This window comes from Puia sp., from assembly GCF_035546395.1.
Lineage (GTDB): Bacteria > Bacteroidota > Bacteroidia > Chitinophagales > Chitinophagaceae > Puia.
Map to the genome: position 1 here is coordinate 518,498 of NZ_DASZXR010000002.1, position 115,343 is coordinate 633,840.

The window sequence follows — 115,343 nt, forward strand, 5'->3', positions numbered from 1 at the left end:
TGTCTCCTCTGAAAAGAACCGCCTCTCACTCGACCGTTCGGTGGAGGCGGCCCGTCGCATGCAACAACTCATCGACGATCTCCTCCGCTTCAGCCATGTCGCAGGCTCGATCGAAAATCTCGAACCCGTCGATCTCGACAAGATATGGCAGGACGCCGAAGGAGAATTCCGCGAAACCATCGAACAGTTACACGCCACCGTTCAAAAGACCCGGCTTCCGCAGGTAAACGGCATCCCCTTCCAGCTGCGCCAGCTTTTTGTCAACCTGATAAGCAATTCCCTCAAATACCGCGACGAAAACCGCCCGCCACGGATCGACGTCACCTCCACCACCGTCCACCTGCCGGAAAAAGCACACGCCTGGGCCGGACAATGGTTCGAGCGCATCGATATCCGCGACAACGGCATCGGCTTCGATCCCCGCCAGGGCGAAAAGATCTTCAATATGTTCGAACGCCTCCACGGCCGGGAAAAATACAGCGGAACCGGCATCGGGCTGGCCATCTGCAAAAAGATCATGGAGAACAACCAGGGCTTCATTGAAGCCACCGGCGCCCCCGGCGAAGGCGCCACCTTTTCCTGTTTCTTCAGAAAGGAATGATCCCACGCCGCCAAAAATAGTAACCCAAAAGAGATCAATGCTTGTTGCCCTTCCCATCACTCGTATACGCCCCGATATCATTATTATAGGTGGCATTCCCCTTCCCAAGCGCCGGCGAACCGGTATTCAAATGGAAATCGTTGGAGGTCGCAGCCCCGTTCTTTGCTCCAAAGGTCCCGTCAAAGCTCTTGAACAGCGGGTCCTTATCGCCCACCTTGGTCGAGATTAGGTCCGAAGCCTGCGGCTTGCCAGCCCCGTCCCCCGGATAGAAATTGCTCCGGACATTGACCACGATGTTCAGTCCCTGGGTGGTATCGACATAGGTATCCGCAGACGAGTAGAACAGGTTGTTCCCATACTTGGTATTGATGGTATCGGCCCCCGTAAATATCTCCAGCCCCTGGTAGTCATTCACCATGATATTGTTATAGACATTGGCCTTCGCATTCAGATCCACGGAAACCCCGCGGCCCGGTTCGGCCGAACCCCTTCTCCATCCACAGCTGACAATGGTGTTGTTGTACACATCGACGGCCGTCTGCGGAAGCGGCTTGGTATCGCTGGTCTCGAGCTTCACACCCGTCCCGGCCTGGCTGTAAACGACATTGTACGCCACCGTCCCGGTGACGCCCGTCTTCAGATTGATCGCCTCGCCATCCGTGCTCCCCGAGCTCAGGATCGTATTCCGGAGAATAGTCACCTTCGCGCCGTTCTGTATACCCATCAGGTCGTCCTGCCCGTTGGTGAACCAGCTGTCTTCTATATCGACGTTGATAGGCGCCTTGACGGAGATCGTCTTTCGGGTCCCGCCCGTGGCGTCGGGCCCACCCGTGTTGTCGATATGGGCCCATTTGACGATCACGGCCTGCGCGCTGTCGCACGCAAAACCACCCCAGTTGCCCGGCAGCTTGCTGCTGGAGTTAAAGGATATCGGCTGGTCCTGCGTGCCCACCACGTTCAGAACGCCCTGCACGATGATTTGCGCATTGTTCTGCACGACGACGGTGACACCCTGCTGCGATGCAAGCGTATCTCCCGGTTTAATCGTAATATCCCCCGTAATGGTATAGGTATTACCGGTGGTGAACGTACCCTTGACAAACCCCGAAATATTCCCGGGCGCGATCGGGTTACTGGCAGGCACCGTTGCCGTTACGACCTTCGTGTTGTCGTTGTTGCTGTGCTTGGAACAGGCGCTGACAGCCAGTATCAGCACAGGGATGATCAGGTAGGACTTTGCAAGTTTCATATTGATGTGTGTTTTTAATGCGAATGACCCGGCCGGGACCGTCAATTGGAATAGCGTAACCCGATGCTGGCGTTGAACTTTGTGATCTCCCGCTGCACCAGCAGGTCGTTGATCTGCGCCTTATAAGGTGTGTTCAACAGGTTGTTCCATTTGGTGAACAGGGTAAAATGCCGGTTGTGCAACCCCTTTTCCGCCGAGAACGCAAGATTCGCCTGCGGCTGCTGGTAATAATCATAGCCGTAGATCGGGTACACGACCGAAATGGACTTGCCAATGTACTGAAAGGCCAGCTCGGCGAACATTGCCCGCCTGGTATCCTTATACAACAGGGAAAGGTTCAGCGTATGATCGGTCTGACCCTGCAGACTTCTTTTTTGCAGCGTATCGGGATTGGAATAGCCCGTCACCAGGTTATAGTAGGATTTGTTGGAATAGATCTTCGAATACAGGTAGGTATAATTCCCCGTGACGCCGATCCGCCCGAAATACCGGGTGAACACCAGCTCGGCGCCATAATCGGTGGCATTCCCAAAGTTCTGCGGCTTGTCGACCGTCCCGGAGATATACGCATTCTCGATAGGGTTCACCAGCCGCTTGTAAAACACTCCGGCAAACAACTGCTCCTCGGGCCGCGGATACCACTCGTACCGGAGATCGTAATTGTCGCTGGTCGTGTGGTTCAGGTAGGGATTGCCCGTCGTGGAATTGGCGGACGTGACGCTGAATCGCGTTGCGGGTACCAGGTCGTAGTAGTTGGGCCGGGCGATGCCCTTGAAATACGATAACCGGAGATTGGTGCGGTCATTGAGCTTCACCTTCGCCATCACGCTAGGCAGCACATCCGTATAATCCTTGTCCACCTCGTTGATCCCCGTCGCATAGGGAGTGTTCAGCTTGTAGCCCTGATCGGTATGCTCCACCCGGGCCCCGCCAAAAAGATCCAACCGGGGAAAGCTCAGCTTAACTTCCCCATAGCCGGCCGTGATGTCTTCATGCAGCCGGTAGTTGTTGAGGTCGTAGTCATAGGTTCCGCTGGTGTTGTAGACGGTCCACCCAGCGGTATTGATATCGGTAAAGACCTGCTTGACGCCACTCGCATCCGTGGTGGGCCGCAGATCGTATTCGTCCTGCCGGTTGAACCGGGTCTTGTGCCGGTACAGTCCTCCTCCCTTCAATTCCAGCGTGCCTGTTGACCTAAGCGCCGACCGCCAGGTCAGGTTCAGCATCCCGTCAATATCCTGGTCATGATTATGCTGCCAGATTCGGGTGATATCGTCGAAATAGTTCGGGGTAACGACAAAGTTGTAAGGTCCATGGATATCCCCCGTCGTATGCACCGTGTCGATCTTGGAGTTCAGGCTCAGATCCGCCATATCCGGGCTCCGCTTCGCGGCATAGGAAAACACACCCGTCCAGTCAGCCAGCAGATGCCTGTTAAGAATATGCTTCCCTTCCAATTTGATGTTCTCCAGCCATTGGCCGCTCGTCACGGAAGTATAGTCCGTCGTCACCGGGCCTGTGCCGGGAACGGTCCTGCCCCCATTGCCCCCGAGTATCGCCGTGTCGATTATCGTCCGGGCCTGCGCGATATACGTGTATAGCAGAATATTGGTCAGGGTGATCTTATTCCGGGGATTGAGATTGTAATCGAGATGCAGCGTCACCCCATTATTCATCTGGTGGGTCGAGAAATAGCGGTTCGCATAGTCCGACAATCCGGGAGCACCGTTCGCATGCACATTCGGCGCTGCCTGGTTATAGATGGCGTCGCTGCCATAGTATTGGTCCTGGAAATTCCCCGCGACCAGCACGCCGAGTCTCCCGTCCGCGAAACGCCGCCCCCAGGTGATGGCGCCCACGGTATTAGGCAGGGGCTGGGTTTTTGTGAAATCGAGGTTGCTCCGGCTGAAATCGCCGGGCTGTGCCGTATACTCCGGCCCGAAACGTTCGTTGAGACTCTTTTGCCGGATATCGGCCTTGGAGAAATTCTGGAATTTTCGGTCAAGGAAGATCTTGCTATAGCCCACCGACCCCAGCACCTTGAACACGGGTCGGTCAGGCGCATCCTTCATCACCATATTGACGCTGCCGCCGATCGCATCCCCCTCCATCTCAGGCAGCAGCGACTTATGCACCTCGATGCTTCCCAGCAGGTCCGAAGGAACGATGTTCAACGGTACGTACCGGGACTTGTCGTCCGGACCCGCGATCTTGATCCCGTTGATCAACGTATTGTTATACCGCGGATCGAGCCCGCGGACAATGGGATAGGCCTCATCCGAGCCACCGTTGCGTTGTATCGTCAGCCCGCTCATCCGTTGCAGCACATTGGCGGCGTTGATATCCGGTGACCGCTCCATCGCCTGCGCCGAGATGACGTTGACGATATTATTGGCGTGTTTTTCCTTTTGCCGCGAGCCCGCCTCTTCTTCCTGGCTGATCCGTCCAAAGACCCTCACCTCCTCCAGAGACGCATCCCCCCGCTCCATCTTGAGATCGACCTGCTCATCCGGTCCGGCAACGATCTTCCGGATCAATGTCTTATGCCCGATGAATTCGACGGTGATCGTGTACTCGCCGGGCTTGAGCCGCGGAAACACAAAATGACCCTCAGCGTCCGTTGTGGTGGAGAGATGCGTGCCGTTGATGGAGAGATAGGCGCCGGCGAGCGGTTCATGATTCGCGCCGGTGATGATCCCTCGCACGCCCGAATTCTGTGCAAATCCTGATTGAACGAATACCAGCAGGATCAGAGTTGCGAACCATTTCATGCAGCCAATTTTGAAAGCGAATGTAGGCTCCCGGCAAAGGCGGCATCAGGCGGCAATGCCGATTTAATAATGAGATAAAAAATTGTTGGCCGTTAATTATTGATTCCATAATCACCAATTCATATTGGCGATTTATCTTAAATGACTACAGGAATTTTCCAAACTCTGGACAGTTTCAGTTGACGTTTCCTTAATGTCAAAAAGATAGGATCGTGATTAAGTTTGCCGCATGAAGTCAACGTTGTTCCCCGCCGCTCTGTTACTATCCATTTCAGTTTTCGCACAGAAAGTCCATAAAGAAGACGCCGACGACGAAGGTGGCAAACCACCCAGGGTGATGCCGTCGCTCATCAGAGGCCCCTACCTGCAATGCGCGACCCCCGTCTCCATGTTGATTCGCTGGCGCACCGATGTATCCGCCCGCAGTCGCGTCCGTTACGGCCAATCCCCGGATGCACTAACAGCAACGACAGACGACTCCTCTCTCGTCACGGAGCACAAAGTATTGCTGACGGGACTCACACCTGGCGCCCGGTATTACTACGCCGTCGGCGGAATAAAAGACACCCTCTCGGCCGGTAGCGGTAACTACTTCTACACCCTTCCAACCGCCGGAAGCCCGGAAACCGTTCGCATCGGTGCCTTCGGCGATTGCGGCAATAATTCCGTCAACCAACGCGCAGTTCGCGATCAATTCCTCAAAGCCCTCGACACGGCCCATCTCAACGCCTGGATCCTGCTGGGCGACAACGCCTATACCGATGGCACCGATGCAGAGTTCCAGTCGAATTTCTTCAATGTCTACAAAGAGACCCTGTTGAAGAATGTCCCCCTCTTCCCCGCACCGGGCAACCATGACTATCACGACAAGGAATTCTCCGCCTCGGTCGCCCAAAAAACGCACGGCGTAGCCTATTACCAGGATTTCACCGTCCCGCAGAACGGTGAAGCCGGCGGCGTTCCCTCCAATACGCAGGCCTTCTATTCCTATGATCTCGGCAACGCCCATTTCCTGTCGCTGGATTCCTACGGCAAAGAGGAAAAGGAATATCGCCTCTATGATACCCTCGGCCCCCAGGTACAATGGATAAAAAAGGACCTCGAAGCGTATCGCCGCCGGGGTAGGGGATGGATCATCGCCTATTGGCACCACCCACCCTTCACGATGGGTTCCCACAACAGCGACAAGGAGGCCGAGCTGGTGCACATCCGGGAGAACTTCATCCGAATTCTCGAACGATTCGGCGTCGACCTCGTTCTCTGCGGCCACAGTCACGACTACGAACGGAGCAGGCTGATGCATGGCTATTATGGTGACGATGCCTCCTTCGACTCCACTAAATACGTCCTGGGCCCCTCCACCGGTCCCTATATAAAGGAACCCGGCGGCCCCGGCACCATCTATGTGGTTTCCGGTTCCGCCGGGAAGCTGGGTGGCCATCAGGTGACCTACCCACACAAGGCAATGCTTTTCTCGGATGCCGATCATGGCGGCGCCACCTTGCTGGAGATCACCGGCCAGCGGCTCGATCTGAGATGGATCTGCGCCGATGGCCTCATCCGCGATCGCTTCACGATGCTCCGCCCTTAGGCCGGCTTATAGACATAAACAGCAAAAGACCCCGGCACCGCCTTCCGCGTGCCCGGCTCGAACTGCGGCGCACTGAAATAGAGTTTCCGCGTCCTCTTATCAAAGGCCATCGTCTTGGCCCGCGGCTGCGTTGCCAACGTCTGCAACACCGAATAGTTGTCGGCCGACTCCTGTTTGATAATGGTCGCCGTCGCGTCCCCATTGCTCACAAAGACAAGCCGCTGAGCCGCATCATAGATCACCGCATCCACACCCGCGCCGATAGGCAGCGTCTGGATCACTTTCCCTGTTTTGGCATCGACTACGCTCAGCCCCTTATTCCCCCGGCAACCCGTGAAAAGCCGCTGGTTCGGAATATCCATGGCAATGCCCGTAGGCCCGCCGCAGGGCGCCAGCGGCCACGTGCCCGTCACCGTCAAAGCGCGAGAGTCGATCACCTTCAGTACGCTGAGGTCCTCGATATTGTTGTAAAGAAGGCCGGCCCCATTCGACACGGCAAACTCAGGTCCTCCGCCAAGATCGATCGTCTTGACCAGCTCGAGGCTGTGTACATCGATAGCGCACGTGCTCTTGCTGTCCCCGTTGAACACAAAGACCCTCTTCGACGCCGGATCATAAATAATGGCGTCCTCGTCCATAGCCGGCAACGAGATCGTCTTGATCACCTTCAGGCTGGTCAGATCGACCACCACGACCGCCCCCGCCTTCCCATCGCTGATAAAGCCCTTGTTCACCTCGTTCACGATCGCGATACCATGCACGCCCTTCATCCCGCTGATGACCCCGACCGGCTGTTCAGTGGCCAGGTCAACGACATTGAATTCCGTTCCATGCGAAACGAAAAGATGATGATTGGCCTCGTCAACGGCCATATAATCATAGCCCCCATCACCGGGTAACGAGATCTTCTTGTCAAAAGCATATTGCTGCGCAAAGCAAGGCAGGCTGCCCAGCGCCAGCCCGGCACTGAGCGATAAAAGGAATAGTTTTTTCATAATGCGACAATGATACCCGCCGAAACTGGATGCATTCGGGAGTCCGGCCCAATTAATCATTTGATAACTTTCGGACACCGCCCGTATCGATTCCGAACAGCCACCCCCGATCATTCACAACAACCCCACCTGATAATCAACACATTCAACTCTTGGCACACCTTTAGAACACACAACACACCAACTCGCTGATCTCATATGATAAAAAATTACTTTATCCTCGCCTGGCGCAACCTCGCCAAACACAAGTCCTCCGCCATGATCAACATCGGCGGCCTCGCCCTCGGCCTGACCACCAGCATTCTCGTGATGCTATTATTGGTCGACGAGTTCAGCTTCGACCGCTTCCACCACAACATCGCCGACCTCTACCTGCTGATGAAAAATCAAAAGGAAGCTGACGGTATCTCCACCGGCCGGACCAGCGCCGGCCCCATGGCCCTCGCCCTGCGAACCCAACTCCCCGAAGTAGATAACAGCTCCCGGGAAGCAGGCGCCTGGACCATCGCTCACCTCGGCGACAAGCAGTTGACCATGCAAGGCCTCTATGCCGATACCGGCTTCTTTCACATGATGAGCTTCCCCGCCATTGTAGGCGACCCCACGCAAGCCTTGAAGAACCCACAGGCCATCATCTTAACGCAAACCACAGCTAAAAATCTCTTCGGGGACGATAAGGCGCTCGGCGCCACCTTCATCATCGACGACACCGTCCCGGTAAGGGTAGCGGCGATCGTCCGCGATGCACCCGCCAACAGCAGCATCCGGTTCGAATATATCCGGCCCTTCGAAGCCTTTGAAAGGAAAAATACCTGGCTCAGGAAATGGGACGACAATCGCATCCAGACCTGGGTCCAGCTCAAACCGGGCACAGACGTAACCGCATTCGATCGGAAGGCCACCGCGATGCTCCAGACCCGCAGCAATGACACCACCGTGACGACCTTCGCCATGCCGATGGCAAGTCTCCACCTCCATTCGGGGTTCAATAACGGCAAACAAAAAGGCGGTGCGATCTACGTGGTTTCAATGATCGCGATCCTCGGATTTTTCGTCCTGGTCATCGCCTGCATCAATTTCATGAATATCGCCACGGCCCGCTCCGAAGTCCGCGCAAGGGAAGTAGGCGTTCGCAAGGTCATGGGCGCATCCCGCCGGCAGGTGATGGCGCAGTTCTTCTGCGAAGCCCTGACGATCACTTTTCTTTCCCTCCTGGTCGCCATCTTCGCCTCCCAGGCCATTCTCCCGGTGTTCAACCGGTATCTGCATGCGAATATCCACTTCGATGGCCTCAATTGGCGGGTTTGGACCGGCCTCATAGCCATCGGGTTACTCACCGGCCTCATCGCAGGCAGCTATCCCGCCCTCTTCCTGAGTCGCTTCCGGCCCGCAAAAGTGCTGAAAGGAGCGGTTACCATCGGCAAAAAAAGAGCCCTCCTCCGCCGGGCCCTGGTTACGACCCAGTTCTGGGTCGCCATCCTCTTCATCATCGGGACGATCGTCGTCTGGCAGCAGATCGATTATGTCGAAAGCCGCCCGATCGGCTACGAGCAGGAAAACCTGGTCGACGTCCATGCCTCGCCTGTACTGGGAGCAAAATACCAGCTGTTCGCCGATCAGCTCCACAAACTCCCCGGGGTAAGAAATGTTTCGGCAGGGACCGACGACCTGCTGAACTTCGGCGCCGGGGTCACCGGGATGGACTGGCCCGGCAAAGTCCCCGGCCATGAGATATCCATCCTCGTCACAACCGTCGCCTATAACTGGACAAAGACGGCCGGTCTGTCTTTGGCCGAAGGCCGCGATTTCGACCCCGCCTTCGGCACCGACACTTCAGCCTGCCTCATTAACCAGTCGACGATCCAGCGCCTCGGCCTGAAAGAACCCGTCGTAGGCCAGAAGCTCGGCGGCAGCACCATCATCGGCGTGGTAAAGAATTTTGTCTTCAATAATCCCTCCGGTATCATCGCCCCCATGGCGATCTATTTATACAAGGAAGCACCAGGCAGCGGCCATTTCTTCGTCCGCATCGCCAACGACGACCACTGGCGCCAGACGATCGCCTCGATCGGCCAGGTGGTCAAAACCCTCGATCCGATACATGGATTCGACTATAGTTTCACAAAAGAGGACTATCGGCAGCGCTTCGAGGAATGGAAGTCCTACGGCGCCTGCGCCACCATCTTCGGCGGCATGGCGATATTCATCTCCTGCCTCGGACTCATCGGCCTCGCCGCCTTCGTGGCCGAACGCCGCTCCAAAGAAATGAGCATCCGCAAAGTGTTCGGTGCAAGCATCCGCCAGGTGCTCTTCCTGCTCTCGGTGGATTTTCTGCGCCCCGTCCTCATCGCCCTCGTCCTCGCAGTGCCCGTCGCCGCCTGGGCCTTGCAACTTTGGCTGAATAACATCACCTGGCACGTGCAGCTCAATTGGCCGGTATTTGCACTGGGCGGCGCCATCGCCCTCTTCATCGCACTGGCCACCGTAGGCTTGCAGGGCGCGAGGACCGCAACCGAGAACCCGGCGAAGAATTTACGAAATGAATAAATGGGCCAAATTCTTTTGGATTATCATATTCCAGCCTTCCGAACAGCGCGCATAGCTCTCCCTATCCGGGGTAAGCCCTGAATGCGTAAAATGAAGCACAGTGCCCTCCCCGTTGGCGCTCAGCTCAAAGATCATTTTCGAGTCGGTCCATTCCTCCGGGTCTTTCAACCAGGATAGCGTACTGTCGGTAACAAGCCAAACAACCCTCTTATCCGCAATGACCTCCACCAACCGTTGTTTGGAATAGTGCGTGCCGGGATGGTTGATCACAAACTCATCACCCGGTTTCATGGTGCTTCCCGAAAGGTCGTCGAACCCCCACCATTTAGCAACATCGCGCGTAATGCGCTCGAAAACAAAGGAAGCCGGCGCCGCCACCTCGATCTGGGTCGAAAAGGATGAAACAAACTCATAGAACATCTTCTTAATGCACACATCACAGATCTGCTGCAGCCTGTCATACTCATCCTCCAGCACTACGCCATCATACGTGTAGGTCAGGACAGTGCCATCGCCTTTTGGCGTCAATTCAAAGATCATCTTCGTTCCCGTCCAGTCAAAATCGTCCGTCGAACGCCGGCTCGAAGTGGTGATCCACGCAATTTTCTCATTCGGCACGTATTCGATCACTTGGTTGGTTGAATAATGCGAATCCCCGATCCGGAAGATGAACTCGGACCCCGCTTGCAATGCCGGTCCCACAAAATCCTCCGGCCACCAATTCGCAAAGTCAAGGACATGCGCAAACACGTCGGCAACCGGCTTCGCCACCTCGATATCGACGGTGCAGATAGTTTTCTGATAGCTGTCTTTTAGCATAATAAGTAACTTAAAAGTTACATAAATATAGGTAACTTTTAGGTTACAAAACAAATTTTATTGCAGGTATTTTCGCAAAGTCTTCATTACCCCCTCCTTATACAGCTTCCCGATCGGTATCTCCACCTCCCCGATACCGATAAACTCCCCCGTATAGGAGTTGATCTTTGACTGGGAGACGATGTACGACCGGTGCGTCCGCAGGAAGCCGGAGGCTGGCAGCATCGCCTCCACCGCCGCCATCGAATGTTTGGTGATCACCAGCCCATGCGTCGTCAGGATCTTAATATAATTCTTCATCCCCTCGATATAAAGGATATCCTCCAGCATCACCTTCACCATCTTTCGGTCGGTCCGAAAATACAGCCATCCCTCCGCCGGATCACCCACCCGGTCAGGCGCCGCCGCGGGGCCCGCTGCAACAAAGCCCGCCGCAGATGATGCCGCCGTCCCAGAGCTAACACCAATCAACAACGAAGCCTTATGAACCGCCTTCAAAAACCGCTCGAACTGGATCGGCTTCAAAAGATAGTCCACCACATCCAGCTCAAACCCCTCCAGCGCGAACTCCGGGTATGCCGTCGTTAATATCACCTTCGGCGGGTTGCGAAGGATGCGGAGAAGATCGGTTCCCAGCAGTTCAGGCATCTGGATATCCAGGAAAAGCAGGTCCACCGGCTGCTGCCGCAACAGGTTCAACGCCTCCACCGCATTGCCGCACTCGCCGGTCAAGTGCACCGACGGCTCGCGGCCGACAAACCGCACCAGCACCTCCCGCGCCAGCGGCTCGTCATCAACGACAAGGCATTTGATCCGTTGCAAGCCGTTATCCATGAGCGGCATTTATATTCACAAGTTCCAACTTCAAATTGACGATGAACAGATCTGGCTCCGAAAGAATGCTCAGCTCATGCCTGTCCGGGTACAGCAAATCCAGCCGCTTGCGGACATTGGTCAGCCCGATTCCCTCGGAAAAAAGCTCGCCACCCGGCAGTTTCCCGTTGATCAGCTTCACCGCCAGTCGCCCACCATCTACCTCGGCCTCGATACTCACCCAGGGCTGGTCCATCATTTGGCTCGTCCCATGCTTAAAACAATTCTCTACCAGCGGTAGCAGCAACAACGGTGCGATCGCATACCCATTGGTCTCGGCCGGTAGTCGGGTGTTCAGTTCCAGCGATCCATACCGCACCCGTTCCAGCTCGATATAATCGCGAATCAGCGTCAGCTCCTTCGAAAGCAGCACCAGCGGCCGGTCACATTCATAAAGGATATACCTCAGCAACGCCGATAGTTGCACCAGCATACCCGAAGCAACGGGCGAAGTGCTTTCAGTCGCCGAATAGATATTGTTGAGGGTATTGAACAGGAAATGCGGATGCAGCTGCGCCTTGAGCGACTGCAGCTCCGCATCCAGCCTCTCCCGCTGAAGCACGCTGTTGAGGTATTCTTTCTCATACCAATGTTTCGCCAGCTTCAGCGCGGCGGCCGCGCCGGCCACATTCAATATCGCGCGGAGCGCGAAGAGGAATCCGTAAGGCAGGCTTTGCCACAAATTCTCCTGCTGGGCCAGTGGGAAGTTCACGACCTTGCCATTCTTCATCACAACCGAAATATTGCGATTCGTGACCCACTCGTATAAAGAGTTATGCAGCAGGATATCGGCGATGGCGGCAATAAACCCACCGAGTACCGTCAGGACTACTGCCCAAAGGGCCGCCTGCCTGTATTTCGACTGCAGTAGGAACCTGGGGATCACCCAATAGAGTAGGGTATAGACCAGGAAGACCTGGCCCGGCAGATACAACAAGGGTTGCAGCACATGTTCCTTGAAGGCACCGGGACTTATCTCCACCCCGAACAACGGCCGTATCCCCAGTCCCAGCAATCCCAACCCGAGCGATGCCACCACCCAAAAACTCAGGTGCCGGGCAAGTCGCCAGGTCCAAATGTCCGAGTAGAGGAAAGGAAGCCGTTGCATACCTGAAATTAGCAATTCCTTTCATCGGTTGTAGAATAACCACCGCAATTTCCACCAATCGACGGCATTTGGGGACGAATGCAGCCCGTCCCCTGCAATGAAGTATATCTCCCCATTCACCCCCTCCCGGTGGAAATCCCGGCAAACCAAAAAGAATAAACAAAACATTTGCTGAAAAAAATATGCGCCCCATCCTCCTGCTCCTGTGCGTCGCCGCATCCCTCCCCGGCTTCGCCCAATCCCGCCTTACGGGCGCCGTTCGGAACAAAGAAGGCCAACCTCTCGAGGCCGCGACCGTTTTAGTACACCGCCAAAAAGATTCCTCCGTCATCCGCTCGGCAGTCACCGGCCACACCGGCAGCTTTACCCTCGATCGGATTCCCGCGAACAACTATTTCCTGTCCATTACCTCCGTGGGGTATGCCAATTACACCAGCGACCCGATCCATCTCGACTCCGCCGGTTCAAAGCAACTCACCGTCGTCCTGGCTCCCGCCGCCACAAACCTCGAGGCGGTATCCGTCATCACAAAAAAGCCTTTCGTCGAATGGAAGCTCGACAGGATGATCGTCAACGTCGGGTCCTCCCCCTTCTTCACCCCCGGTATGTCGGCCCTCGAGGTCCTCGAACGCTCCCCCGGCATCGAAGTGGATTATCTGCACAATACCATCGGGCTCGTCACAAGACCCGGCACCACGATCTATATCAACGGAAGAAGAACCTACCTGGCCGGTATCGATCTCCTCAACTACCTCCGCGGCCTCCCCGCCGGCTCGATCGAAGCCCTCGAGATCATCTCCCAGCCATCCGCCCGCTACGATGCCGCCACCGGCGGCGGCGTGATCAATATCCTCCTCAAAAAGAACCAGGCCGATGGCCTCATTGGCAGCGTCACGGCCAGCACAATAGCAGGCTACTATTTCAAGACGCGCGACAACTTGATGCTCAACTGGCGCGAGAGCAAAGTAAATGTGAATTTCACCATAGGCTATTCCGACAACAAGACGTACAACGGTCAGCAGGCGACATCGTCTTTCCGCACCGCCTATGGCCAGCCGTTCACCCAGTACCAGCAGTACACCACCTCCACCATCACCGGCTCCCGGTCCTACACCCCTCAGCTGGCGCTGGATTACCAACTCTCAAAAAATACCTCGCTGGGTGTCCAGCTGCAAGGCCTCTTCAGCGACAATCATTCTATCACCGGTGGCTTCGTCAACTTGTTAGACAGCAGCAAGCAGTTGATCCAACAACAACCCGTACCCACTCTAAGCCGCAACACCGTCACAAATCCCGGAGTCAATCTCAACTGGCAACAGAAATTCGGCGGCGGCCGCGAGCTCTCCACCGATGCAGATTACCTGCATTATCATTCGCCCGGCGTTCAGGACTCCTACGGCCTGAATGGATCGCTCCCCTCCGACATCGATATCGCAGCATTCAAAGCCGACTACAGCCAGCCCATCGGCCCCCAGGGCAAGGATCAGGACACAAAGCTCGAAGCTGGGATAAAGTCCAGCTATGTCCGAACCGACAATAACTCGCAATATGTCCAGTATGACTCCCTGCAAAAAAGCTGGAACTCCGATATCCCGCTAAACAATCACTTCATCTATTCGGAGAACATCAACGCCGCCTATATAAATCTTACCCGGCAACTATCAAAAAAATGGAGCATAGAATTCGGCCTGCGGGGCGAACAGACGATCGCAAAAGGCCGCGAACTCGTCCAGGGCGGCAATTTCCGCCACCAATACTTCAATATCTTTCCCACCGGCTATGCCGGCTTTACCCCCAATGACAAACACTCGTTCACCCTCAGCTACTCCCGCGGTATCGGCCGCCCCAGCTACCTCGACCTGAATCCCTTTCGCTACGTCATCAACGCCTACAACGTCCGCCAGGGTAACCCGGCGTTGCAACCCGATTTCGGCAACGTCATCCAGTTCGAATACCACTACCGCTCGGAGTTCAACGTCGGCCTGGTCTGGTATCACGGAGACAACCTGCAGGCGCGGGTCTACCAATCCACCGGCCAGGGCGACAGCCTGGTCACCATCCTCACCCGGACGAACGTAGCCTTCCGCCGGAACATCTTTTTATACTTCAGTTTCAACAAGGCCCTCACAAAATGGTGGAACGCAAGCTGGTCCGTCGTGTTCATCAACGCCAAGCTCGAAGACCCCGCGAACACCGGCTACCCCGTGGATCATCTCACCGGTGCAAAACTCAATTTCAACAACCAGTTCCCGCTCGGCAAAGGGTACAGCCTCGATCTCCGCGCCAACTATTTCACCCACTGGATGGAAGGCATCCGCATCCACCATCTCCCGGTATGGAACAACTCCGTGGCGGTCAATAAGAAGCTTCTCCACGACAAGGCGACCCTGACGCTAAACCTTAGCGATCCCTTCCACGTCTTTCGCCCCGGCCAGATCACCGACGCCACCGCCTTCTTCCTGCGCACCGACAACCTTCCCGAATCCCGCTACCTGACCATCACGGCAAACTACCGCTTCGGCAAAGCAAAGCAACAACACCGCCGGCACGACGGCGGCAGCTCCGAAGAACAACGGCGGGTGAATTTATAAATGCAAGGATGGTCAAACAAAGCTTACCCGGCTCTGCTCTCCTGCTCGAGGTTCAGCCGTTTGAACATCTCTTTGGTTATCACCTTACAATTGGCGGCGATCTCGTCCGCCGTACAACTGATGACCTGGAGGTTTGTAGGAATACCGTTGCGGGACTCGACGAGATCGAGATGCAGCGAATCGGTCTCTCTCGGCAAGTGGCAACCCCGCAGTTTTCCAAACAACTCCGTCGCGAAGTCACAGTCCCCGCCGAGGCTGAAATTGCCGTACGCTTCAAAACCACCGGCAGTACGAAGCCGGCAAATGACAAAATATTCCGTTGTCATAAGAAGTAATGGTGGAATCCCGTATACTCACCGGCGCCGCCGGAGTAACGGGATTCGCTTATATATAGATACTACGTCTTAGAGCCGGGCAGGATCGTTAATAATCCATGTCCATTCCAGGGGCTGCCGGCGCAGGTGCCGTCTCCTTCTTCGGCCGGTCGGAAATAACACATTCCGTCGTCAACAGCAATCCGGCGATCGAAGCGGCATTCTCGAGCGCAATCCGCGTAACTTTTGTCGGGTCGATCACCCCGGCTCCCAAAAGCGGCTCGTACTGTTCCGTCCGCGCATTGAACCCGTAGTCTTCCTTACCCTTCCGCACCTCTTGCACAACGATGCTGCCCTCCAGCCCGCAGTTGCGGACTATCTGCCGGAGCGGTTCTTCGATGGCCTTGCGAACGATGGCGATTCCGGTCGTTTCGTCGGGGTTGCTGCCGGACAGGCTGCCCAGGGCCTCGAGCGCCCGGATATAGGCGACACCACCCCCGGGCACGATCCCCTCTTCGATCGCGGCACGGGTCGCATGCAACGCATCGTCCACCCGGTCCTTCTTTTCCTTCATCTCCACTTCCGTCGCAGCACCCACATACAGCACGGCTACGCCACCGCTCAATTTCGCGAGCCGCTCCTGCAGCTTTTCCTTGTCATAGTCGGATGTGCTGGCGGCTATCTGCGCCTTTATCTGCGCGACCCTGGCCTGGATAGCTTCCTTCTTACCCTTGCCCCCGACGATCGTGGTGTTGTCCTTATCGATGGTGACCGCATCGGCCGTGCCAAGATAGCTGATATCGGCGTTTTCAAGCTTATAGCCGCGTTCCTCACTGATGACGATACCGCCGGTCAGTACGGCAATGTCTTCCAGCATTTCCTTGCGCCGGTCCCCAAAGCCGGGCGCCTTCACCGCCGCAACCTTCAAAGTTCCTCTCAGCTTGTTCACCACCAGCGTCGCAAGGGCTTCCCCATCGAGGTCTTCCGCAATGATGAGTATCGGCCTGCCGCTTTGCGCGGTTTTCTCCAACAGCGGAAGCATATCCTTCATCACGCTGATCTTCTTATCGTAGATCAGCACGTAAGGGCTCTGCAATTCGGCTTCCATTTTCTCGGCATTCGTGACGAAGTATGGGGAAATATACCCCCGGTCGAATTCCATCCCCTCTACGACCTCCACGGTCGTCGCCGTTCCTTTCGCCTCTTCGACGGTTATGACCCCTTCATTGCCGACTTTGGTAAAGGCTTCCGCAATGAGGCTGCCGATCGTTTCATCGTTATTTGCCGAAACCGCAGCTACCTGGCGAATCTTATCGCTATTGTTGCCGACTGTTTGCGACTGCTTCTTCAACTGGTCGACGACCACCCCGGCGGCTTTGTCGATCCCCCTTTTCAGGTCCATGGGATTGGCTCCGGACGCCACATTTTTCAGGCCTTCCGATATAATGGCCTGCGCCAGCACCGTAGCCGTAGTGGTTCCATCGCCGGCGGCATCGGCCGTTTTCGAGGCTACCTCCTTCACCATTTGCGCGCCTATATTCTCGATGGGGTCCTCCAACTCGACCGCCTTGGCCACGCTGACCCCGTCTTTGGTGATGGTCGACGCGCCGAACTTCTTTTCAAGCACTACATTCCGCCCTTTAGGGCCAAGCGTGACCCTTACCGCATTCGCGAGAGTGTCGACGCCCTTTTTCATGCGATTCCTTGCATCCGTATCAAAGAAAAGTTGCTTTGCCATTGTACATGCAATTTTTAATTGTTTGAAAATAAGGTTATGAGAAAGCGGCCGGCTAGACGATGGCCAGGATATCCGACTCGCGCACGATCAGCAGGTCTTCGCCTCCGACCTTTAATTCCGTGCCGGCATATTTGCCATAAAGCACCATGTCTCCTTCTTTAACGGTGACGGGCTCGTCTTTTGTACCGGGCCCGGCGGCAACCACAGTGCCGCGCTGCGGTTTTTCCTTTGCCGTATCGGGAATGATGATACCTCCGGCCGTTTTTTCTTCCGCCCGGGCGGGCCTGATGATTACTCTGTCATGAAGCGGCTTGAACTGCGTTGTACTTGACATAATTTTATGATTTTGAATTGTTAGAACAAAACTCATTAACTACGGTCAATTACTTGAAATAAAGCTTGAACGGTGAAGATCGCCGATCAAGCAATATGCCAAACCAAAAAAATGAAAATTTTTCAGTGCGTTCTGTCAGATTTTCTTGTCAAAATTTCCGTCTGAATATCTCCTAATTTTGCACGCCGACCTGGTCAGGAAATAACAGCAGGATTATGATCAAAGGACTTTACGAGACCCATTTGTTCGTGGCTGATATCGATGTTTCGATCGAATTTTACAGCAACATGCCCGGTCTTGAGCTATGTCGTTATGAAACGGAGCGTAGGGTGGCCTTCTTTTGGATAGGTGCCAGTCCAAAGGAGGCGATGCTTGGATTATGGGAGAAACCCCGGGGGCAAATTGACAAAAGGCACTTTGCATTCCGCTGTGAGGCCGAAGATGTTCTGAATTGGGCGGTGCCGTTCTTAAGATCCCGGAATATCAAACCCTACAATTTTTTAAATGACGGAAATGAAAGACCGATGGTCTTTGCCTGGATGCCGGCGGTAGCTATCTATTTCGAGGACCCGGACGGACACGAACTGGAGTTTATAGCCGTCCTGGAAGGCCGGCCAAGGCCTGAATTGGGAGTTATTTCTTATGATGAATGGGAAAAAGTCAATTCAGTACGATAAAATCGTCATGGACGAATATCACCGCCGCCCTCGCATCTCCAGGACCAGCGGGAAAATTGGCTAACAGAACGGGAACAATGGGCATTCTTTCGTCCCGGGTTGTATGCGACTTTTCTGGGCTAATAAACATCATAAAAATTAATTTACAATAGTCAGTAAGGACTTTTCATCAACACGCATCATCAAACTGGGGCCGAAGGCCCCTTTACCCATTTCGCTTCTCCTGCTGGCCGATGAGGCTTGGGAGGCCGTTGACCGGTATATACACCAAAGTGATGTCTATGTCCTCTTAAATGGCATCGGCCGGCAGATCGGCGTATTTGTGCTTCATCGCAACGGGCCCGAAGAGCTCGAAATAAAGAATATGGCAGTTGATGAGCAAGTGCAGGGTAGGGGGCTGGGCAGTTATATGCTGGCCGAAGTGCATCGTATTGCGGAGGCCGTCGGTTATCAAAGGATTGTCGTAGGCACGGCCACCGTTGGCAGACAGCTTGGGTTTTACAGAAAGAATGGTTTTCGGGACTTTGGCATGCGAAAGAATTTTTTCATCGAGAACTATCCCTATCCAATTTTTGAAGGCGAAGAAAGGGTTTGTGATATGATCTTGCTCGTAAAGAATGTTCAGGCCGCCAATAACATCGGCCATGAAAGGCGATAACAGGTCATTCCTTTACCGATACCGTCAATTCCTTCCCTGCGTCCTCATGCTCATGAACCACTGCGTGTACATACTGGTATTTTAAATGATCGTAAAGCGAATGCTTGTCCACCAGCATGGATATAAGACTGGCGATCATCCCGGCCAGCATCAAATGAAAGATCACATTGTGCCTGTCTGTCATTTCCAGCACGAGGATCGCCGAAGTAAAGGGCGTCCGGGTCACGCCGGTGAGGAAGGCGACCATTCCCGACAATATCAACATATTCGTATCGGTATCGGCCAGGTGCAGCCAGCCCGAAAGGGTCGAACCGATACTTGCCCCGGCGCCGAGCGCAGGCGCAAATATCCCGCCGGCAGCGCCGGTCGTAAAACAAAATATCGGCCCCGCCGTGCGTAGAAAGGGCATGTACCAACTGCTGTACTTCGCAGATGTGAAAAGACTGGATGTGATCAGGTCCTTTCCGGACCCCATCGCTCTCGCATTGACAAACAGTCCCAACGTAACCAGTATCACCGCACACGTGGAAACATAGAGGATATGCTGCCACGAATATCGGAATTTCTGCTTCCAACGAAAGATCCCCAGGATCAGTTTCGACATCCCGCTGCCCGCCAGGCCCGCGATCAGCGCAACAACGGCGATCCAAAGGAAAATATAGGAGGATAAATGACCCACGTCGGGATAACCGAGATACAGGTATGGACCTAACAGCCCCTGTGCCGTAAGTCCCGCAATGATGATTGCCGTGAAGAGCGCCGTCTTGAAATAGCTGATATGGGTGCGTGTCAATTCCTCCACGGCGAAGACGATGCCCCCCAACGGCGTATTGAACGCCGCGGCCAGACCGGCCGCGGCGCCCGTCATGATCATATTTCTCTTGGATATCTTCGGCCACCAGGCGGGCAGCCATTCGTTGATCTTTCGAAAGATACACCCCGCCACCTGGATCATCGGCCCCTCCCTGCCGATCACCCCCCCGCCCAAAGCCATCGTCAGGCTTGACACGAACTTGATAAACAAAATCCGAAGATTCAGCAACTTGGCTACCTTTTGGTTAAACCGCGGCGTGGCAAGCTCGATAGCGGCCATGACCTGCGGTATTCCACTGCCCCTGGAATAAGGAGCCCATTTCTTTACCACCCACCAGGCGGCGATAAAGCACGCCGGGCTTATAATATACAACGACCACGCGCGAGTATGCAGTATGTATTGGGTTCCCCTTTCCGCTAACGCAAATAGCCTGGCATATAGCACGGCGATCAATCCCGTAAGTGAAGAAGCAACCCAAAAAGGAACAGCCTGCAGGATGTTTTGTTTTACTTTTTCATTTCTGATGCTTTCAAAGGCTCTTTTTGCCGCGATGCGTACTCTGGTGTAAATGCCCATACTGTAAAGGTAAAACAAATGGCGGTCCCGCGTTGTCCAATCAGATGTCCATCCGGCAAGCGCGTTCGTCTGGATCCTGCCGGCGTCCAAACGCATCGAGCGCCACTCCAATGCTCCGGGTTAACTCGGTCGATTTCTGACTGTCGCAATGCACCCAACCGGAGGCCTTCTTGATTATCCTGACCTCCGGGATGGCAGGACAACTCCCATGGTGCGGCGAACGAATGTCCCGCACGGCATAATAGGTTGGATTGCAATGAATCTCGACCTCCGCGCAGAGTTGGATGGTTATCGCACCCCGATCCAATTGGTACTCGAAGGAGATAAGGAACGATTTGGAAACCATGATACATAGGTTTATCAGGTCAGTGTCGGCGCAGAACGATCCTTATTCACATGGCGATGTCGATCGCATAGAGTAGGCGGAATGGTAGCTCGTGAAGTTATATAGCTGACATTAACGATCGATTAAATGCGGATTAGAGAATGATTAGAAATGGAGTCTCTCCAGGCGGGCCAACGGCAACATATACCTTGATTAGGAGCGCAGGTTTCCGAGAGCGCCAAGCAACGAAATAACGGATTGCGGCGTAGGAACGTTAAAATTAGCATACGACGCCTCTTGCCCGACCTTTATCGTAAAAGCATGCCTGCTGTCGGCCAACGCACGGAACATATCTTCATCGGTTCGATCGTCGCCAATGGCAAGAATGAAATCGCCCGTTTCCCGGCGAAGCAGGCTCCGGACCGCACTTCCTTTGTCGATGTCCCTGTTCCGAACCTCGAGTATCTTCTTTCCGATCGTCACCTGGACCGGCAACCCGGCCGTGACTTCGATAAGCGCCGAATACAAGCTCATCTTTATTTTATCGGCCAATTGTGGATGCGCATTCCTGTAATGCCAGACCAGTGAAAAGTTCTTTTTCTCGACGAACGCACCCGGGCATTCCCCGGTATATTCATCCATCACCTGGATCACACGGTGTTTCCATTCTTCAGCGGGCAGCGCGACTTTCTCCCATCCTTCCCCCCGGTACCTGACCTGCGCACCATGCTCCGCAACGATATGGACTGGAAGATGCCCCAGCCAGCTCTCCAGCACAGTGGCGTCCCGGCCGCTGATGATGCAGACGGAGTTCCGTTCATCCGCTGCAAGGAGGCTGAGCGTTTCCAGCACATTCTCCCCAGGTCTCGCCTCCGATGGCTGGTTGAAAAAGGGCATCAGCGTGCCGTCATAGTCCAAAAAAAATTGCCGCCTGGCGGCGCCCCGGTAACTTTCGAGCAACTGACGTTGGGAATAGGCGTCGAAAAAACGCGCCCGGAACTCCTGCCGGCGGCTCCGGGCAGATTGTAATGCCAGCAAATATTCCTTGCCCCATCGCGAAATATCATGGCGGCTAACGGATTCGCGTATCTCTCGCATGCGGTGCCGTTGCTCTTCCGGCGACATGTCCAGACCGGTCTTTATTGCCTGGGCTACTTTGGCGATATCATATGGATTGACGGCAAGCGCGCCGCCGAGCTGCTCGGCGGCTCCGTCGAGCTCACTCAGGATCAATACTCCCGCTTCGTCGATCCGGCTGGCCGCGAACTCCTTTGCATAGAGATTCATGGCGTCCCGCAATGGAGTCAATAGAGCGACATCACACAGCCGGTAAAGGGGCAGCAATTCTTCAAAAGACAAGTTCCGGTACAAATACAATAACGGTTGCCATCGAAGGTTGCCAAATTTACCGTTGACCTGGCTGACGCTCTCATCGAGCAATTTCTTTCGTTCGGCATATCGGGTATGATTTTCCCGCGAGGGAATTATAACGAAGATAAAGACGACATGGTCATGGTGGTCGCCGTACTCCTGCAGGAATTTCGCGCATGCATTTATCCGGTGAAGGATGCCTTTCGTATAATCCAGGGTATCGATGGAAAATACGATCTTCTTACCATCGAAACGTTGTCGGAGTTCGGTGAATTTTGCTTGCATCGCCGCCGTTTCCGCCGGCGCATTGAAAGAAGAATACTCTATGCCCACGGGAAAGACTCCGGTCCTCACCAGGCGGTTCCCGACCTCGATGGTTTCGCCATCCCCGGCCGTCTCCACAGTCAGCCGGACGCAGTTACGGAAATGCGCCGCATATTCTGCTGTTTGGAAGCCGATGAGGTCGGCGCCAAGCATGCCTCTGAGAAGGCTCTCCTGCCAGTCGCCGGGAAGATGACGGAAGATCTCGAATGAAGGAAAGGGGATGTGAAGGTACGTTCCGATGGTTAGTTCCGGTATCCGCTGCCGCAATAAACCCGCCAGGTGCAATAGCTGGTGATCATGGATCCAAACCGTATCGCCGGGCCGCAGGTAACGTTCGAGACTGTCGGCAAACTGGCGATTCATATCGAAATAATCCTCATACGCGCCGGCAGGGATTTCCACATAGGAGGGAAAATAATGGAACAACGGCCACAAAACACTGTTGACAAATCCCCTGGAAAGAGTTTGATGATGCCTCGCAGGCAGGAATATGGGATACCAGTCGTAACCGTTCTCCGGTAATTGATCTTTTAGCAATTCCCACTTGTCAGGCTTGCAGGGCGCTACCCCGGCCCAGCCGGCCCCGGAGAATTCCTTATCACCGGCCGCTATACCCACTCCAAGAAAAGCCGAGATGGCGGCCGCAATACCGCCATCGGCCGTCGCAGCGGAAATCCGGTTGGTCTGCTCCGGGAACTCCAACGGAAGTCGCCCCGTTACAATGAAAAGCCTGCATGGTGTCGCCAATTTGTGTTTTTTTGTTAATCGCTTGTAAATGTACCCCGGCCGCCAAAGATTGGCATTAAAAAGAAATTAGAATGTCATTAGAAACTGGTTTTCGGGGGTGACAGGCTTCATCCCGATTTTGGCATAACGTATATTCCGGGAATGAAATTAGCCACTCAAATTTTCCTGGGTTTTTTGATCGCCATTTCGATCGACCTGCTGGATTCCTTTGTCAACTACCTGCTAACCCTGCGGGTCAAGACGACATCGGAATTTTTGATGCGGTCGGAGGCCGTCATCCGGCATTCCGGCGCCCTCAATAAGGATATGGTAAAAATGCAAAGCGCCTTCAGGGGGTTCTTGCTGACCGGCGATCAGCATTTATTGCAGCCGTTCGATGAAGGATCGAAAGCCCTGCCGGACGCCGAAAAACAAATGCAGCAATTGGCTACCCTGCGTGATCAGGCAGTGATCGTCGATTCGATCCTTGCCCTCCATCACCGCTGGGTGGAATACGCCGGCGAGCTGATCGCGATCAGGAAAGGATCAGGCTCCGGCGTTCGGCCATCAGAGGAATTTAGCCGTCTGCTCGACACCCGGATGGGGAAAGGTGTCGGTCAGGAATACAGCGGGCGGATCGCCGCGCTGTTTAATGCCTTTGACGAAGCAGAGTACCGGCAAAGGGATCTCCGGCGCAAAGAACTGGCGGACGCCATCGACCGTACCGATCGTTTTTCTTTGCTCTTCAGCATCCTGCTGGTGCTCGTAGGATTGAGCATCGCTCTTCTCCTGGTACGCAATATCTCGCGCCGTATCGGCCCGTTGGTCCGCCTGGCGGAAAGGATTTCGCAGGGAGATTTCGGTAGGGTAAACGATAAAAAGCGCGATGAATTGAGCAGCCTTTCGGCTTCCCTGAACCTGATGTCCGAAAAATTATCCAGTACCATCGGCGAACTGGAGAAAAAGAACGCCGAACTCAACCAATTCGCCTACGTGGTCTCCCATGACCTCAAAGCGCCTGTTCGCGGGATCTCGAACGTGGTCCGCTGGATCGAAGAGGATCATGCCGCCGAGATCACGCCAACCGTGCGAAAATACCTCGATTATATCCCGGACAGGATCGCCAGGATGGAAGCCTTGATCGACGGTATCCTGCAATACGCCCGGGCGGGTCGGGAAGGAACCGCAAAGGAACCGGTAGACGTCGGCGACCTCGTGGCCGATTTGATTGAATTGATCGTTCCGGATGGTTATATCGTTCGGACAGACCGCCTGCCCGTAGTGTTCACCGAGAGACTTCCTATGCAACAGGTGTTCAGCAACCTCATCGCCAATTCAGTCAAATATGGCACACCGGGTACAACGGTGATCACGGTCGCCGGCATGGATTCCGGGGCGTATTATGAATTTGCGGTAGAGGACAACGGCCCTGGCATCGAACCGGAATACCACGAAAAAATATTCGGACTGTTTCAAACGCTCCGCGAAAAGGCCGACAAGGAAAGCACTGGCATAGGTCTTTCTATTGTTAAAAAGATAGTGGAAGAGCGCGGCGGGACCATCCGCGTCGTTTCTTCCCCCGGCAACGGAGCAAAATTTATCTTTACATGGCCAAAGAGTACGGTATGAAAAAAAAGATTATCATGGTCGTCGAAGACGACGAACTGGATGTTATGAGCGTTCGCCGCTCGCTTAATACGCTCGACCTGCCCTACGAATTGTACACGGCATTCAACGGCATCGAAGCGCTGGAACTGCTCCGCGGGGCCGCCGCAAAGCCCGCAATGGACTTTCTTCCGGACATCCTGCTGCTGGATCTCAATATGCCCCGGATGAACGGCTTGGAATTCCTCACCGTCATTCGGGCAGACGATCGCCTGAAGTCCATACCGGTCTACATAATGACGACATCCGGCGAACAAACCGACCGCGCCGCCACCGACCGCCTCGGCGTATCCGGCTACCTGATCAAACCCATGGGCTATGCCAGCGGCCACAAACGGGTCGATTCAATGGAACATTTCGTTCAGTTTTATTTGCGGAAATTAATGACCGGCGGAGAGGATAACTAATGAGCACCCATATGACGCTTCACACCATTGCAGTGATCTCGCTGGATACCGCAACCCTATGTTGTGCCGGTCCATTGGGGCTGGGGAAAGACCTTCACCTTGACAGCTCCTTGTACGGCTCCACATCCAATACCTGTATTTTTGAATCCGGCGGGAGCAGATCGCTGATATGACGGTGCCCGGAAAACCCGGAAGTGCCGCTTTCCGTTTTGGGATTCACAAGGATCATATCCGCCATGATCGTCTCGGCGCAATGCAAGGTGGCTTTCGCGGTATCCTGCAGGACCGTCGCGGAAAATTCGATCGGCTGCTGAAGTTTCTCCTGCAGTCGATTATACGCTTTCAGGAATATTGGCGGCAACGTTGACGCTCTGTCGGCCTGCCGGTCCTGGAATACCAACAGGTGCACCTGGGCACGGTATTTCCTGGCCAGTGCCACCGCCCACTCGAGCTTCCTTTCCGGTAGAAAATCCCGGATTGGGACCAGGATCAACCGCGTCTTGCCCGCCGCCCCGGGCTTTACCGTCAATACCGGGCAGTTGCTTTGCTTCGCGATAATGCCCGGCGAGACACCCCGGGACAACGACCAGCGTCGCGGCGGATCGGCTTTGGCGAGGACAACCAACGCAGGCTTTAACATCCGGACGCATTCGACGATCATTTTTTCTACCGAACCACCCTGTAAGACATGCGTCTTCACCCGTGCCGAAGGGTACTTCTCCCTTATTTTATGCCGAAGTTGTTCGAATTCCTTCTCTACCGCCCATAATTTGAATGCGTGTTCCGGACCCCGGCCCGAATGTATAACATGAAGCAGATGCAACTCGGTCGCATCCTGTCCTGCAATCCCAACCGCTTTCTTTATCGCGATATCTGCTTTGGGCGAAAAATCGACCGGGATGAGAATATGGGGAAAAAGATTTTCCACTATAAAAGCCGCCTTTTTGAAAGGTAAGGTAGCCACGCGTTCTTAAACCCGTATTATAAGCGCATTAGAATTTGGTTAGAGCGGGGCAGCCCCGCAATCCCTCGCCGGAAGCAAACGGGCGACGCATTGGTCATCGAAAAGCCGTCCGGCTCGGGATTGGAAAATGCTGGGTATCAAGGCGGAACTGTGGGCGGAGACAAAATAGGGATCGCAGTAAAAAAAGTTAGAATACGATGAGGAATTGCCTATTTTCGGGGCTATGCGGTGGCTGATCTTCCTTTTATTGCTGGTAGCCGGAATGGATGCAGATGGACAGGCAAAGATATATCCCTTTTCCAAACTGGATATTCAGGACGGATTGTCGAACAACGGCATCACCACCATTTTTAAAGATCGGCGGGGGTACATCTGGATCGGCACCTCGCTCGGCCTCAACCGCTACGACGGGTATTCTTTCAGGGTCTTCCGCCACGAGGATTCGGATTCCAACAGTCTTACCGATGACAATGTCCAACGCATCTTCCAGGGACCCGGCGACAAACTGTATATCAGTGGCGCCACCGGCGGCGTCGACGTCTACGATCCCCTGACCGAACGTTTCATGCCCGGCACGGACGGGTTTTTTCGGGCGCACGGTCTCTCACGGTCAGGCATCGTCGGGATCATCACGGGAAAGGACAACGATTATTATTTTGTCTATCAGGATTCGGGAGTTTACCGGTTCGATCCCGGCAAAGCTGCTATCCGGCTGGGTCCGCAACGAAGCGGCCCCGCGGCGAGTCCCGTCGTGGATGCCGCCCTCGATTCCTCCGGCGGCCTCTGGCTCTCCCATGAGGACGGAGCACTCCAACGGATGGACCTGTCAAACGGCCGGATCACCCAACGCATCGGGACATTGCAACTGACAAAGCCCCGGGCGCAGTTCGGATACAAAATCTTCATCGATCCGCTGGATAAGATCTGGCTCTACGCCCCGGGTAACCTCACCGGGCTCTGGGAGTTCGACCGGCATACCGGCGCACTCGCGCATTTCTGTCGCGATTCCGGCCAGGCCAGGCTCAGCAGCAATACCGTTGGTGGCGTGATCACCGATGACGATGGCCTGGTCTGGATCGCCACCGACCAGGGCGGTCTCGATCTCCTCGATAGGAAAGAGCTGACCGTCCGCTGTCTGCAGCATTCCGATGAAGAACGAAGTCTCCCCGAGAACACGGTGACGACGCTCTACCGGGACAACGCCGGCATCGTCTGGGCGGGCACTTTCAAAAGCGGCATCGCCTATTATCAACAGAACCTGTTGCGTTTCCCGCTGTACCGACGCCAGCCGGGCGTGCCCGGCAGCCTGCCCTATGACGACATCAACTGCTTCGCAGAAGACCCCGCAGGCAATATCTGGATCGGCACCAACGGCGGCGGCCTGATCTATTACGACCGCTCAAAGGACGGCTTTCACCGGTTTCGCCATGAACCCACCAATCCCAACAGCCTGTGCAACGATGTCGTGGTGACACTGGCCGTCGATCACAAAGGACGGCTCTGGATCGGCACCTATCACGGCGGACTGGATTGCTACGATGGCCGGAGGTTCATTCACTACCGGCACAAGGATTCGGACCCCGCCAGCCTCGCCGATGACCGGGTCTATGCCATCCACGAAGATTCCGACCGAGCGCTTTGGATCGGCACCATGACCGGTGGCCTCGATAGACTCGATGTAGAAAAGGGAAAATTCTATCACAACACTACCGCCACGCCTTATTCCATCCACTCCGATTACATCTCTTCCCTCGCCGAAGACTCCGCATCGAATCTCTGGATCGGAACGGGGTGGGGTATCGAGGTGCTGAGCCGGTCAACAGGTAAGTACACCCACTACACCACCGCCAACGGTCTTTCCGATAATGTCATCTTTGGCATCACCCGTGATCACCTCGGAAATATGTGGGTGGCCACCCGGAAAGGACTCAACGTGCTGCAGCCCGGCCGGGATACCTTTCAGGTCTTTCAGCGAAAAGACGGCCTCCCTTCCAATTCCGTCATCGACGTCCTGGAAGACGGCGATCATCACCTTTGGGCGGGCACTTCCGGCGGCCTTTCCAGGATCACCGTTTCACAGGAAGCAGGCCGCATCCTGATCGATTGCGTAAACTTCGACGAATACGACGGGCTCCAGGGCCGGGAATTCAACCACAACGCCGCCCTCCGCACCCGGGAAGGCGAAATGATCTTCGGCGGCGGGAAAGGGTTCAACCTGTTCAGCCCCGGATCGATCGGCATTGACAGGCATATCCCTCCGGTGGTCCTCACGGGGCTGCAACTCTACAACAAGGCGGTCCCGCTGCCCGCATCGGTCCTGATGGACAGCAACCTGGTGCTGAGCTATAACGAAAACAATTTCACCCTGGAATTCGCGGCGCTCAGCTATATCAACCCCCGGAAGAATCGCTACGCATACCAGCTTTCGGGTTTCGACAAGGACTGGATGACGACGGACGGCCGCAACCCGCGGGCCACCTACACCAATATCGATCCCGGTGACTATGTCTTCCGCGTCCGCGCTTCCAATAGCGACGGGGTATGGAACAACAAAGGTGTCGTCATCCGCGTGATCGTCAGGCCCCCGTTCTGGAAGACGCCGTTGGCTTATGCCGTGTATATCCTCCTCATCGCGGCAGCCCTATACCTCGGACGATTGCAGATCATCCGGCGCGCCAAAGCCCGGTTCGCCCTGGCCGAAGAAAGGCGCGAAGCCGTCCGCATCCACGAGCTGGACAGGATGAAGATCAAATTCTTTACCAACCTCAGCCATGAATTCCGGACTCCCCTGTCGCTGATCCTTTCACCCGTGGATAAATTGATCCACAGCGCCGAAGACCCCGGCCGGCGGCAACTCGCCATGACCATCGACCGCAACGCAAAAAGGCTTCTCCATCTCGTCAACCAACTGCTCGACCTGAGAAAAATGGAGGTCAACGAACTGAAGTTGAACATGTCGCGAGGGGATATAGCGGAATTCATCCAGGCGACGACCCTATCCTTTGCAGACCTGGCGGAAGGCAAAGGCATCGCCCTGGACTATCGCTCGGACACCGACCACCTCCCGACGCTCTTCGACAGGGATAAGGTCGAACGCATCGTCTTCAATCTCCTCTCCAACGCCTTTAAATTCACCTCCACCGGCGGTAGGGTACAGGTGGATCTCGCGATCGCCGAAAACGACGAACACAGCGCCTTGCTGCAACTCCGCGTGACGGATACAGGCATCGGCATCCCCACGGAATTGCAGGAGAAGATCTTCGAATCGTTCTTCCAGGGCGATACGCCTGGACATATTCGCAACCAGGGCACCGGCATCGGCCTTGCCATTACCCGGGAATTCGTGGAATTGCACGGGGGAACCATCCGCGTCGAAAGCAGCCAGGACAAGGGCAGCTGCTTCACCGTGCTCCTGCCCGTGTCCCTCCTGCCGGGCGCCGCCGTCACCGCCACCACCGACCCAGCCATTAGCCCAGCAACAAATCCTCCCGGACTCACCGCGAATCCTTCCGCATCCGCAGCCCATCCAACCCAGCCCCCAGTCAGTCCACCCGAAGGCAACCCACCCGTACCCGCCGCCAATCCATCCACCCATGGTCCTGCCGGGAAGCCCGGCGAAAGCACCTTCAAACTGCTGCTCGTCGAAGACGATGACGATTTTAGATTCTACCTCAAGGAAAATCTCAGCCCTCTCTTTACCGTGCTCGAAGCCGCCAATGGCCGGGAAGGATGGCAGAAGACGCTTTCCGCCCAGCCGGACCTCGTCGTAAGCGATGTCAACATGCCGCTGATGGACGGCCTGACGCTCTGTGCCAAGATAAAGAACGACCAGCGGGTCCGCCATATCCCCGTCATCCTGCTTACCGCCCTCTCGGCCGAAGAAGCCCAACTCCGCGCCCTCGGCATGGGCGTGAACGACTATATTTCCAAGCCTTTCAATGTCGAGATCCTCATCTCCCGTATAAGAAACCTGCTGGACCTCAAAGGCTCCATAGAACAGACCCTGAAAAAACGGGTCGATATCCAACCCGCCGGCGTAGAACCCGAACCGGAAAGGACCGAGGCGGACTTCATCCGGGAAGCAGTCGAAGTGCTCGAAAAGAACATGGCCAACGCCGACTTTTCAGTCGAAGACTGGTCCAGGGAACTCGGCCTCAGCAGGACAACGCTGTACAAACGCATTCTCACGGTCACCGGCAAGACCCCCATCGGTTTTATCCGCCACTTCCGGATGCAACGCGCCGCCCAGCTTCTCGAAAAAACCCGCCATAACGTAGCGGAAGTAGCCTACATGGTAGGCTTCAACAATCCCAAATATTTCGCCCGCTATTTCAAGGAGGTATACGGCAAACTGCCCAGCATCTACCAGGCGGAAAAACGCAAAAGCTAACCCGGCACTCCAAAACCAACCCCTGCCCCAAGACCAGGCCCGCCCCGAAGCCGATCCCCAGGCCCACGCCCGGTGTTAAACAATTTTTACCCTAAAAATAACAGAATCACACCCCTCGCGGCAACAATTCAACCCCTTGATTTGCAAGTTGCCATACCCCCTCCTTCAATCGGGCCGCCTATTTTTGACGAGAAATACAACCGATTGCGATGCCCCATCTGGTAAGACTGCTTTACTGCCTTCTGGTAGCCGCTCCGGCTGTAGCCCATCCCCGGGCTCATTCCATTCATTCACCAATAATTGCTTGTTTATGCTAGAAAAGAAGATCAAAAGCAAAGGATCAAAACGCCTCTTGATCCTGCTGGCCTTCCTGCTTTCATGCACCCATGATTTTGCACAGACCGCCGGCCGAAAAATAACCGGCCGGGTCACCGATGCCACTACCGGCCAGCCCGTTGCCGGCGCTTCGATCTCCGTAAAGGGTAGGCCGGCCGCAGTAACCTCCAACAGCGACGGCGCCTTCAGCATCATGGCCGCAACCGGCGAATCCCTCGAGATCACCGCCGTGGGCCATCTGCCGAAAACTCTCCAAATAGCCGCCGGAACCAATGCCGTCGGCATCCTGTTGGACGCCATCTATTCGAAGCTCGACGATATCGTGGTCGTGGGCTATGGAGTGCAACGGTCCAAAGCGGTCACCGGCGCTACCGCTCACGTGAAAGGCGAAGACCTCGCCAAACTGAACACCACCAACGCCCTCCAGGCCTTGCAAGGTCAGGCTGCGGGAGTCAATATTACCTCCACCTCCGGCCAGCCCGGCGGCGGCTTTAAAGTAAATATCCGCGGCGCCGGCACCATCGGGAACGCCAATCCCCTGTATGTGGTCGACGGCGTGATCACCAGCGATATTACCTACCTCAATCCCACGGACATCGCCTCGGTCGACGTCCTCAAAGATGCCGCTTCGAGCGCCATTTACGGTATCAACGGCGCGAACGGCGTAGTGCTGATAACCACCAAAAGCGGGAAAATGGGCGCTAAGAACAGCGGGCAGATCTCCTTTGACGGCTACTACGGATACCAAAACGCTCCGCCGAAAACAAAACTGCTGAATGCAGAGCAATATGCGACCATGCAGAATGAGGCCGCTCTCAATTCCGGCCTGCCCGCCCTTTTTACCCAGTCGCAAATAAACGCGCTCGGCAAAGGGACTAACTGGCTGGACGAGATGATCGCCTCCAACGTACCCGTTCAAAACTATAGCCTGTCCGCCACCGGCGGCTCGGACATTTCATCCTATTCCCTGGGTCTCTCCTACACGCAACAGGGCGGGATCGTCGGCGGAGAAAAACTTTCCAACTATCAGCGCTATAACTTCCGCGCCAATTCCGAACGAAAGATGTACGACGGCGTCCTGAGAGCAGGGGAGCACCTCACCTTCTCATTTATTGATCAAAACGGCATACAAGACGGGGGGATCTATGGCAACACCCTCCGGGGCGCATTTGCAACCAGCCCCCTGCTGGCCATGTACGACTCGGCCGGACACTACCTGAGCAGCCTCAAATCCACCGTTTACAACGGCGGCCCCTGGAACACCCAGGAAGCGAATCCTTACGCCTTGATGGTCTACAACAATCAAAATGACAACAAGACGCAAAAGTTCTTCGGAGACGTCTATGCGGAATTGCAGCCGCTGAAGAATTTGAAGTTCAGGACTACCCTCGGTTTGAATTACTCCTCCTCCGCCAACCACAGTTATACCCCCGTCTATGATAACTTGTCGGTATACGCTTATAATCGATACGAAACGATCAATCAGGGCAGCTCCGTTTCGTACACCCTCAATTGGGATAATACGGCCAATTACACTTTTCGGATCAAAGACCACAGCTTCGATATTCTGGCAGGTAGCGCCACCCGTAAATACCAGGGGTCATTCGTAGGCGGCATGAATACCGGCTCCACCTTGTTCGGCACCTTTGACCGCGGTTATCTGAGTACTTCCAACGTGACCTCGATCTCGATGAGCGCAGATACCTCGGCCGCCAATAAACAAACTGTGACTCATGCCATGTCGCTGTATGGCAACGCCAATGCCGTTTACGCCCAGGCGTCTTTTTTCGGCAGGATAAACTACTCCTACCAGGAGAAATACCTCGCCTCCGCCATCTTCCGTGCCGACGGTTCCACCATGTTTTCCCAAAATCACCAGTGGGGATACTTTCCCTCCCTTTCCGTCGGCTGGGTGCTCACCAACGAATCGTTCCTGGCTTCGACCCGAAACTGGTTGAACTTCCTGAAATTAAGAGCCAGCTGGGGGTCTAACGGTAATGACGGTATCACTGCCTTTAATTACCTCTCCCTGATCAGCCTGTCGAACGCCCAATACAATTTCGGCAACAACAATACCAGCCTGACAAACGGCTCTTATCCCTCCACCATCGGCGTCGATAAAACGAAATGGGAGACCTCGCGTCAAACCAACATCGGCATCGATGCCCAAATGTTGAACAATAAGCTGAGTGCGAGCATCGATCTTTATCATAAGCTGACAAAGGACTGGCTGGTCGCCGCTCCGTTGCTCGCCACCGCCGGGGTTTCCACCAATCCCTACATCAATGGCGGCAACGTCACCAATAAAGGAATAGAGCTGCAACTGGCTTACAACGACAGGATCGGAAAGGATTTCTCCTATTCCATTTCGGGTTCCTACGCCTACAACCAAAATACGGTGAACAATATTCCCACGGCCGATGGGATCATTCACGGCGGCACGAACAGCCTGTTTGTCAATGCCCCGGAATTTTTCCGCGCGTCCTCCGGGAACCCCATCGGGTATTTCTGGGGATACAAGACTGCCGGCATCTTCCAGTCCGAAGCCGACGTCCAGGCCTGGAAGGGGAAGAACGGCGCCCTCCAGCCCTCCGCGCACCCCGGTGACGTGAAATTCGTGGACGGGAACGGCGACGGCGTCATTGACTCGAAGGATAAAACAAATGTAGGCGATCCAAACCCGCATCATGTTTTTGGATTGAGATTTTCCGGCAACTATAGACATTTCGACCTCTCCATAACGACAAGCGGTGTCGCAGGAAACAAACTCGTTCAGTCTTACCGGGATTTAGGTGCGTATGGTAACTGGACAACCGCCATCCTGAGCCGCTGGCATGGACAAGGCACCTCCAACTCAATGCCCCGGGTGACCCAAAACAACTCCAACTGGGCTGATTTTTCCGATCTCTATATTCATGACGGCAGCTACTGGCGCATCTCGAACATCACCCTGGGATACGATTTTGCAAAATTGGCAAAATGGAAGAACCTGTCGCAATTCCGTCTGTACGTCGCAGCCGAGAACCTGTTCACCTTTACCAAATACAACGGTATGGATCCCGAAATAGGGTACTCCTCCACGGACGCCAGCGGAGCCTATTCCTTCGGTCAGGGGGTTGATCTGGGCTATTATCCCCGGCCAAGAAAGACCATGATAGGGGTAAGTATCATTTTCTAATTGCTTAAAAATTACGACATGAAAAAACTAAAATATATTGCGATCGGGCTGGCGGCAGCGGCGCTGCTGACGTTCTCCTCGTGTAAGAAATACCTGACCACCGAACTCACCGCCGCCTCGCAGACCAACGTATCCTATTATAAAACGCCCGCTGATGGCTTCACCTCCCTGGTTGGATGCTACAACGGATTGGACCTGATTTGGAACGGCGAAGCCATCCCGCCATTGATGGAAGTCTTTTCCGATAACTGTTTCGGCGGCACCGGTTCCTCAGACGGCTATGGCTGGGAAATGCTGGACGAATTCAACAAGGCCATTTCGCCCTCCGACGCGTCCATCCACAGCGGCTCATGGAAAAATTATTATCAGGCGATCTATCGTTGCAATGTCCTGCTTCAAAATATGGATAAGATCGCCTGGGGCGATAGCACCGTTTTGAGAAGACAATACACGGCGGAAACAAGATTCATCCGCGCCTTCTGTTATTTCGACCTGGTCCGGCTCTTCGAAAAAGTTCCCCTGCTGACGACCCCCACCGTCGCCAACCCGCCCCAGGCAAGTCCCGATTCCACCTATGGACAGATCATGCAGGATCTTCGTTATGCTGCCGATAGCCTCCCCTCCGCCCCCTATACCAGCGTTCCCACCGGGCGGGTAACCAAATGGGCAGCCGAATCGCTCCTGGCCAGGGTCTACCTGTTCTATTCCGGCTACTATGGTAAAAGCGCCATCGGTAGCGAAACGGCGGCAACCGCCCTGGCCGCCGTCGAGGACGTGATCGCTCACAGCGGACACGCACTGGTTCCTGATTTTACTACCCTTTGGCCCGCGGCCTCATTGGCCAAAAAGGTTACCTATGCCGGCGAGTCCAACCCCGAGGTGGTCTTTTCCATCAAATATTCCTCCACCGGGGACTACAACGGAAACATCACCGGCAACGGCTGGATGGTCATGACGGGGATGCGCGAACAGAGTCTTTATCCCTACGGATATGGGTGGGGTGGCTGCACGGTTGACCCGAACCTGGTGGCGCAGTTCGATCAGACCCATGATAACAGGTACTTTGCCTCGATTACCGATATCGCTGGGGAACACCTGGCGTTCAGTAAGGCCGCGGCCAATCGCGAGTACACAGGCTACTATATGAAGAAATACAGCCCGGTCTCTGACTCCCTGAACAACCCCCTGCCCGTCAACAATTATCTGGTTGCCCAAAGCCAGGATTACTTTGCGATCCGCTATTCCGACGTATTATTGATGGCCGCCGAATTGGGCAGCCCCAACGCCGTTGCCTATTTCAACCAGGTACACCAGCGGGCCATTCCCTCCGCCACCGCGGTTACCTCGGTTTCAAAGGCCGATATCCTCGCCGAACGACGGCTGGAATTCGTCGGCGAAGGCATCCGGTATTGGGATCTGTTACGCCAGGGGCTCTCGACGGCCGCTTCGACCATCGCAGCCAATACCACGCTTTCCCTGATCAACGATGGCACCGGCACTCAACCCGGCGCCGCGACGTTGCAGGCCAATATCACCGCTACGCGCGGATTTCAGCAGATACCCAACGATCAGATCACCCTTTCGTCCGGCGTGTTGAAACAAAACGCCGGCTGGTAATTTTCATCCAAAAAATGTAAAATCGAAAAGTCATGAAAAAAATGATAAACCATGCTTGTGCAATGATGGGATGCGCGCTGCTGCTTTCCGCCTGCATGAAGCAGAATTACAGTTTGGGCCCGCTGGCCGCCAAAAGCTCTCTATCCTTCACCATTGCACCATCTTCGAAAAATCCCAATGATATCGTATTGACAAGCCTGACCCCCCGCATGACGCCGGTTTGGGTCACGCCTTTCGGCCAGTCGGAAAGGGTCCAGGACACGATCAATGTACCCTTTCCCGGCCAATATAAATTCATATATGGCGTGGAGAGCGCCGGCGGATTCGTTCAGGCCGACACGACCATCGTCACGATCAATACGCTGGATTCCGTCGCGGTAAGCACACCCGAATGGACAAACCTGACGGGTGGATACGGTAAATCGAAAACATGGGTCCTCGATATAACCCCAACAGGCACGAGTAAACTCTTCAACGGTCCCATCTACTTCGGCGGCACGGGCTGGGAATGGGACGCCGGCTGGGCCAACTGGATCTGCCCCCTCGGCGATTACGGGTCGATGACGTTCGATCTCATCGGCAACGCAAACTTTAGCTCCAATAACAAAATGCTGCCGGCTGTGGGACAAGCCACGGGAAATTTCATGCTCTATACAAGCACCAACCAGCTGTCCACCGTCGGCGCGCAATTGATCCACGATCCAACCGAGGGCGCCAATGTCGCCAATTGGTATGCAAAATTCGCCATAAAATCACTCACGGCCGACGGCCTGGAGGTCATCACACCAACCGGTCCCGGCGCCTGGTGTATCTACAATTATGTGAGCCTGGATTACTACAACACCCACTAGCCGCAAAAAAAAAGATCGACATGAACAACACACAGGCCCGAAGCACCTTGATCCGCCTTAAATGCCCAATTGCCCACCGCCCAGACCCTTGCGGCGAAAATGAAGATCGGCTGGAATCTCGGCAATTCGGCTGTGTCCGCATCCCTGTCCCTCGGCGCCTCCCTGGGTACGGGCGAATACATCGTGAAGGTATTCGGCGCCGCCGGTACCCAAACATTCAAATTGATAAAAAACAGCAAGTAGGTGAATAGCAATTATCGCAAAGCACTACCGGCATTCGTGCTGGTAGTTGCTTTAAGCGTTTCCCACACATCGGCCCAACCGTCCTCCCCCCGGCTCACAACAGCCTCCCCGGAACAGGCACAGGCTACCTTCGCCCTCGCCCCCCGGCTCAGCCTGCCAAAACTATTTGGCGACAATATGGTCCTGCAACGCAATATCCCGATCCCCATCTGGGGCCGGGCGAAGCCTGGTGCAGCCCTCATCGCAAAATTGGGAAATACATCGGCCGCCGCAAAAGCCGACCGGCAAGGCAAATGGATGCTGCGCCTCCCCAGTCATCCCGCAGGCGGCCCCTATGTCCTCACCGTCAGCGAACAGGGTAGACCGGAAAGCCGGGTCGAGTTCAGAAATATCCTTATCGGCGATGTATGGCTGGCCTCCGGCCAATCCAACATGGAATTCCCGGTACAACAAGCGAAAAATGCCGCGAGGGAAATTGCCGCCGCATCCTATCCCGACATCCGCCTGCTCATCGTCGGCCACAGCAAAAAGCTTACTCCGCAAACCGATATGCCCACCACCGGGTGGAAGCTTGCCGACTCGGATAATGTAAAACGATTTTCAGCCGTTGCCTGGTTCTTTGCCCGGCAGATCCACGCGGAACAGCACGTGCCCATCGGTGTTATCCAAAGCACATGGGGTGGAACACCGGTACAGGCCTGGACAAGCAAAGAGAGATTACTGTCCTCGCCGATAACCGGTAGCGCCGCCCTTGCAAACGATACGCTCACCGAAAACAATTTCTTGCAGGATAGCCTTGACCAGGCCCGCTATTGGGACATCGTAGCGCATTCGCAAAACAACGCGGATAAGCAGGTCCCCATGCCGGATTACAATGATGCCGGCTGGCCCAGGGTCGATATGCCCCGCGTCATCAAAGATTTCGGCATCGGACATTACGAAGGGATCATGTGGCTGCGCAAAAAGCTCCTGTTACCGGCCGCTTTCGAAGGCAGGACGCTCACCCTCCATCTCGGTCACCCGGAAATGAATTACTCGCTGTATGTCAACGGAGCTGAAATTTGTAAGAACGTCTGGAACGCCGCCCCGGGTCATTCCTACACCCTTCCTCCCGCCATCCTGCACAAAGGGGAAAACGTCATTGCGATCAGGATGTCCATGCTCTGGGGTGGGGGAGGACTGAACCCGCCGGCGGAAGATCTTTATCTTACCGACGGCAATACCCGCATATCCCTGGCCGGTGAATGGCTGTACAAAACTCATCTGGAGCCTCTCCCCCGGCTACACACCTATCAGTATTACCCGGATGTCCTCTTCAATGCCATGATAAACCCGCTGATCCCCTTCGGGATTAAGGGATTTCTCTGGTACCAGGGCGAGGCCAACGACACCATTGCCTATCAATACAGGAAGATGTTCCCGATGATGATCACCGACTGGCGGCGCCGATGGCAGCACGGGGACCTCCCCTTTTTATTCGTCCAGCTCCCCAACTTCCGGGCCCGGAAACCCTTTCCCGCAGAAAGCGAATGGGCGGAATTGCGCGAAGCCCAGGCAATGGCGCTATCGCAGCCAAAAACCGCGATGGCCTGTACCATCGACCTCGGCGAAGCGGACAATATCCATCCCGCCGACAAACAGGAGGTGGGTCTCCGTCTCGCTCTTGCCGCTTCCAAACTCGTTTATGGGCAACCCGGTCTTGCATCGGGACCCGTCTATAAGGATTACACCATCCGGGGCGGACGTATACATATCCGGTTCACCAATATAGGTTCCGGCCTCAAAACAACGGATGGAAAACCCATCACCGGCTTTTCGATCGCCGGCGAGGACCGGCGATTCGATTGGGCGGACGCAGAGATCATCGGGGACGAAGTAATTGTTCATTCCGGCAATGTGTCGGCGCCCAAAGCAGTAAGATACGCCTGGGCCGATAATCCCGCCTGTAACCTCACCAATTCGACTGGACTGCCGGCCGTGCCGTTCAGAACCGATGACTGGCCGGGGGCGACGCAACGCAACGCGTTCGCCAAACGCACACCCGTAACCAGGCCGGCCGCCGGCGAAAGGGTCGTCAACGCGGACTTCAACAACACCGCCGGCCCGCTGAACACCATGTTCAACGATTGCGTGGGCGCCGGCCGGGCGGCCGAAGGCCTCCGGGCGGATTGGCAGCAACAGCTGGCCTACGTGCGAAAGGAGTGCGGCTTCAGATATATCCGCATGCACGGGCTGCTAAGCGACGAAATGGCCGTCTATACCGAAGACGACCATGGGAACCCCCAGTATAATTTCATGTACGTGGACGTTCTCTTCGACTTCCTGCACAGCATCGGCATGAAGCCCTTCGTAGAACTGGGTTTTATGCCCGGTCGCCTGGCCAGCGGCAACAAGACGATCTTCTGGTGGCGGGGTAACGTGACTCCGCCAAAGGATTATGAAAAATGGGGCGCATTGGTGCAGCACCTCGTACAGCATCTTGCCGACCGCTACGGCGCCGATGAGGTGAAGACCTGGTATTTTGAGGTTTGGAACGAGCCCAACCTCGACGGCTTCTGGACCGGTTCACAGGCGGACTATTTCAAACTGTACACCTATAGCGCCCGGGCTATCAAGGGCGTAAACCCGGCTTACAAAGTAGGCGGCCCCGCCACCGCTGGAGCCGCCTGGGAACCGGAAATGATCGACTATTGCCACAGGAACGATGTGCCGATCGACTTTATCAGCACCCATTCCTATGGGGTCAAGGCCGGCTACCTGGATGAATTCGGTAACGCCGGAACCGTCCTCGACAAAAATCCCATGAGCGTCAGCGGCGATGTCCTCCAGTCCCGCCGGGAGATCGCCGCCTCGGCCAGCCCCACGCTCGAGCTGCATTACACCGAGTGGAGCTCCTCCTATACACCGGCGGACCCCCTGCACGACAGCTACCACGAAGCCGCCTATGTGCTGGAAAAAATAAAGCAGGTCGGCCGCGCGGCCAATTCGATGTCCTATTGGGTCTTTACCGATATCTTCGAAGAGGCCGGACCCCGGTTCACCCCTTTCCACGGCGGCTTCGGTCTCCTGACCATCCAGGGCATCGACAAACCGGCATTCTATGCCTACCAGTTCCTCGCTCGCCTCGGAGACACGGAACTGAAGAACACCGACGCTTCTTCCTGCATCTGCAAAAATTCCCACGGCGGCGTCCAGGCGCTGGTCTGGGATTTCACCAACACCCACCCGGGTGACTCGGTGCACAACCAGGACTATTACACGCGCGACCTGCCCGCTCGGGCAAAAGGCCCCCTGACGGTCCGCATCGACCATGTTCCCGCGGGAAAGTATACACTCGAAGTGTACAGGGTCGGGTATCGATGCAACGATGCCTATTCCACCTACCTGTCGATGGGCCGGCCTTCCCAGTTAACCCGACAGGAGGTCAACCGGATAAAAAAGCAAAACGACGGCTCGCCCCTCAGCCGGGAAACGGTTACGATCCGCAGCGGAATCCCCTTCGTGAAAGAGTTGCCGCTGCGGGAGAACGATGTTTATTTGCTGAACCTGGTAAAACTTTAATGCTAAGGCTGCCTATACAGTCCCGATCTCTAAGTGTTTATTAGATCTTTCTACAAAAATATACCTGCCATATACTAAGTAATTACCTTAGTCCGTTAGATGCCTGCCTTTTTATTCGCTTCATAATCAATTAGATAGACCCTAGGGTCTATAAGCGGGTAAAAGCCGACCCCTAAATCACCCGAAAATGACTCACCTGTCGCATCTCCTGCGCATAGCTGTGCTGCTGCCCGCTATTGCCGGACTATCTATCGGCTATGGACAAACGAATTATTACTCCAGGTCCACCGGTAACCTCAACCTCCTTTCCAGCTGGGGAACGAATACAAATGGCACCGGCACGGCTCCGGCCAGCTTTACCGCCAATAACCAGGTCTTCAACGTTCGCAATAACGCAAACCCGACCATCGCCGCCAACTGGACGGTTTCTGGGACCAATTCCAAAGTGGTTGTCGGCGATGGGACCACGGCCTGTAATTTTTCGATCCCTTCCGGTGCAAGGCTGACCGGTAAGGTAGACGTTTCCGCAAATGGGACCTTGTCGATCGCAAATACGACCAACCCTACGCTGGGCACGCTGAACCCGGCCAGTACCGTAGTATTCAAAGGTGCAAACAATCAAACGATACCGGCGGCCACTTATGGCAATCTCACTTACTCGGGTACCGCCACCGGGACAATGGCCGGCAGTTGCACTATCAAAGGCGATCTCAGCGTCACAAACGGCAATCTTGTCCTCGACAATTCCAATTCGTCCAGCTACACTTTTACCGTAAACGGCTCATTCAACGTGTCAACAGGTGGATATGTGGATTTTGGCTCCGGCTTTGGAAGCGGCGCCGCCACTGTGAACCTCTTGGGGAACCTGTCACAGACCGGTTCCGGATACCTGCAAACGTCCGGGGTGGTGCCCAACGGGATCATCAATTTCGCCGGCGCCGCACAAACGGCCCAATTGCTGGACGGGGAATATATCAATTATAATATCAACAGCGGCAGCACGGTTACCCTCGCCGGCAACTTCTCCTACTATGGAGTTTCGGGTTATTCCGCTGACTTCACGGTAAACTCCGGGGGAACCCTGGATTGCGGCTCCTACCTGCTGGTTACCACAGCCCTGGGCGGCACCCCGGTCAACTCCTTCACGCTGAGTTCGGGCGCATCGCTGATCACAGCCAACACGGCGGGTATAAGCACAGCAGCCAACACCGGTTCCATCCAGGTGGCGTCGATGACCTTTTCCAGCGGCGCCAACTATACCTATGATGGAACCGCTGCACAGGCTACCGGCGTTTTTGCGACCACGCCGACGGCTTCCACCGTTAATAACCTGACCATAAACAATGCCGCCGGCGTCACGCTTTCACAATCCTTAAGCGTGAATGGAACCTTGACCCTGACAAGCGGTTTGTTGACGACCACTTCAACCAACCTGCTCACCGTGAACAACGCGGCTACTGTAACCGGGGCGTCGGACCACAGTTTTGTAAATGGTCCGATAAAAAAAGTGGGGAAACAGGCCTTTACCTTTCCCGTCGGTGTTTCGGGGACCGGTTATGTTCCGATTGCCATCTCTGCCCCCGCCTCCACGACGGATGCGTTCCTTGCTCAATACGTGCGGTCCAGCGGAAAGTCGCTTGGTGCGGTCACCGCCCCCGGTCTCGATCACGTTAGCGAATGCGACTACTGGACGCTGAACCGTACCGCCGGTTCTTCGAGCGTAAATGTCACCGCATATTGGAACGCCAATAGTCCCTGCGGCTCCTCCTACGTGAACGATTTTGTCACGATCGCTCTGGCGCATTTTAACGGGACCAGCTGGAACGCCTACGGCAATACAAGTGTATCCGGTACCACATCATCCGGCTCGGTGACCTGGAATAACGTAAGCACGTTCAGCCCCTTTGCCCTGGCATCCACCGGCATCCTGAATCCCCTGCCGGTCACGCTCACCGGTTTCAATGCCAAATGGCAGGAGAACGGATGGGTCGCGCTGTCCTGGGAAACACAGCAGGAATCCAACAGCAACCATTTCGACATCCAGCGTTCCTCCGACGGCACGAGCTGGCAAACCATCGGAATGCTGGACGCTGCAGGTTCTTCTACGACACGGCGGTCCTATGCGTATATGGACAAGGATCCCCAGCCCGCCCTCAACTACTACCGTCTGCAGTTAGTTGACAATGACGGCAGCAGCACAGTGTCGGAGATTAAATTGGTTACCCGCCCCACCGGCGGTACGATTCGTGTCTTCCCCAATCCTGCCTCGGATCATATCGATATCAGCCTCGGAACCGCCGTTCCCTCCGGCATCATCGCTATTCGTTTAATGGATGCACAAGGCCGCCTGCTGATGCAAAGGAAAGCAGTCGATGCGGCCGGTCAAACGATCTCCCTGCCCGTCGCTGGTTACTCACCGGGTTCCTATATCATCCAGCTGCTTTCCAACGGAGGGATCCGCCAGACCAGTGCGGTGGTCATCAAAAGATAGAGAACGCATGCCCCATGAAACCCGGATTACCCAAAAATCCACGATTTCAGCAAACGGTGCCCGGCACCATCGGCGAAGAGAATGCGGTGGATTATCATGAGACCCCGGAAACCGATTGGGTTGCCCCGTTATTTTAATGGCAATTTTCCCTAACTTCATACTGCTAAAGCAAAAATAATATCTAATCCATCTTAGAACCGCCGGCAAGGCGGAAATAATGGAGGTTCATAACCTCGGCGCATACGGACTACCTGGTACAGGCAGTCCGTATTTTTTTTGCCCAATGCATGTCTATGAAAGAATTTATATCTCCTGCATCGCGTGACAGGCCGGATACCGGAGCGATCGACAAGCAGGTCAATCAATATGACAAGGTTCTTAAGGAGAACATGGAGGCGGTCCTGCCGGCTTTGATGAAGAACCTTCTCGGTATTCATGTCGCCGATACGCAGGAATTGCCGGATGACGTCCAGCATACTAAGGAGCGGAAGCCGGACGTATTGAAAAAAGTGACAGACGGCCAAGGGAACATCTTCGTGCTCCACCTCGAACTCCAGGTCGCCGACGAAGCACAGATGGCATTCCGGATGGCAGAATATTGCATTATGCTGTTACGGCGATATGGGCTCCCCGTTCGTCAATATGTCATTTATTTAGGGGAAGAGTTGCCTCGGATGAAGAATCATATCCATTCGGAATATTTGCAATACCAATTTCAAATGGTGGTTCTTTCCCTCGTCGACTACCGTACATTTTTGAGCGCAGACAGCTCGGAAGAACGGCTGTTGGCTATCCTTGGTAGTTTCGGGAATACTGGTCGCCTCCAGGCAATCGAACACATTGTCAGTGAGGTCATTGCCGGATCAAAAGACGACCTCTCGAAACAGAGGTGCCTCCGGCAATTGCTGATCTTGTCGAATTTGCGTAAATTGTCACCTGAAATCAAAACCATCATGGAAAGTGTAGCAAAATGGTTCAAGAAAGAAAGAGATGTACTCTACCTGATCGGACAGGAAGAAGGCAGAGAACAAGGTAGAGAACAAGGCAGAGAACAAGGCAGGGAGCAAGGCATTGCTCAAGGCGAAGAAAAGAAGACCCTGGAGGTCATCAAAGCTCTATTGCTCAACACGACCCATACCATTCATGAGATCGCCAAATTGGTGAACGTGCCCGAGTCTCTCGTTCTGGAGGTTAAAAGCGCACTGTGAGAAACTCCTTACAGCCTCCGACAACGCAACGATATCCCCTTCCTTCACCGGATCACCGGCCAACATCACCTCTCTTTTAGCCCGTTTCCGGAAGCTTGTCGTCAGAATCTCAAAGCGGATTGATAATAAGCACCGGCGACGAGGACGCCTTCGATAAGGTTTTATGTTGTGGGGAAAGCAGGGACCCCGGCAACCTCGTTTCCTCCCCGGGATTGACCAGGACAAGATCGGTGGCTTCCTCCCGGGCCAGCATGCCGACCGCGGCCGCCACATTCTCCGTTTCGGTTAATGCCAGGCCGACATACACCGATGAACTTTCATGGATCAATTCATAGGATTTCTTGAGGAAATACCGGGTTCTCTCCTTTGAATGGGCGGTCTCAACCCCAAGCAGCTTAAGAGATGCCTGGTTTTTCGAGGCGATATAGGCGCCGTACATCAGCTTCCGGATCGGCAGGAAATGGGTCACCGGGATCAAAATGGAATAAATATGCGTGAGTCGTCTTTCGTAAGGCATGCTTATCACAGGAATATCCGTCTCCGCAGCGATCCTGTCCGGATCGACCTGCATATTCCTGTCCGGACGGCGGTCTTCATCGTGACCGATCAGCACAAGGTCGCACCTCGACTGCTTCACCGTATCGATCATCTGTTGTTCCCATCTCCCCTTCCGGATACTGTAGCGTGCCATCTCTACCGCCTTATTTACAACGGAAGAAGTAGTCGCCGACAAATCCACCGGGACTAAAATATCGTTGAATAAGTTTTGCATTTCCGTAATATAGAGGCCGGTCCTTAAGCCGGGGTTATAGTAGCATTAGAAAGGAATTAGAAATAGCCTGAACCCGGTCGTGCAGAGTAGCCCTCGTTCCTCCGCCGTCGGAAGTTTGATTAGTTGTATATATTAAATACATTTACAATAATGCAACTTGACTATTCCTGATGGGAAAATTCTATTCAACTATTCTTTGGGGCGGCTTGTTGACCGTCCTGCCTTTTGCCGGAAGAAGCCAAAACCGGCAGGATTCCACAGGCCTGGATAGCGCCCGCAGGGACAGCGCTCATTTGGTTGAGAATTTGCTGTTGCAACAGCAAAAACAGGCCCAGCTGGACTCTGCGCTCCGTACGCAACTGGAGGCGGAATTAAAAAAGACAACCGGCGATCAGTTGAAGACCAGGGAGCTCCAGTCTCAACTCAAACGCCTGTTGAACGAGGATTCGATCAGGAAAGTGCAACAACTGCTTCGGATCCGCGCGCTCAAAAAAAATGCAGTGGGCTACCCCGTAGTGTTACATGACGATACCTTATTCCTGCTCTACACCAAGACAGGTTCGTTCAGTGCCGCCGAACGGGCTAACGCCGTTTCGCAACGGATTGAAAAATTGTACAAGGATTATCGCTTCCTGCCCGACTCGCTCAAACTGCTTCCCACCGAAAGCGGCTATGACATCGTGTACCGGGATGACTTTACCATCATGAGCGTCGCCCAACTGGACGCTCTTTGGTTCGACACTTCCGCCGACTCGCTTGCCGCGTCCTACCGCGCCTCGATCATCCGCGAGATCGTACAGGAAAAAAAAGCCAACAGTTTGAAGAACTGGTTCCGCCGTATCGGCTGGACCGCGCTGGTTCTTTTGATCCTTGCCCTGGTGATCGTAGGGATCAACCGGCTGTTTCGCTTCTTGAAAAGTTTCCTCCGGAAGAACCGGGAACGATTCGCCCATGGATTCACCTTCCGAAAGTACCAGCTGGTTACCCCACGAAAACTCGAGCAGTTCGCCTTACAGGTCAGCTCGGTCCTGAAAGTAATGCTGATCCTCCTGGCCGCTTACATCGCCTTATTGCTGATATCGGGGCTTTTTACCGCGACGGAAAAATGGACCGGCACACTGCTCGGCTGGATCCTGACGCCTGCCAGGTCCATGCTGCATGGCTTTATCCACTTTCTTCCGAACCTGTTTACGATCGCGGTCATTTACTTCATATTCCGGTTCATTATACGGGGGATAAAATACCTGTCCGGCGAGATCGGGAGGGGTAACCTGGTGATCACGGGTTTTCACGAGGAGTGGGCGCAGCCGACGTTCAATATCGTGAAATTCCTGCTCTACGCATTTATGGTGGTCCTCATCTTCCCCTACCTGCCCGGATCGTCGTCCACCGCATTCAGGGGAGTATCGGTTTTCCTGGGAGTCCTCATCTCGCTGGGGTCTTCGTCCGCGATCAATAACATCGTGGCAGGTCTCGTGATCACGTATATGCGGCCGTTTAAAGTGGGGGACAGGGTAAAGATAGGGGACGTGACGGGAGATATCCTTGAAAAGACAATGCTCGTCACCCGCATCCGGACCATCAAGAACGAAGACGTCACCGTTCCCAACTCGACGATCCTATCGGCTAGCAGCATCAATTTCTCCTCCAATACCAAGCCCGAAGATACCGGGTTGATCCTGCACACGACGGTGACGATCGGCTACGATGTTCCATGGAAAGAAATGCACAAAGCGCTGATCGAAGCAGCCAAAAGAACCGATTGGGTGGAAAAAACCCCCGACCCCTTCGTATTGCAGACCAGCCTCGATGACTTTTACGTCTCCTATCAATTGAACGCTTATACCAGGGAACCGAATAAGCAGGCGACGATCTATTCGCAGTTACACCAGAATATCCAGGACGCCTGCAACGAGGCCGGCATCGAGATCATGTCGCCTCACTACCAGGCCATGCGCGATGGCAACGCAACCACTATTCCACCCGATTATTTGCCAAAGGACTACGAAGCACCGCCGTTCACGGTGCGGCAGAAGCCCGGTGAAAAAAAATAATTGTACCCTTTAGCCCCGCTCTTCCATAAGTATCTTTCGATACAAGGGAGATGATCTTTAAATTTGTGCCACTCCATCTCTCCAACCTATGCAGAAAAAAAGATTATTCATCGTTTCGAATCGTCTTCCCATCACGATCGAACAAAAGGAGAACGGCTTTAGCAGCCGGCCGTCCTCCGGCGGACTGGTATCCGCCATCACCGGGTATTTCGAAAAGGGCGGCCGGGAAGTATTTTCGGAAACCTTTTGGGCCGGCGTTCCCGGGTGTACGGAAAAGACCTGGGCCATCGCCATGAACAGCCTCGCCGGCTCTCCATACGGGTATTTGCCCATCTTTCTCAATTGGAAGAAATACGAGCTGTATTACAACGGCTTCTCGAATTCCGTGCTTTGGCCGCTGTTCCATTACTTTCCCTCTTTTGTGGACTACAATTCTTCCTATTACGACGCCTGGCTCGACGTGAATACCATTTTTGCGGACAAGCTGGCGCCGCAGCTAAGGAAGGACGATGTCGTCTGGATCCATGACTATCATTTGCTGCCGCTGGCAGGCTTGTTGAGGAAGCGTGTCCCTACGCTGACCATCGGATTTTTCCTCCACATCCCCTTTCCCTCCTACGAACTGTTCCGCCTTATCCCGAAAACCTGGCAGCGATCGATCCTCTCGGGTATGTTGGGCTCCGATCTCATCGGCTTTCATACCATCGACTATGCCACCCATTTTCTCGCTTCCGTCGAAGAGGTGCTGCAGATCGAGCACGACGGGCAACTCATCTGGTGGGAGAACAGGCAAGTGAAGGCCGATGCCTTCCCGATCGGCATCGACTTCGAAAAGTACAACCACGCAGGCGAACAACCCGGAGTTAAGACCATCAGGGAACAATACCTGGGTCTCAAAGGGACTAGAAAACTGATCTTTTCGGTGGACAGGCTGGACTATACAAAAGGCGTGGCCAACCGCCTGAAAGGCTATGAACAGTTTCTCACTTCCTTCCCGGAATACAAAGAAAAGGTGATCTTTGTGCTGGTGATCGTTCCTTCCCGGGACGTTATCATCAAATATGCCGAACGGAAGAAGATCATCGATGAAGCCGTCGGCAATATCAATAGCCGGTTGGGTACCGTCGTGTGGCAACCCATCATTTATAAATACGGCCACCTGTCATTCGAGGAATTGATGGCCCTCTATACCGCCTGCGACCTGGCGCTGATCACCCCCTTGCGGGATGGTATGAACCTGGTGTCAAAAGAATTCGTGGCCAGCAGGAAAGACGGCCGTGGAGCTTTGGTGCTGAGCGAAATGGCCGGCGCCGCCCGTGAACTGACGGAGGCGCTGCTGGTCAATCCCAACGATATCGGCGAAATGGCGGCCTCGATAAAAACAGGGTTGGAGATGCCCGAAGATATCCAGCACGAACGGCTGGCGGAAATGCAGGATCGCATCCGGCGATATGACGTATTTGTCTGGGCAGCCGATTTCTTCCGCGAGCTGACAGCCGTCAAAGAGGAGCAACTGGAGTTCGAGATCAAATTCCTCGATGCCGTAACAAGGGTGGAACTGCTGGATGCGTACGCACATGCCGGCCGCCGCATGCTGTTGCTGGACCACGACGGTACGCTTGTCCCCTTCACGAAATTCCCGGGTGCGGCCGTTCCCACACCGGAGATTCTCGAGACCCTTCGCGCCATCGCAGAGAATCCGCTGAACGAAGTCTATATTGTCAGCGGCCGCGACAGCCGGACGCTCGAAAAATGGTTCGGCGGCATTCCGGTCGGGTTGATTGCCGAACATGGTGCAAAGGTTCGTCACCGGGACGGGATCTGGGAGACCACACTCATCCCGCCGGCAGAAGACTGGAAAACAAAAATGGAAAAGATCATGCAGGGCTATGTCGACAAATGCCCGCACACTTTTATCGAACGCAAGGACTTTTCCATTGCCTGGCACTATCGGAATGCCGACCTGGGTGACGGCGCGGTAAGGGCCCGGGAATTGTATGATGACCTGGTGCGCCCCGCCAACCGGCTCTCACTGAACGTACTCGACGGACACAAGGTCATCGAGGTTCGCCTGAAGGGCATCAACAAGGGCGCCGCCATCAGCCGGATCATCGCCACCGCCAATTTCGATTTTGTTCTTTGCATCGGCGACGACGAGACGGACGAAGACATGTTCAAGAGGCTGGCGACCCGGCCCGACGCATTCACGATCAAAGTGGGCAACGAAGCTTCCTTTGCCAAGTACAATCTCCACAACCCGGCAATGGTCCAGGCGTTGTTACAAACCGTTTCATCCTATGCGCCCAGTCCCCCATCATCCGGCGAAGAGGCCTGACTATCCATAAATATCCTTGGCGATCCTTCCGATGGTCAACCCCTGGACGAGAATGGAAAAAAGGACGATGATATAGGTGATGCTGACGAATTCATCCCGGTGGAAGGCCGCCGGCAAGGACAGCGCCAGCGCTACCGAGATCCCTCCTCGCAGGCCCCCCCAGGTGAGAACGCCGATGGCATGGCGTTCGAATAGAACAAATTTCCGCAACAGGGTCACTGGCGTCAGCACCGACAACCATCGTGCCAGCAGGACTACGATGATCATGATCCCCCCGATAAAAAGGATCGCGTGATCGATCTTCACGATGAGCATCTCGAGGCCGATCAACAGGAACAGGACGGCGTTGAGGATCTCATCCACCAGCTCCCAAAACTTCGACAAATAATCTCTGGTCTGGTCGGACATCGCATGTTTTTTTGCCTCGTTGCCGGTGATAATGCCCGCGACCACCATCGCCAGCGGCCCGGAGACATGGAGAAAATCGGCAAACGAATAACCCGCCATGACGATCGCGATCGTTATGAGTATCTCCACCTTATAGTTGTCCAGGGTCTTCAACACCCTGTAGCCCAACCACCCGAGGATCAGGCCATAAAGGATGCCTCCGCCGGCCTCCTTTAAAAAAAGCAGGCTGATCCCGCCGAAGGAAAGGGGCTGTCCCGGGGATTCGGCGAGCTCGAGCACGGTCAGGAAAATGACGATCGCCACCCCGTCATTGAACAGCGACTCTCCGGCGATCTTGAGTTCCAAGGATTGCGGGATGCCGGCGTCCTTCAGGATCCCCAGCACGGCGATAGGATCGGTAGGCGAGATGATGGCCCCGAATAACAGGCAGTGGATAAAAGGGATCGGCAGGCCAAACAGCTGCAATGTATAGTAGGCAAGCCCGCCTACGATAAACGTGGACGTGATCGTACCCACCGTCGCCAGCACCACTACCGGCAATCCCTGTTCCTTAAGACAGTCGGCATCGATGTGGAACCCGCCCGCAAAGAGCAGGAAGCCGAGCATGATCTTCATGAGAATCGTATTGAAATCGATACCGGCCACCCCATTGCCGATCGCTTCGAGCGATTCGAAATGCGGTCCCAAAAAGACGATCAGCAACGAGGTCAGCAGCGAAATGACCATGATGCCAATGGTCTGCGGCCACCTGATCAGTTTGTAGTTCAGGTAACTGAATATCGCCGCGAGCAGGATCAATACCGATAGTAGCTGATAGAAGGTCATGTTGATTGCTATTTTGCAGGGTGCAGGTACGAATTTACAATGATACTTCGACTTAATGCGTGATAGATTGTCATCGAATATATCTTTGCCAGAAACCGTAGGTTTCGTGGATGCGCCCTCGGGAGATGGAGAAGATGCAGATCAGTGTACCGCAAACGGCGCCGGTAAGGCCTGGGGCCAGACCTCCATGGAAGAACCAGGGCAGGATGGCGACAGCAAGTCCCGCCGGCCAGTTGGCATATCGTACAACGCGGACCACCTCTGCCATGCTGATGACGGAACAAACCACGACGAGGGCGCCGCTGATATGAAAAATATGCGCGGCCATCGTGTCGATTCGGATGTGCCAGAAGCCCGGCGCAAACAATAGCACAACGCCCAGGATCCCCGCGGCTATCACCTCGTCGACCTCAAGCGGCAGCATCGGAAGCATGATCGTGGCGGCCAGGAGGCAGAAGGTACACCAGGATCCGACGGCAACCGGCTGAGACATGACCAGGAATATGTGGACGAGACCCAGCGGGATAACGAGGATGCCGAAGAAAGTCACCATCCAGGGCATGGTACGCCAGCGGGCCGGGCCGCCCATCCAACCCATGAGAAATTCGAAGGTATAAGCAAAGGCGCCGAGCGCCCCATCGGAGATAGGCCAGCTTCGGGACATTGCGGAATTGAGCACTTTTCGGGTCCCGTCCCCAAAAAATGGGTCCCAGGCCTTATCTATGAACCCCAACTGCCAGGCGCCGAGATACCGGGAGACCATCCAGCCGGCGAAACCCAGAACGATCATGACCCATCGCTGGTCCCAGCTGGATGGATTGTAACTCCAGCCGGAAGGCACCTCGGCGCCCATTTTCATATATGCCGTCATATTGGGCATCCCGGGGGTGAGCACGGAAAATGAAATAACAAGGACGCCTACCAGCGTGTCGTTCGCATAGACAAGGGGGACTGGCGACCAAAAGACAAGGGGGGCGGCGTTGAGCCAAACCCCCACCAGGCAACACACCCAGAGACTGACGGGGTGGTTGGGCCTGACCGATCGGAAGCCAAAAAAGATCAGCAGTAAGCCGCTGATCCTGTCCGACCACTCCAGCGCACTGATCCTGGAGGGAAGATCAAGCCAAAGATTCCGGGTTTCATTGATCTCGGTTAGTCCTTTGTGATAACTGAAAGTTGTGGGCATGAGCAGCATCCAGCAACCGAGGACGACGAGCGTCCAATACATCCATAACGTTTGCGCGTGATGCTCACGAAGCTGCTTGCCGGTGTCCGTAGGCTGTATCATGAAGATGGATATGCAGAAATCATGGCTGCTGCCGCGATCCCCCCTGCGCTGAAGGTCTCCAGGGTCGCCGCAAAAAATATACCGCTGAACGGTATTCTTGGGCCGGCCGATTTTCCACCCGTAGGCAAAGTTGCTGTAAAAAAGGACGCATTAAAAACCCCAGGACAGATAATTGCGTCGTATGGCACGATAATTTCGGCCTGCATACGCGATGCATTTGTTTTGACAAAAAGGCAGTCCAAAAGTTCCGGCTTGCCATTCGTAAGCAAGCATTCGGACGCCTGGAACCTCGGCGGGGTTACACGCTGGCAATAGGAAAACGATAACGAAATAATCATCGGGGATATGCAGGACGTAATTTCGGATAACAGGGATACGCGAAATCCCGCCCCGGGTGGCCCGGGCATTTTTTCGCCATGGACCTCCGGTGCAAAGACAGGTATCGGTCGTTCCATCAATGCGATGTCGGCAGTGAGTTTTACAATTGGTAAGGGAGTGCTGAACGAAGTGTATTTCCCGCAGGAAGACATGGCCTGTATACGAGAGTGCATATTTCTGGTTGCAGACGGCGGCCGCTATTTCTCCGACGAACGTACTGCAAACCGGGAGAAGGAGGAGATGGCGGAAGCGGGGATACCGGCCTATATTTTTCGAAGTTGCCCCACCGACAAAGGTTATGTTCTCGATAAGGAAATTGTTTCCGACAGCAACAGGAATACCGTCTTGCAACGGGTACGATTCAAACCGTCGTCGAAGGAGTCGAAACTGTATGTCACACTGACGCCGCACCTGGATAATCAAGGCGCAGACAACGAAGCCTGGGTCGGAGATTTCAAAGGAATGGAAATGCTGTTTGCGCACAGCGGCGGTCTGGCCCTGGCAATGGCTTCCAGTTCCGGTTGGGCGGAGACGACAGTGGGGTTCATCGGTGCGTCCGACGGGCTCACAGACCTGCGTGAAAATAAGAGATTGACACGCTTGTTTGACTATGCAGGGAGAGGGAATGTGCAACTCTGCGCTCGACCTTGTCATTCTGGTGAGTTGGTTATCGCGATTGGCTTTGGGTTTTCCCCGGAGGAAGCCGCATTTAACGCCCGGGCAAGCCTGCTGGAAGGGTTCGGTAAGATATGGAAAACATACGCGGATGAATGGAGACAATGGCTGCGCGAAAAAAAGAAAGGTTGGCGACGCCGGACGGTAAAATCGGAATGGTTACCCGAAAGCGTCGCCGCATTGCGGATCGCGGAGAGCAGGAAATACCCCGGCGGCATTATTGCCAGCCTTTCGATCCCCTGGGGTGAGGCGAGAGGGGTGAACGACGGATTGGGTTATCATTTCGTCTGGCCACGGGATCTTGTCGAAAGCGCCTGGGCATTCCTGGCGCTGAATGCCACGGAAGACGTGATGCGGATCGTTAATTATCTTTTTACAACCCAGGATGCGGACGGAAAATGGCCACAGAACATGTGGTTGGATGGAAGGGCCTGTCTGCAAAAAATACAGATGGACCAGGTTGCATTGCCGATCTTGCTCATCTATTCCTGCATCCATCGGGGTGTGATCTCCGGGAACCAATGGCGCAAGTTCCTGCCGGGAATTCGGCGGGCCGCCCTCTATCTCCTGAAGTATGGGCCGTTCAGCCAGGAGGATCGATGGGAGCAGCAAAGCGGTTTTTCCTCCTTTACCATCGCGGCCGTGATTGCAGGGCTGGTAGCGGCTGCCAGGCTGTTCGAACAGGCCGGCGATACGTCGTTGGCGACGGAATGCCTTAGGATGGCCGATGAATGGAACCAACGGATAGAGGAATGGACTTTCGTTCGCGGCACGGACACCGCCCGCCGATGTCGCGTAAGCGGCTATTATATCCGGGTAAACCCTTTCGATGCTCCGGCGGAGGAAGTGAAACAACGGCCGCTGCACATTCATCACCGCCCTCCGGGAAGCGACGAAATGCCATTGGGGGAGATCGTGTCGGTGGATGCGCTGGCACTGGTGCGTTTCGGCCTGCGGCGGGCCGATGACCCGCGTATCCTCGACACGATACGGGTCATCGACGATCAACTGAAGAACGTGTTGCCGGGCGGTCCCTGTTGGCACAGGTTCAGCTGCGATGGATATGGCGAGAACGATGCGGGGGAACCCCTCGGGCGCTATGGCAAAGGACGGTGCTGGCCGCTGTTGACAGGAGAGCGCGCCCATTATGAGATCGCGGCCGGGCGTTGGAGGAAAGCAAAAAAGCTATTTCGGGCCATGGAGGCCTTCAGCCACAACGGGTTTTTGGCGGAACAGGTTTGGGACGCTCCGGACATCCCGCAACGAGGATTGTACTGCGGGAAATTCACCGGATCGGCGATGCCGCTTACCTGGGCACAGGCGGAATATATCAAACTCGCCGTATCGCTGCGGGAAAACCGGATATTCGACTTGCCGTCCGCTGCCGCGAGGCGGTATTTAAAGAGTTGATAGAGCGGGAATTTTTTACGCTGGGGTCAACCTGCCCCAATATGAAATATATTCTACGCCACAGTTTTCTAATGGGATTCTAATGTTGAAGACTTGCCAGGCTGCGAACGATGCGGGTAACTTTGTAGTACTCCTTCGATCACTCGTCATTTCAAATGTGGGCCTATGAATAACTTTCTTGGTTATACGTTCTGGGGTAACCCGGTCAGGAACTGGCTGATAGCCGTGGGATGCATCTTGGTGCTGTTCCTGTTTATCCGCCTGTTCAAGAACCTCCTGCTAAAAAAGATGCACGCCGTAGCAGCCCGTACGGCTTCCACCCTCGATGATCTTTTTGTTGCCGTACTCGAAAAGACCCTCGTGCCGGTGGCTTATCTGTTCTCGATTTATGGGGGGATTAAGATACTCGATACCAACGCCCGGGCCGATAAGATCATCGATGGAGCCGCAATGGTAGTGCTCACCTGGGGGGTGGTTCGGCTGGCGACATCGATGCTGGGCTTTTCTTTTCGCCGGTATATGCTGCGCCAGCCGGGGGAGACCAGGGAGAAACAAGGTCGTGGCATTCTGATGATCTTCAACATCCTTCTTTGGATCGTTGGTTTTGTTTTCCTGATCGACAACTTTGGTTATAATATTACCACGATCATTACCGGTCTGGGAGTCGGCGGGATAGCGATCGCCCTGGCGGCCCAGGCCATCCTCGGAGACCTTTTCAGCTACCTTGTCATTTTCTTTGATAAGCCTTTTGAGATCGGCGATTTTATTATTGTCGACGACAAGATGGGCAGCATCGAGTACATAGGCATCAAGACCACCAGGATCCGGACGCTCAGCGGCGAGCAATTGATCTGCAGCAACAGTAAACTGACGGGCTCCTGGGTGCACAATTACAAACGAATGGACCTGCGAAGGATCGTCTTTTCCTTTGGCATCATCATTCATACCCCCGTGGAAAAGGTGAAGCTGATCGGCGGCTGGATCAAGGATATCGTTCAGGCTCAGGAAAAGGTGCGGTTCGACAGGGCGCATTTTTTGAAATTCGGCGAATCCAGCCTCGATTTCGAGGTGGTATACTACGTGTTGGATGCGGATTACAATCTTTACATGGATATCCAGCAGGCGATCAATCTGGGTATCATGGAACGCTTCGAAAAAGAAGGAGTTTCCTTCGCTTTTCCGGCAAGAACGATTTTCATGCAGAAACCGGATCAATTGTCCCTCCATCGCGAGAATAGGTCGGAGGATGCGCATCACAATTGATGATACCCGATATTAGAATGGCATTAGAAGCGATGGCACAGAAATTTCGGCAGATTATTTATTCAATCCCTTCAGTAAATTTTCTGCATATGGCCCGGTTAGTCAGCGACTTCCTCGTCGATCGATTACATCAGTGGGGCATCACCCATATTTTCGGCTCCCCTTTCGGCATCGATAAAACATCTTCGTATGACACCGTTATTATTGGAAAGCAATTTAAAGACATGCATTGAAGGCGAAGTCCGCTTCGACACGGGAAGCCGCGCCGCGTATGCAACGGATGGATCGAATTATCGACAGGTACCCATCGGCGTGATCGTACCCAAAACGAGACAGGATATCATCACGGCCGTACAGAAGTGCCGGCAACTGGGAACACCGGTGTTGTCGAGGGGAGGAGGAACCAGCCTGGCCGGCCAGTGCTGTAATGTCGCCGTCGTGATCGATATGTCGAAGTACTACAACAGCGTTCTTGCCGTGGATGCGGAAGCGTCGACCGTGACCGTTCAGCCGGGTATCGTGCTGGACGCGATGAAAAAAGTTACCGAAGAACAGTATGACCTCACCTTCGGACCTGATCCGGCAACACATACCCATTGCACCATCGGTGGGATGTTGGGAAACAACTCCTGCGGGTCACATTCTGTAATGGCTGAGAATTTTGGCCCCGGATCACGGGTGTCCGACAACACCGGGCGGCTGACGGTGCTGACGTACGATGGCGTGGTGATGGAAGTCGGTCCGACTTCGGAAGAGCAACTGGAGGCGATCATTCGCGACGGCGGGCGAAAGGGCGAAATTTATGGCCGGCTCAAACAACTACGCGACAAATACGCCCCGCTGATCCGTCAGCGCTTTCCACAGATTCCCCGCCGGGTTTCAGGGTATAATCTCGACGAACTGCTGCCCGAGAAGGGTTTCAACGTGGCCCGCGCTCTCGTGGGCACCGAGGGAACCTGTGTCGTGATCCTGGATGCCACGATGAAATTGATGCCAAGACCGCAGGCCCGAAGCCTTCTTGTCCTCGGCTATCCGGATGTGTTCACCGCGGGGCGGCACGCTCCCGTCGCCATGCGGCATAAACCGATCGCGCTGGAAGGCATCGACGACCAATTGCTGCAATTCATGGAAAAGAAGGGCCTGAATACCGACGATCTCAGTTTGTTGCCGGACGGCAAAGGCTGGTTGCTGGTTGAATTCGGAGGACGATCGAAAGAAGAGTCGGATGGCAAAGCACGAAAGTTGATGGAGGAACTAAAGAGCGACAAGGAGCATCCATCCATGAAATTATATGACGATCCGCAGCAGGAAAAGCAGCTGTGGGAGATACGCGAGTCCGGCCTGGGGGCAACGGCCTTCGTTCCCGGGATGAAAACGGCCTGGCCCGGTTGGGAAGATTCGGCTGTACATCCCGATAAGGTGGGCGACTACCTGCAGGACCTGCGACAACTTTTTGATAAGTATGGGTATAAGGCGGCGCTGTACGGTCATTTTGGGCAGGGATGCATCCATTGCCGGATCGACTTCGACCTGCTGACCAGGGAGGGTATCGAAACCTACCGGAATTTTACAAAAGAGGCGGCGCAACTGGTCTTGCAGTATAACGGTTCGTTGTCCGGCGAACATGGGGATGGACAGGCCCGGGCCGATCTCCTGGAAATGATGTACGGACCGGAACTTATCGAGGCCTTCCGCGAGTTCAAGCGGATTTGGGACCCGGAGTGGAAGATGAATCCCGGAAAGGTCGTCGACGCCTACGGGCAGACGGCGAATCTGCGGTTGGGGACCGGTTATGCACCCCCGGCGCCATTGACCCATTTCCGTTTCCCCGACGATCAGGGGAATTTCAGTCACGCGACCTTGCGTTGCGTCGGCGTGGGCAAATGCCGCCGGCACGAAGCGGGGACGATGTGTCCGAGTTATATGGTGACACGGGAAGAGGAACACTCTACGCGGGGAAGGGCCCACTTGTTGTTCGAGATGTTGCAGGGCGACGAGATCAAATCCGGTTGGAAAAGCCGGGAGGTGAAAAAGGCGCTGGACCTTTGCCTGGCCTGCAAAGGTTGCAAGGGGGAATGCCCCGTAAACGTAGATATGGCGACTTATAAGTCCGAATTCCTCTCGCATTATTATAAGGGAAGACTAAGACCCCGGTCGGCCTATGCCTTTGGATGGATCTTCTGGTGGGCCCGCCTGGCTTCCAACTTTCCCGGCATCGTGAACTTCCTTACCCACAATCGGTTGACCGGATTTCTCGCCAAAAAGCTCGCCGGTATAGACTCACGGACAACCATTCCCTCCTTCGCCCGGCGAACCTTCCGCGATTGGTTTAGGAGACGGCAGGTATCCCTAAATGGTATTGCCGATAATTTCCAACGGCCGAAGGTTATCCTCTGGGCCGACACCTTCAATAATTTTTTCCTTCCCGAAACATTGGTGGCAGCCACGGAGGTGCTCGAGGCCGCAGGCTACGATGTGGTGGTGCCAAAAAAAATACTTTGCTGCGGCAGACCGTTGTACGACTTCGGGATGTTGAACACTGCCAAACGCCTGCTGAAAGAGGTCCTTTGGGAGCTCCGCGAGGAGATTCGCGCGGAGGTGCCCATCGTCGGCCTGGAACCGAGTTGTGTGGCGGTGTTCCGAGACGAACTGAGAAACCTTTTTCCTGTAGACGAAGATGCCAACCGGCTCGGGAAGCAGGTGTTCACCCTCGCCGAATTCCTCCAAAAGAAAGCGGCTCATTTTTCCATTCCTGCATTCCCCGCCAAAGCGCTCTTGCACGTACATTGCCATCAAAAATCGGTGCTGGGAAAGGAAAGCGAGGAAGCATTATTCAGGCAGATGAAACTGGACTATACTCCATTGGACTCCGGCTGCTGCGGCATGGCAGGGTATTTCGGGTATGAGGCCGGTCGGCCGCATGAAGTGGGCCTGGCCGCGGGCGAACGGGTTTTGTTACCTGCCGTACGAAAGGCCGATGCACGCACGGTGATCATCGCCGACGGCTTCAGCTGCCGGGAACAGATTGCCCAGCATACGGACAGGAAAGGACTGCACACCGCACAGTTATTGCAGATGACGCTGCGGCGCGAGAACAGTCAAATGGGCTATGCGGAAAGGAAATATGTGGATGGCATGAAGCTGAAAGATCCCAATGCCGGGAAAAAGGCGGCAGGCATCTTGCTTGCCGTCGGGTCGGTCGCCCTGATCGCGGTGGCGATTGCCAGAGGTAGAAAATAAAAGCAACGACAGCCTGTGCAAAGCGGTCCCGTCATAGTATCCCTGCTGAATATCCGGCTGCCGCCGATGTTCCGCCCGGCATCCCCCGAGGCCCGGCTGATCGGCAGCATCGGAAATGGCTTCCTGCTGGCAGCAACGGCCATCGCCCTGCTGGTCATCTTTCTGACTGTTTGGATCACCCGGCGTTACGGGCAATCCAGGCGCCCCGGCGAACCCTCCCAGGCGCCGGCCGGCCGCTGGCTGGAGATCCCAATGATCGGCGGACCCCTACTCATCGTCATCGCCTTTTTCTTCTGGTCCATGCGCGCAATGAATGCGGTGCTCCCGGAGAGAGAAGGCCGGGCAGCGGATGTGGTCATCACCGGCCATCAGTGGTTTTGGGAGGTGAGCTATCCAACATCCGGCGTAGTTACCGCCAACGAGGTTCATTTGCCTGTTGGGAAGCGATTGTTGTTGGAACTCAACAGCGCCGATGTCATTCACGACTGGTGGGTGCCCGCACTTGGCGCCAAGATGGATATGATTCCCGGCCGAAGCAATCATCTATGGCTAACGGTGCAGGACTCGGGAAACTACCTGGGAGCGTGCAGCGAGTTTTGCGGCCAGCAGCATGCCTGGATGCGCATTCGGGTGATCGTCCAGCCGGAGCGGGAATTTCAGCAATGGCTGGCGGCACAGTCGGCCCCAGCACCGGCGCCGCAGGATAAACTCGCAGAGAGCGGGCGTTCGCTTTTTCTCACCGCTACCTGCAGCAACTGCCACCGGGTGAAGGGTACTGCCGCGACCGGCCGGGAAGGACCGGATCTGACCCATTTGGCGAGCCGGCAGACATTGCTGGCCGGCAGAACGGACAACGATTCGGCGTCGCTGTATCGATGGCTGATGGACCCCCAGAAATTGAAACCGGGCGCCCGGATGCCGAAATTCCATTTACCGAAAGATAGCATAAAGGCCCTGGTAGCCTGGCTAACGCATTTAAAATAACGATGATCAGCAATACCACACCGGCCCCCGAACAACCGATACCCGGCCTCGGTATCAGCTCCCCCCAGGGACTGCTGCAATGGATATCGTCTGTCGACCATAAACAAATAGGCATCCTCTATCTGTGGCTATCGGTATTGTTCCTGTTGCTGGGGGGCGCGTCGATCTTGTTGGTGCGGACACAGCTGATCCTGCCGGACAATCATTTCCTGGCGCCGGAGGCCTATGACCAGTTGTTCACGATGCACGGGACGACGATGATCTTTTTTGTGGTGACGCCCGCCATTTTCGGATTTTCGACCTACCTGGTGCCGTTAATGATCGGCGCCAACGATATGGCCTTTCCGCGGCTGAATGCGTTCAGTTTCTGGATCACTTTCTTCGGCGGCCTGTTGCTCTATTTCAGTTTTCTGGCGGGAGGAGCGCCCGATGCCGGATGGTTCAACTACGCGCCCCTGAACGAGTACAACTATTCCTCCCGGCCGGGCATAGGCTACTATTGTGCCGGGCTGTTGCTGGGCGGAACCGGGACGGTGTCAGCCTCGATCAATCTGATCGTTACCATTCTCTACAACCGCGTACCTGCGATGGGGCTTCGGCGATTGCCCCTGTTCGTCTGGATGGTGTTGATCAATTCCTTCCTGGTCCTGGCGTCCTTTCCCGCCCTGAACGCGGCCCTGGCGATGCTGTTACTCGACCGGCAGCTGCATGCGCATTTCTTCAATATGGTGGGCGGTGGATCGTCCCTGTTGTGGCAGCATCTTTTCTGGCTGTTTGGTCACCCTGAAGTGTATATCCTCATTTTGCCGGTCTTCGGCATCTATTCGGAAATATTCCCTGTATTCAGCCGGCGGCCCATCTACGGCTATGGAACGCTGGTGGGGTCGGGCATCGCCATCGCCCTGCTGGCCTTCGGCGTCTGGGTACACCATATGTTCGCAACGGGGTTAGGCAACACGGTCAACGGCTTTTTTGCGGCCAGCAGCCTGCTCATCGGTGTGCCCACAGGGATCAAGATCTTCAACTGGCTGGCGACGATGCATGGTGGGTCCATCCGCTTCACCGTGCCGATGTTGTTCGCCATCGCTTTTCTCATCGAATTCACCATCGGAGGTCTGAGCGGCATCTCGTTCGCGATCGTACCCATCGATTGGCAGCTCACCGACACGTATTACGTCGTGGCGCACCTGCATTTTGTATTCATTGGCGGCTCCCTTTTCGGTCTGCTGGCCGGCTTGTTCTACTGGCTGCCGAAGATCAGCGGGCGGCGGCCTGATGATCGGCTGTCGCGATGGTTCTTTTGGTCGTTTGTCATCGGGTTCAATCTCACCTTTCTTATCCAACATGCGCTGGGTGCGATGGGGATGCCAAGACGGGTGTATACGTACCCCGATCTGCCGGGTTGGGCCATTTGCAATCAGTTGTCGACTATCGGCGGTTATGTGATGGGAGCATCGGTAATACTGCTCGTATTCATTATCGTAAAGTGTGTAAGATCCGGCGCTCCTGCAGGGAATGATCCCTGGGACGCCAATACGCTGGAATGGACAACGGCATCACCACCGCCCCTGCGAAATTTTACCAGCGTGATACCGGTCACCAGTGAAAGGGCGTTCCGGGATTTCAAACGGCCGGAGGACGCGGCGGGGGCGTCGGTTCAACGGCAGATGATCCGGCGCTCGGAAAGAAATGCGGCGATGATGTGGCTGCTGATCGGCACGGAGGCGATATTCTTCCTTAGCCTGCTGATGGCCTATGTCTACTTTGGATCCAACCCCGGTTTTACCGTTACCCCCTCGGCGCTGCTGAATTGGCGATCGACCGGGATCTTCAGCGTCTTGCTATGGGCCAGCAGCTTCGGCTACTGGCGGGCGGAACAGCGATTCCGGCTCAAAAACACGCAGTTGAGCCAAATGTGGTTGAGGGTGACGATCGGCCTGGCCCTCGCTTTTCTGGCGGGACAGGCAAAGGAGTATTATCATCTTGTGCACGAACACCACCTGACTTTAAGCAGCGGTATTTTTGGAACGGCTTTCTTTACATTGACCGGTTTTCACGGGCTGCACGTATTGGTGGGGGTGCTGCTGATGGTCCTGCTGCTGGTACGGATGAATAGCAAACCGGCCGTCCTTTCGCCGCAGGTGATGCGGGCAGTCGGCATCTATTGGCATTTTGTGGACGCGGTATGGGTGGTGATCTTTTCGGTTGTGTACGTTGCGCCTCATGTTTTAAAAACAGCGATATGATGGAAAACGAGTACGGCTTCAGTATTCATATGGCCATCGGGATAGTGGAAATCCTGGTAGCAGGGCCGCTGGTCGTTAGGATGCTTGCGATGCGCCGGCTGCGCACGCCGTTGGTTCGCCGGCTGAGTAAATGGATAGCTGGCAACGCATGGCTGGCATGGCTGGCGGGCACTGGGACGATGTGGTTTTGGCATATCCCGGCAGTGCACCATTGGGCAATGGGCATGTCGGAACGGCATATTTGGTGGATGGCGGTTCAACAGTTGCTGTTGCTGATGGGTGGAATATTGTTTTCCTGGCCCTTGCTGGGTCCCTGCCGCGGCCTGCGAATGCATCCGCTCGCAGGAATTATCTACCTGGCGACCGCCTGCATCAGCTGCTCGCTGATGGGGCTGCTGATCACCTTCGCGCCGCCGGAGGTTTACCCGGGTGTGTCACCAAGGGACAGGGAGACGGCAGGACTGATCATGTGGGTCCCTGGATGCCTGATCTATCTTACCGGTTGCTTGCTGCTGCTTCGGCAATGGTTGCATCGGCAAGACCGGCCCCGCATTGTTTTACCAAAGATCTAAGCATGTCGACGGAGAAAACACATAAGAATATAGTCGGCGGACCCGAAGACCGGCAAAAGGCAGCGCCGGAAAAATTGCCTCCCGGCTGGGAGAAGGCGGTTCCCGAGACGCTTCCGGAGCCGGTTTACTGGCCCTTCTTCCTGGCGCTGGGCATTACCTTCCTGCTTTGGGGACTGCTGACCATGTGGGTGATTTTAGTGGCCGGGATCGGCATCGGTGTTGTTGCGGTAAGCGGATGGATAAAATCGTTGAATGATGAATAAAAATAGCACGGACGAGGCCAACCAGCCCGATCGGGGGCGAAGGGAATTCCTCATGAAGATCGCGCTCGGCGTTGCGGGTGTTTCAGCGATAGCCGCAAGCGTACCGGTGCTCGCCTCCTTTTTTGCTCCGTTGCTGGAACGGCCACCGGGGCTCTGGCGGCCCGTTGCGGGATTGGAGGGATTCGAGGTGGGTGCCACGAGATTGGTCAGCTTTGAGAACGCCGAACCGGAGGCTTGGGCCGGTACGACGGCCCGGACGGCAGCCTGGCTGCGACGGGACGCCGCAGAGTCCTTCACCGCCTTTTCCGCCAACTGTACGCATCTCGGATGTCCGGTAAGATGGGAGTCGGAGGCGCATCTGTTCATGTGTCCCTGCCACGGCGGCGCCTATTATCCTGACGGCTCTGTAGCCGCGGGACCGCCGCCAAAACCATTGGTGCGGTATTCCGTGCGGGTCAACAACGGAAACATAGAGATCCGGACCTCCCCTTTGCCGATCACCACCATTGGAGAATAAAGGCAACACTATGCATACGATCAGGAAAATACTGCGCTGGCTCGAAGACCGGACCGGACTGGGAGAGCTGGCGATGCGCGTGGCGAAACATCCCGTGCCTCCGGGCTCCAAATGGGCCTATGTCTTTGGAAGCGCCACGCTGTTCTGCCTGATCTTGCAGGTGATCACGGGTGTGGCGCTGGCGCTGATGTACCAGCCATCTTCCTCCACAGCCTACCAGTCGTTGCAGTTCATCACCGAAAGGGCCCGGTTTGGCCGCGTGCTGCGGGGGATCCACTATTTTGGTGCATCGGGAATGATCGTGATGGTGGGTATTCACATGATCCGCGTGTATATTACCGCGGCATACAAATATCCCCGCGAAGTGACGTGGATCAGTGGCGTATTTCTATTTATTCTGACGATCGCCATGGGTTTCACCGGCCAACTCTTGCGTTGGGATTCGAATGGCGTGTGGTCGTCGGTAGTGGCCGCGGAACAGTTGGGAAGGATACCCCTGATCGGCAGGCCGGCGGCCCGGTTGTTGCTCGGCGGAGACACCATCGGGGGACACTCGCTCAGTCGTTTTTTCTCCTATCATGTATTTATCGTTCCAGCCTTCATCTTTCTGTTGGTCGGTCTGCACGTTTACTTCGTATTGCACCATGGGATCTCCGAGCCGCCGAAAGCAGGGAGGCCTGTCGTCCGGGACAAATACCGGCAGTGGTATAAAGAGATGCTGAAAGAAAAAGGTGTTCCCTTCTGGCCCTATGCGGCCTGGCGGGACCTGCTGTTTGGTGCGCTGACGATTTGCGTCATCCTTGGGCTGGCGGTACTCTTCGGACCGCCCGGATTGACGGAACCGCCCGATCCATCGCTCGTGCATACTACGCCAAAGCCCGACTGGTATATGCTGGCGATCTTTGCACTGTTCGCCCTCATGCCGCCGAGGATTGAATCCTATATGATAGTGCTGGGACCGCTCGCAACGGTCATTTTCCTGCTTTGTATGCCCTTTTTTTCCAACAAGGGCGAACGGAGTCCATTGCGACGGCCATGGGCGGTGTTTGGAACCATTTGCGTCGTGGTATTTGTATTCGGGCTTTTTCTCACGGGCATGCATTCGCCCTGGTCACCCAAATTTAAAGCAATGCCGCTGCCGGCGTCAACGATCCGTTCCTCGGACAGCGTCGTGGTGCGGGGCGCAAGCCTTTTCTATCGGAAGGCTTGTCTGTACTGCCACAAGATAGAAGGCCAGGGCGGAGATACCGGGCCGGATCTGTCCGCGGTAGCCCGGCGCCTGACGGCGGATGAACTGAAGTTGCGGCTGGTAAACGGGGGAAGAAATATGCCGGCATATGGAGGATTAATGACAAATGACGAATTGAAAGCACTCGTGGAGTTTCTTCAGACGAGAAAGTAGCGGCCTGACGGGATGTCGGCAACCTACTCCGATTTGCGCACGTTGGTATCCCCAAGGAACATTTTTTGATGATCGGCGAGGTAGGGGAGAAGCAAGGCGGCCAGCGATCCTTCGATGAGCTCGATACCAAACATCAATCGCGTTACCAATTCCTGGGGTTGATCCGTACTGTGTGACCCAAATGCCGTGTTATACGCGCCCGCAAGCATGGTGAGAATGGCCGCAAGGCGAAACAAAGCGCGGCCATTTTTCAAATTCCGGACAAAAAAGAAATAGATGATACCGATGAAAAGGTTGATAAGGGGCAAAAGCACGAAGCTGCTGACAGGTACAATTACGGCGAATGCAATAAGGCCCGTAATACTGCGATAGATAATGTTGAAGATGACGACCGCCAGGGCGGCAATGAGGCCGGTGAAAATCCCTGCAAGAACGCATTTGGACACGGTGACGGATGGTTGGGGTGATCGCATAGTATTTTATTGAATGATGGCGTTTAGTGGGCTAGCGCTCCTTTATCAGCTTACCGTCGGATGAAAAGAACAGCAGTTTTCTGCCGCCATCCCTGCCGGCTAGAACAAGATGAAACTGGCAGGATCCGTCACTGGATCGAACGGCATAGGCAGCGTTCCTGGTCCAGGAGGCATACTTGCCTGTTTTGAGTGCCTGCAGGACAGGCGCGGGCAGGCTATCCCAGTTAATCGGTTCTTCCGTGCTGAGCCAATCACCCGATTTCGTGAATTTAGCTTCGCATTTCCGGTCGTTCCGGTCGAAGAATACCGTGAAATTGTCCGTTTTCTCCGTCCACTCCGTTTTAGATGCGTTAGGGAACAGCTTTGCGAAGGCTGAGGTAAGCGTGGCCGGCGGCTGTTTGGGTTGAGCGGCGGCGAACAACACCAACAGGCAAAAACCTGGTGTCAGCGGCAATCGATGATCGCGTTTCATATCTACAGTCGGTTAGTTGTAAATGAAAATTTAACCTGGAGAGATTAAGGGAGACTTAAAAAGGAATTAGAATTGGATTAGAGTGCGGCCCGTTTGTCGAATTGCGTTCCCAGTGAGTGCGATAAATGGATCCAGGCATGTTTTTTTCTCTGTTGACTGTATGAGACTAACCTTGCTGTTTATCATCGAAATGCTGGCAGCGCCGTCGGTTAGGGCGTCCCTTGGAGCGATGCGGGCGGAATTTGTTAATACACGAATAGGAAATTTGCCGGTCCTCTCGGTCGGTCAGCTGGAGCAGGTGCTCAGCCGCCAACAGGGAACAATTCGAATACAGGGGTTTTATCCAGGAAGCAAGCACATATATTACTACGTGGTGCATGAGTTTTGAGCACACGCTAACCCACACACAATCTTCCAATGCAAGGTTTATGAAGCAGTCTCTACTCTTTGCCGCTGTTCTTTTGATGATGACCCTGCAGGGATGCGCCGTCGTCGGCGGTATATTCAAGGCGGGCGTTTGGGTGGGTGTGGTGGCCGTCGTCCTGGTGGTCATCGTGATCGCCGTGATCGTCAGCAAGGCCAGGAAATAAGCCGCCGTTCTTCCGCGCCAGCCGGTCCCGGCGCCGGCCGTATTTTCATCCGCGCTACCCGCTGCCAGCATATCTCGTTGATAAGCAATCTTATAGATCGACCTCAGCCCGGCGCGACAGACCCCGTCAGACAGCCGGTGAAATAAATGTGACAGGAATTGACGGAATAATGCAACCATCCCTGATTCAACTGTAATACATTGATTTCCAGAATTAGGAATAACACGCTCGGGTCCCCGGCGCAGCAAAAAGCCAATTCGGAGCCCGGGCTGCTCCAGCAGTCGTTCTAAATTCGCAAAGCAATCGCTTGTGGGGGGATGTCTATCCCCCCTGTTTTTCAATTCAAAGTCTATGACCAGGCACTCGCAATTCAAATTCATCCTTCCACTGATCCTGCTGACGGCAAACACGCTGAGCGGCGCCGCCCAAAACCGGAACGTCTTCGCCGAAGCGGGCTACTCTAAAGCCGATATCGATGCAAAACTGGAAAAAGCATTCCACGACCTCTTCGAAGGCCCCAATAAAATATACTTCGAGGTGGGCGATTCCTTAGGCTATGTCTCCGATATCAAAAATCACGACGCCCGAACCGAAGGCCTCTCCTATGGGATGATGATCGCCGTCCAGTTGAACCGGAAAGACATCTTCGACCGCATCTGGCGCTGGTCAAAAAAATACCTCCAACACCCCGACGGCGACCGCGCCGGCTATTTCGCCTGGAGCATCAACCCCGCCACCCTGCACAAGAATTCCGAAGGGACCGCCTCCGACGGCGAACTGTACTTCATCACCGACCTGCTGTTCGCCGCCAACCGCTGGGGCAACCACACCGGCATCGACTATTACCACGAAGCCCGGTTCATCCTCGACAACATGTGGAAAAAGAACGGCGCCGGCGGCATCTACCCCCTGGTCAATCTCGCCCATCGGCAGATCACCTTTACGCCCGAAGGAGATAATCATAATTGGACCGACCCCTCCTATCATTTGCCGGCATTCTTCGAGGTCTGGGCCCTCTACGCAAAGGATGGTCACGAACCCTTCTACCGCGACTGCGCCGACACCGCCCGGGCCTTCCTGCATCGGGCCTGCAACGCCTCCACAGGACTGACAACCGATTACGCCGAATTCAGCGGAGCACCCCATCCCGCCCCATGGATGCCACAGGCTTTTCGCTTCGACTCCTGGCGGGTCCCCATGAATATCGCGATGGATGACAACTGGTTCCATAAGGATACGGCCTGGCAACGGGACTACGCCAAACGCTTTCAATCCTTTCTCCGGTCAAAAGGCATCGACTCTTTCGAAGATCAGTTCAACCCCGACGGCTCGAAGCCGGATTTCATCCTCCCCGCCGGCGGTTTCCGGAAACTACGGCATTCACTCGGCCTGGTCGCGACCGCCGCCTCGACGACAATTATATATAATAGAGATCAGTCCTTCGAATTCGCACGAGCCCTCTGGAACGCCAGGCTCGAGCCCTATAGCGACGGGTATTTCGACCCCTACTACGACGGTTTGCTCTATATGTTCTCCCTTATGCACCTCAGCGGAAAATACCGGATTATTCACCCCAAATTCATGGATTCCAAATGAAACGATTTGCAAAATGCCTCTTGCTCGCCTCCTTGACCTTATCCTGCAGCCGGCTGTTCGCCCAGGATCCCAAATTCTATATTTTCCTTTGCTTCGGCCAGTCCAACATGGAAGGCGCCGCAAAATTCGAAGCCGAAGACACCGTCGTCGACGCCCGTTTTAAAGTCATGGAGTCGGTCGACTGCCCCGACCTCAAACGCGAAAAAGGAAAATGGTACACGGCCGCACCCCCCTTGTGCCGCTGCCATACAGGCCTGTCACCCGCAGATTACTTCGGCAGGAATCTCCTCGCCCACCTCCCGCCCGACGTGAAAGTCGGTGTCGTCCATGTCGCCGTTGGCGGCTGCAAGATCGAGCTCTTCGATAAAGATCACTACCAGGACTACCTCGCTACCGCCCCCGGCTGGATGAAGAACATCGTAAAAGAATACGATGGTAACCCCTACGCCCGCCTCGTGGCAATGGCCAGGCTGGCGCAAAAGGACGGGGTTATAAAAGGCATCCTCCTGCACCAGGGCGAATCGAACACGGGCGACACCACTTGGCCGGCAAAAGTAAAAACAGTATATGAAAACCTGCTCCACGACCTCAACCTCGACGCAACCTCGACACCATTGATAGCCGGCGAAGTGGTCGGCGCCGATCAGAACGGCCAATGCGCCGGCATGAACGCCATCATCGATCGCTTACCGGAAACCATCCCCACCGCACACGTCGCCTCCTCGCTCGGTTGCCCCGCCGGCCCCGATCATTTGCATTTCTCGGCGACAGGCTACCGGGAACTCGGCCGGCGGTATGCCGCCCAAATGCTGCCGCAACTGGCGACGGTGAAACCCGCACCCCCCGGCTTCGATTCTTTACGCGCAAACATTCCACACGGCCGCATCGATTCCATTCGCTACCCCTCCGCCACGGTCGGCAATACCCGCAAGGCGCTGATCTACACGCCCCCGGGCTACTCCCGGAAAAAACGCTATCCCGTACTCTATCTCCTCCACGGCATCGGCGGCGACCAACGGGAATGGCTCAACGGCGGTAAACCCCAGCTGATCCTCGACAACCTGTACGCCGATCACAAGCTCGAGCCCTTCATCGTCGTGCTCCCCAACGGAAGAGCCATGAAGGACGACCGGGCAACCGGCAATATCATGGCCGCCGATAAAGTACAAGCCTTCGCCAACTTCGAAAAAGACCTTCTCCACGATCTCATCCCCTATATCGAAAAACACTACCCCGTCTATTCCGATCGCGAACACCGCGCCATCGCCGGTCTCTCCATGGGCGGCGGACAATCCCTCAACTTCGGCCTGGGCAACCTCGATAAATTCGCATGGATCGGCGCCTTCTCAGCGGCTCCCAACACAAAGGCGCCGCAAGAACTCGTCCCCGATCCGGAAAAAGCAAGGAACGCCCTCAAGCTGCTCTGGATCTCCTGCGGCGACCACGACGGCCTCATCGGATTCAGCCGCCGCACCCACGAATATCTTGCCGAACACCAGGTGCCCCATATTTATTACATCGAGCCGGGCGTACATGATTTTAAGGTCTGGAAGAACGGCCTGTATATGTTCTCCCAACTCCTGTTCCATCCCGTAGACACGACCACCTTCGGCGACTACCTGCAAGCATCCACAGGCCAGCCGGCAACCACCAACAACCCCGGCAGCCAATACCCGCAGATCCTGCCTGACCGCCGCGTCGTCTTCCATATCAAGGCCCCCGACGCACACCAGGTACAGATCGACCTGCTGAAAAAATACAACATGGTCCGCGATACCGGCGGCTACTGGAACATCACCACCGATCCGGTCGTAGCAGGATTTCACTATTACTCTCTGCTCATCGACGGCGTGGCAACCATGGACCCCGGTAGCCTGACTTTCTATGGAATGGGCCGCATGGCCAGCGGCATCGACATCCCCGACAACGACGGCGCATTTTATGAGGCCCACCCGGTACCGCACGGCGAAGTCCGGCGAATGAATTATTACTCGCCCATGACCAGGACCTGGCGCCGGGCCTTTGTCTATACCCCGCCCGGCTATGACACCGATCCTTCAAAACACTACCCCGTGCTCTACCTGCAGCATGGAGCAGGAGAGGACGAGACGGGCTGGAGCACCCAGGGGAAAATGGATTGGATCATGGATAACCTCATCGCCGAAGGCAAGGCTACACCCATGCTCGTCGTGATGGACCGCGGCTATGCGACCGACCCGGCCCGGCCCACAAAAAACACCGGCGACAACCGCCCCGGAGCGATGAACAACAATGTCTTCCCCGAACTGCTGGTAAAAGAGATCATTCCGATGGTCGATTCTGCCTTCAGAACGATTCCCGACCGCGACCATCGCGCCATGGCCGGCCTGTCCATGGGCGGCTTCCAAACCTTTCAGGCAACCATGGCCAACCTCGACAAATTCGCCTATATCGGCGGCTTCAGCGGCGCCACCTTTCTGCAACCCGGAGCCGATATCCGGCAGCTGTACGACGGAGCGTGGGCGGACGCCGCCGGCTTCAACCAACGGGTCAAAGTACTCTATCTGAGCATCGGTACGGCCGAGCCGGAAAGAATGTACAAGGGAATAGAAGGACTGCATGAAGCATTGGAAAAAGCCGGCATCCGGCACGTGTACTATGAGTCTCCCGGCACCGCCCACGAATGGCTCACCTGGCGGCGCTCGCTCCGGCAATTCGCCGGCCTCATCTTCAAACCATAACTCCAACCGAAACCACATGCGCATACGTACCGCTTGCCCGCTGATCCTTTCCGCGCTACTGATTGTCACGATCCGCTCGGCCGCCCAGAACCCGATCATCACCGATCAATACACCGCCGATCCCACGGCAAGGGTATTCAACGGGAAGATCTACCTCTATCCCTCGCACGACATCCTCGCCACCCCCGGAAAAGGCCGGCCCGGCTGGTTCTGCATGGAAGACTACCATGTATTCTCCTCGGGCGATCTCACGCATTGGGCCGATCACGGCATTATCGTAAGCCAGGACAAGACACCTTGGGTAAAGCCGGCAGGCTATAGCATGTGGGCCCCCGACTGCGTCTTCCGCAATGGGAAATATTACTTCTATTTTCCATCGACCCCAAAAGACACCAGTCTCGGCCGGGGATTCGCCATCGGCGTGGCAGTGGCAGATAAACCCGAAGGTCCTTATACTCCTTTACCGCAACCCATCAAAGGCGTCCACGGGATCGATCCCAACGTCCTTATCGATAAAGATGGCCAGGCTTACCTGTATTGGGCGCAGGGAAACCTCTTTGCGGCAAAGCTGGATCAGGCCATGACCGCACTGGCATCCGCACCCGTGATGCTGCAGGAACTCCCTTCAAAAGGACTAAAAGAAGGACCCTTCGTTTTCGAACGCAAGGGCATCTATTATCTTACCTACCCGCATGTTCGCAATAAGACGGAATGCCTCGAATATGCCACCGGCGACAATCCCCTCGGACCCTTTACCGTGCGCGGCGTTATTATGGACGAATCCCCTACCGGCTGTTGGACAAACCACCAGTCGATCGTCCAGTTCAACCGGCAATGGTACCTGTTCTACCATCACAACGATCTCTCCCCCGGCTTCGACAAAGCAAGATCGGTCCGCATCGATAGTCTCTTCTTCAACGCCGACGGGACTATACAAAAGGTAATGCCAACCCTGAGAGGGGTGGGGCTCACGAATGCCGGCAGCACGATCAACCCCGACCGGTACACCCGCATCGGCCCCACCGGCGCATCCATCGCATTCCTCGACACCCTCGCCCCGTTCGCCGGTTGGAAAACAGTCTTTACTACCGCCGGCGCCTGGGTACAATACAACAGCGTCGATTTCGGCCACCGGAACTCCAAAAAAGTTCGAGCGCATCTACTGTCGGCAGATGGCGGCGCCTTGCAGATCCGCGCGGATTCCCTCGACGGACCGCTGATCGCGGAAATAAAGTCTCAAAACGCCACATCCGGCTGGCAGGACCTCACCACCGATGTACTCCATCACACCCCGGGCCTCCATCACCTCTTCATTATATCAAAAGAAGATAAACAAGTCGAATTGGACTGGCTCCGGTTTGAATAAAATTCCTGACCATGAAGATATTCGTTTGCAATTTGCTCCTTTTATGGTTCGCCCTCAGCCTCCGCGGCCAGACTCCCTCGTCCCACCTCGCCCAAAATCCCTGGCCCGTCCACGCCGACAACGGCGACGGCACCTTCACCAACCCGGTGATCATGGCCGACTTCCCCGACGTCGACGTCATTCGCGTCAACGACACGTATTACATGCTGGCCACGACCATGTTCACCTTCCCCGGCGTCCCCCTGCTCCAATCGCACGACCTCGTCAACTGGCGCTACTGCACCAACATCGTAAAGCGAATGGACGAAAGTCCCTGTTACAATCTCGATAGCTGCAACCGGTATGCTCATGGTCAATGGGCCGGAAGCCTCCGATATCACAACGGCCAATTTGACGTACTGTTCAACACCCTCAACGAAGGCGCCTTCCTCTGCACCAGCCCCGATCCGGCCGGCCCCTGGAAAATAAAACGGCTCGGCCGCGGCTTCCATGACTGCGGGCTGCTCTTCGATGACAACGGTAAGATCTACGTCGCCTCGGGCTACAATAAGATATACATCACCGAACTCGATACCGCCTTTTCACCTATCAGCAAAGATTCTCTCGTGTTCACCGGCGACATTCGCAAAGGACTCGAAGGAACCCACGTTTACCGGCTCAATGGTTACTACTACCTGTATTGCACCTACGGCGGCGCCGACGGGTTCCAGGCCGCCCTGCGGTCCCGCAACATCTGGGGCCCCTATGAAGAACGGATCGTCATAAAAGAGTGGGACCACAGCAATGTCAATTTCGGTATCCACCAGGGCGCACTCATCCAAACGCAGAAAGGAGAATGGTGGACGATGCTCTTCATCGATATAGGTCCCTTCGGCCGCTTTCCCTCCCTTCAACCCGTCCACTGGCAGGACGACTGGCCCATCGCTGGCGTCGACGGCAAGGCCGTGGTAAAATATAAAAAGCCCGATGTAGGCGGGACCTACCCAATTACCCATCTCCCCACGTCCGATGAGTTCGACGTCGATACCCTGGGTATGCAATGGAGCTGGAATCATAATCCCGACCCGGCAAAATGGTCGCTGACGGCAAGACCGGGCTGGCTCCGGCTCTCGACCGTGTCGGCTGCGCCAAATATCCTCTGGGCCCGCAACACACTCACCCAACGATCCATCGCCAAATACGACCAATCGATCCCCACCATCGCTACGACAAAACTCGAAGTGGACCACATGCGCCCCGGCGACCAGGCTGGATTATGCGTATTCCAGGATCCCTATGCCTTCGTCGCCGTAAGCCAAACCGAAACAGGCCGGTCCCTCGTAATGGTCAACAATGGGGTGACGATCGATTCCATCCCCTTTCAACAGAGAACAGTATACCTCCGCACCCAGGCCTCCAATGCCACCAAAAAGGCGGTATTCGAATACAGCCTCGATAACAAGACATTCATCCCCCTGGGCAACGCATTGGACATGCGGTTCAGCCTGAAGATATTTACCGGTAACAAATTTGGCCTGTTCAATTTCGCTACAAAACAAACCGGCGGATACGTCGATGTAGATTGGTTTCACATGAATTAACAAATTAGCGATGAAAACAAAGAAAGCACAAACGCTGCTCCTGACCGCCGCCATAACCCTGCTCAGCGGGTTTCACGGTATAACACCCGCAAATAACCGACCGGCCGCTCTCCCGTCGTTAAAGGAGGTCTTCCACAATGACTTCCTCATCGGCGCGGCGATCAACGTCCAACAGTCCGATGGCCGCGACCTCCGCGCAGACTCGCTCATTCAAAGCCAGTTCAATACAGTCACCCCGGAGAATATCATGAAGGCCGCGCTGATCCACCCCGCCTGGGACAGCTACCGGTTTGAACCCGCCGACCGGCTCGTCGGCTACGCGGAAAAGAACCACCTTCGCATCAACGCACACACCCTCATCTGGCACAGCCAGCTGCCGCCCTTTGTCCGGAACATAAAGGACGCCGACAGTCTCCGCCGGTTCTTCGTCAACCATATCACCACCCTCGCGTCCCGCTACGACGGCAAGGTCTTCTCCTGGGATGTCGTCAACGAAGCGCTGAACGAGGATGGAACCCTCCGCAATTCCATCTTTTTGCAAAAGCTCGGCCCGGACTACATCGTCGAGGCCTTCCGGCTCGCACAAAAAGCCGCTCCCCACACCCAACTGTACTATAATGACTACAACATCGAAAGCCCGAAGAAACGGGCCGGCGCGATCGACCTCGTCAGGAAGATCCAGGCCGCCGGCGTACGCATCGACGCCATCGGCATCCAGGGACACTGGCATCTCGGCAAAGTTCCCTTCCGGGACATCGCGGAAAGCATCGACGCATTTTCCGCGCTGGGCATCAAAGTAAATTTCACCGAACTCGATATCTCCGTTTTGCCCAATCCACTCCCCGGCAACACCGCCGACGTAAACGCCGCCTCGGCCCAGGGCGGCAACACCCCAGCCAAAAACACGAACACGACGGCCGAAGCCCCGAACGCCAACCCCTGGCCCGCCGCCCTGCCGGACTCCATCCAGGACCAGCTCGCCACTGACTACCAAAACCTGTTCAAACTATTCCTCCAACATAAAAAACACATCGGCCGCATCACCTTCTGGGGCGTGGAAGACGGCGGCAGCTGGCTGAATAATTGGCCGGTCCGCGGAAGAACCAACTACCCCCTCCTCTTCGATCGCAACTACGCCCCCAAAAAAGCCTTTTACAGCGTCATCGATGCCGCCAAGCGGCAATCCGCGCAAAACGCCACCCCGCAACCCGGGCAAAACACCGCCCGACAACCCGGACCAAACGCCCACTCCCAACAGCCCGAACCAAACGCCGCCGACAACTACAACAGCGTACAGACCTACACCAACCCCGTCCTCCCCGGCGACCACCCCGACCCGACACTCTTCCGAATGGGCGACGACTTCTACCACTGCGGATCCTCCTTTCATTTCACGCCCTACCTGCCGATCTACCATTCAAACGATCTGATCCACTGGGAGATCATCAGCCGCGTCGTGCCTCCCAACGAGGCGTCCGGCTTCGTTCCCGACCGCCCATCCGGCGGCATCTGGCAGGGCGCGATCACGCATTTTGACGGCTCCTGGTTCATCTATTTCTCCGCCAACGGGCAATGGTTTTCCAAAGCAAACTCGCCTTATGGCCCCTGGTCGGCGCCGCAGCCCGTGCACACCAACCCCACCACCGGCAACCTCGGCTACGACAATTCGATCTTCATCGACGACGACGGCAAACCCTACATGCTGATAAAGAACGGTCAAAAGATCAACCGCATCCAGGCCATCGGCCACGACGGTCAACTGACGGACACCGTGATCAACCTCGACTGGATCAACGCCAACCTCCAATACAGCTGGGCCGAAGGCCCCGTCATGTGTAAACGAAACGGTTACTACTACTATTTCCCCGCCGGCGATGTCACCGGCGGCCAGTATGTCCTGCGCACAAGAAAGCTCACGAGCGACTCCACCGCCTGGGAAAGACTCGGCGATTTCTTCCCCCCCGTTACCGATCCCAACGAAGGCTTCCGCCGCCCCAACCATATCTCGGCGCCCCTCCAGCTGGCCGACGGCACCTGGTGGACCATCGGCCAGAGCTATGAAAAATATCCAAACGACGACTGGTCCGGCAGCGGCCGCCAGACATCTCTATATCCGGTGATCTGGGAAGGCGATCGCCCCTGGGGATTGGCCCCGACCACCCAGCCCATAACAAAACCCGATCTCCCCAACACCGGCATTCCCTGGCGAAGCATGCAGGGCGACGATTTCGATAGCGCAACACTCGGCCTGCAATGGCATTTTCTCACCCGCAAAGCCGCCGCAAACTATTCCCTTTCCGCAAGAAAAGGGTGGGTGAGGCTGACGCCCGACAGCGGCCGCACCCATCTCGTTCAAAAAGAGACCGCCCACTATTACACGGCCGTTACCCGGCTGCAATGGGATGCCGCCGATCCATCCGCCAAAGCAGGCATCTACCTGACTAACGGCAACCAGCACGTGGCGGCCCGGCTGTACGCCGGCAACGACGGCGGCAAACAGATCGTCCTGCAGCTGGACACGGCAAAACGAAGCCTCCCAAACAAGACAGGGAACACCCTCTGGCTGAAACTCACACGAAAAGGCCACGAGCTCACCGGCTATTACAGCGCCGACGGTACAAACTGGATCTCACTCGGCGCCCCCGTCAACGCCGTTCCGATCGACAAAGAACAACCCAACTGGAATTCCTGGGTAGGCGCCAGCATCGGCCTCTTCGCCGAAGGCCGCCCGGCTGATTTCGATCTTTTCACCGTCAAGGACGCCTTCTCACCCATCGAAGCAGCCGGGTACGCCAACTACTACGGCGTAAAAACGATCCCCCTGCCGGACAACAACGCAGGCGCACCCGGCAACGCCGCAACAGCAAGCAACGCCTCAACGCCCGGCAACGCCGCAACACCCGGAAAGGCCGTTACAAACACCTCCCCACAGGGCGGGTGGTTCATGATCTCCGGTGTGGAGACAGGCATCACGCATGCCTCCGCGGTCGAACTCACCGCTTTGGCTGCCGCCGCCGGCAAGCTCGAGATCTGGCTGGACGATATCCAACACGGCAAGCTGATAGCCACGGTGCCCGTGCAGCCGGTCGGCGATAAGAGACAGTGGAAAACTTTCCTGCAGCCGGTTACACGATTCCAGGGGCATCATGACCTTTTTATCAAATATCCAACCGGAGAGCCGGGCAAGATCATGATCCGCTCCATCCGGTTTGTAAAGTCCCACACTCAATAGCCGGCAAACGACTCCTGTCGGCTATAAATGTCATGTGGACAATTTACAGGCAGAAAAAAGCCGTTGATATTTCAACCGATTGCAAAATTATTTTTAGCTTTGATTGCCATAGTAAACATAGGCCCACGGCCGGCCGCAACAAAAACTAACGATTGTGCGAAAGATTATCCTGGTATTCTGCCTCTGCGTGTCGTACTCGCTGATCCATGCGCAGCAAGACGATTTGAATTTTGTGAATTTCAGCAGTACCAATGGCCTTTCCTCCAACAACATCAATTCGATAATAAAGGATCGCTATGGATACATGTGGTTCGCCACGGAGGATGGCCTCAACCGGTTCGACGGTATCAACTTCACCGTTTATAACCATAACGAGCTCGATACCAATAGCCTTGCCACCAATCAGCTGCAAACCCTTTATGAGGATCCCCAGGGTAACCTCTGGGTGGGCACCAATCGCACCCTATCCTTGTATGACCGGCAAAAGGACTGTTTTCATAATTTCAATATAGCCAACGGGACGGCAGTAAGAGCAATTTGCTCCGACAATGCAGGTCATCTGTGGATCGGTAGCTATGCCGGCCTGATCCTCTATGATCCTGTGCGCCATACCGCGAAACAGTACACGTCGGATTCCGCGGGTCCGGGCCATTTATTGTCCAATACCGTCATCAGCCTGTTTCTGGACAGTAAGGGACGGCTTTGGGTGGGTGGAAATACCGGTCTGTACCTTTATCAGGCTGCGACGGATAATTTCAAACGGTTTTCGAACGACCCCGCCGATCCGGCCTCCATCAGCGACAATGCCGTCAAGGCCATCACCGAGGACAACAATGGCCATCTTTGGGTTGGCACAAACGAAGGCGGACTGGACCTGCTGCTGCCGGATGGCATCCATTTTCGAAGGTTCAAATACAGTAAGACCGACCGGCAATCGCTTGCCAGCAACCGCATCTATAGCGTCAGGCCGGACAGCAACGGCGATCTCTGGCTGGGTACGGAAGAGGGATTGAACATTTTCGATCCGTATACGGCTAAAGTCCGCCGCATCACCGGTAACGACCGAAACAAGTATAGCCTTAAAGGCAGGGCGGTACGCAGCATTTATATCGACAGGATGGGCATTTATTGGGTGGGTACCGTGCAGGGCGGCGTGAACAAGTATGATAAGAATCTTGGATTTTTTAACCTGGTGCAGTACAACTCTTTCGATCCATACGGCCTCAGCTGCTCGAAGGTCACCTCGTTTGCGGAGGCGGACAATGGAGACCTGTACGTGGGTACCGACGGTGGCGGAGTCAACCTGCAGCATCGCAATACAGGCCTCTTCCAACACCTGCGGATCGCCGGCGGCGGCAAAGACAATGACCTGGCGGTCCTCGCGCTTCAACGGATAGGCAGCGAACTTTGGATCGCAACCTATCAACACGGCGTATATGTGTTGAATATCCCGGCAAAAAGCGTAAAGCACTACTCAAAAGGCGACGGGCCCAGCAATCTGCCGAGCGATGATATCTTTTGCATCAAAGAAGACCGGACCGGGCACGTCTGGCTCGGGACAAACGGCAAAGGCGTATGCATGTACGATCCCGCTACGCATATTTTTCACCGGTTTCCACCGGTGAATAGGGATGGTAAGTCCGGTAAATTGCTGTCGGCAGGGTTCATCCGCGCCATTGACCAGGATTCTGCGGGAAATATCGTCATCGGGACCGTAGGGAACGGCGTCGCTCTGTTTGATCCGGTGCACCATACCTGCCGCGTATTCAACCGGGCGACTACCGGCCTGCCCCTCGACGAGGCGATTTCGCTGTACGTGGACAAAAGCGGAATCATTTGGGCAGGTACGCCCAGCGGCGGTATTTGCCGCCTCGATCGAATCAATGATCGCTTCGCCAATTATTCGGAACGGAATGGGCTGGCCAACGCCGTGATCTATAAGATTCTCGAGGACGCGAACGGAAAGCTCTGGGTCAGCACGAACAAAGGGATCAGCTGTTTCGACCCGGCCAGGTCGGCGTTTAAGAATTACACCGCCGAAAACGGCTTGCAGCCGAGCTCCTTCATCCTTGGCGCCGGCTTCAAGACGAAGTCAGGGGAGCTGTATTTTGGCGGCATCGAAGGGTTTAACCATTTTTCGCCGGCCGCAATCAACGACAATAAAAATGTTCCCGCTATAGTGTTTACCGACCTGCGGATAGCAGGGCGGTCCGTGATCCCCGGCCAGGATGCGGCGATCAAAGAAAATATCTCGATGGCCGGGGAGATCAGGGTAGGGTATAAGCAAAACTTCTCAGTGGATTTTGCTGCACTCGATTATACAACGCCGCATGAGAACCGCTACATGTACCGGCTGGAAGGGCTGGACGTCTCCTGGAACCAGCTCGGACAATCCCGAACGGCTTCCTTTACCAATCTCTACCCCGGTACTTATAAGCTGGAGGTAAGAGCGAAGAATTGTAACGGAGCCTGGGTTACACCGCCTGCGATGTTGAAGATCATCGTTAAACCTCCATTTTATCTTACCGGGTACGCCTATGCCTTTTATGCGCTGCTCCTGGGATTGATCCTATGGGGTATCCGGTACCGGGGTATTCGCAAGCTCAAGAACAAATTTGCACTGGAACAGGAACGCCACCGGATGAAACAAATGATAGAACAGGAACGCCTGGAGGCCGAGCGATTGCACGAATTCGATCAGCTGAAGATCAAATTCCTCACTAACCTGAGCCACGAGTTCCGTACTCCCGTCTCCCTGATCCTGGGGCCGTTGGAGAACCTCGGCGAAACGGAAGCAGACCTCGATAAGCAACGGCAACTCACGATGGTGAAGCGAAATGCGCGGAGATTGCTCAATCTCGTAAACCAACTGCTTGACTTCCGCAAGCTCGAAGAACACGAGCTGAAACTCAACTGCACAAAGGGCGACATCGTCGCCTTTGTTAAGGACACGGCGGAATCTTTTCGGGATATTGCCGAGCGCAAACACATCCGGTTCACGTTCAAAAGCCAACTCGGGCATTTCCCGACCCTATTCGACCGCGACAAGATCGAGCGGATCGTTTTCAACCTGCTCGGAAATGCGTTCAAGTTTACCGGGAAAGATGGCGAGGTATTGCTCGAGATCAGGCATGCGGAAACTTCAGGCGATGTCGTGATCCTGGTTTCCGATACCGGCGTCGGTTTGTCGACGGAAGAACAGAGCCGGATATTCGATCGTTTTTTTCAGGGAAACACCAATATCGGCGTAATGAACCAGGGCAGCGGTATCGGGTTGTCCATCACAAAGGAGTTCGTCAGGTTGCACGGCGGGACGATCTCGGTGGAAAGTGAACCGGGCAAAGGCAGTGTCTTTATTGTTTGCCTGCCGCTTGAGCCACTTCAGGCGCCGGTGCTTACAATAACCGACCCCCATTGCGACCGCGAAACGATGCCGGTATCCATACAATCTACCCCCACCGTCACATCCCCTCTTGATCAGCTTACTGTACTGCTCGTCGAAGACAACGATGATTTCCGGACCTATCTCAGGGATAATTTGAGATCCTGTTATAAGATCATAGAGGCCGTCGATGGCAAAGATGGCTGGCAGAAAGTCATCTCCCGTCATCCCGACGTCATCGTGAGCGATATCAGTATGCCGAACATGGATGGGATCGAACTGAGCCGGAAGATAAGGGCCGATAAGCGGGTGAGCCATATCCCGATCGTCCTGCTCACGGCGCTCACGGAGAATACGTATCAGCTCAAGGGCCTGGAGACCGGGGCAAGTGACTATCTCACCAAACCTTTTCCCTTCGATATACTCAATATTAAGATCCGAAACCTGGTATCGCTCAACCAGCGGTTAAGAGAAACCTACTCCCGCCGGCTGAACGTGGAGACGCCCGTGGCGGCCGTACAGTCCGAAGACGAAAAATTAATGCTGAAGATCACCCGATATATTGAGGCCAACCTGGATACCGCCCAATTATCCGTCGAGGAGCTAAGCAAACACGTTTATATGAGTCACGCATCGCTGTACCGGAAGATCGTCGAACTCACCGGCGAAACCCCGGTGGAGTTTATCCGCTCCGTGAAATTGAACAAGGCCATCGACCTGCTGGAAAGAAGCGATATGAAGATCTCGGAAATAGGGTATGCCGTCGGTTTTACGACGCCCAATTATTTCACGCGCGCGTTCAAGGCAAAGTTCAATCTTTCACCGTCCGAGTATGTGTCTTTGAAACGCAAGCAGGTAGGTTGAACCCTCTATTGTCCTGGAAAGCGATCTCATAATGCGGGCGCATCTCAATTTTCTGATTATCATAGTATTAACACCGATAAATGCAGGCGCGATTGACGAATTTGTGCTAGCAATTGCAAAATCGGGGCAATGGTTTTAAATCGGTTGCAAATAGTTTTGAGGGGGTAAATTTAAAACTCTCGCTTATGACGATTGCAACCAGCATGAGATGTCTTCTCAGTAAGAAAAAAGCAGGGACCTGGCTCATCGCACTTTTGATGTTACTAGGCCCAACTGCGCTAATGGCCCAAAATAGGATAACGGTAAGGGGCCGCGTTTCCAACGAAAAAAATGCCCCCGTTCCGGGCGCGACTGTAGTCGTAAAAGACCTCAAAGGCGGCGTGACCACCGATTCCAGCGGGAACTTTTCGCTCTCGGCCCCCGCCAAAGCCACCTTGCTGATCTCCTCGGTTGGCTACGCTTCCACAGAGATCAAGGCTCGCCCGGGTTTTATCGATGTGACACTTAAACGGGGCGAAAGCAGCCTGGATCAGGTCGTCGTGATCGGCTATGGCACCCAGCGAAAAAAAGATGTTACAGGTTCAGTCGCCTCCATCAGCGGAGACGTGATGAACCAGGTTCCTGCAGTCGACATTTCCCGTGCCCTGCAGGGGCGTTTGCCCGGGGTCGAAATGCAGCAAACCTCCTCCAAACCCGGCGCCGGTATGCAGATTCGCATCCGCGGTACGCGTTCTTTGAACGCCACCAACGACCCACTGATCGTCCTCGATGGCATCCCCTTTATCGGGAATCTCAGCGATATCAGCCCGGCCGAGATCAAAAGCGTCGATATCCTAAAAGACGCCTCGTCGACCGCCATTTACGGTTCCCGCGGCGCTAACGGCGTCATATTGATCACGACCAACAAAGGGTCGGCAGGTCAAAAAGCCCGGCTGACGTACAATGGTTATGCCGGTCTGAAAAAGATCTGGGGAGAATATCCCATGATGAATGGACCGCAATTCGTCGCGCTGCGGAAGGCAAACAATGCAACGCCCGGCGCCTCTATTCACGTCAATACGCTCGACGAGAATGATAACGTAAACACCGACTGGCAAAAGCTCCTTTTCCAAAAAGGGTATGTCACCAACCAGGACCTCGGGATCTCCGGCGGCACCGAGAGGGGAAATTACAGCATCGGCTTCAACTATTTTAAGGACCAGGGCGTCATTCCGCTGCAATACTATGAACGGTACAGCCTGCGCACCGCACTCGAACAGCGGCTCGGCAACCTGTTTCGGATCGGGCTGACAACGAACAACTTTTATACGAATGCACATGACATGAACCTGTCACCCTATTCTACCCTCAACCTGTCGCCGATCATCAATCCCCGTAACCCCGACGGCTCCTGGAAGAGCGTCGTAACCCTCAACACCTCCGGCCCGAATTGGGCATATACTGCCCATGCGTTGAAAGGACTCGGGGACGCCTACATCGACCTGGATCGCGGTTTTACGACCAATAACTCCATATTCGGAGAGATCAGCATTCCGGGTGTAAAGGGTTTGAAATACCGCGCCAACCTGGGTTTATACTTCCACCAGGACGACTATGGTTCTTATACCGGGCAAGGGGTCTTCAGCGGAACAGCGACGTCGCCATCCAGTGCTAACATCTCCAATACCAAGCAGATCGACTACACGCTCGAGAACCTGTTGACGTATGATCGCAGTTTTGGAACCAAACACAAGATCAGCTTTGTGGGGTTATATTCGGTCGAACAGAATACAAAATGGGCATCCGCCGAGTCGGCCACCCATCTGCCGTCCGATGCCTTCCAGTTCTATAATTTGTCCTATGTCCTGGCTGACCAGGGCGGAGCCTCGGCTGTCGGCAACGGTACCTATGCGCAATATGGCTTGTTGTCGTACATGGGCCGCCTGATCTACACATACAACGACCGGTATATCCTCAGCGCTGCATGGCGCGATGACGCCTCCTCCGTACTGGCTGCCGGGCACCAATGGCACTCCTATCCGGCCCTTTCCGCAGGCTGGAACATAAAGAACGAGAACTTCATGACGGGCGCTTCATTTGTAGATGAGCTTAAGCTGAGAGTGGGATATGGGGAAACGTCTAACCAGGCCATTAGCCCTTATCAGACCTTGGGTGCGTTAACAACAAGCCCGGACAATTTTGGGCCCTCTGGATACGCCATGGGTTACTATGTTACCCAACTCCCCAACCCGGCACTCGGTTGGGAGTTCTCAAAGACCTGGAATTACGGTGTCGACTTTGCCCTTTTTAACCATCGCCTCACCGGTACGGCCGAATATTACACGGTCAATACCAGCAATGTATTACTGAGCGTTGGCCTTCCCACGACTTCGGGCGTCAACAGCTATACGGCCAATATCGGCGCCACCCAGAATAAGGGGGTCGAATTGTCCCTTAACGGCGTGATACTGGACAATCGTAACGGCTGGAGCTGGGATGTCGGCGTCAATATCTACAGCAACCGGAATAAACTTGTTCGTCTTTACTCGGGCGATCCCTATGATAAAGGCAACCAATGGTTCCCTGGCCATCCTATTAATGTCATGTACGATTATAAACGCATCGGTCTGATGAGCTATGCCGACAGCGCGAGCGGTTATTTGCAGGCGGCATATCCGGGCGGCAACGTAGGAATGATCAAGGTAGCCTACAACAGGAATGACACCTCCCTGCATTTTACGAAAGGGGTTCCCAACCGGAAGAATCAGGCCGGAACCGCTCTGAACAACGACGATCGGCAGATCTATGACATGCAGCCCGATTTCGAAGGCGGATTCAACACCCGGGTCGGGTATAAATCTTTCGATCTGGCCATTACGGGCATCTTCAGGAGCGGTGGTACCCTGGTCAGCACGCTTTATTCGGCAGGCGGGTATCTCGATAACCTGAACACAAGGTCGGGAAACAACGTAAATATTCCCTACTGGACACCTACAAACAGCCATGCCGGCGATTTCAACACATTCGGCCCGCGGCCGGGCGGTGTAGGGGGCGACAACCCTGCCTATGGAAGCACCCTGGGCTATTTCAGCTCGTCTTTCCTGAAGATTCGCACCATCAGCCTGGGCTATAACTTCGATCAGAAATGGTTAAAACGCAGCGGCATTGGCGGCATGCGCGTTTACTGCACCCTGGAGAATCCGTTTGTCCTGTTTTCGCCCTACGAAAAATTCTCGCATATGGATCCCGAAACCAACTCGTATGGCGATCAGAATGCTGCCGTGCCGCTGGCTGCCAACCTGCACCGCATTCTTACCATCGGCACCAATACCCCTTCGACCCGTAATTATGTTCTCGGCTTAAACGTAACATTCTAAAAAGAAATCAAATGAAGCGAATACTGATCAATATATGCATGTGCGCAGGGACCCTGGGTCTGCTCATGAGCGGCTGCACAAAAGTGCTGAAGGAGACGCCCCGTGCCACCTTTACCCCGCAATACTTCCAGACCCAAAACGGTGTCGTCGGTGGCCTCACAGCCTTATATGCCCACCTCCGCAATATCTATGGGAATGCCTACTATTGGAATATGTGCCAGTGCGGCACCGACGAGACCACCTGGGGACAAAGCGGCGGCAGTGGCAGTAATTTTCAGGCGCAGGACTATTCCGTGCCGGGAGTCCATCCGATCCCGACGTTGAGCGATGCCGGTCAGCTTTGGGGAAACACGTTCCCTTACATCAACACCGCCAGCGGCGTAATTCAATACGGGCTCGCGGCAAAGGTTTCACCCGCCCTGTTGGCCGAAGCGCATTTTTTTCGGGCACATGATTATTTTTTGCTCGTACAGACTTTCGGCGGCGTCCCCCTGGATCTCGGTTCCGGCAGACTGAAGTTCAACACTTCGACGGCTCGCGGTTCCGTACGCGATTCGGTGTCCATCGTATATACCAAATGCATCTTTCCCGACCTGGACACGGCCGTTGCTAACCTGCCGTCGACGCAACGGGTCGTAGGCGCGGTTACCAAACAAACCGCCCAGCTGTTCCTCGCCAAAGCTTACCTGACCTACGGTTGGTGGCTCCAGAATCCCAACGCCATTCCCTCGTACCCGGTCGAATCGGGGAGCCCAAGAACGGACCCGGACGGTCATGATCCCAGCTGGTATTTTCAACAGGCTTACAATATTGCGGTCAGCGCGATCGAAAATCCCGGGCCGTTTGGCTTACAACCCACTTACTACGATGTGAATGTTGCCACAAACGATTATAACAACGAATGCATGTTATATTCCGACCATACCCAGCAAAGCACCCAGTACAATGTAAGCAGCCTGACATACGGCGCCGGCGGCACGCCGGATAACTGGTCGGGCTGGTTCCAGACCTGGTCTTACCCGACAATCACCAGCTCCAGTTCATCAAGCTCCTGGAGCGGGGTGAATTCCGTCCAACGGGCCTCGGTGCAATGGGGCGGCCGGCCCTGGGTCCGGAATGCGCCGCCGATCGAGGTGTTTACGAAGACCTTTGCCGATAAGACCGATGATTCACGCTACGACGGGACCTTTACGACCGTCTACCGCTGTAACATGAAGGAGGCCGGTTTGCCCTATTCGCAGCTTTACAATGCCAACGATCTGCCCATATCCGAGGGTAGCGCGGTCCTTAGTTTCCTGAACAACGACACCGCCGGCATAGACTATTCCAACAGTGTTTATAAAAGCAGCGTCGGAGCCGGTGTCCTTCCCGGGCGGGCCGACTATGTCATAGCGCCAAGTGCCTTCAACCGCATCGTTTATCCGGGCATCTGGAAGCTCGGTCCTTATCGCACGGACAATAACGGCGGTCTCGGAAATCCCAACGCCGGCAGCACACGGCCTTACACCGGCGCCAAATTCTCTGAACTGTTCTTTATCGCAGCCGAAGCCGCCGTAAAAGGAGCGACTACCACCGCGGTAACTGGCAAATACGCAAATGACGGAACGCCCGCCGGCCTGATCAACGTTATTCGCGCCCGGGCAGGAAAATGGAAGTTCAGTAACGCGCAAAACCAACCTTACGTCGCGGATTTCAGCGCACAAATGGTGGCTGCGACACCGGCTACGATCACCGTAGGGTATATTCTGGCGGAACGTTCCCGGGAATTTTATGGCGAAGGATATCGATTCTACGATCTCGTTCGCACCCAACGATTTGGCATGGACAACCAGGAAGGATACAATTATGGCACATACACTATCGGCGGGATAGCCTATGGCAATCATACACCGATAGTCAATACACGCACCATAACGCCGCAGCTCTACCTGCAACCTATTCCACAGGGGCAAATCGACGCGATGGACCTTTCACCTGCGGCAAAAGCGGCCTACCAGAACCCCGGATACTAGCAACTTTGCATTAAATCAGGTATTCGGACAGGGGGATGATATTCATCCCCCTATTCTCTTGCCTTGCTGCACCCCGCATGCTTGCGCTGCAAACTGCTGATCGCTTCGAATTCTCCGGCCAGCCCGCCACTTAGCCTTTCGAATACGTCGAAATAATCGGCATAGACGGCATGATGCTGTTTATCCGGGGAAAAAACATCCGGCAGCTCCACTGTCCGGGCCGCCTCGTCCAGCGATGGAAAGATGCCCATCTCCGTCGCACTCAAAAGGAAGGCGCCGAAGCTTACGCTATGCGATCGTTGCCGCGTACGCACCGGCCGGTTGAACATATCGGCCATCATCTGGGTCCAGAATGGCAGCACTCCAAAACTGCCGTTGACCGAGAGGCTCTTGATATCGCGCTGCTCACCCAGTATCTTCCCGATACTATACATCTCATACAGCACCCCCTCGATAGTGGCCCGTATAAAGTGCTGCCGTTCATGCTTGATATTAAGCCCGAAGTAAGCTCCCCGCGCATCCGCATTCCATATCGGCGCCCGTTCCCCGAAAAGATAAGGCAGGAACAACAATCCGTCGGAACCCGCCGGTACCTTGGCGGCCTCTTCGATCAACAACTGCATGCTGCTCTCGATATCGTATGGATTGGCGAAGTCCCCAAACTGCCGCGTGAACCACTCGAAGATATTCCCCCCGTTGTTGGTCGGACCACCCGATACATAGCAGTTCTCCGTCAGCAGGTAGTTGAAGAAGCGCATTTGCTCGTCCTTCAATACCCTCGGCCCCATCACTCTTACCGCACCGCTGTCCTCGATGGTAATGGTTGCCTTGCCTTCACCCAGCACCCCATCCCCAAGAGTAGCCATACACCCATCGCTGGACCCGATGAGGATCTTGGTTTCCGCCGGCAGGTTCAACGATTGCTGATAGGCCTTTTTCAACCTTCCCGCCGGGGTGAAGATGGGCGCCAGGTCGGGCAGCCTGTCGGGCGTGATGCCCGCATAGGTCAGCGCGTCCTCCTCCCAGCGGATCGCATGGATATTCATCAGGCCCGTCGCCGAGGCGATGCTGTAATCCACCTTGTACTCTCCCGTGAACTGGTGGATGATATAGCTCTTGATCGAAAGGAATTTGGCCGCGAGCGTGAAACGCTCTTTATCATGGTGCCGCATCCAGGTTATCTTCAACAGGGGAGACATGGGGTGAATGGGCGTCCCCGTAGCCGTGTACAGGCTTTTGCCAAGCAACGAAGCCCGCAATTCCTGGGCTTCCTTCCTGGCCCTGTTGTCGGCCCAGGTAATGGCATTGCCCAGCGGGTTGCCATTCCTGTCGACAGCCAACACGCTGTGCATGGAGGCGCACAGGCAAATGGACGCCACTTTGTATTTCTTCGGATGTATATACTCGTTGAGCAGGTTCTTCAGCAGGTAGAGCGTCGTAATGAATATCTGCTCAGGGTCCTGTTCGCTGTAATCAGGTTCCGTGTGAAAGGTGGGGTGGTGGCCCTTCATCGAACCGATGACCCGCCCCTCGAGGTCGAAGGCAAAGACCCTTACCCCGTTGGTCCCTAATTCAATGGTGATGATGCATTCCATGTTGACATTATTGGTTACGCAAATGATTTTTTCTGAACTCACTGGGTTTATACCCCGTAAGCTTTCGGAACGTCGTTGAGAAATGCTGGGACGAATAGAAACCCGTCTCCAGCGCAATCTCGGTGACAGGGATCTCCGGCTGCTTCAACAGCTTGATCGCCTCCGAGATCCGGATATTGATGAGATAGTTGATGGGCGAAAAACCGGAATAGCTCTTTACCCGTTCGTTGAACAGCGTGGTGCCGAGGCCTACCAATGCTGCCATTTCCTCCACCGTCCATTGATGCGCCAGGTTGCGCCGCAGTATCTCCTCGAGATGGAGGAAGGTCTTCGGAAAGTCCCTGCCGGAATGATGCTGCCTGGTCATTTGCCGGGTCACCTGGATCAGCAGCTCGTCCACCTGGTGATTGACCCTCGCCTGGTAGCCTATCTCCTGGCCGGATAGTTCCGTATAGATGCCTTTGATTATTTTTCCCACATCGGGGAACCGGGGCAGCACGGGTCGCCTGTTCAACGCCAGGATATTGCCTATCGCAACACCTTCCGTATCGGCAAGCCCGCTCCATTTGCCCGGCTGAAGCCCACCGCCATCCTGTTTTTGTACCGCTATATGTATCCAGGAAAAAGCGCCGATATCCAGAACGCTGTTTTCGCTGCCCAGCAAAACATCGGGCAGAACAAGCGCACTGTCACCCGGAAGAAGTTCGTACGAAGAGTTACCGATCTGCCATTCGAAACGGCCCTCCAGGACGCAATAGATCCGAAGCCCCTCTGTCGCAGTAGGGAGAAAAGTGTTGAGTTGGATACAGCCATTCTTTTTTATACCCACTTCCAGGATATGCGGGAACAAGCGCAGTTCCGCCGACCTGCCGTACTGTAGGACAAACTGATTCATATGGCGCTATAAAGAAAGCGAATTTATTGGTCAGGGATGTACAAAATTCAACATTGTTCTATTTTGGAAGTTTGATCCGGGAATACCGGCTAATTTGGCGGCCTAACGATTCTTCAACAAAACAACTGGCTATATGAAAAACACCCCCAGGAGCAGCCATGCCCGCCGCCGCCTATGGCTATGCTGCCTCCTCCTCACGATCTTCTCCGCGGCCCGCGCACAAACAGTCACCGGTACCGTATCGGACGAAAAAGGTACGAAGCTCTCAAATGTCACCGTCATGATAAAAGGCAAAAGCCAGGGGACCACAACGGGCATCGACGGTAAATTCAACATCGCCGCCCCGGCCAACGCCACCCTGGTCTTCACCTTTATTGGATATAAGAACCAGGAGGTCTCCGTTTCGGGCCGCACGTCGATCGACATCGTCATGACCTCCCTCGACCGGAACCTGGACGAGGTCATCGTAACCGCCCTTGGAATAAAAAAGCAGTCCCGCGGTCTCGGTTACTCCGCCACCAATGTAAAACCGGAAGAACTGACGGTAAACCGCACCGCCAATCTCATGAATGCCCTGCAGGGGAAGGTGGCCGGTGTGAATATCTCCTCCCTCGGAACAGGCCCCGGCGGCACTTCCAAGATCCGCATCCGCGGCCAGTCCTCGCTTTCAGGCCAGAACAATCCGCTGATCGTCATCAACGGGGTGCCCGTGGACAATACCAATTTCAACGAAAATACCATCGGCGTGAAAGGAGGCGGGGTCTATGCCGACGGCGGCGACGGCCTGTCGAGCATCAACCCGGACGATATCGAAAGCATGACCATCTTAAAAGGCGCGCCGGCATCGGCGCTATACGGTTCCCGGGCCAAGGACGGGGTTATCATGATCACGACAAAGACCCGGGGCAAGACAAAAGGCATCGGGGTCACATACAACCTGAACTATACAAACGATACGCCGCTGGACTATACCGACTACCAGAACCAATATGGCCAGGGCGAGAACGGCGTCCGCCCTACCACCCCAAACCCGACCTCGGGCGAATGGTCCTTCGGGGAAAAATTCGCCCCGGGAATGACCCAGGTTCTTTTCAACAACGTCATCGAACCCTACCGGCCCCAGGGCAGCCGCGTCAAGGCCTTTTACCGGCATGGACAGAACGTTTCCAATACCGTGGCTTTCGATGCCAGCGGCGAAAAAGGCGGCATGCGGCTCTCGCTCAACAACACGGACGACCAGGGCATAATGCCAAACAATACCTTTAACAGGAAATCGATGAACCTGGGGTTCAGCTATAACCTGTCCGAACAACTGGCAATGACAGGCAATGTCAACTATTCCCGGGAGGTCAATAAGAACCCGCCGAATATCGCCAATCAGGATAACAGCATCCCCACCACGCTGATGGCCTTATCCACCTCCATGCCGCTGAGTACGCTGGATTCCAACAAGTCCGACGCCGCAGGCAACGAATATCCCTGGTCCCGGTTCACCAACCGCACCAACCCCTACTGGGTGCTCAAGAACCAATTCCACAATATCAAACGGGACCGCATCTTCGGCAACGTGGCGTTGAAGTACAACCTGCTGTCCTGGCTTAGCCTGCAAGGCCGGTTCGGCCAGGACTACTGGTCCCGCGATGAGGACGTGGATAATTTCCCCACAGGCCAGGCCTCGAGAGCCGCGGCGCCTCCCGGGTTCTTCAACGGCATCTACACCCAGGAGTCGCGTCGCTTCCGGGAAACGAATCTCGACTTCCTCCTGAATGCCAACAAAAAGTTCGGCGACCTCGAGGTCAACTGGAACGGCGGCGGCAACCGGATGCGGCGCCGCATCGATGTCAACAACGTCCAGGTCACCGACTTTATCATCCGGGGCCTATACACGGTCCAGAACGGCCGGGCCAAAGACCCCGTCTACACCCTGAGCCAGCAAGGCGTGAATTCATTATACAGCTCCGCCGAACTCAACTGGCGGCGGACCTTTTATCTCACCGGCACCATCCGCAATGACTGGTTCTCCACCTTATCGAAGGCCAATCGCAGCATCCTATACCCCTCCGTATCCGCCAGCTATATCTTTTCGGAACATCTGCCCGGTGTCCGCTGGCTGAACTTCGGCAAGCTCAGGGCCGGATATGCGGAAGTGGGCAGCGACGGCGACGTAGCACCCTATTCCGATCAGTTGTTCTATACCGTCAACGCAAATTTTATCAACAATCCCAACGCGGTGCCCGTACCCGTTGGCACAAGCAACATCAGCAACGGCGTCACCGGCACCACCCTGCCCAACCCCAGGCTGCGGCCAAGCCGGGTTTCCGAAACCGAGGTCGGGTTGGAACTGCGGATGTTCAACAACCGGGTAAACCTGGATCTCGCCGCCTATCGGAAGATCACCCGGGACCAGATCGTCTCCGCCCAGATATCCGATGCCTCCGGCTATTTTAACACCCCGATCAACAGCGGAAAGAGCCGCAATTATGGTTTCGAGGCGATGCTGAACCTCGTACCCATACAGTCACCGGCCTTCCGGTGGGAATTCACCGCCAATACTTCCTATAATATTACAAAGGTCCTGAGTATCATTACCAGCACCCCGGGCGAGCGGATCACCACCGGAACCCATGTATTCAACGGCGAGACCCGGCAGGTCGTGGGCCAGGAGATCGGCCAGATCGCCGGCTATGGCTATGCGCGGAATGCAAAAGGCGAACGGATATTCCAATCCAACGGGCTGCCCCAACGCACACCCGACCTCGTTCTGTTCGGTAGCGCCCTGCCCAAATGGGTGGGCGGTTTTCTCAACACCTTCACCTACAAAGGCGTCAGCCTGACGGTCTTCGTAGATTACAAATTGGGTAACAAGCTGCTGTCCGGCACCAACTTCAACGCCGTCCGGCACGGCCTGCACAAGATGACGCTCCAGGGCCGCGTAGGCGGTGTGACCGGGGTGGGGGTCAATGCCGCCGGCGCTCCCAACACCGCGGTTTCGCCCGTACAAACCTACTGGGAACATTTACGGTCCCAACAGATCGTCGAACCCGTGATCTATAACGGCGGCTACTGGAAGTTGCGTCAACTGAGTATCGGTTACGACTTTACCAAATACATGCCCGCCAAAGCCCCCATCAAAGGCATAAAGCTCGACCTGGTAGCCGGCAATTTGTTCATCATCAAGAAATGGGTGGATAATATCGACCCGGAAACCTTCGGGTATGGCTCGGACAACCAGGTAGGACTCGAATCGCCGGGTCTGCCCACCGCCCGAAGCATTGGATTCAACCTGAATGTAAAATTCTAAATTCCCCGTCATGAGAAAGATCGTAACGATTATATTGTTTTTCGCCATCGGCCTCGCCGGTTGCGAGAAAGGGCTGTCGGACCTGAATGTCAACACCACCAGCCCTACCTCGCTGGACCCCGTCCTGCTATTGAACCAGGCCGTGATCAATACTTCCTTCCCCGTCAAGTCGCTGGTGTTCGACATAGGTGTCGTACAACAGATGGTAACACCCAACGGCGGGGTGCTCGCAGGCGCTAATTTCAACCAGGATAGCCGCGACGTCACCACCCAACCCCTGTGGACGGCCTATTATCAAAGCGTGATCAAGAACACCCACGATGCGGTCGTCCGGAGCAAGAGCAATACCGCCCGGAGCAACATGTACAATATGGCCCGGATCTTCCAGGCCTACGTCTATATGATTCTCACCGACGAATATGGCGACATTCCCTATACCCAGGGAGGCGCAGGCTATTCGGATCAGATCATCCTGCCCGCCTATGACGCGCAGCAGGATATCTATCCGAAGATCATCCAGGAACTCACCGACGCCTCAGCCGCCCTCAGCACCTCGGCCACCATCGAGACTGGAGATGTTCTCTATGGGGGCGACGTGGCCAAATGGAAGAAATTCGCCAATTCATTATTGCTGCGCGCGGGCATGCGTTTATCGAAAGTGGACCCGACAAAGGCGCAAGCCACCGTCCAGGCCGCCGTCACCGCGGGAGTGATCACCAGCAATGCGGACAACGCGTATATCCGCCATGACGCCAACTTCACCCAACCCATCGGCAGTACGCTCAACGGCAGCGAGGCGGCAAACTTCTATCTCACAAAGCCCTTCGTTGACCAGCTGAAGAACACAGGCGATCCTCGCCTGCAGGCCATCGCCATCCGGTATGTAGGCGCAGCCAGCGGCGCCGGCCAGACAGTCGCCGTCGGATCCACCGATCCCACCAAACAGATCGGCATGCCCATCGGCTATGACAACGGCTCGATCGTCGCAAAAGCCCAGGCCGACGGCCTCGCCAGCTTCTACGACTACAGCCAGGCCGATCGCCGCAGGATCCTGAAGATATCCTCCCCCGTATTTCTCGTAACGGCCGCACAAACCAACCTGCTGCTCGCCGAAGCAAGCTTCAGGGGATGGATCACCGGCGGTACCGCCGGTCAATATTTTTCCAATGGCATCAAGGCGCATATGGATCAGATGGCGGCCTACGATCCCAACTGCGCAGTAGCAGCCACGGACCGCGACAATTATGTGGCCGCCAATCCACTGCCGGCCGGCGATGAGCTGGAACAGATCAACATCCAGTATTGGATCGCCTCGTTCCTCAACGGCCCCGAAGCCTTTGCGAATTTCAGGCGGAGCGGGTTCCCGGCGCTAACCCCAAACCCGTATGGACAACCGAATAACCCGGACGTCCCGAACGGGACCTTTATCAGGCGGCTGACCTATCCGACCTCCGAGTTGAGCGTGAACACAAAGAACGTAAATGCAGCCATAGCCCGGCAGGGCGCCGACAAACTGAGCACCCGGATATGGTGGGATAAACCTTAAGATATGTTATGAGTACCCAGAGAAAGTTGAGAAGCCACGACTGGTTTGGCAAGTCGGATAAGATGGGTTTTGTACACCGCAGCTGGTTCCGGACCCAGGGATATCCCGATGATTACTTTACCGGCAGACCCGTGATCGGCATCTGCAATACCTGGAGCGAACTGACGCCCTGCAACGGCCACCTCCGCGACTTCGCCGAGGTGGTCAAAAGGGGCGTCCTCGAGGCCGGCGGCTTCCCCGTCGAGTTCCCCGTCACCTCCCTCGGGGAGACGGTCATGCGGCCCACCACAATGCTGTTCCGCAACCTGGCCAGCATGGACGTCGAGGAAAGCATCCGCGCCAACCCGCTGGACGGGGTCGTACTCCTTACCGGTTGCGACAAGACCACCCCTTCCACGCTGATGGGCGCTTGCAGCGTGGACCTGCCCACCATCGTCGTGCCCGGCGGACCGATGTTGAACGGTCGGTTCCGCGGTGAATGCATCGGAAGCGGCAGCTTCAACTGGCTCATAAAGGAAAAGCAGGGAGTGGAAAACTATTCCCCACAGGATATTCACGACGTTGAGACCGGTGTGGCCCGCAGCCAGGGACATTGTATGACCATGGGCACGGCAAGCACCATGGCCTGCATGGTCGAATCCCTCGGCCTGACCCTGCCGGGAGCCGCCGCAATCCCCGCGGTCGACGCCCGGAAGAAGACAATGGCGCAAATGAGCGGTCGCCGCATCGTCGAAATGGTCCGGGAAGACATGAAGCTGTCGCATATCCTCACGCGCGCCGCCTTTGAAAATGCCATCGTCATCAATTCCGCCATCGGCGGAAGCACCAATTTTATCATCCATCTGCTGGCCATCGCCGGCAGGATAGGAGTGGAGCTGACGCTCGATGACCTCGATAGGTTCGGTAGCAAAGTGCCGCTCCTGGCAAACCTCAAACCCTCCGGTAAATACCTGATGGAAGACTTTTACTATGCCGGTGGCTTGCCTGTCGTCATCCGCGAAATGCACCCCCTGCTGCATAATGATGCCCCTACCGTCAATGGAAAGACCATCGGCGAAAACAATGCTGCAGCACCCTGTTACAACGCCGATGTGATCGCTCCCGCCATACGCCCCTTTCAAAAGGATGCCGGGGTCGCCGTGCTGAAGGGTAACCTGGCCGAAAATGGCGCGGTCATCAAGCCCTCGGCCGCTTCCCCCCATCTCCTAAAACACCGCGGCCGTGCCGTCGTATTCGAAAGCATCGAGGATTACCATGCCCGGATAGACGATCCCGGGCTCGACATCGACGAAAATTGCGTCATCGTATTGAAAGGCGTAGGCCCGGTGGGCTACCCCGGAATGCCCGAAGTAGGCAACGTCGACCTGCCCATGAAGCTGTTGCAAAAAGGCGTCCGCGATATGATCCGCATCTCCGACGGCCGCATGAGCGGCACCGCAGGCGGGACGGTGATCTTACATGTCTCGCCCGAATCTGCCGTGGGCGGCGCACTGGCGCTGGTAAAAGACGGGGATATGATCCAACTGGACGTAGCCGCAAGACGCCTGCACCTCGATATCGGCGAGGAAGAACTGGCACGGCGCAAAGCACAATGGACTCCCCCCGCTCCGAGAACGACCCGCGGCTACGTCCGGTTCTATATCGACCACGTCCAACAAGCCCACCTCGGCGCCGACCTCGATCGCCTCCGCGGCGGATCAGGCGACAAAGTCGACCGGGACCTGCACTGAAAAGATTAACTAACGCAATCGATTGCATATATGAAAATAATAGCTATTTTAGTGGTAAAGGATAGCCATTTTAACGGAGATAACTGCAATCGATTTAAAGAATGATCCATATGAAAAGAACGATTCTTGCCTGCTTCTTCATCACGACAATTTCCACCGTCGGACTCGCACAAACCGCCACCATAAAGATCGACGTGGACCGCGTCATATCGGAGATCGATCCCAGGATTTATGGGGTCTTCATGGAGCCGATCCATTTCAACGGCCGCCGCATGGGCCTGCCCGACTCGGTCGAGTTCAACACCCTATATGGTAATTTGTACGACCCAAAATCCCCACTCGCAGACGGGAACGGCTTCAGAAAAGATTATATAGAAGCCATGCGCGAATTGAAAATTACCAACATGCGCTGGCCCGGCGGCAACTTCCTGATGGGCTACGACTGGAAAGACGGCATCGGCCCGAAAGACCAACGGCCCACCCGCATCAATCTCGCCTGGGGCGGCCCCGAGACCAACCATGTCGGCACCGATGAATGGATGGCCCTCAACAAAGCCATCGGCAGTGAAAACATCGTCTGCGTCAATCTGGGCCTCGGCTCCATCCTCGACGCGGCGTACTGGGTCGAATATTGTAACTATAACAAAGGCTCTTACTACTCCGACCTGCGGGCAAAGAACGGTCACCGCGATCCCTACAACGTAAAACTCTGGGATCTGGGCAACGAAGTGGACGGCCTTCCCTGGGAACTCGGCCATAAGAACGCCGAAGATTATGTGGAGACCGCAAGAGAAGCCGCAAAAGCCATGCGATCGGTCGATCCAACCATTAAATTCGTCGCCTCGGGATCCTCTTATTATGAGCCAACCAATAAATGGTTCGACTGGAACCGGAAAGTGCTGGAAGGCATCGGTGACAAGATCGATTACCTCTCGATCCATCGGTATTGGGAAGGCGGCTCCCCCGACAACTACTACAACTACATGGGCAACGGCGCCATGGATTTCGATGAAAAGATAAGCCTCGTAGCCGCCCAGATCCGCGAAGCAAGAACAAAAATGGGTTTTAAAAATTCGATCTGTCTTTCCGTCGACGAGTGGGGCGCCTTCGCCCGGAGTTTCATGTCCGTCCTGCCGATCGCCCAATGCCTCAATTCCTTCATACGCCACGCAGACGTAGTAAAGATGGCGAATTTCACGATGCTGACCTCCCTCTTATCGAGCGACCCCCGCAACGGCACATTCAAGTCCCCCGTCTTCCACACGTTTAAACTATTCTCCAACAACTGTCTCGGTTCATCCGTCGACGCCTTTGTCGCCTGCGACACGTTTGGAACGGATAAATACAGAGCCATCCCATACCTTGACGTCACCGCCGTATACACAAGATCATCCGGCACGTTGTACATCAATGTCATCAACCGCCACCAGTCCAAAGCGATCCCCGCCGATATCATTACCACTGCCGGCGAATTTTCAGGCAAGGCCGAAGCGAGCATAATAAACAGCGACGATCTCAAAGCCCCCTTCAGCTATGACAAACGCTCGCAGTATGGCCCCGTACAGGAACCCGTTAAGTTCAACGGCAACAAAGGACAATATGCCTTCCCGCCGCATTCGTTCACCCAAATAAAACTAACCATAAACACATCGAAATAACCATGAAACCGAAGCAACTCCTCCTGTTCTCTTTGGCTGCACTCGCCGGCCATCTTGCCATGGCCCAGGACATCAAAGACGATTTCAAGCCATCCGTTTTGAACCAGCCCGGGCAACAATACCCGCAGGTGAATTCCCAGGGCTATGCCCGGTTTAAGATAGTGGCGCCAACGGCCGACAGCGTTAGGGTCAGCCTCGGCCTGGGGGGCAAGGGCGGCACACTGCTGACAAAAAGCGATGACGGCTCCTTCACCGGCACCACCGCCGGCCCCATGGACGAAGGTTTTCACTACTACCACGTCACCATCGATGGCGGCGTTTTCAACGACCCGGGCACGCTCAACTTCTACGGTTCGACCCGCTGGGAAAGCGGCATCGAGATCCCGGCCCACGACCAGGATTTTTATGCACTGAAAGACGTCGAACATGGCAACATCGTTGAAGTGCTCTTCCCGTCCAAAAGCACAGGCACATCCCGGCGGGCATTCGTATACACGCCGCCCGGCTACAGCAAAGAGACAAACAAACGTTACCCCGTCCTCTACCTGCAACACGGTTGGGGCGAAGACGAAACGGCCTGGAGCAACCAGGGTCACGCCAACCTCATCATGGATAATCTCATCGCCGACGGCAAGATCAAACCCTTCATCATCGTAATGACCTATGGCATGACAAACCAACTGAGGTTTGGCCACTTAAGGGAATTCAAGATCGATACCTTTCAAACAGTCCTCACGGACGAACTAATTCCCTACATAGATTCTCATTTCCGCACCCTGGCCAACCGCGACAAACGGGCCATGGCCGGACTTTCCATGGGCGGCATGGAAACCCATACGATAACGCTGAATAAGCCGGAAGTCTTCTCACAATACGCCTTGCTCAGCGGCGGCCTCTATACGCCCGATGAACTGAAAGACAAAACAAAACCAAAACTGATCTTCATCAGCTGCGGCAGCCGCGAAAATCCCGACCGCGTCCGGCAGGCCACAGACGCCCTGAAACAGGCCGGTTACAACGCCGTCTCTTTCGTGTCCGAAAACACCGCGCACGAGTTCCTTACCTGGCGGCGCAGCCTCTACCAGCTCGCACCCCTGCTTTTTCAGGATAAATAGATCCGGACAGATCTCACGCATCCGGGATCACCGGCTCAACCAGCATTTTCAACTTTTCCAACGATTCCTGCCATCCCAAATAACACATTTCCACAGGAATGGCGGCTGGGATCCCTTCCTGCGTTATTTGCAGTTCGGTGCCGCAGACCACTTGCCGTAACCGAACGGTGGTGGTCATCCCACCGGGCAAGTTCGGATCATCGAATTGATCCGTGTATTTCAAAAGCTCGTTGGCTTTTATCTCTACATATTTTCCCCCAAAAGAATGGCTGCTGCCCGTAGAGAAATTGGTAAAGGACATTCTGTGCCCGCCCCCTTCTTTAAAGTCCAGTTGATGAACCATACATAAAAACCCGTAAGGCGGTATCCAGGATGCAATGGCATTGGGTTCGGAAAATGCGCGGAAGATCTTTTCGGGCGATGCCTTTAAGACCCGGTGTAGTGTGACGCTGTTGTTTGACATATGATTTGACTTTAATTGGTTCTTTATGCCGCTGCCAATGCATTTACGGCGTTTAATTTATGATAGCAAGAGTAGGACGCGGCAAGAATGGCCAGGAATATCAGCGGGAAAAAGGATTGAAAATTCACTCCATCCACCGCAAAAAGGCTGATGCTTGCAAAAATGAAATCAAAGGCAAAACCACCATAAGCCCATTCTTTGATTCTTTTGGGAACGAAAGGAATAATTAATGCAAGAGACCCCAGCACTTTGAATACAACCAACGCATTTCCAAAATACGCCGGGTAGTGTAAGTGTCGTATGCCCTCTTTAGCCATTTCGGTTTGTGAGGTCAATGCGGGTAATACGCCCTCCATCAGAAATACTAATGAAGTCGTGATCCAATAGATAATTTTTGTCGTTTTCATCTCAAAAGTTTTTTGTGTTGATGATTCAAAGTTGGCTCATAAAATCGATTTCTTAAGGGTGCAAATGCGACATTTGAAGGGTAGATTCTGCCAATTAGCGCCGGCCCATATACTTACAATTCATTTCTTCTCCGGTATTCACCCGGTGTCAGGCTCGTAACCTTCTTGAATATCTTGGAGAAATAGGGGAGTGTCTCGAATCCCGTCGTTTCAGCGATCTGTGCATACGATAACCGGGTAGTCGCAATCAGGTATTGCGCCCGCTCGATCCTTTTGGAATGTATATAAGCCAGCGGTCTCTCCCCCGTGTACCGCAGGAACGTTCTCGAAAAATAATCCGGATGAAGGTTGGCTCTCTTGGCAAGGTTGCCGACAGCCAGGGGACTTTTAAGGTTCTGCTGGATATAGCTGATCGAGGCCAGTATCTTCGATGACATAGGGTCGGCATCGCCGGCAGGGAACCGCTCCGACCCGATAAAGCGGGAGATGAGTTGATAGATGATACCCTGCGTCTCGATCACCGTGGCATCGCTGACCAGTCTGTTGAGTTCCTGGTAGTGCTTATAGTACACATTCCTTTCGTAGATCTTCGGATTGTCGCTCCGGTTGATCCCCCTCCCGGGATTGATCTCCAGCAGTCGCTTGAAGTTGCCAACGTCCGTTTTCCCGGCCAGGACCTTCATCACCTTCCGGTCCCGCTCGAAAAGAGAGATCCCGTCCGGCGACTCTTCAAAGAAATGGAGGAAATACTGGCTGAGATACCGGTCGCACCGGAGATGACACAGGGTGAAGCTGGGAATGATATAGAGATAACCCTTTTCCAGCCGGCATCTCTCCCTCGCACTCAGAATATCGCCTTCCCCGTCATCGATATAATAGATCCTGAAATAAGGACTGACCACATCGGCATAATTCCATTTCTCGTCAAGCAGGACCTTGTCCGCATGCAGCAGGGAGAAAACATGACCCAATAACCTCTTGTGCATTTCGTTAAGATACGAAAAAGTCGGATTTGTATAAAACAAAGTCTTTTTGAGACAAGGCGCTGAGATTGGTGGGTGATAAATTTGTAGAAATTGTTTGCCATGTCTCTCTCCCGCAGAAATCTCCTGAAAGGCCTTGCACTCGGGCTCCCCGCATTACAACTCGCTCCTGCCGCAATGGCCGCCGCCGCAACAAGGCCGGCAATAGTCCCAGCAATGGCCCCCGGCCCCTTCGAACCGTCAAGAGCCTCTCTCAGAAAGTATAAGATACCCGGCTGGTTCCGCGACGCGAAATTCGGCATCTGGGCCCACTGGGGCCCACAGTCGGCCGTCGAATACGGCGACTGGTACGCCCGGAATATGTATATGCAGGGCGGGCGCCAATACGAGTATCACGTAAAGACATACGGCCACCCTTCAAAATTCGGCTTTAAGGATACCATCCCCGCCTGGAAGGCCGAGAAGTTCGATCCGGACTACCTCATGGGTTTGTATAAAAAAGCCGGCGCGAAATATTTCATGAGCATGGGCGTCCACCACGACAATTTCGACCTGTGGGATTCGAAGTACAATAAATTCAACGCCGTGAACATGGGCCCCCGCAAGGACATCGTCGGCATGTGGAAACAGGCTGCCCAAAAGCACGGGTTGAAATTCGGCATCAGCGATCATCTCTGGATCAGTTATAAATGGTTTTCCACCAGCAAGGGCAGCGATAAGAACGGACCCTTTGCAAAAGTTCCCTATGACGGCGCCGACCCGAAGAATTTCGACTACTACGGAAAATGCGAGGAAGTGTTCAGGAATCTCGACTGGAATGAGAACGGGATACCCGAAGCCTGGAAGCAGCACTGGTTCGACAGGATCAAAGATCTCGTAGATAAATATGAACCCGACCTGCTCTATTGCGACGGACAAATGCCCTTCGAAGAGCATGGCCTCTCCATCCTCGCCCATCTTTATAACCAGAGCGCGGCGAAGAACGGCGGTCTCACGCAGGCGATATACACAAGCAAGCGCGCCGAAGATTCCGCCGAAGGGACCGGTATCTGCGTCTTCGACGTAGAACGCGGCGTAGTGGAATCCATCTGGCCCTTGCCCTGGCAGACAGATACCTGCATCGGCGATTGGCATTACAACAAGGAAAGGGTAGGGCACTACAAATCCCCCAAAACCGTGATCGACCTGCTCGTCGACATCGTCAGCCGCAACGGCAACCTGATGTTGAACTTCCCCCTCCCGGCCAGTGGTATGCTCGACAACGATGAACTGGCCGTCCTCGACGGCATCACCCAATGGATGGCCGTGAACAGCGAAGGCATCTACGCGACCCGCCCATGGAAGATATTCGGCGGCGGCCCCTCGACAGACTCCCCCGAAAAGAAAAAGGAAGGCGCCGCCTTCAACGAAGACAAACGAAAGGACATGACAGACGAAGATGTCCGGTTTACCACAAAAGACGGAAAATTATATGGCTTCGTCATGGGCTGGCCGGCCAACCAGCGCCAACTGGTGATAAAAGCGCTCGGGTCACAAGGCATCGCCAAAACAGCGGCCATCGAAGACGTACAGCTCCTGGGACATGGAAAACTCGGGTTCAAACGCACCGACGCCGGGCTGACGATCGAATTGCCCGACCACCGGCCCGGTGAACACGCATTTGGATTCAGGATCAGCGGGAATGGACTGGCGTAAGGATGTGGCGTCAAATTTTTATAAAACTTAAATCGATTGCGGAAATTAGTCGGTAGTTTCGTCGCAAGCCTGGGCCTAACGCACCTGCGTTCGATAAAAGCGACCCGCCTCACCCACGATGACGACGGCTTCATCAAAACCATCGATCCCTACCGCCCCTGCAACGCATTGACGGCCGCAGACAACAAAATATAGTTGGCGCAGATGCCCACCGTCACTTCATTCTCCCCCCAGAAAAAGGGCCAATCCTCTTTATTCTCGGGAAAATCCGGTTTCAAAATAAGGATCCCGGGAACCACACCGCCCGCGATATAGCTGAAATCCGCCCGGTTATTACCATACGTGACTTTCTTCGATCGGGTTCCCACCGCCGAAACAAAAGAGATGTTCGAGTACGGATGACAACCAAAAAGATAATCGAGTCCACGATAGACATACTCCGAACCCACGACATCCGGAAAGCACCGGTGCGCATAATAACAGGTGATCGCCCAGTTGACGATCCCGCTGTTCCCACCCCATCCACCCGTTGCCATGGGCACCCCATACGGGTTCTGCCGGGCATAGCCGTCGCTCATCTCCTTATACCGCGCGACATAGCTCTTCAGCCTCTCCCTGTACGCCTCGTCCATATATGGACAAGCTTGCAAAGCCGGTAGCATACCAAACTGAACGCCACGATCCAGCGCCGCCCAAATGCCCTCCCTGAACTCCCGCCCGAAGGCCTCTTCCTTTGTCGTGATATACAGTTGCAACGCCGCACTCGTCCTCAGGTTCCGCCGGAATAGCATCGAAAATCTCGATGTATCCTGCTTGCCGATGCTGTCGTCTTCGACCCAAAGTTGGCGGGCATAGTACAGGCTCTGCGCCGAAAGTGTGTCGTCGAATCCCCTCAGGGCGCGGCTCGCGGCAGCCAACGCCGCTGCCGTATAATAGTCGAGGAATACCGTCCTCTCCGTAAACGCCCACCGGTCATCCATCGTCCCGCTGGACCTCCCATCCGTCTCATACGGCTTTAGGCCCGGGTTATAAGGCAGGTTGTCCGTTTCCATCGACCCATCGCCCAGGTGATGATACTGGTGCAGATTGGGTACCACGATCCCCCTCACCGGGTGACCGATGTTCTTCACCTGCGCAACCATGTTCAACACCCCATGCCTGATCTGCTGCAGGATATCCGGCTGCCCATCGGGCCGATGAATATCTACATACCTCGTCGGATAGTCGACATACGTCTCATCCCGCTTCAGCTTGAATTGTTCCCACGCTTCCGTCAACGCCAGCACGGCATCGCAATGCGATCCGGTCTGAATATCGAAGTCGCCGGCATCATACCAGCCGCCGGTCGCCAGCCCCGGGATCCGCTCCAGCGGCTTATATTTCGTCTGCGTGGACGGCCCCATCTTATACCCGTCAAAATGCTGATGATTCACTGGCGCCTGCAACGCATCGTCCAGGAACGACGCCCCATGCCACACCCGGTAAGCTTCATTCACTTCCATATGATCCATCTGCACCGGGAACCATACATCCAATGTCGGATGCCAGGTATCCGCAAATACATCGGAACTGATCCGGAAGGGGTTCGTTCGTTGTGTTCCATATTGCAAAAAATAGACGCCGGGTTCTTTTACCTCGCTGAAATCGAAGATCCCGTAGTTGTATCGTAGGTACCTTCCCCACGGACGAACCGGAGCCCGCAGCTTCACCACCTCCCGGCCGTCTTCGCCAACCTGGAACAGCACCGCTTCCCGCAGCGGCTCATCGGCCTTATCCAACTCGATCACCGCCCGCTTGACCTGCCCCGGAACATACCCCGCCTGCGAGAACGCGATCACCGGCTTTCGCTTCCAGCCGGGGACCGCCGACGGCTCCAGATACCAGCTGAGCACCTTTCCCGTCCGCCCCGCCGGCAACAGGCTGCGCACGATGAACCATCCGTTTTGACCAAGATTCCTTCCGTCAAATAATTGCAGCTCGGCATCGGCAGTACGGATAAGCACTCTCCGCTCGGCATCCTCCGGCGCCAACACCAGCGTCCTGCCCGTAGCCAGCGGCAAAGGGACGATGAATTCATGCCGCCCCCTGTCGTCAAAAGTGGTATGGCCGGCGAATTGCGGGATCTTCTTGTCCAACGCCTCCATCCTCGTCTGGCTCGAAGGGTACAATGGGAAATTGCCCGGCTTCCCGTCGGCCAGGTAGGTCTTCTCAAAATAGGCGGCCGGCAGGAATTCCAGGTTGAATCCCGCATCGCCCACCAGTTTCTCCGGCAACGGCTGGTCCAGGTAAACGCTGACTTCGACGCCCTTTTCCTTTGCCGTAACCTGCACCCGCGACGTGAAATCGTACTCGGTATACTTCAGCACGGTCTCGATCGTGCCATGCTCCCTGTCCACCTTGCGGCTTTGCAGCACCGGGATCAGGTCCCACTGCTCCGGCGTCGGCTGCAGCCTGACGGCCCCGCCCGTCGCCGTCCTCACCCCATGATGGATCAATTCAATGCCCGCCGTCTTCTCATCGAAGAACATCCCATTGTATTGACTGCTGAACACCATCACATTCACGCCGGGCTTTTCAAAATATCCTGAATCGTTGATCCGCAAGCGGCCTCTCCCGGCATCATCCTGCGCAATAGCCCGAAGGCCGCAGGCGGCGAGGACTAGAAGGAATAAATAGTTCATGTAAAAAGAATTTTTAGTCATGGCCAGGACACGACGTCAGGCCGGCCTCGAAGCGAAGAATGCCGGATGATCAAAGCCGGCGGTATAACGGTCACAGACTTCCGCCTCGCCGGCCGAAGGCCGGCCAACTGATCAAACAAAATAGCGGCAGCCGTTTTGCCCATCTCAAAACCCGGATAGTCGACAGTCGTCAACGCAGGAGTGATCATCCTGCCGGCGACGTCATTATTGAATCCCACAACGGCAACGTCCTCAGGCACCCGCACGCCGGCCCCGGCCAACGCATACACACAACCGACGGCCGCCCGGTCGTCCGTAATCACAAGACCATCGGGCATCGGATCCATCCGCACCACCCGCTCGGCCATGCTCGCTCCGCCCTCCGGTCCCGGGCCCCCCATGATCAATAGCCGCCCCGAACACCCCGGGCTCCATCGGCTCAGCGCATCCTGGTAACCCGCATACTGCAGTACGCCAGGCCCTCCTTTCAGCCCCGGCGTAACCAGGGCTATCCGCCTGCACCCCTGCCGGATCAGGTGCTCGGTTGCCAGGTACCCGCACCGCGCATCGTCGGTCTTCACCCCGCTCCGGCCAAAATAAATCACCGGTGTCCCGCTGTCACACAGCAGTCGCATATTGGCGACCTCCCTATCGGCGCTTTCCTGGGAATGAGTGATGATAATATCGTACCCGCGTTCGGCAACCACCTTCTGGATGCCCCTCAGCGCAGTGGAGATGAATGGACTGTCCAACCTGTCCACGACGATCCCGATAACTCTCTTTGTCTTGCGAACAGGACTGTAGACGGCAAGTTTTTTCGTATTGGGCATGCATTCGGCTTTCTTGCATATTCAATATAGCCGTTTAGCCCGAAGCCAGGACGTATGTAAAGGAGTTTTAGCGAAGAATGAGACGTTTTCGCCTGCCCTGATAAAAAAGGGTCATTTTGCGACCCGGCTTCCGGCCTTTAAGGAGGACTGCCGGATGACCAGGTCGGCTCTCAGGGTCATCGTGCTGATGTGCCCCATATCCGCCGCCCCCTGCAGATGTTTTACAAGGCTTCTGGCCGCCGTTTCGCCCATTTCCGTCCCGGGAAAGTTCACCGTGGTCAGCGCCGGCCTGATCAGTTTCCCGATGACCTCGTTATTGAATCCGACCACTGCAACGTCTTCCGGTACACGAAGACCATTATCCAGCAACACGCGTATACATACAGCCGCGGAAAGATCGCTCGAAACGAATACTCCGTCGGGAACAGGCCGCGATTGCATCAGCGCCCGCGCCGCCGCAGCCCCGCCTTCTTCCGTCGGCTCGGCGATCATTAGCAAAGAAGGGTCGGAGGGAAGGTCGTTTTCTTTCAGCGCGGCCAGGTACCCCTGGTACCGATCCGCATAAACCCGATGCTCAACCGGACCGGTAATATGAGCGATCCGGCGACACCCCTGTTCGATAAGATGCGATGTGGCCAGATGACCGCCTCGGATATTGTCGATGACCACCGAAGTACTCCCCGCAAGACGCATATCCCTGTCCAGGAAAATGACGGGGATCCCCTTTTCGATAAAGGGCATGAAATGATCGGTCCGGCCCCTTTCCATCGCCGGGAACGCAATGATGCCGTCCACCCGGCGGCCGAACAGATTTTGTGCAATCGAGATTTCTTTGTCTGCGCTCCCCCCGGAATCCATGATGATCATCCCATACCCCGCTTCATTGGCGACTTTCTCGATCCCCGACAACACGGATACCACGTTACCGCTGTTCAGCTCATCGACGATCACCCCGATCGCAAGCGATCGCTGCTGCTGCTGACGCAGACCCTTCGCGAATTGGTTCGATCGGTAGCCCATCCGGCCCGCCGCATCGGATACCTTCTTCCGGGTCTTTTTGCTGATCGCAGGATCGTCGTTCAGCGCCCTGCTCACCGTAGAGGGGGATAATTCCAGCTTCTCGGCAATATCGTAAATAGTTACATCCTTTGACTTATCCATATCATCGTCGGTTATATAGGGTTCTCCCTCCGTTTCCTTTTTTGAGCACTGTATTCCGAGGGCAGTATATTGAATTTTGCCTTAAAAGCCCTCGCAAAGTAATTGGGCGTGGTGAACCCGGTCTGGTAAGCCACCTCCGCAACGGTAAGATCGCTCTTTTCCAGCAGGATCGCCGCCTTCTCCAGTTTGAAACTTCGGATATACTCCACCGGCGTTTCCCCCGTTATCTCCAGTATCTTCCGGTACAGCGAACTCCTGCTCATCCCGACCTGCCTGCTGAGAAACTCTACGGACAACTGCGTGCTGAATATATTCTCTTCCAGGCAATGGGCGACGGATTGCAACAACCGCTCATCCTCGGTCTGCACTCCCGGCTCCGGCTGCACCAGTTTGATCTGCCGCGTATAAATGCTCTTCTGGTTCCGCCCCAGCTCGAGCAGGCTCCGCATCTTGGCATGCAAAACCTCGAAATTGAAAGGCTTGGTGATGTAGTCGTTGGCGCCCGTTTCCAATCCCTTCACCTGTTGCACCTCCCCCGTCACTGCCGTAAGCAGGATGATCGGCACATGACAGGTCCGCTTGTCGGCCTTCAGTTTCTTCGACAGCACGATGCCGTCCATCTGGGGCATACTGATATCGCTGACGATCAATTGCGGATGGGCGGCCAACGCTTTCTGCCAACCCTCATTCCCGTTCGCCGCCTCGATGATCCGGTAATTTCGCTTGAGATTGTCCTTCAGGTACCACCGGAAGTCCTCATTGTCCTCGACCAGCAGGATCGTCGGCATCTCCGTTTCCGGCGTCGTTTCCTCCGCCGCAACGCTCACAGCCTCCACCCCCTTCGCCGCACACGCAACGGGGACGGCCTCCGCCATCTCAAAGGGGATAAGAACAGTAAAGACGCTCCCCCGCCCAGGCTCACTCTCCACCCCGATAGTTCCCCCATGCATCCGGACAAACTCCTTCGTGATCGAAAGACCGATGCCCGTACCCTGGTTCAGCACCGCCTCCCCGGACGAATGCTGGAAGAACCGTTCAAAGATCCTTTCCATCATCTCGGCAGGTATCCCGATACCCGTATCCGCCACCCGGATCGCCACCCGGCTTTTCCCCGCCTCGTCCGGCTTCCCCGCCGCCTCCATCACAACCGAAATGCTCCCTTCCTCCAGGGTGAACTTGAAAGCATTCGAAAGCAGGTTGAACAGGATGCGTTCGATCTTATCATGGTCGAACAGCACGTCGAGCCGCTCGATAGTACTGGTAAAATCGAGCCGGATATGCTTTCTCCCCGACAGATCGGAAAAGGAATGCACCACATCTTTCACAAAGGACACCAAGTCCCCGGGCGTCACCAGCAATTTGAGCTCCTGCTCTTCCATTTTCCGGAAGTCCAGCAACTGGTTGACGAGGTTCATCAATCTCCCCGCATTCCGGCGGATCAAAGACAGCTTTTCTTTCGAACCGCTATCCTGTTGGCAGCCAAGCAGCTCATTCACCGGTCCCATGATCAGCGCAATCGGCGTCCTGAACTCATGGCTCAGATTGGTAAGGAACTTTAACTTCAAACGGTCAAGCTCCTGCGTCCGCCGCACCTCGGCGCGCTCCCGCTCCAGCTGGAATTTGTTCCTGATCCTCGCAATTCCCCGGTGGCGGCTATAAAATAAAAGCCCGCCCGCCGCCAGCACATAGAAAATATAAGCGTAAACGGTGCGCCAGAACGGTGGCTTTACATAAATGAGAATGGAGCGTTCCTCTGTACTCCAAAGCCCGTCGTTATTGCTCGCCTTCACGCGAAATCGGTATTGCCCGGGATCGAGATTCGTGTATCGGGCCGTATTCATGGCGCCGACATTCCAGTCTTTATCGACACCCTCCAACAGATAGGCATACTGATTTCGTTTGGGCAGGGTATAGTTCAGCGCGACAAAGCTCAGCGCAAAATTTTGCTTGTAATCAAGCCGGATCTCATGGGCAACGGAGATCTGCTCGGCAATGGGCGACCCGGCCCCCGCCTGCACGGACTTGTTGGCAATCTGCAGGTCGGTCAGCACGACGGCCGGCATATTCCGGTTGATCGTTAAATGGGCAGGGTCGAAATAGTTAAAACCTTCCACGCCGCCAAACAACAACTCGCCGTCCGAAAGCCGCACCCCCGCCCCATGCACAAAATTGTTATCCTGCAGGCCGTTGAGCCCGCTGAAGTTTCGAAAGGTCTTCGTGTCTGCCAAAAAGCAACTGAGCCCCGTATTCGTGCTGACCCAGATCCGGCCCCCGGCATCTTCCACTATCTGGTAGATCGTCGTGTTTTGCAGCCCGTCCTTTTCCGTGTAATTGATAAAATGCCCATCGCTCCTGTCGAACACGCTCAGCCCGCCTCCATACGTCCCCACCCACATCCGGCCCCGGCTGTCGCAATGCAGCGAATGCACCTTGTCGAACGGCAGCCGGCTATTGCCCTGGTTATAGAAGGTAAAATGATTGTCCCCCGGCCGGAGCACCGCCAGCCCGCCGCCATGGGTGCCGATCCAGATGTTCCCGTCCCTATCCTCTTCCAGCGCCCGGATATAACCGTTCACCGGCAACAGGATATCACGGCTGGTCATCGGCGACGGCGTATACCGGGCGACGACCCGCTCATTCTCCAGGACATTTACCCCCTCCCCATTCGTACCCGCCCATATCCGGCCCTCTCTGTCTTCCAGCATACTGTATATTTCGTTTCCGCTCAAAGCCGTACTAAGCCTCCTGATCCGTCCCGTCGCCGTATCCATCACGATTAACCCCTCTCCCAATGTGCCGATATACAACTGGCCGCTCCGGGCCTGGAGCAAGGAAAGCACCGTCAGCCTGTTCACCGGCAAAAAAACCCGTTTTATCTTCCCGCTCACCCTGTCAAAGCTGTACAGCCCGCCCCCATCCGTGCCGACCCACACCTTCCCATCCCGCCGCTCGGCAAAAGAGGTCACGATAGGACTCCTGTTGCCTCCTCCGGGAAAAGCATCCCCCGACTTCAGATCGAAAAGGTTCAGGTTTTTATCGAATTTATCGACCCCGCCCAGGTCGGTGCCCAGCCAGCAAATGCCCTCCCGGTCGATATAGATGCTCTTTATCGTCTTGCTCGTCAACCCGTGCGCATTCCCATCCGGGAGATAGGTCGACACGGATCCGGATTTCACATCCAGCACATGAAGCCCCTCCATCGTCCCGATCCACAGCTTGCCGTCCCCGTCCGGCACGATCGCATTGATGGCCGTTTCACCCAGCGCCTTGTTGCGGGGATCCATTTTCCGGTAAGGGGTAAAATCTCCCTCCCGCGATTGCATCACACACAGCCCCTGCGTCGTACCCACCCATAGCTGCCCCGACCCGTCCTCGGCGATCACCTTCACATGATCGTGCACAAGACTGGCGTCATCACCCGGCCTATGCCGGAATGGCCGGAAACGGCGCGCGGCGGGTTGATAAAGGAATAGCCCACTGTCCGTACCAACCCAGACCCTGCCCCTGCTGTCTGCAAATACACACTCCAGCGCGACGCGATGCGCGGCTCCCGCAGTATACCCGAGATCCATCTTTGTCAGCGTCCCCGACAAAGCATCCAGCACATAGGGAGATTCGAACTGCGCGATCCAGATCTTTCCCCGCCCATCGCTGCAGATGCCCCGTATAACGGCATTCGGCACCAGGCCCGACGTATCACCCGGCCGGGGATAGGAAAGAAACCGGTCCTTTTTCCGGTCGTACAGGCTGATGGCGCCACCGCTGGTTCCTACCCACAGATTGCCCCCGCTGTCCTCATGCAACGCCAGGATCTCATTGGCGCGGAGACTGTTGCTGTCGCCCGGAATATGCCGGTAGACCGTAAAATTAGTACCGTCGAACCGGTTGAGACCGTCATCGGTGGCAAACCACATCCATCCGTATCGATCCTTTAAAATGGCATTTACCGTGTTGGAAAGCAGGCCGTCCTTTGAGGTCAGCGACGAAAAGGTCAGATGCGCACCCTGCCCGCGGCCGGCAACGGTCAGTTGGACAAAAAATAGAAATGCTATGCTGGTCTTGACCGCCATGTTGTCGCCGGTTGAAGCAAGTTAATCGAATATAAGGAAATTAAACATTTGTGCTATACATTTCAACAAATCGCGCATATCTAACTGGCTGTTAACTATAGATTTGTCCGAACTATGATTGCTCCCGCCACCACCGGATCCATGGACTCCGCCATCCCTGCCATGGGATTGACATCCACCCAAAACGTCGTATTGCTCCACTGCGATAAAGCGATGACGGACCGGCTCGCACAATACCTCGGCGACAACTACCCTCTACAGTCCGCAAGAAGCGAACGGCATCTCCTGGCGATGCTCGAAGAACAGGCCCTGCCCCTGGTCATCATCAACGCGACATCGGGATACCGCCGGGAAAGTATTGACATCTGCTCGCGGCTGAAAGCCTCACCCAGCTTTGCCCCCGCCCTGGTGATCATCCTCATCCCAGCCAACGACCCATCCGCCAGGCTCGCCTGCCTCGAGTCCGGCGCCGACGCCTGGCTCGAACGGCCCCTTTCTCCTGACCACCTGAGGGCGCAATTGGGCGCCCTGCTGGCCAACAGACGCCGCCTCAAAACCTGGTTCACCCGGTCCCCCAGGTCCCATTTACTGCCTGTACCCGGCGCCGTTAACAACCACTCCTTTCTCGACAGGCTGCACGACATCATTCTCGGCCGCCTCCACGATACCACCCTGGATGTCGGCGCAATGGCCAAACTGATGCACGTAAGCCGGCCTACACTGTACCGAAAGATCAGATCTCTCTCCGATCATACCCCAAACGAATGGATAACCGCCATCAGGCTGAATAAAGCAGCCGAACTCCTGTCCGCCGGCGACGGCAAGGTCATGGAGATCGCCGTAAAGGTGGGATTTCATTCCCGGAGCAACTTCGGAAAGGCATTCCTGAAGCATTTCGGTATGACCCCAATGGAATACCGGCGCACCGTATCCGAAAGCTAAAAATAAGCGTTTTTATGCATCCGTTTGCAATTTTTTGCACTATTTAGCAGAATTAATGCAACAAGATTTAAACATATAAAATATTGCATAACAACTTAAAAGAAATTCTTATAAAATATATATAATATTCCCTACACAGAAATGGAAAAAAGTTCGACATCTTTATGCAATCGGTTGAAACTATTTTCCTTTAACTTAGCACAAGATTTCATTCGAACCATTCACCATTAACTACACAATTGTTGCTTATGAAAAGTTCCCACTCAGCCATTCGAAGGCTCCCAAAGAGCTGCTTTTCTCTCATCGTATTCATGTTCCTCGCCTCGGGCGTTTACGCCCAAACCCCCGTCAAAGGCAAACTCTTCGACAACACCGGCACCCCCCTCACCGGCGCCTCGGTCACCGTTAAAGGCACCACCCGCGGCACCAGCACGAACTCAGCCGGCGAATTCTCCATCAATGCCAGTTCCGGCGAAACACTGGAGATCTCGATGGTGGGCTACCAATCCGTCACCGTCAAACTGGATGCCAACACCGGGGAGATCAACCTGCGGCTCCAGCCAAAAAGCGGAGCGGTCGAAGAAATTATAGTCATCGGCTACGGTACCCAAAAACGCGCCTCGGTGACCGGAGCCATCTCCAGCGTCAACAGCAAAACGGTAAAAGAATTGCCCGTCGCAAGCGTCGCCCAGGCATTACAGGGCCGGGTCACCGGCCTGCAGGTGACCAACAACGGCAGTCCCGGCACCGATCCCATCGTTCGGATCCGGGGTATCAGCTCCATCTCCTATGCGTCTAACCCCCTCTATGTAATAGACGGCCTCCCGACCGGCGACCTCTCTACGATCGACACCCGCGATATCGAGTCGGTGGACGTGCTCAAAGACGCATCCGCCGCCGCCATCTACGGTTCCCGCGCCACCAACGGGGTCATCATGATCACCACCAAAAAAGGCGTCCGCAGCGGTAAGATCCGGGTAACCCTCGATTCCTACGCCGGCACCCAAAACGTCACAAAAAGACTCGACCTCCTCAACACCCAGCAGTTCCAGCAATATTCCCTCGCCTACAACGGGGCCAATGTACCCCGGTTGACGGCTCCCTGGGTAAACACGCCGATCTACAACGGCGCCTCGAAGACCTACGGCCAGACCAATACCGACTGGCAGGACGCCTATTTCAAATCCGGCGTAATGACCCAGCATAATATCGCCCTCAGCGGCGGCAGCGACGTATCCCGCTTCTATGCATCGGCCGGCTATTTCGACCAGACGGGGATCGCTCCCACGGTTGAATACAAACGCTTCAATTTCCGCATCAATTCGGAACACAACATCAGCAAGGTCTTCAACTTCGGCGAAAATCTCTATATCGCCAACGGCGAGCAATTTTATGATAACAACGAGACCGGTTCAAGAACAAACCTGGTGAACGTCATCCGGATCATGCCCCACATGCCCGTCTATGATCCGACGACCTCCGATGGGTTCAGAGGCGTCAACTCCGTGCTGGACGGCGGCGACCCGACCAACCCCGTAGAAGATGCAAAAGTGAAGAACCCGGGCAACAGGACCACGCTGAAGATCCTCGGTTCTGCCTATGCGGAGATTAACTTCACCCGGTGGTTGAAGTTCCGCTCCACCCTCGGCATCGACTACGCAAACGGCCTGGATTATCGGTTCACCCCCATATTCAACGACAGCGGAACCGTCGCCGGCTCCAGCGCCATCCTGGCAGGCATCACCAACAACCGTACGGTATCCACCGTTCAGGTATACACGCAGCAGCTGACGTTCGATAAAAGCTTTGGCGACCATCACCTGAACGCCGTGGCCGTATATGAATACCTGCAGCAAAAGGTACGAAACGAAAATGCCAGCGGCACCCAGCCCACCAACAGCGTCCAAACGCTCAACAACGCTTCCAACGTTTCCGTTCAGACGCTGAAGAGCGAGGGCGACCTGGTCTCTTATGTAGGCCGCCTCACCTACGACTATAAAGGCAAATACCTGGTAAGCGGCGCCATTCGCCGGGACGGTCTCTCCGTTTGGGCGCCGGGATTGAAATGGAAGGTCTTCCCCTCGGGAAGCGTCGGCTGGCGCCTCGACCAGGAACAATTCATGCAGGCGCAAACGACCGTCTCCGAGCTCAAACTGAGGGCGGGTTATGGCATCACCGGCCTCAACGGCTTCGCCCTGGGCTGGACACCCTGGCAGGCCAGCGTCAGCGCCAACAGCGCCTACTATCCCTTCGGAAATGTATTCACCGGCGGACCCGCTTCCTCCGTTCAGGCCCTTCCAAACCCGCAGCTCGAATGGGAGACGACAAAACAGCTGAATTTTGGCGTCGATCTGGGATTGCTGAACAACACGGTCACCCTGTCTGCCGAATATTTCCGGCGGACGACCGACAACCTGATCCTCCAGCTTCCCTTGCCCCCCTCGGTGGGCTATCTGACGCTCAACGTACCCGAGAACGTTGCCGCCATGACCAACAACGGCTTCGAACTCCAGGCCGGCTACACCAAACGCACCGGCGAATTCAGGTGGAACGTCAGCGGTCTGATCAGCTTCATCACCAACAAAGTGACAAGACTCGCTCCCGGGGTCAAAGGGATCGAAGCAGGCGCCGATGCAGATCTCAGCGAAGGCTACAACGTCACCAATACCGCCGTCGGCCACCCCATCCAATCGTTCTACGGCTGGCAGGTGGAAGGCATCTTCCGGGACTCGGCGGACGTAAAGAAACATGCCACCCAGGCCGCCGGCACCGGCCCCGGCGACCTTAAGTTCAAAGACAACGATGGCAACGGCGTCGTCGACGATAAAGACCGTGCCTTCCTCGGCAGCTTCATCCCCAAATTCACCTACTCCTTCAATTTAGGTGCGAACTATAAGAATTTCGATCTGTCGACATTCTTCCAGGGGGTACAGGGCAATAAGATCTACAACGCCACCCGCACCATCTCCGAAGGGATGATCCGCTTCTTCAACGCAAGCACAAAGGTCCTCGACGCCTGGACGCCGACCCATACCAATACCAGCGTCCCCCGCGCCATCTCCTCGGATCCCAATCAGAATGCCCGCCCCTCGACCCGCTTCCTCGAGGACGGCTCCTATCTCCGCCTGAAGAATGTCATGCTGGGCTATACCATACCCGACAAATCGCTTCAGACGATGACACATGGAGTGGTTAAAGGGTTCAGGATCTACGTCTCGGCACAAAATGTCTTCACCGTGACAAAATACACCGGCTTCGACCCCGAAGTGGGCAACAGGACGGTCAATACCTCGGCGCTGACCAACGGTATCGACGCCGCTGTCTATCCCCAGCCAAAGGCTTACCAGGTCGGCATCCAGGCCAATTTTTAGTAATTGAAGAAAACCTTGAAAATACAATAGTATGAAGCGATATATCAAAATAGTGCTGATGGCGACCACCCTCACTACAGCCGCCGTTATTGCGTGTAATAAACGATTGAATGTATTCGATCAGAACAATCCGACAACGGATAGCTACTTCAAGACGGCCGCAGAGCTCCGCAACGGGGTCAATGCGATTTATTCGACCTTGCACAGCGGCAATCTCGTGGGTCGCGAATGGTTCTTCACCCACGACATGCGCGGCGGCGAAACCGGCTCCGGCGGAGCCCAGCTCGAAGCCCCCCGGAACGAACTGTTGAAACAACCCTCGCCATCCCCCTCGAATTCCGTCATGACCAGCGTCTGGAACGGAACTTACCAGATGATCAACAGGGCCAACCTCGTCATCGCAAAAGCCCCCGGCGTCAAGGACGATCCCGCCGCAAGGGACGTGATCGTCGGCGAAGCCGAATTCCTGCGCGCCTGGGCCTACTTCGAGCTGGTATCCATGTGGGGCGACGTACCCCTGTACAAAGAGCCGGATACCCTTGCTACCGGTTATAAGGGCAAATCACCCGCTGCCGATGTCTACGCACTCATCATTGCCGACCTCAATGACGCCGCCGCCAAATTGCCCGCCGGCCATTCCACCGATGGCCGCGCTACAAGCGACGCCGCCAATTTCCTCCTCGGCAGAGTGGAAATGCAAAAAGGAGACTAC

General features: G+C 55.2%; 72 protein-coding genes (2 of these 72 running past the window's edge). 45 read left to right on the forward strand and 27 right to left on the reverse strand.

The genetic code is table 11. From position 1 onward, the window contains the following. A protein-coding gene (locus VHE34_RS03340) for a PAS domain S-box protein (RefSeq protein WP_325584568.1) crosses the window boundary here: on the forward strand, nt 1-601 show its 3' portion. It extends 557 nt beyond the left edge of the window; 601 of the gene's 1,158 nt are visible here — the last part of the coding sequence; its start codon lies beyond the left edge, outside the window; its stop codon occupies nt 599-601. 34 nt (nt 602-635) lie between these two features. Here the strand turns inward: VHE34_RS03340 and VHE34_RS03345 are convergent, their stop codons facing one another. Next, nucleotides 636-1,850, reverse strand: coding sequence for a hypothetical protein (locus tag VHE34_RS03345; RefSeq protein ID WP_325584570.1), 1,215 nt, complete (start codon nt 1,848-1,850; stop codon nt 636-638). 41 nt (nt 1,851-1,891) lie between these two features. Continuing rightward, nucleotides 1,892-4,621 (reverse strand): TonB-dependent receptor, encoded by a 2,730-nt coding sequence (locus tag VHE34_RS03350; RefSeq protein ID WP_325584572.1) that lies wholly within the window; start codon nt 4,619-4,621, stop codon nt 1,892-1,894. A 229-nt stretch (nt 4,622-4,850) separates the two neighbouring features. Between VHE34_RS03350 and VHE34_RS03355 the strand changes: the two genes are divergently transcribed. Continuing rightward, nucleotides 4,851-6,212: a metallophosphoesterase family protein gene (locus tag VHE34_RS03355; protein WP_325584574.1), complete on the forward strand. Its 1,362-nt coding sequence runs from the start codon at nt 4,851-4,853 to the stop codon at nt 6,210-6,212. Here the strand turns inward: VHE34_RS03355 and VHE34_RS03360 are convergent. After that, entirely contained in the window at nt 6,209-7,207 is a 999-nt protein-coding gene (locus VHE34_RS03360; protein WP_325584576.1) for a YncE family protein, read from the reverse strand. The genes VHE34_RS03355 and VHE34_RS03360 overlap by 4 nt on opposite strands. Nucleotides 7,208-7,405: 198 nt before the next feature. On the opposite strand from VHE34_RS03360, the gene VHE34_RS03365 reads away from it, so the two are divergent. Further along, on the forward strand, nt 7,406-9,754 hold the full coding sequence (locus VHE34_RS03365; RefSeq protein WP_325584578.1) for an ABC transporter permease: 2,349 nt from the start codon (nt 7,406-7,408) through the stop codon (nt 9,752-9,754). On the opposite strand, the gene VHE34_RS03370 is transcribed toward VHE34_RS03365, so the two are convergent. The 3 genes from VHE34_RS03370 to VHE34_RS03380 are packed head-to-tail and all read right to left on the reverse strand — an operon-like array spanning nt 9,740 to nt 12,554. After that, nucleotides 9,740-10,573 (reverse strand): SRPBCC family protein, encoded by an 834-nt coding sequence (locus VHE34_RS03370; protein WP_325584580.1) that lies wholly within the window; start codon nt 10,571-10,573, stop codon nt 9,740-9,742. The two genes, VHE34_RS03365 and VHE34_RS03370, sit on opposite strands and share 15 nt — an antisense overlap. A 57-nt stretch (nt 10,574-10,630) precedes the next feature. Then, on the reverse strand, nt 10,631-11,407 hold the full coding sequence (locus VHE34_RS03375; RefSeq protein WP_325584582.1) for a response regulator transcription factor: 777 nt from the start codon (nt 11,405-11,407) through the stop codon (nt 10,631-10,633). Beyond that, nucleotides 11,400-12,554: a sensor histidine kinase gene (locus tag VHE34_RS03380; protein ID WP_325584584.1), complete on the reverse strand. Its 1,155-nt coding sequence runs from the start codon at nt 12,552-12,554 to the stop codon at nt 11,400-11,402. The genes VHE34_RS03375 and VHE34_RS03380 overlap by 8 nt, the downstream gene beginning before the upstream one ends. A 182-nt stretch (nt 12,555-12,736) precedes the next feature. Here VHE34_RS03380 and VHE34_RS03385 point away from each other — a divergent pair, with 182 nt between their 5' ends. Continuing rightward, nucleotides 12,737-15,145, forward strand: a complete 2,409-nt coding sequence (locus tag VHE34_RS03385) for a TonB-dependent receptor domain-containing protein (protein WP_325584587.1) — start codon at nt 12,737-12,739, stop codon at nt 15,143-15,145. 23 nt (nt 15,146-15,168) lie between these two features. Here VHE34_RS03385 and VHE34_RS03390 read toward each other — a convergent pair whose 3' ends face one another. The 3 genes from VHE34_RS03390 to VHE34_RS03400 form a co-directional block, all read right to left on the reverse strand. Beyond that, nucleotides 15,169-15,471: a hypothetical protein gene (locus VHE34_RS03390; protein WP_325584589.1), complete on the reverse strand. Its 303-nt coding sequence runs from the start codon at nt 15,469-15,471 to the stop codon at nt 15,169-15,171. Nucleotides 15,472-15,568: 97 nt separating this feature from the next. Beyond that, nucleotides 15,569-17,197, reverse strand: coding sequence for a chaperonin GroEL (groL, locus tag VHE34_RS03395; RefSeq protein WP_325584591.1), 1,629 nt, complete (start codon nt 17,195-17,197; stop codon nt 15,569-15,571). Between the two features lie 52 nt (nt 17,198-17,249). Further along, on the reverse strand, nt 17,250-17,531 hold the full coding sequence (locus VHE34_RS03400) for a co-chaperone GroES (protein WP_325584593.1): 282 nt from the start codon (nt 17,529-17,531) through the stop codon (nt 17,250-17,252). A 215-nt stretch (nt 17,532-17,746) separates the two neighbouring features. Between VHE34_RS03400 and VHE34_RS03405 the strand changes: the two genes are divergently transcribed. After that, nucleotides 17,747-18,208: a VOC family protein gene (locus VHE34_RS03405; RefSeq protein WP_325584595.1), complete on the forward strand. Its 462-nt coding sequence runs from the start codon at nt 17,747-17,749 to the stop codon at nt 18,206-18,208. A gap of 298 nt (nt 18,209-18,506) precedes the next feature. Further along, nucleotides 18,507-18,866: a GNAT family N-acetyltransferase gene (locus VHE34_RS31085; protein WP_414709848.1), complete on the forward strand. Its 360-nt coding sequence runs from the start codon at nt 18,507-18,509 to the stop codon at nt 18,864-18,866. 4 nt (nt 18,867-18,870) lie between these two features. On the opposite strand, the gene VHE34_RS03415 is transcribed toward VHE34_RS31085, so the two are convergent. From VHE34_RS03415 to VHE34_RS03425, 3 genes are all read right to left on the reverse strand, one after another. After that, entirely contained in the window at nt 18,871-20,256 is a 1,386-nt protein-coding gene (locus VHE34_RS03415) for a chloride channel protein (protein ID WP_325584599.1), read from the reverse strand. 40 nt (nt 20,257-20,296) lie between these two features. Continuing rightward, on the reverse strand, nt 20,297-20,602 hold the full coding sequence (locus tag VHE34_RS03420) for a hypothetical protein (protein WP_325584601.1): 306 nt from the start codon (nt 20,600-20,602) through the stop codon (nt 20,297-20,299). Nucleotides 20,603-20,794: 192 nt separating this feature from the next. Continuing rightward, nucleotides 20,795-23,023, reverse strand: a complete 2,229-nt coding sequence (locus VHE34_RS03425) for a bifunctional alpha,alpha-trehalose-phosphate synthase (UDP-forming)/trehalose-phosphatase (protein WP_325584603.1) — start codon at nt 23,021-23,023, stop codon at nt 20,795-20,797. A 141-nt stretch (nt 23,024-23,164) separates the two neighbouring features. On the opposite strand from VHE34_RS03425, the gene VHE34_RS03430 reads away from it, so the two are divergent. Then, on the forward strand, nt 23,165-24,631 hold the full coding sequence (locus tag VHE34_RS03430) for a sensor histidine kinase (RefSeq protein WP_325584605.1): 1,467 nt from the start codon (nt 23,165-23,167) through the stop codon (nt 24,629-24,631). After that, nucleotides 24,628-25,074 (forward strand): response regulator, encoded by a 447-nt coding sequence (locus tag VHE34_RS03435; protein WP_325584607.1) that lies wholly within the window; start codon nt 24,628-24,630, stop codon nt 25,072-25,074. Before VHE34_RS03430 ends, VHE34_RS03435 begins: the two co-directional genes overlap by 4 nt. Nucleotides 25,075-25,168: 94 nt before the next feature. Here the strand turns inward: VHE34_RS03435 and VHE34_RS03440 are convergent, their stop codons facing one another. Then, nucleotides 25,169-26,002: a universal stress protein gene (locus VHE34_RS03440; protein WP_325584609.1), complete on the reverse strand. Its 834-nt coding sequence runs from the start codon at nt 26,000-26,002 to the stop codon at nt 25,169-25,171. Nucleotides 26,003-26,261: 259 nt separating this feature from the next. On the opposite strand from VHE34_RS03440, the gene VHE34_RS03445 reads away from it, so the two are divergent. The 8 genes from VHE34_RS03445 to VHE34_RS03480 all read left to right on the forward strand — a co-directional run bounded on the left by VHE34_RS03445 (nt 26,262) and on the right by VHE34_RS03480 (nt 43,913). Next, nucleotides 26,262-30,428: a hybrid sensor histidine kinase/response regulator transcription factor gene (locus tag VHE34_RS03445; RefSeq protein WP_325584611.1), complete on the forward strand. Its 4,167-nt coding sequence runs from the start codon at nt 26,262-26,264 to the stop codon at nt 30,426-30,428. Between the two features lie 310 nt (nt 30,429-30,738). Beyond that, a complete protein-coding gene (locus VHE34_RS03450; RefSeq protein WP_325584613.1) occupies nt 30,739-33,942 on the forward strand; it encodes a TonB-dependent receptor in 3,204 nt (1,067 codons plus the stop codon). Between the two features lie 18 nt (nt 33,943-33,960). Then, nucleotides 33,961-35,559, forward strand: coding sequence for a RagB/SusD family nutrient uptake outer membrane protein (locus tag VHE34_RS03455; protein WP_325584614.1), 1,599 nt, complete (start codon nt 33,961-33,963; stop codon nt 35,557-35,559). A 32-nt stretch (nt 35,560-35,591) separates the two neighbouring features. Further along, nucleotides 35,592-36,410, forward strand: coding sequence for a hypothetical protein (locus tag VHE34_RS03460; protein ID WP_325584615.1), 819 nt, complete (start codon nt 35,592-35,594; stop codon nt 36,408-36,410). Nucleotides 36,411-36,479: 69 nt separating this feature from the next. Beyond that, on the forward strand, nt 36,480-36,653 hold the full coding sequence (locus tag VHE34_RS03465; RefSeq protein ID WP_325584617.1) for a T9SS type A sorting domain-containing protein: 174 nt from the start codon (nt 36,480-36,482) through the stop codon (nt 36,651-36,653). After that, complete coding sequence (locus VHE34_RS03470) at nt 36,654-40,214, forward strand: GH39 family glycosyl hydrolase (RefSeq protein ID WP_325584619.1); 3,561 nt, start codon at nt 36,654-36,656, stop codon at nt 40,212-40,214. It begins immediately after the preceding gene. A gap of 187 nt (nt 40,215-40,401) precedes the next feature. Next, entirely contained in the window at nt 40,402-42,705 is a 2,304-nt protein-coding gene (locus VHE34_RS03475) for a T9SS type A sorting domain-containing protein (RefSeq protein ID WP_325584621.1), read from the forward strand. A gap of 293 nt (nt 42,706-42,998) precedes the next feature. Beyond that, nucleotides 42,999-43,913, forward strand: coding sequence for a hypothetical protein (locus VHE34_RS03480; protein ID WP_325584623.1), 915 nt, complete (start codon nt 42,999-43,001; stop codon nt 43,911-43,913). Nucleotides 43,914-44,022: 109 nt separating this feature from the next. On the opposite strand, the gene VHE34_RS03485 is transcribed toward VHE34_RS03480, so the two are convergent. Continuing rightward, complete coding sequence (locus tag VHE34_RS03485) at nt 44,023-44,685, reverse strand: hypothetical protein (protein ID WP_325584625.1); 663 nt, start codon at nt 44,683-44,685, stop codon at nt 44,023-44,025. Between the two features lie 170 nt (nt 44,686-44,855). Here VHE34_RS03485 and VHE34_RS03490 point away from each other — a divergent pair, with 170 nt between their 5' ends. Then, nucleotides 44,856-46,739, forward strand: coding sequence for a mechanosensitive ion channel family protein (locus VHE34_RS03490; RefSeq protein WP_325584626.1), 1,884 nt, complete (start codon nt 44,856-44,858; stop codon nt 46,737-46,739). 88 nt (nt 46,740-46,827) lie between these two features. Continuing rightward, complete coding sequence (locus tag VHE34_RS03495) at nt 46,828-49,074, forward strand: bifunctional alpha,alpha-trehalose-phosphate synthase (UDP-forming)/trehalose-phosphatase (protein ID WP_325584628.1); 2,247 nt, start codon at nt 46,828-46,830, stop codon at nt 49,072-49,074. On the opposite strand, the gene VHE34_RS03500 is transcribed toward VHE34_RS03495, so the two are convergent. Both VHE34_RS03500 and VHE34_RS03505 read right to left on the reverse strand, forming a co-directional pair. After that, nucleotides 49,075-50,307, reverse strand: a complete 1,233-nt coding sequence (locus tag VHE34_RS03500) for a sodium:proton antiporter (RefSeq protein ID WP_325584631.1) — start codon at nt 50,305-50,307, stop codon at nt 49,075-49,077. It abuts the gene before it with no gap. Between the two features lie 70 nt (nt 50,308-50,377). Next, on the reverse strand, nt 50,378-51,595 hold the full coding sequence (locus VHE34_RS03505; protein WP_325584633.1) for a vitamin K epoxide reductase family protein: 1,218 nt from the start codon (nt 51,593-51,595) through the stop codon (nt 50,378-50,380). 345 nt (nt 51,596-51,940) lie between these two features. Between VHE34_RS03505 and VHE34_RS03510 the strand changes: the two genes are divergently transcribed. The 9 genes from VHE34_RS03510 (at nt 51,941) to VHE34_RS03550 (ending at nt 64,545) form a co-directional block, all read left to right on the forward strand. Continuing rightward, the gene (locus VHE34_RS03510; RefSeq protein WP_325584635.1) at nt 51,941-54,058 is read left to right on the forward strand and encodes a glycoside hydrolase family 15 protein; all 2,118 of its coding nucleotides are present in this window, start codon (nt 51,941-51,943) and stop codon (nt 54,056-54,058) included. Between the two features lie 165 nt (nt 54,059-54,223). Continuing rightward, a complete protein-coding gene (locus tag VHE34_RS03515) occupies nt 54,224-55,321 on the forward strand; it encodes a mechanosensitive ion channel family protein (protein ID WP_325584637.1) in 1,098 nt (365 codons plus the stop codon). A 189-nt stretch (nt 55,322-55,510) separates the two neighbouring features. Beyond that, a complete protein-coding gene (locus VHE34_RS03520; RefSeq protein ID WP_325584639.1) occupies nt 55,511-58,561 on the forward strand; it encodes an FAD-binding and (Fe-S)-binding domain-containing protein in 3,051 nt (1,016 codons plus the stop codon). 15 nt (nt 58,562-58,576) lie between these two features. After that, a complete protein-coding gene (gene coxB, locus VHE34_RS03525) occupies nt 58,577-59,545 on the forward strand; it encodes a cytochrome c oxidase subunit II (RefSeq protein ID WP_325584641.1) in 969 nt (322 codons plus the stop codon). 2 nt (nt 59,546-59,547) lie between these two features. After that, the gene (locus tag VHE34_RS03530) at nt 59,548-61,791 is read left to right on the forward strand and encodes a cbb3-type cytochrome c oxidase subunit I (RefSeq protein WP_325584643.1); all 2,244 of its coding nucleotides are present in this window, start codon (nt 59,548-59,550) and stop codon (nt 61,789-61,791) included. Next, a complete protein-coding gene (locus tag VHE34_RS03535) occupies nt 61,788-62,363 on the forward strand; it encodes a cytochrome c oxidase assembly protein (RefSeq protein ID WP_325584645.1) in 576 nt (191 codons plus the stop codon). Before VHE34_RS03530 ends, VHE34_RS03535 begins: the two co-directional genes overlap by 4 nt. Nucleotides 62,364-62,365: 2 nt before the next feature. Continuing rightward, a complete protein-coding gene (locus tag VHE34_RS03540; protein WP_325584647.1) occupies nt 62,366-62,626 on the forward strand; it encodes a hypothetical protein in 261 nt (86 codons plus the stop codon). After that, nucleotides 62,616-63,143, forward strand: a complete 528-nt coding sequence (locus VHE34_RS03545; RefSeq protein ID WP_325584649.1) for a ubiquinol-cytochrome c reductase iron-sulfur subunit — start codon at nt 62,616-62,618, stop codon at nt 63,141-63,143. The genes VHE34_RS03540 and VHE34_RS03545 overlap by 11 nt, the downstream gene beginning before the upstream one ends. A gap of 10 nt (nt 63,144-63,153) precedes the next feature. After that, nucleotides 63,154-64,545, forward strand: coding sequence for a cytochrome b N-terminal domain-containing protein (locus VHE34_RS03550; protein WP_325584651.1), 1,392 nt, complete (start codon nt 63,154-63,156; stop codon nt 64,543-64,545). A gap of 23 nt (nt 64,546-64,568) precedes the next feature. Here VHE34_RS03550 and VHE34_RS03555 read toward each other — a convergent pair whose 3' ends face one another. Together VHE34_RS03555 and VHE34_RS03560 are read right to left on the reverse strand one after the other, a co-directional pair. Continuing rightward, complete coding sequence (locus VHE34_RS03555; RefSeq protein ID WP_325584653.1) at nt 64,569-65,018, reverse strand: hypothetical protein; 450 nt, start codon at nt 65,016-65,018, stop codon at nt 64,569-64,571. 31 nt (nt 65,019-65,049) lie between these two features. After that, the gene (locus tag VHE34_RS03560) at nt 65,050-65,490 is read right to left on the reverse strand and encodes a hypothetical protein (RefSeq protein ID WP_325584655.1); all 441 of its coding nucleotides are present in this window, start codon (nt 65,488-65,490) and stop codon (nt 65,050-65,052) included. Between the two features lie 428 nt (nt 65,491-65,918). Here VHE34_RS03560 and VHE34_RS03565 point away from each other — a divergent pair, with 428 nt between their 5' ends. The 9 genes from VHE34_RS03565 to VHE34_RS03605 all read left to right on the forward strand — a co-directional run bounded on the left by VHE34_RS03565 (nt 65,919) and on the right by VHE34_RS03605 (nt 86,188). Beyond that, nucleotides 65,919-66,080: a phosphatidate cytidylyltransferase gene (locus tag VHE34_RS03565; protein WP_325584657.1), complete on the forward strand. Its 162-nt coding sequence runs from the start codon at nt 65,919-65,921 to the stop codon at nt 66,078-66,080. A gap of 351 nt (nt 66,081-66,431) precedes the next feature. Next, the gene (locus VHE34_RS03570; protein WP_325584659.1) at nt 66,432-67,676 is read left to right on the forward strand and encodes a glycosyl hydrolase family 8; all 1,245 of its coding nucleotides are present in this window, start codon (nt 66,432-66,434) and stop codon (nt 67,674-67,676) included. Then, the gene (locus tag VHE34_RS03575) at nt 67,673-70,396 is read left to right on the forward strand and encodes an alpha/beta hydrolase-fold protein (RefSeq protein WP_325584661.1); all 2,724 of its coding nucleotides are present in this window, start codon (nt 67,673-67,675) and stop codon (nt 70,394-70,396) included. The genes VHE34_RS03570 and VHE34_RS03575 overlap by 4 nt, the downstream gene beginning before the upstream one ends. A gap of 16 nt (nt 70,397-70,412) precedes the next feature. After that, nucleotides 70,413-71,762 carry a family 43 glycosylhydrolase gene (locus VHE34_RS03580; protein ID WP_325584663.1) on the forward strand — a complete coding sequence of 450 codons (1,350 nt, stop codon included), beginning with the start codon at nt 70,413-70,415 and terminating at the stop codon, nt 71,760-71,762. Nucleotides 71,763-71,773: 11 nt separating this feature from the next. Further along, complete coding sequence (locus tag VHE34_RS03585) at nt 71,774-73,342, forward strand: glycoside hydrolase 43 family protein (RefSeq protein ID WP_325584665.1); 1,569 nt, start codon at nt 71,774-71,776, stop codon at nt 73,340-73,342. Nucleotides 73,343-73,352: 10 nt separating this feature from the next. After that, nucleotides 73,353-76,574 carry an endo-1,4-beta-xylanase gene (locus VHE34_RS03590; protein WP_325584667.1) on the forward strand — a complete coding sequence of 1,074 codons (3,222 nt, stop codon included), beginning with the start codon at nt 73,353-73,355 and terminating at the stop codon, nt 76,572-76,574. A gap of 154 nt (nt 76,575-76,728) precedes the next feature. Then, nucleotides 76,729-80,820, forward strand: coding sequence for a hybrid sensor histidine kinase/response regulator transcription factor (locus tag VHE34_RS03595; protein WP_325584669.1), 4,092 nt, complete (start codon nt 76,729-76,731; stop codon nt 80,818-80,820). A 185-nt stretch (nt 80,821-81,005) separates the two neighbouring features. Then, complete coding sequence (locus VHE34_RS03600) at nt 81,006-84,176, forward strand: SusC/RagA family TonB-linked outer membrane protein (RefSeq protein WP_325584671.1); 3,171 nt, start codon at nt 81,006-81,008, stop codon at nt 84,174-84,176. An 11-nt stretch (nt 84,177-84,187) separates the two neighbouring features. Beyond that, the gene (locus VHE34_RS03605) at nt 84,188-86,188 is read left to right on the forward strand and encodes a RagB/SusD family nutrient uptake outer membrane protein (protein WP_325584673.1); all 2,001 of its coding nucleotides are present in this window, start codon (nt 84,188-84,190) and stop codon (nt 86,186-86,188) included. A gap of 50 nt (nt 86,189-86,238) precedes the next feature. Here VHE34_RS03605 and VHE34_RS03610 read toward each other — a convergent pair whose 3' ends face one another. Further along, a complete protein-coding gene (locus VHE34_RS03610; protein ID WP_325584675.1) occupies nt 86,239-87,783 on the reverse strand; it encodes a gluconokinase in 1,545 nt (514 codons plus the stop codon). Between the two features lie 7 nt (nt 87,784-87,790). Further along, nucleotides 87,791-88,678, reverse strand: a complete 888-nt coding sequence (locus VHE34_RS03615; protein ID WP_325584677.1) for an AraC family transcriptional regulator — start codon at nt 88,676-88,678, stop codon at nt 87,791-87,793. Nucleotides 88,679-88,811: 133 nt separating this feature from the next. Here VHE34_RS03615 and VHE34_RS03620 point away from each other — a divergent pair, with 133 nt between their 5' ends. The 5 genes from VHE34_RS03620 (at nt 88,812) to VHE34_RS03640 (ending at nt 98,028) form a co-directional block, all read left to right on the forward strand. Next, nucleotides 88,812-91,979 (forward strand): SusC/RagA family TonB-linked outer membrane protein, encoded by a 3,168-nt coding sequence (locus VHE34_RS03620; protein WP_325584679.1) that lies wholly within the window; start codon nt 88,812-88,814, stop codon nt 91,977-91,979. Between the two features lie 10 nt (nt 91,980-91,989). Next, nucleotides 91,990-93,525: a SusD/RagB family nutrient-binding outer membrane lipoprotein gene (locus VHE34_RS03625; RefSeq protein WP_325584681.1), complete on the forward strand. Its 1,536-nt coding sequence runs from the start codon at nt 91,990-91,992 to the stop codon at nt 93,523-93,525. 8 nt (nt 93,526-93,533) lie between these two features. Continuing rightward, entirely contained in the window at nt 93,534-95,255 is a 1,722-nt protein-coding gene (locus VHE34_RS03630) for an IlvD/Edd family dehydratase (protein WP_325584683.1), read from the forward strand. A 110-nt stretch (nt 95,256-95,365) separates the two neighbouring features. Further along, complete coding sequence (locus VHE34_RS03635; RefSeq protein ID WP_325584685.1) at nt 95,366-96,913, forward strand: alpha-L-arabinofuranosidase C-terminal domain-containing protein; 1,548 nt, start codon at nt 95,366-95,368, stop codon at nt 96,911-96,913. A gap of 2 nt (nt 96,914-96,915) precedes the next feature. Then, entirely contained in the window at nt 96,916-98,028 is a 1,113-nt protein-coding gene (locus tag VHE34_RS03640; protein WP_325584687.1) for an alpha/beta hydrolase, read from the forward strand. A gap of 13 nt (nt 98,029-98,041) precedes the next feature. Here VHE34_RS03640 and VHE34_RS03645 read toward each other — a convergent pair whose 3' ends face one another. The 3 genes from VHE34_RS03645 to VHE34_RS03655 all read right to left on the reverse strand — a co-directional run bounded on the left by VHE34_RS03645 (nt 98,042) and on the right by VHE34_RS03655 (nt 99,884). Beyond that, nucleotides 98,042-98,491 (reverse strand): SRPBCC family protein, encoded by a 450-nt coding sequence (locus VHE34_RS03645; RefSeq protein ID WP_325584689.1) that lies wholly within the window; start codon nt 98,489-98,491, stop codon nt 98,042-98,044. A 23-nt stretch (nt 98,492-98,514) separates the two neighbouring features. Next, nucleotides 98,515-98,898, reverse strand: a complete 384-nt coding sequence (locus VHE34_RS03650) for a DoxX family protein (RefSeq protein ID WP_325584691.1) — start codon at nt 98,896-98,898, stop codon at nt 98,515-98,517. 113 nt (nt 98,899-99,011) lie between these two features. Then, on the reverse strand, nt 99,012-99,884 hold the full coding sequence (locus VHE34_RS03655) for a helix-turn-helix domain-containing protein (protein ID WP_325584693.1): 873 nt from the start codon (nt 99,882-99,884) through the stop codon (nt 99,012-99,014). Nucleotides 99,885-99,983: 99 nt separating this feature from the next. Between VHE34_RS03655 and VHE34_RS03660 the strand changes: the two genes are divergently transcribed. Then, nucleotides 99,984-101,576 carry an alpha-L-fucosidase gene (locus VHE34_RS03660; protein WP_325584695.1) on the forward strand — a complete coding sequence of 531 codons (1,593 nt, stop codon included), beginning with the start codon at nt 99,984-99,986 and terminating at the stop codon, nt 101,574-101,576. Nucleotides 101,577-101,725: 149 nt separating this feature from the next. Here VHE34_RS03660 and VHE34_RS03665 read toward each other — a convergent pair whose 3' ends face one another. The 4 genes from VHE34_RS03665 to VHE34_RS03680 form a co-directional block, all read right to left on the reverse strand. Beyond that, on the reverse strand, nt 101,726-104,257 hold the full coding sequence (locus VHE34_RS03665) for a glycoside hydrolase family 9 protein (protein ID WP_325584697.1): 2,532 nt from the start codon (nt 104,255-104,257) through the stop codon (nt 101,726-101,728). Nucleotides 104,258-104,274: 17 nt separating this feature from the next. Then, a complete protein-coding gene (locus tag VHE34_RS03670) occupies nt 104,275-105,087 on the reverse strand; it encodes a substrate-binding domain-containing protein (protein ID WP_325584699.1) in 813 nt (270 codons plus the stop codon). A gap of 111 nt (nt 105,088-105,198) precedes the next feature. Then, nucleotides 105,199-106,248 (reverse strand): LacI family DNA-binding transcriptional regulator, encoded by a 1,050-nt coding sequence (locus VHE34_RS03675; protein WP_325584701.1) that lies wholly within the window; start codon nt 106,246-106,248, stop codon nt 105,199-105,201. 11 nt (nt 106,249-106,259) lie between these two features. Then, the gene (locus tag VHE34_RS03680) at nt 106,260-110,318 is read right to left on the reverse strand and encodes a hybrid sensor histidine kinase/response regulator transcription factor (protein WP_325584703.1); all 4,059 of its coding nucleotides are present in this window, start codon (nt 110,316-110,318) and stop codon (nt 106,260-106,262) included. Between the two features lie 114 nt (nt 110,319-110,432). Between VHE34_RS03680 and VHE34_RS03685 the strand changes: the two genes are divergently transcribed. The 3 genes from VHE34_RS03685 to VHE34_RS03695 all read left to right on the forward strand — a co-directional run. Continuing rightward, nucleotides 110,433-111,260 carry a helix-turn-helix transcriptional regulator gene (locus VHE34_RS03685; protein ID WP_325584705.1) on the forward strand — a complete coding sequence of 276 codons (828 nt, stop codon included), beginning with the start codon at nt 110,433-110,435 and terminating at the stop codon, nt 111,258-111,260. 248 nt (nt 111,261-111,508) lie between these two features. Further along, entirely contained in the window at nt 111,509-114,631 is a 3,123-nt protein-coding gene (locus VHE34_RS03690) for a TonB-dependent receptor (RefSeq protein ID WP_325584707.1), read from the forward strand. Between the two features lie 31 nt (nt 114,632-114,662). Continuing rightward, on the forward strand, nt 114,663-115,343 hold the 5' portion of the coding sequence (locus VHE34_RS03695) for a RagB/SusD family nutrient uptake outer membrane protein (RefSeq protein WP_325584709.1). Its footprint extends 843 nt past the window's final position; the window shows 681 of its 1,524 coding nt (coding positions 1-681); it begins with the start codon at nt 114,663-114,665; the stop codon falls past the right edge of the window.

Coding starts and splice junctions, on each gene's coding strand:
- VHE34_RS03345 (WP_325584570.1), bottom strand. CDS start 1,850: ATGAAACTTGCAAAGTCCTACCTGATCATCCCTGTGCTGATACTGGCT.
- VHE34_RS03350 (WP_325584572.1), bottom strand. CDS start 4,621: ATGAAATGGTTCGCAACTCTGATCCTGCTGGTATTCGTTCAATCAGGA.
- VHE34_RS03355 (WP_325584574.1), top strand. CDS start 4,851: ATGAAGTCAACGTTGTTCCCCGCCGCTCTGTTACTATCCATTTCAGTT.
- VHE34_RS03360 (WP_325584576.1), bottom strand. CDS start 7,207: ATGAAAAAACTATTCCTTTTATCGCTCAGTGCCGGGCTGGCGCTGGGC.
- VHE34_RS03365 (WP_325584578.1), top strand. CDS start 7,406: ATGATAAAAAATTACTTTATCCTCGCCTGGCGCAACCTCGCCAAACAC.
- VHE34_RS03370 (WP_325584580.1), bottom strand. CDS start 10,573: ATGCTAAAAGACAGCTATCAGAAAACTATCTGCACCGTCGATATCGAG.
- VHE34_RS03375 (WP_325584582.1), bottom strand. CDS start 11,407: ATGGATAACGGCTTGCAACGGATCAAATGCCTTGTCGTTGATGACGAG.
- VHE34_RS03380 (WP_325584584.1), bottom strand. CDS start 12,554: ATGCAACGGCTTCCTTTCCTCTACTCGGACATTTGGACCTGGCGACTT.
- VHE34_RS03385 (WP_325584587.1), top strand. CDS start 12,737: ATGCGCCCCATCCTCCTGCTCCTGTGCGTCGCCGCATCCCTCCCCGGC.
- VHE34_RS03390 (WP_325584589.1), bottom strand. CDS start 15,471: ATGACAACGGAATATTTTGTCATTTGCCGGCTTCGTACTGCCGGTGGT.
- groL (WP_325584591.1), bottom strand. CDS start 17,197: ATGGCAAAGCAACTTTTCTTTGATACGGATGCAAGGAATCGCATGAAA.
- VHE34_RS03400 (WP_325584593.1), bottom strand. CDS start 17,531: ATGTCAAGTACAACGCAGTTCAAGCCGCTTCATGACAGAGTAATCATC.
- VHE34_RS03405 (WP_325584595.1), top strand. CDS start 17,747: ATGATCAAAGGACTTTACGAGACCCATTTGTTCGTGGCTGATATCGAT.
- VHE34_RS03415 (WP_325584599.1), bottom strand. CDS start 20,256: ATGGGCATTTACACCAGAGTACGCATCGCGGCAAAAAGAGCCTTTGAA.
- VHE34_RS03420 (WP_325584601.1), bottom strand. CDS start 20,602: ATGGTTTCCAAATCGTTCCTTATCTCCTTCGAGTACCAATTGGATCGG.
- VHE34_RS03430 (WP_325584605.1), top strand. CDS start 23,165: ATGAAATTAGCCACTCAAATTTTCCTGGGTTTTTTGATCGCCATTTCG.
- VHE34_RS03435 (WP_325584607.1), top strand. CDS start 24,628: ATGAAAAAAAAGATTATCATGGTCGTCGAAGACGACGAACTGGATGTT.
- VHE34_RS03445 (WP_325584611.1), top strand. CDS start 26,262: ATGCGGTGGCTGATCTTCCTTTTATTGCTGGTAGCCGGAATGGATGCA.
- VHE34_RS03450 (WP_325584613.1), top strand. CDS start 30,739: ATGCTAGAAAAGAAGATCAAAAGCAAAGGATCAAAACGCCTCTTGATC.
- VHE34_RS03455 (WP_325584614.1), top strand. CDS start 33,961: ATGAAAAAACTAAAATATATTGCGATCGGGCTGGCGGCAGCGGCGCTG.
- VHE34_RS03460 (WP_325584615.1), top strand. CDS start 35,592: ATGAAAAAAATGATAAACCATGCTTGTGCAATGATGGGATGCGCGCTG.
- VHE34_RS03475 (WP_325584621.1), top strand. CDS start 40,402: ATGACTCACCTGTCGCATCTCCTGCGCATAGCTGTGCTGCTGCCCGCT.
- VHE34_RS03480 (WP_325584623.1), top strand. CDS start 42,999: ATGAAAGAATTTATATCTCCTGCATCGCGTGACAGGCCGGATACCGGA.
- VHE34_RS03485 (WP_325584625.1), bottom strand. CDS start 44,685: ATGCAAAACTTATTCAACGATATTTTAGTCCCGGTGGATTTGTCGGCG.
- VHE34_RS03490 (WP_325584626.1), top strand. CDS start 44,856: ATGGGAAAATTCTATTCAACTATTCTTTGGGGCGGCTTGTTGACCGTC.
- VHE34_RS03495 (WP_325584628.1), top strand. CDS start 46,828: ATGCAGAAAAAAAGATTATTCATCGTTTCGAATCGTCTTCCCATCACG.
- VHE34_RS03500 (WP_325584631.1), bottom strand. CDS start 50,307: ATGACCTTCTATCAGCTACTATCGGTATTGATCCTGCTCGCGGCGATA.
- VHE34_RS03505 (WP_325584633.1), bottom strand. CDS start 51,595: ATGATACAGCCTACGGACACCGGCAAGCAGCTTCGTGAGCATCACGCG.
- VHE34_RS03510 (WP_325584635.1), top strand. CDS start 51,941: ATGCAGGACGTAATTTCGGATAACAGGGATACGCGAAATCCCGCCCCG.
- VHE34_RS03515 (WP_325584637.1), top strand. CDS start 54,224: ATGAATAACTTTCTTGGTTATACGTTCTGGGGTAACCCGGTCAGGAAC.
- VHE34_RS03520 (WP_325584639.1), top strand. CDS start 55,511: ATGACACCGTTATTATTGGAAAGCAATTTAAAGACATGCATTGAAGGC.
- VHE34_RS03530 (WP_325584643.1), top strand. CDS start 59,548: ATGATCAGCAATACCACACCGGCCCCCGAACAACCGATACCCGGCCTC.
- VHE34_RS03535 (WP_325584645.1), top strand. CDS start 61,788: ATGATGGAAAACGAGTACGGCTTCAGTATTCATATGGCCATCGGGATA.
- VHE34_RS03540 (WP_325584647.1), top strand. CDS start 62,366: ATGTCGACGGAGAAAACACATAAGAATATAGTCGGCGGACCCGAAGAC.
- VHE34_RS03545 (WP_325584649.1), top strand. CDS start 62,616: ATGATGAATAAAAATAGCACGGACGAGGCCAACCAGCCCGATCGGGGG.
- VHE34_RS03550 (WP_325584651.1), top strand. CDS start 63,154: ATGCATACGATCAGGAAAATACTGCGCTGGCTCGAAGACCGGACCGGA.
- VHE34_RS03555 (WP_325584653.1), bottom strand. CDS start 65,018: ATGCGATCACCCCAACCATCCGTCACCGTGTCCAAATGCGTTCTTGCA.
- VHE34_RS03560 (WP_325584655.1), bottom strand. CDS start 65,490: ATGAAACGCGATCATCGATTGCCGCTGACACCAGGTTTTTGCCTGTTG.
- VHE34_RS03565 (WP_325584657.1), top strand. CDS start 65,919: ATGAAGCAGTCTCTACTCTTTGCCGCTGTTCTTTTGATGATGACCCTG.
- VHE34_RS03570 (WP_325584659.1), top strand. CDS start 66,432: ATGACCAGGCACTCGCAATTCAAATTCATCCTTCCACTGATCCTGCTG.
- VHE34_RS03575 (WP_325584661.1), top strand. CDS start 67,673: ATGAAACGATTTGCAAAATGCCTCTTGCTCGCCTCCTTGACCTTATCC.
- VHE34_RS03580 (WP_325584663.1), top strand. CDS start 70,413: ATGCGCATACGTACCGCTTGCCCGCTGATCCTTTCCGCGCTACTGATT.
- VHE34_RS03585 (WP_325584665.1), top strand. CDS start 71,774: ATGAAGATATTCGTTTGCAATTTGCTCCTTTTATGGTTCGCCCTCAGC.
- VHE34_RS03590 (WP_325584667.1), top strand. CDS start 73,353: ATGAAAACAAAGAAAGCACAAACGCTGCTCCTGACCGCCGCCATAACC.
- VHE34_RS03600 (WP_325584671.1), top strand. CDS start 81,006: ATGACGATTGCAACCAGCATGAGATGTCTTCTCAGTAAGAAAAAAGCA.
- VHE34_RS03605 (WP_325584673.1), top strand. CDS start 84,188: ATGAAGCGAATACTGATCAATATATGCATGTGCGCAGGGACCCTGGGT.
- VHE34_RS03610 (WP_325584675.1), bottom strand. CDS start 87,783: ATGGAATGCATCATCACCATTGAATTAGGGACCAACGGGGTAAGGGTC.
- VHE34_RS03615 (WP_325584677.1), bottom strand. CDS start 88,678: ATGAATCAGTTTGTCCTACAGTACGGCAGGTCGGCGGAACTGCGCTTG.
- VHE34_RS03620 (WP_325584679.1), top strand. CDS start 88,812: ATGAAAAACACCCCCAGGAGCAGCCATGCCCGCCGCCGCCTATGGCTA.
- VHE34_RS03625 (WP_325584681.1), top strand. CDS start 91,990: ATGAGAAAGATCGTAACGATTATATTGTTTTTCGCCATCGGCCTCGCC.
- VHE34_RS03630 (WP_325584683.1), top strand. CDS start 93,534: ATGAGTACCCAGAGAAAGTTGAGAAGCCACGACTGGTTTGGCAAGTCG.
- VHE34_RS03635 (WP_325584685.1), top strand. CDS start 95,366: ATGAAAAGAACGATTCTTGCCTGCTTCTTCATCACGACAATTTCCACC.
- VHE34_RS03640 (WP_325584687.1), top strand. CDS start 96,916: ATGAAACCGAAGCAACTCCTCCTGTTCTCTTTGGCTGCACTCGCCGGC.
- VHE34_RS03645 (WP_325584689.1), bottom strand. CDS start 98,491: ATGTCAAACAACAGCGTCACACTACACCGGGTCTTAAAGGCATCGCCC.
- VHE34_RS03650 (WP_325584691.1), bottom strand. CDS start 98,898: ATGAAAACGACAAAAATTATCTATTGGATCACGACTTCATTAGTATTT.
- VHE34_RS03655 (WP_325584693.1), bottom strand. CDS start 99,884: ATGCACAAGAGGTTATTGGGTCATGTTTTCTCCCTGCTGCATGCGGAC.
- VHE34_RS03660 (WP_325584695.1), top strand. CDS start 99,984: ATGTCTCTCTCCCGCAGAAATCTCCTGAAAGGCCTTGCACTCGGGCTC.
- VHE34_RS03665 (WP_325584697.1), bottom strand. CDS start 104,257: ATGAACTATTTATTCCTTCTAGTCCTCGCCGCCTGCGGCCTTCGGGCT.
- VHE34_RS03670 (WP_325584699.1), bottom strand. CDS start 105,087: ATGCCCAATACGAAAAAACTTGCCGTCTACAGTCCTGTTCGCAAGACA.
- VHE34_RS03675 (WP_325584701.1), bottom strand. CDS start 106,248: ATGGATAAGTCAAAGGATGTAACTATTTACGATATTGCCGAGAAGCTG.
- VHE34_RS03680 (WP_325584703.1), bottom strand. CDS start 110,318: ATGGCGGTCAAGACCAGCATAGCATTTCTATTTTTTGTCCAACTGACC.
- VHE34_RS03685 (WP_325584705.1), top strand. CDS start 110,433: ATGATTGCTCCCGCCACCACCGGATCCATGGACTCCGCCATCCCTGCC.
- VHE34_RS03690 (WP_325584707.1), top strand. CDS start 111,509: ATGAAAAGTTCCCACTCAGCCATTCGAAGGCTCCCAAAGAGCTGCTTT.